The following is a 115,343-nucleotide window of genomic DNA, read 5'->3' as shown; positions in this document are numbered from 1 at the left end:
AGTATCGGTCCGTTTACTCCCATTGTGTTATTTGCGGTAATCCCGTTAGTGAATTCATAAGTGTTCTCATCCAGGTTTAGTTCAAACTGAGTACCAGAAAGAGTATCAGGAATGAAGAGTGGAGACTGAGCCAGAAGGGGTGCCTGATATGCTAATATAACGGCTAAAAAAAGTGAAAAACGCAGCATAATTCTGTTTTTGTTTGGTTATTTACCGACCCGCTGAAAAAGAAATATAAAATTAGCTAAAAGGAAAGACCGTATACCAAAAATCTATGGTTAATTTTCAACAAATAGAGAGGGATCAATACCAGGAATAAGGCGAAGTGCATTTTTATAGTAGACTTTTTCCAGCACTTCATCCGGAAGTCCCAAGCCATACATTTTCCAGAAAGCGTGACGTTTTCTGAAATAATCGAAGTACTCATCATTCGATTCTAATACCCTGAAATAAGTATGGAATTCCTGCGGCCGGTAGGTATCCTTACCAAAGAGTATACGATCCTGGTACTTGATAAAGAACTCACGGGCAAATCGGGGCTGGCGACCTAATTCAGCAATAATAGCGGCGATTTCGGTATATACATTTGGGAATTCATCAAGATGTTTACCAAGGCTTTCCAGATCATTTGCCATCCACCCAAAGTGGGCGTTAATGAACGTAGTATTTGGGTGCTTCTTGAACATATTCCATTGTTCCTGCATCACTACTTCCCAACTTGGATATCGGGTAGTGTCGCCTCTGTGCCTGCTTGGAAATTGCTTCATCTCAAGCCAGCGCTCATTATTTTCATCAATAGGAGCCCAGAATACAGCAGGCTCTCCGGTATGGATTAATACGGGAATACCAAGCTCTCCACATAATGCCCAAACCGGGTCGATTCTAGGATCATCAGTTCTAATTCTATTTCCGTTTGAGTCGGTAACAGTAAGTCCCAAATTTTTGAAAATCTTTAATCCCTTGGCTCCATTACGTACATCTTCTTCTAGTTGAGCTACTGTTCGTTCGGTCCAGTCAGGGTCATCCATTCCGCTAAAATCGATATTAGCAAAAACAATGAACCTCCCTGGTGCTTGAGCTTCTGCCGCATCAACCATTTCCTTTAAAGCGTCTCCGGAACGGCCACTCAAATTGACCAGTACTCTCATATTCAGGCTATCCATTTCTAAAGCAGTTTTTTTCAAATCCATGGTACCCATTCGTCGAAGGTGGCTATGGACATCAATAAACGGGAACTTTGCAAATGTTGTGGGATTCTCTGGTACAACAAGGGTAGATATGGGTTCATATTCTTCGAAACCCATTCTAAGTTCTTCTTCCTGACCCATTGTATTTGTGAAAGGGATGACGAGTAAGAGGAGTACCAATATGTATTTCATAATTGTATTGGATTAGAAGATTAAATTTGTTCCTGGGATAGTGCCAAGGATATTAGGGATAGCCGGATAAAAATTAAACTCGATACCGCCATAAAAGAAATTCAAATCCTGAATTTGGGATCCTCTGTTCACAAATCGGTGAGTATATTTACCAAATAGACGGATACCTCGTATGGGTTCAAATTCCAATTCGATGTTTAAATTTTTCCATTTATGAACTTCACCAGCGAAAAGACCTACTTCTTCTCCATTAGTGCCAGTTATCCCTGTAAAAATATCTCCTCCTACATCTACTAAAAGCCTGCCGTTTTCATCCACTTCGTTGTAGCCCTTTTTCACGGATTGAAGAGAAACTTCAACAAAACTTCTCCAGGGTAACCATTGTCGTATAGAGTAATGGAATTGACGTGAATTTGGACCAATAGAAGCGCCAAGGGGAGACCCTAGTTCATCATAGGTATTAAAAAATTGCCAATGTGAATAAAAATAAGGGTCGAGTTGTAGTACCTCTGCGTTTATTAATGTAGAAGTAGGAAGCCCTAAATTAAAACCAGTTTGATAACTAACCGTGCCACTATTAGCAATTCGCTTTGAGCTTCCCCTAAAAATATCCCCTAACGAAAGTATATCATCAATGCCTAGAGTTCCATAGAGCTCAAGATTATTCATAGGCCGAATTGCACCATCGAAAAACCAAAGAGGATTATCTTTGTCCAGTGTTTCATATTCACCAAACCTAAGAGGAAGAAGAGGATTGATGTAAGATAGCTCTACAGTACGGTTAGAATAAATCAATGACTCAGTAAAAGCCATGGATATCCACTTGGCAGGAGTAAGTTGAATTCTTCGTAGAGCAAACCACCTATCCGGAGATACTCTGCTTACTACACCCGGATACCCATCCACATCAATTACACTTGTTTCTGATCTAAGTGCTCCATGAATGAGGGTGTACCGCAGATATTTTGTATCGAAGTTGAGTCTAACCCAGTCAAAGTTGCCTGCATCCTGTCTGAGTATTTGAGCTTCGTGCCCCCTGAACCCATACTTTAAATCTCCATTCCCTATATGAAGTCCGATTTGTTTGTACTGAACGGAGAAAAAAGCTTCAGCAAAAAAAGCGGCGCTTTTTTCAGGATTACTTCCATCAAAAGTTTGTCCCCATTCAGGGTGGTATCTAAGTAACCCCGCTTCTCCAACTAAAGGATTGGAAATCTCAGCATGCCAGCCAAAAGTATTGTAAACAGAGCCGTAACCTCTGATGATAAAGTTGTTGAGCTCACTAAGTTCGTCTACAGAATTAGCAGGATCATCTACCCCGATTAACCCTCCCGAGAAGCTATAATCAAAAACAGTATATAAGTGCTCTTTTCTTAGAGCATATAGGTGTGGTTCTTCATCAGAAAGCAGTAAATCGAATTTACTTTTTATGGAGCCTTTTAAATCCTTTTGCCAACCTTGCAGATAAGTATTTGGGTTATCTAAAGGAATATATTCCGGAGAGAACTCTCTTTGATACCAATCCAGAAGCTTTCGGTCAGTATCATTTAAGGAAGGTTCTTTTTCACTCAACTCATCCAGGAATGTAAGAATCTGCCCTCTGCTTAGCGGAAGGCTTTCATAACTGTAGTTGCTGATATTGCCTTTAACCCGTTGTAGATGTAGCCAATCATAAACCTGGTGATGTGCCGGAACTAAGGAAACCTGACTAAATCCCGGAGAAGCCAGAAGAAATGTCCCCAAAAGAAATGCACCGATAATGAAAGCCTTTTTCAAACTCAGTTTGTTTTACTTCTTAATAAGATAGCAGTATAGGGACTGATATATAAAAAACCCCGAATTTTCATTCGGGGTTAAAATTTAAATGCTATTTACTATAAACCAAAGGCGTCGTGCCCCAGAAAGATTGCCGAATCAGCCAATTCTTCTTCAATGCGAAGAAGCTGATTATACTTTGCAATTCGATCTGTACGGCTCATTGAACCGGTTTTGATTTGTCCTGCATTGGTTGCTACCGATAAATCTGCGATAGTTACATCCTCAGTTTCACCAGAGCGGTGAGAGATAACGGAAGTATAGCTATTTTTATGAGCCATCTCGATAGCATCGAGGGTTTCTGTGAGGGTACCAATTTGGTTTACCTTTATAAGTATAGAATTGGCAATACCTCTTTCGATACCGGTGGCAAGTCGCTCAGTGTTGGTTACAAATAAATCATCTCCAACTAATTGAACTTTACTGCCAACAGCCTCAGTTAGTTTTTTCCAGGCGTCCCAATCATCTTCAGCCATTCCGTCTTCAATCGATATAATTGGATACTTATCAACCCAATTTGCCCAGAACTCAACCATAGCATCGGTGTCTTTCTTAGAACCATCACTCCATTTGAATTCATAAAGTCCTGACTCTTTGTTATAAAACTCAGAAGAGGCAGGGTCAAGTGCGATGAGTACATCGTCTTTTGGAGTATAGCCTGCTTTCTCAATAGCAGACATAATTACTTCAAGTGCTTCTTCATTAGACTTTAGGTTAGGAGCAAAACCACCTTCATCTCCAACTGCTGTACTGTATCCTTTTTCTCCTAACACTTTTTTAAGTGTGTGGAAAATCTCAGCTCCTATCTGAAGAGCATGAGAAAAAGATTCTGCGCCTGCAGGCATAATCATAAATTCCTGTAGATCTACGCTATTATCAGCGTGGGAGCCTCCGTTTATAATATTCATCATAGGAAGGGGCATTACTTTAGCGTTTACTCCTCCAACATATCTCCAGAGAGGCATACCAAGTTCGCTCGAAGCTGCTTTTGCACATGCCAGTGAAACACCAAGAATAGCATTAGCGCCAAGCTTGCCTTTATTTGAGGTCCCATCAATTTCTAGTAGAAGAGCATCTAATTCTGTTTGGTTAAAAACAGGCAGCCCTTCAAGTTCGCCTGCAATAGTATCGTTTACATTTTCTACCGCTTTGGTAACACCTTTACCCAGAAAAACTTCTTTATCCCCATCTCTAAGCTCAACAGCTTCATGTTCTCCGGTAGAAGCCCCTGAAGGAACAGCCGCTCTACCCATCGCTCCCGAATCCAGAATAACGTCTACTTCAATGGTGGGATTCCCGCGCGAATCTATAATCTGGCGGGCGTTAATATCTTCTATAAAACTCATTTAAACTCCATTTTAGTCAGTAAGTGAATGAGCGATAAGGTACCACGATTTAACATCTACTTAAAGGGAATAGCCACTAAGTTTTTGTAAACTTGTTCCAGCAAAAAAACACTATATATACAACTACTTTGTCTGAGCAACATCCCTGGATTATCCTATTCGATATAGACGGTACCTTACTAACGGTAGATAGGAACTTTAATCGTCCCCTATTAAGAAGCATAATTGATAATTTGGAAATCAATTACCCTGATATGGAAAAAGATCCATTTTCCGGGAGAACCGATTTCGATATTATTACTTCGTTTCTTGTAAACCACGGCTTTGATCAGAATCTGTATAATAGATTCAAAGAGATATATCTTCTCAGGCTAGAACAGGAAATAAAAGCTGAGCACATACTTCGGCATGAATACATAGACGAGGCCATAGATTACTTCTCAGGAAATGGCTTTGTGCGGGGGCTTTTGACAGGAAATTTCCCTTCAGCAGCTCAGGTAAAACTAAAAGTTGCCGGAATTAATCAATCCTTCAGGTTTGGAGCTTTTGGAGAATATCATAAAGACAGGAATATACTTCCAGAATTGGCTCTGGAATGGGTAAAGGAAAACTTATCTATTCACAATCCTGATCCTTCCAGGTTCATTATAATTGGTGATACTCCACGGGATGTTTTATGTGCCAAGCATTCGGGAATGAGATGCGTATCTGTAACTACGGGTAAGTTCAGCGAGGGCCAACTAAAGGAATATGGGCCCGATATGATTTTAGATAATCTATCAGAGCCCGATAAGTGGTTTAAAAAACTAGTGAATGGAAGCAGCTGATTACCACATCCAGCCAAATACAAAAGTAATTTGGGCCGAACCCAGGAATTTGACAGCATCATTAGCAGGTTCAAGCTCCCATCCATCTGCGATGTTTTCAGCTGGTACTAAATCCCCATTACCGTCTCTTAATGGCTGAAATGGTTCGAGAATTTGAATGCCATTGCCATAGTAATAGAAATTATATCCAAACTGAAAGCTCTGGAGTTTTGCGAAGTTATCTCCGAAATCTATTCCTAACAGTATCTCTCCATTCCACCCCAGCTCTGTTTCAATATCACTAAAGCTTTGAAAAATATCACGAACAGGTTCGCACCTTGGTTCGCAAATTCCATCCTGATTTACATTAATATCTCTATATCCGTTATTATTATAATCCTCGAAATAAGGAGAGGTTAGAGTAAGTACGGGTCCAAAATTTATAGAAGTGTGTACTCTAAAGTTGTCAGTAATTTGATTCGGGAATACTCGACGTTTAATGCCTACTGTTAGTGGGAAGGTGGTTACTCTTCTGTACTTACTTGGAATGGTACGATTCCCAAAGATAACGTCTACATATAGTTGCTCGCTTGGATCTCGAAGTCCGGCAATTTTTAGGTTAACCAATCCTTCAGTATAAGGTCCAAGTCCTTTTCGAAATTGACCTCCCGCTCCAAATCCAAAATCATTTAAGTTCAAGCTGAATCCAAATCCCGTTTTATATCCTTCATCATATAGATTTCTAGGTGGCTCTGTGTCTCGGATTTGGGGTTCACCATATTGTGCATATGTGTTGGTAGTGGCAAGCAAAACGGCCAAAAAAAGTGTGGAGAAAACAAAACTAAGCTTTTTCATAGGTGTAGCTTATTGGTATAAAATGTAATTGACAAGTTTATGAACGAAAAAAACCTGAATTTCTTATTGTCTTAAATCGATATCCTGTTATTTTCCCATCGATTTTGAAAATCGACTAACAATTTTTCTAAATAATGAATTCACACACAACTTATTTGGTATTTGGACCATCTGCAACACTCAAGAGAATGGCTGGAAAGATGTTTGCAGAACATGAACCCAAATTTCTCTATGAACGAAAATTCGATATAGCACAAAGTGATTTTCATGTAGCTGTATATGAAGAGTATGAGAAACAAATTAATTCAAGTGTGACGCTAACGTGTATTTTTGAACATTCCCCAAAAGTGAATAAAATCGTTCTTAAAAAAACCGGGGGAAGAATGGGTTTTAGAGGCAGCTCTTTAAGTGAAGAAAGAAATGTTGAGTCTAATGTAATCGACTTTATTTTTGACTTCGCCAAACGTTTCGGTCTCACTGTTCAGGAAGAGCAAGTTTCTGATCAAAAAGAAGAAGACTAATTATCCTAAATAAAGAATGACAAGCACTCCCAACGAGTGGACTATACTCTCTGTTCTGGAGTGGGGAACATCTTATTTTGAAAAGAAAGGGGTTAACAACCCAAGGTTAAGTATAGAGTGGCTTTTGGCTCATATACTTGGGATGAAGAGGTTGAATCTCTATCTCATTTTCGATCGGCCTGTAAGTGCAGAAGAGCTTCAGGAAATCAAGCCCCTTATTAAAAGGAGAGCTAGCCACGAGCCCTTGCAATATATAGTTGGGGAAACAGACTTTTATAACACAAGAATTAAAGTTACTCCTGATGTATTAATTCCACGCCCTGAAACAGAAGAGCTGGTTGAACAAGTTCTTACTAGTCATAAAAAAGGCGATGAATTAACAGTACTAGATATAGGTACTGGTTCAGGGTGCATCCCAATTGCTCTGAAGAAGAATGCTAAATCCTGGAGCGTTTTTGGAACAGACATCTCTTCAAGTGCACTGAAAATTGCAAAACAAAATGCTGCTCTTAATGATGTAGAGATTTCATTTTTTGAAGACGATTTATTTAACAGTATGGCATTTGTTGATAAACAATTTGACATCATTATTTCGAACCCCCCTTATATATTAAGAGAAGAAGAATCCTCATTGGATGATGAAGTAAAAAACTTTGAGCCGGATACTGCTTTATTCTGTGACTCTACTCAGGAAATGTATCAGGCTCTCTTCGACTTTGCAGATAGATTTCTTGTGTCTGGTGGTACTCTTTATCTAGAGTTAAATGCAAGAACAGCAACTGAGGTTGATATTATTTTCGAAAATGAAAATTGGACTGCTTCGATTTTAAAAGACCTTGGCGAAAAGCCTCGTTTCCTGGTGGCGAAAAAAATTTAAAAAGAAGCAGATTCTAATTTTGAAATCTCAGAAAAACTACAGGTTTGTGTTGTGGAAAACTTGTGGAAAAAAACTTCACTAGCACAGGGTCTGAGTCGATACTCGCCTATTCGTATGTTATTGCAATATTACCACTAGTCAAGTTAGAAATTTATATATGCTAACTTTTTTTTTAATCATATGAGTTTCAACAGATTAAGAGACTTTATTGAATGTGGATAACTTTTTTAGTTTAGACTAACTCGCGTTTGACAAGACGTCTTTATTTTTTCATTTTCAAACCAGCGTAGCTATAAATATCACTTTATAGCGTGTGGATAACTGAAAAGGTAAGAACTTCAATCGTACAGGAGCAAAGGAGCAGATTGCAAGAAAATATAGCTGAGGCAGCTTGGGGAAAATGCCTGGAAATTATTAAAGACAATATTAGCTATCAGAAGTATAAATCCTGGTTTGAACCAATTAAGCCAATAAACCTTGTCGACAATACACTGACTATACAAGTACCGAGTCAATTTTGGTATGAGTGGCTTGAGGAACACTACTATAATATGCTTCGCTCAACCTTAGCTAAAGTCTTAGGGCCAGAGGGCAAACTTGAATACTCTATATTAATGGAGAAATCTGAACAGTTTGAGAATAATCGTTCTGTACGTCTTCCTCAACGACCTATGCCTCCAATTCAGGCTCAACAAATCCAGGGTTATCCTGAAAATTATCCTGAAAGAATTGAGAATCCCTTTGTGATTCCAGGAATCAGAAAGACCAAGATAGATTCCAACCTAAATAGCTCATACGTATTTGAGCGTTATATAGAAGGAGACTGTAATCGATTGGCAAGATCAGCCGCTATGGCAATTGCTGACAATCCCGGAAATAACTCCTTCAATCCATTTTTCATTTACGGTCCAACCGGTTTAGGAAAAACGCACCTAATTCAAAGTATTGGCAACCGTATAAAGCAGAAGTATTCTGATGATAAGTCAGTTCTATATATATCATCGGAAGCATTTACTAATGAATTTGTACACGCGATTAGAAACAACCGCGCTAGTGAGTTTTCTATGTTCTATCGCAATATTGATGTACTTATTGTTGATGACATCCAATTCTTTAGCGGGAAGGAGAAAACTCAGGAGGAGTTCTTTCATATTTTCAATGCTCTACATCAGGACGGAAAACAAATTGTACTAAGTAGCGATAGGGCGCCAAAGGATGTTCCAGATATCCAGGAGCGATTAATTTCAAGATTTAGCTGGGGATTAAGCGCTGATTTACAGATGCCGGAATACGAAACCCGTTATGCTATTCTTGAGCGAAAGGCTAATGATAACGGAATCGAAATTGATCCGGAGATTGTGGAGTTCATTGCTCATAATTTCAAATCCAATGTTCGTGATCTGGAAGGGGCTATTATCAAACTTTTGGCTCACGCCTCCCTTCAAAATATCGATGACATAGATTTGGCTATGGCCAAACGTGTGTTAAAGGATATGGTCAAAGAATCTCATACTCAGATTTCCATCGAGTCTATTCAAAACTATGTATGTGACTACTTTGGAATAGATACCAACAAAGTGAGAGAAAAAACCAGAAAGCAGGAAATTGTAGAGGCCCGACAAATTGCGATGTATCTGTCTAAGCGATTTACAAAATCCAGCTTGAAAACTATTGGTCTTCATTTTGGAGGAAGAGATCACTCAACAGTTATCCATGCTATTTCTACTGTTGAGGAAAGAATGAGCACAAGCCCCAAGCATAAAAGAATTCTGGAAGAACTTCATCAGCGTATCGAAGTAGCCAGTCTTTAATTATGGACAAACTCGTTTTAAAAGGCCTCAAATTCCGAGGCTATCACGGGTTTTATGATAAGGAACGAGTTGATGGAAATGATTTTGAGGTAGACCTCACCTTTCATCTTTCATTAGAAGATGCCGGAGTATCAGATGAGCTTGAAAAAACCATTGATTACTCAATTGCTCAAAAAATAGTAGCCGAAGTAATAGAAGGGAAATCTAAAAAGTTGATTGAGCATTTGGCATATCTGATAGGAGAATGTTTAACAAATGAAATCGAATCAGCAAACTCAGTTGAAGTAACACTTCGAAAATTGAACCCACCTATGCCAGGTATTTGCGAATATTCTGAAGTGACATTGTCATGGCCAAGGTAACTATAGCGCTCGGCTCGAACCTGGGTGATCCTCTTGAACAATTAGCACAGGCAAAAGAGTTTTTGACATCACTATCGGATATTTCTCCGGTTAGTTCATCTATTTATCAAAGTGAACCTATTGGTCCGTCTGAAGAGGATTTTTTTAATGCGGTAATTACAATAGATACAGTACTGCAACCAAATGAACTTTTCCAAGCTTTAAAGCAGCAGGAAAAGAAACAGGGCAGGCCTTCAAGGTACCCGAAATGGGAGTCCAGAACTATTGATCTGGATATAATTGCATATGATGACTTGGTGCTTCAAACAGATACTCTTATCATCCCACACAAGGAGTATGGTCAGCGTTTATTTGTTCTTCTTCCTCTGCAAGAAATACATCCGGGCTGGTCAGATCCTATAACTGGAACACCAATTGAAGCCATTATAAAAGGCGCTCAAACAATGAGGATAACTAAAACTGAGCTTAGCTGGTAAGATGTCGAATACGCTGGACTTCATTGCGGTAGAAGGGGTAATTGGTGCCGGGAAAACATCATTAGCGAGGCTGCTTGCTGAGAGACGACAAGCAAGATTAGTGCTAGAAGAATTTGAGGATAATCCATTTCTGCCAAAGTTTTACGAAGATAGAGAGCGATATGCGTTTCAAACACAGTTGGCCTTTTTGGCTAGCAGGTTCAAGCAGCAGCAGAATATGATGACTCAGGATCTGTTCCATCAGTTTACTATATCAGACTATATTTTTGAGAAGGATAGAATCTTCGCACGATTGAATTTAGAAGAAGATGAATTAGCTCTATATGATTCTATCTTTAACATCATGACCGGAATTGCAGCACAGCCCAATCTGATTGTGTTTATCCAATCGTCAGTAGATCGGTTAATGGATAATATTAAGAAAAGAGGAAGGGACTATGAGCAGCATATTACCCCGGATTATTTGCGAGATTTAAACAACGCTTATAACCACTTTTTTTATCATTTCAATAAAACACCTGTTATTTTCATAAATACTACTGAAATAGATTTTGTAAACAATGAGGAGCATTTGGCGTACATCGAAGAGCAAATTTTCGAACGGCCTATTCGTTCAAATATGCACATTCATATAGCCCCCTGATTATGCTTTTTAAATTTCTTTTTTTTATGGCGCTTTTTTTTGTCCTGATGAGATATATAGGGCGAATGTTCTTACCTTCAAGCGCAAAAAGGCAAAGGTTTAACCCCTTCGATCAAACTAGTAGAAAAAAGGGTAACCGCTTCGATCAAATTGAAGAAGCCGAATACGAAGACTTATCTGATAAAAATAAATAATCCATGAATTTTGAAGAGAAACTAAACCATGGCTTTGAACTTCTTCAGGACAAAGACATTGACCATAGTTTAGATATTGCCCGTGAGTTACAGCGAGAAAATCCTGATGCACACGAAGCCTATTATTTAGAAGCATTAATCATGCAGCAGCTCAACCAGTATGAGTTAAGTCTTACTGCTATCGAAAAAGCGATGGAATTGGGTGAGGATAATGCCGCTTATCACAATTTGAGAGGTAATCTGTATCTCCAGAAAGAAGAACTCAAAGAAGCGGAATCAGATTTTGACAAGGCAATAGAGTTGACGGATTCATCTTCAGCGCATCGAAATAAAGTAATGGTTATGCTAATGACCGACAGAGGACAGGAAGCTATTCCTTACCTGATTGGAAGAATCAAAACTAACCCTCAGGACGCTGAGAACTGGATTTTAATGGGCGATATGATCAAAAGAGGTGGGCAGGCTGATAAAGCAAGAACCTATTACGAGCAGGCGCTCACTATTGATCCTGATAACGATTATGCCAGAAGGCAGCTAGAGGATATCTAATCTAGAATTAGTTAGAGTTTTAGATAAAAAGGCCTCTAAAATTAAAGAGGTCATTCCGCGGCGAAAGCCGGAATCCAAATTTAGGTTAAAAGCATTGTTCTGTTCATAAAAGTTAAATCTAGATTCCCGCCTTCGCGGGAATGACTGAAAGACAGGCTTGGAGGTATTCTTTGGAGTATCTTATTCCGAATTCGTATTAAAACTATAAAAAGCGAAGGCTCGTCATTGATGTGTATTCGCCGATACCTGAAATTACCCTGTTACCAGGGTAATAGCTTTTAATCCCGCACATATTTACTGTGCGGGATTGAATTTTGAAGCCAAAAAATCCTATCTTTGTCGCCCTTTCTGCTCACGTGGCGGAATTGGTAGACGCGCACGCTTGAGGGGCGTGTGACCTAACGGTCGTGATGGTTCGACTCCATTCGTGAGCACATTTTTTAAAAAGCCCATTTCAGTTTTGAAATGGGTTTTTTTGTTTTATACTCGGAAAACTCATTTTAAGCAGAAGCATTGTTCAAAAAACTAAAACCATCGGAAATCATTCTTCCAATAATCCTGACGGGTTTATTTCCTCTATTGGCTTTAGTAAGTAATTCGGATGATTGGCAACAACTTACCGGAACACAACAAACCACCCGTTGGCTATTGATGTCTTCCTTTTTGATGGTCATTTGGTTTTCAAACCTCTCTATCCGAGGTAGCTATGCCAAGCCTGGATTTTATGCAAAAGTATTCTTGCTGAACGCAATACTTATTCTTGGCTTCACATTCATCGCAACACAGTATCTTTCAATGATAATTGACGCTGGGGATGTTCCTAATGATCCGTCGGTAGTAGCCTTTATAAGGCCGGGAATAGCAGCAGGTTTAATACTGATTGTTCAATTCACAGTAAATGCCTCAAAAGAGAATGCCCGCTTAAAAAATGAGAATCTTGCCCTTCAGGCTGAATCTTATAAAGCCGAATTGGAACAACTTCGAAAACAAGTAAATCCCCATTTTCTCTTCAATAGCCTTAGCACATTGCGAACTATGATAAGAGACCAGAAGAATTCAGAAAAGGCGGAACAGTTTGTGTTAAGTCTGTCGGATGTATATCGACAAATACTACAAACCAGAGAATCGGATAGCATTACTCTAAACGAAGAACTGGAGTTTCTTACTTCTTATATCTACCTCCTGGAAATTCGTTTTGGGGGTTCCATTTCCATTGAAATCGATATTATAGAAAGCTCAAAGCAGTTCTCTCTCCCGGCCTTTGGCCTCCAGCTTTTGGTTGAGAATTGTATCAAACATAATGTGGTTTCTATTGAAGAGCCTCTTAATATTCGCATATATCAAGATTCAGAAGAATCAGTGACCGTATCCAATACCTACAACCCAAAGCATTCATCTATCGAATCACTGGGCACAGGACTTTCTAACCTGGAAAAAAGATATGAACTTATCGGAATGGATAATGGTGTTACAATTCAACAAGATGATATTCTCTATTCCGTAACCTTGAAATTATTTTAGGATGAATGTTCTAATAATCGAAGATGAATTTCATACCGCAGGTTTACTCAAAGAATTCATTGAGACTAATCCGGGTTATCTCGTTGTGAATATCTGTGACAGTGTTTCCTCTTCAGTGAATTACTTAAAGAACTTTTCTTCAAATATTGACCTGATCTTTATGGATGTTCAATTGGCTGATGGAGAGAGTTTTGAGATTTTCTCGAAGGTTGAGTTTCAGATTCCTGTGATTTTTTGTACTGCCTTTAATGAATACATTCTAAAAGCATTCAAGAATAACGGTATTGATTACATCCTTAAGCCAGTAAAGGAAACAGATATACAAAGTGCCCTGCTGAAAATGGAGAGTTTGAGGAAATCCTTATCCAAAGAATCTATTCCAGAGACCTCTCAGGTGTTACCACAGACTATACTGGTAAGAAAGATGGAGAAAATGATTCCGATCGATATTTCAAGGATTGGTTTTCTTCATTTATACAATGAAACACTGAATTTGTATAGCCTTGTTGGTGAGAAATTTACACTGTTCAAAACCATGGATGAGATGGTATCCAAACTGGATCAACATCAATTCTATAGGATTAATCGTCAAATGATTATCAACAGGCAGGCTATCAAAGATATTGAACCCTATTTCAATAGAAAGGTGATCGTGAACTTTGAGTTTTCTACTCCCAAAAAGGCAATTGTAAGCCGCTTAAAAGTTTCTGCTTTTATGGAATGGCTTGAACATTCCAACCCATAATGTTCAGTTCACCCTTTGAATTGTTCATTTCAGCATAAAAGTCACTCATTGTAATTGAGTTTAATACGAAGTTTACCTCGAACCAAACACAAAGAGGTAAAACGATGACTCAGTTATTATTCCTATTCATTTCACTTTTTAGCATAAGCACTTTTTCTACACCTGATGATGGTGACCAAATTCTGGGAACCTGGGTAAATAAAGAACAAACAACCCATGTTGAAATTTATAAAAAGGATGGGCGGTATTATGGCAAGATAGCCTGGCTACCAAGAACAGTGGACCAGGATGGCAACCCAATAACAGATCGAAATAATCCTGATGAAGAACTTCGCGATCGTGAACTTCTTGGTGCAGATATTTTAGAAGGCTTCGAATACGAAGAAGGAGAATGGAAAGGCGGTACGCTTTATAGTCCTCAAAATGGGCAGAAAGTATCCCCTACTCTGCAAATTAACTCTGATGGTGAGTTGAACATGAAAGTCAAAAAAGGACTAATGAAGAGAACCGTAACCTGGACACGATTATGAAATTAGTAAAAAGCATCATACTAGCCTGTTTATTTGCTCTTTCTGCATCTTCTTTAAATGCTCAGGTAGTTGAAGTAGATAGCATTGAGTATGCGATTGAGTATGCAATACAAAATAACCCTACACTTGAAACATATAAGCTTCAGGCACAGATAACAGATCTCAACTATAAACTTCAGAAGAACACCCGTTTTCCCACTATCACTTATAATTTTAGTGGGCAAAACACAACTAGCCTTGCAGTAACTCCGGTACCTGGAGAATTATTTGGGCAACCGGGAGAAACTATAGAAACAGAGTTTGGACAGCCTTTCGCCTTCAGCTCTGGGATTACCGTTCAATCAGATAGGCTAGACTGGCAGAACAAATTAAAAACCAAGCTGGCTGAAAACGAAGTTTCCATTCTGGAAGCAGAAGTGGATGAGTTCAAGCAGCAATTAGTACAACAGGTTTCCTTGTATTACTACACAGCTTTAATCGCTAAGAAAGCTATCGAGATAAATGAAGAGAATATCTCAGTTTCAGATCAGATCATCGATTTAGCAGAGCTTCGATTACAGGAAGGCCTGGAAGACCAATTTGGGGTTAACCAGTCGAAAATGAATGCCAGTAATACCCTAAAAACTAAGCTTTCTAATGAAGCTCTATATGAAGAATGTATTACCCAGCTTAAAAACCTTTTTGGATTACCATACTCAACAGAACTTCGCCTGAATGAGGATCTTGACTACGAATGGTCACATTCGGTTTCTTCAATCGATCCGGTGAGTAATAGAAGACTGGTTACGCTTAATCGACAAATCGAGGGCTACGAACTTAATTTCAAGGTCCAAAGAGCGGCATATTATCCATCGGTAACGATGACGAATTATACCGGAAAGCAATTAAACAGGGACGATTTTGGATTAGAAATTGGAAAGGGAACCTGGGCTGATTACAACTATACTTTAGTAACAATTTCTTTCCCTCTCTTCACCGGCTTTAATCGAAGTAACAATGTAAAAATTGCAAATAGACAACTATCTCTTGCAAAGCTTGACTACGAAATCGAACTCAGAAATACAGAGCTGAGCGATATGTTGTTGCTAAGTGATTATAACCAAGGAGTAGAGACCCTGGAGCAATCTCAAACAACCTATGATCTTGCTAAAGAAAACCAGGACATCGCGTTTGTGCGGTACGAGGAAGGGCTAATCACCTTGGATCAGTATTTAGACGCGGTTGAAGATCGTCTTCAATCAGAGAATGCGTACCTGAATGACCTCTCCATATTGTATTCCTATTACTCAACTATAATCTCCAGAACCGAACAACAATGAAATTATCCATCAAACATATAACCATTATTTGTGCCGCTTTGTTGGTGAGTAGTTGTTCCCGGCAAGAGGTAGTTCAACCTATTCGCACTGATATAGTCGATGCAGTTTTTGCGAGCGGTCAAATCACCACCGATAATGAATATCTGGTAACCTCAAATGCCCAGGGATACTTAATTAAAAGCTATGTCGAAGAGGGCGATGTTGTATCGGAAGGAATGCCCCTTTTCCATATCTCAAATGACAAGCAAACTCCACAATTAGAAACGGCTATTGCCAATTACGAAGATGCATATCGTCAGGCTCAGCCAAATTCACCACAGTTAAGCCAGCTTCAATTACAAATAACGCAGGCCGAGCAACAACTTGAGCTGGATAAAAGAAACTATGAGCGATATTCCTCTTTACATGAAGCCAATGCCATCTCAACTTCTGAGCTGGAAAAAATGAAGCTCCAATACGAGTTATCTCAGAATAACCTGAAAATCCAGGAGCAATCTTACTCAGAAACAGATGCCATTCTTCAATTGAATCTCGAAAACACGAAACAACAATTGAAACTGCAAGAGGAAACGAGTAGTGATTATGTGCTTCATGCGTCCACATCTGGTCAGGTATTAGATATGTATAACGAGATTGGTGAATTAATAAATCTTGGGCAGCCCATTGCAAAGATCGGTGGTGCCAATTATATCATTCAACTCTATGTAGCTGAAGAAGACATCAAATTAGTCCAAGAAAATCAGAAGGTGCTGGTAGCATTAAATACTGATTCTGATCAAACTCATTCCGCGATTATTTCAAAAATTCTACCTGCCTTCTCAGTAGATGAACAATCTTTTATTGTTGAGGCTCAGTTTGTTGATCAGCTAGATTATATCTATCCGGGAACCCAGCTTCAGGCAAACATCATTATTCGGGAGGCAGAGGATGCATTGGTTATACCTGCTGCTTACCTCATCGAAAACAACCAGGTTCAACTTAAATCCGGAGAAATGGTCTCTATACGGACTGGAATTAAAACCCTTGAGTGGGTAGAAGTTCTTTCCGGTTTAGAAACTTCAGACCAATTAACTCTTGCTGAAAGGTAAACGATATGTTGAATTCAACTAACCTAAAAATTTCGAAGAAGCACCTTACTTCGCGAATAAAGCAAACGGTAGTTGCTATGTTGAGTGTGATCTTTGGTACTTCGATGTACATTTTTATGAATGGGTTTATGACAGGAATAAATGAAACCCAGGATGAAATGGCATTTAGCCAATTAGCCCATATTCGAATTTATAATGATGTCCCTGAAGACAATACCAATTTGCTTACTGTTTCCTACCCCGACGCTATACATAATGTGAGGAATCCACAAGTGATTAAGTACACCAATGGGATTAAAAACTCGGGAGAAATCATAGAATATGTAGAGAAGATTCCTGAAGTAGATGCTGTTGCACCTCAGGTGAACCTAAGCATATTTTTTCAAAAAGGAGCGATGGAGCGAAATGGTACTATTTCCGGAATTGATTCCGAAAAGGAGGAGCAGCTTTTCAACGTATCCTCATATGTGGTTGAAGGTTCGTGGGAATCTTTTGAGCAAGACGCAAATACCATTCTGTTAGGAGTAGGTGTAGCAAAAAATTTTAGTCTAGATGTTGGAGACTATTTATTGGTAAAAAACTCGAATGGGGTGTCTAAGAACTTCAAAATTGCTGGCTTATTTGAAACCACCTTAACCTCCACCGATAATGCTAAAGGATATGTAAGCATTGCTGCAGCTCAACAATTGGCTTCGGAAAACTCCAGCTATGCGAGCGATATTCAAATAAATATAACGGATTATTCCAAGGCGCAAGTCATTGCTGATTATTTAGATAGGTCGATCCCATATAAAGTCGAATCATGGATCGAATCTAATGGCCAATTAGTAGCAGGAAATGAGCTCCGTAATATTATGGCGATAGCTGTTTCATTAACCATTTTACTGGTAGCAGGTTTTGGAATTTATAACATCATGACCATGACCGTTAATGAGAAAATCCGCGAGATTGCAATTCTCAAGGCTGTAGGCTACGACGAACGAGATATTGTAGAAATCTTTCTCACCCAATCGATCATTATTGGATTATTAGGGGGATTGTTTGGGATGGTCTTCGGTTTTTTAATCTCGATGACAGTAAGCATTGTTCCATTTGAGATGCCAGGAATGAGTACCCTGCCCGTGACCTACTACCCTAGGCACTATGTACTGTCATTTCTATTTGGAGTGATTACCACGGCTTTGGCTGGCTATTTACCTGCTAAAAAAGCATCAAATGTTGACCCTGTAGAAATTATAAGAGGCTAATTATGAGTCCCAATATTCTTTCGGTTAGAAATATTTCTAAATACTTTCATGAGCCCCAAACATTTCAAGTACTTAAGGGAATCGATTTTGATGTAAAGAGAGGTGAGTTCCTTTCCTTAATTGGGAAATCGGGTTCCGGAAAATCTACTCTCTTATATGTGCTTTCAACAATGGATAGCGATTATACTGGAGAAGTATCCATTGATGATTTCCATTTAGACGGAAAAACCCAAGACGAATTGGCAGCGTTTCGGAACGCTAATATCGGTTTTGTTTTTCAATTCCATTATCTACTTCCGGAATTCACTTCTCTTGAGAATGTGATGCTTCCCGCCCTTAAGCTAGGGAGATTATCAAAAGAAGAAATCGAAGCAAAAGCAGTGGAACACCTGAAGTTATTAGACCTTGAAGCAGAGATAAACAAAGCCTCTAATAAATTATCCGGAGGTCAGCAGCAACGAGTAGCTATTGCACGCGCCTTAATAAATGACCCTAAAATAATCATGGGTGATGAACCTACTGGAAACCTTGATTCAAAAAATACAGACATTGTGTTCGATATTTTCAAACAGCTAACAACTGAAAGAGGGCAAACCATCATTACCGTAACTCATGATGATGACTTCGCAGCAAATTGTGATCGAATTATTGAATTATCAGATGGCCAAGTTGTAGCTGAAACTTGATAAGCCCAGTATTTTCCTTTCAACCGTCATCCTGAACTTGTTTCAGGATCTTTGTAAGGATTCATTCTTTAATGCGTCTTACAAAGTATGAACAAAGGCTATGTATATTTTCTTACCAACTATAAAAGATCAGCACCTTATATAGGGGTAACTAGCAACCTTTCCAGACGGATTTGGGAACACAAAGAAGGAAAAGGATCAGAGTTCACAGCTAGGTATAAGCTTACAATTCTTGTTTATGCAGAGGGATTAGATTCAATAACTGACGCTATTACAAGAGAAAAACAGCTAAAGAACCGGCATAAAGACAGGAAGTGGAATCTGGTGAAGCAACATAATCCTAAACTGAAAGATTGCTATGAAACTATGAGGACATAGCCATTCCGTAAGATCCCGAAACAAGTTCGGGATGACTTTATAAAGGAGTTGCGACAAGTGAATAAAATACTACCGAGGTTAGCCAAAGAGTTCAATGAATTATCCGAAAACCAAAAGTACTACAGTTGTTGGCAACAAAATTATTCAGTTACTTCAATCTTAACGGAACAAAACTAGTAAGATGTAAATTTAGAGTCTAACCTATAATCTTATGCAAATTTATGAAGCAGAAAATTGGTTTAGCAAGTTGAATTTTCAAAGAGATGAAGATTGGGATCTACATCCAAAATCAGTTTATACTTGTCCAAAATGTAATAAAAGCCTCAGGTTCAGTTTTAAGGATTTTGATAAACATACTACTTCGTCGTATTCGAACCTTTCGGATTCGGATAATCAAGAGTTTAAGTCTTACGGGAGAAAGGGCTGTAATTCATTTTTAGATTTTTATTGCCAAAAATGTAAATCGCCAACTAAAGTATTTTTTAATTTTTGGTCAGGTGGAAGGTATACCTATGGTTTTGAAATCAAGTTTGTAGGACTGCTCAGGTAAAAATAGAAGCTTTAGAGTAAAAGTGATCAACCTTTAAACGAATGCATTCTTTTCCAAAGATGTTACCTTTTCGTGATACACAACAGCAGGGTATTCCGTTAATTAGATCAAAAAAGGAAATACTATGTTTAAAAAGATAATTTTTGGAGCGCTTTTTTTAAGTATCTCTACATTAAGTTATGCACAGGATATGGAAAAGAAATTAGAGCAAGCGACTTTTGGAGCAGGTTGCTTTTGGTGTGTTGAAGCTATTTATGAGCTTGTTGAAGGAATAGTACATGTTGAATCCGGATACTCTGGTGGGCACGTCGATAACCCATCTTATAGAGAAGTAACCACAGGTAGAACAGGGCATGCTGAAGTAGCACGTATTCACTTCGATCCAGAGGTAATTACTTATGAAGAGCTCTTAACCGTACTGTGGCATACTCATAACCCTACTACACTAAACCGTCAGGGAAATGATGTTGGACCTATGTACCGTTCGGTCATTTTTTATCATAATGAAGAGCAAAAGGCTATTGCAGAAAAATCATTGAAGGATACTGATGCATCCGGGTTATGGGACGATCCAATTGTTACTACCATTGAGCCACTAACAAATTATTATGTGGCAGAAAACTATCATCAAAACTACTTCGAGAATAACCCAAACGCTGGATATTGCTCGTATGTAATTGCTCCTAAAATCAAGAAGTTTAAAAAAGAGTTTAAGCATCTTTTAAAGAGCAACATGCCTTTTTAGCTTGGAGCAAAACGAGAGTTTCCAGAAGTAACAGATAAAAATTCCCACATTCGATATTCCAGCTTCAAAAAGTTATTTTATATAGCGCCGATCAGAGATCGGCGTTTTTTGGAATAAAAGATCAGCATGATGTTTAAATATGTGACAGCGCTTTTTTTGAGCATTACTGCGCTCATGCCAATTAGTACAAGAGGGCAAGTAGTAATCAATGAAGTAGTTTCAACGAATGGGAGCGGAGTTACCGACGAAGAAGGTGATTTTCCGGATTGGATTGAATTATATAATCCTACAAATAGTAGCGTAAATCTGTCCGAGTTTTCAATCTCGGATGATTCGCTTGATCTCATAAAATATCCTCTTCCAAATGTCGAAATAGAAACAGGAGGGTACTTTCTTCTATATGCCTCAGACAAAAACAGGGAAGGCTTTACCACATTTTGGGAAACGAAGATAGAAGAGCAAAGTGAAATGAGATATATCGTTCCGAGTTCTCAGACTCCGTCTTCATGGATAGATCCGGGTTTTGACGATTCAGGCTGGAGCGCAGGAAGTTATGGAATCGGATATGGAGATAATGATGATGCTACCCAGGTTCCAAACGGTACCCTTTCCATTTTTACCAGAGCTGAATTTGATGTTGAAGATCCTTTATCCATAAACAATGTGATGCTCCATGTGGATTATGATGATGGCTATATCGCTTTTTTAAATGGAGTTGAAATTGCAAGAGCGAATATGAGTGGAGAGAGCCCAGCTGGATATAATACAGTGGCTAATACATATCTGGAACCAAGATTGATATATGGGCAGGAGCTGGATGGTATTTTAATCACAGAAATAGAGGGTTTATTAGTTGAGGGAACAAACGTACTTGCTATTCAAGTGCATAATAATAGCTCTGGCTCGTCCGATATCACACTAATACCTTTCTTGAGCCTTGGATATTCGAGTCCGGATGGAGTAACAGGAAGTGTTGCTCCTGAAACAAACTTACAAGCTTCCCAGGTTGTATATCCACATCTGAATTTTAAAATAAGCAGTGCTGGAGAATCGATTTTCCTTTCTGCTTTAGAAGATTCTTCAATCGTAGATGAGCTTTTAGTTCCGGAGTTAAGGCAAGGAGAGTCTTTTGGCAGAACGCATGCTGATTTGGAGCAACTATTTATTTTCTCAATACCAACTCCTCTTTCTCAAAATCCAGATGACGGTTTTTTAGAACGACTACCAATTCCGGAATTAAGCATTTCCGGTGGATATCATCCTAACCCAGTTTCTATTTCACTCACAAACTCTGAGTTTTCGGACAGAGTATATTACACTACTGACGGGAGCGAGCCTACCACAAGTTCTCCCGTTTTTGGAGGTGACTCGATGATAATTACTTCCCATACTGCACTTCGTTTAAGAACTATTGAAGATGGTAAGCTCTCAAGTACAGTTACGACACAAACCTATGTAATAGGAACTGAGCATGATCTGCCAATTGTAGCAGTAAATACGAATCCTGATAATCTATGGGATGATGAAACCGGAATATATGTAGTGGGAACAAACGGTATTTCAGGAAACTGTGTAGGGCCATCAAATTGGAATCAGGATTGGGAAATTCCTATCCATATCGAGCTGTATGAAAAAACGGGCGAGCTTGGATTTAGTTCAGAAGCTGGAGCTAAGATTTTTGGGGGGTGTAGTCGAAGTAACCCTGTAAAATCACTTTCTATTTTTTTTAGAGGAGAGTATGGTAACGCTGAGCTTGACTACAAGCTCTTTGAAGAAAAGGATATTGACAAATTTCAAGGATTTGTGCTTCGTAACTCAGGGAATGATTTTATTGGTGCAGGCTTCTCCATGTTCCGAGATGGAATGATGAAAACGCTGGTTGAGGATACAGAAATTGATTATCAGGCTTTCCGGCCAGTAGTTGTGTATCTGAACGGTGAGTATTGGGGTATCCATAACATCAGAGAGAAGATCAACGAGCATTTTATTGAATCGAATAGCGAGGCTGATTCAGATCAAATTGACTTGCTCGAAAATGATCGCTGGGTCGTACATGGCAGCTCTGAGAATTTCGATGATTTTATGAACCTTCTCGGATCTGTAAATATGACAAATGAAGAGCAATATGCTCAGGTGGAGGCATATTTGGATATAGATAATTACATCGATTATGTCTCTGCTCAAATCTATTATGGAAATACGGATTGGCCGGGAAACAATATGCGTTTCTGGAGAGATCATCGGACTAATGGCTCCTGGCGGTGGATTATGTATGATACCGATTTTGGCTTTGATCTTTACGACTGGTCCAGAAGTGCTGCTACCGACAATACCTTGGAGTTTGCTCTTGATACAAATTGTAATTGTGGTTGGCCAAATCCACCTTGGTCTACCTATATGTTAAGGAGAATGGTACAGAGTCCTATTTTCGTGCAAAAGTTTGCGAATAGGATGGCAGATTTAATGAACACCTCCTTTCAGCCAGATTATGTTCATTCTGTTATAGATTCGTTGGCTGGAATCATCGAATCGGAAATTCCTCGCCAAACCCAAAAGTGGGGTAATTGGGTAGAAGGTTGGGAAAGTGAAGTATCAAGAATGAAAGGCTTTGCAGACGATCGCCCGGATAATATGGAATCGTTTTTTGTGAATAGATTTCGTTTATCTGTGCTGAATACATTGACAGTTAACTCCTCTAATCAGGAACATGGCGAAGTAAAAGTAAATAGAATTATGCCGGATTCTTACCCGTGGTCGGGGCAATATTTTGGAAATATGGCAGTAGAAATTGAGGCTATTCCAAAACGAGGATATAAATTTATTGGCTGGAGTGATGATGCAGGAATCACATCTAACAACAGAGAAGTATTTCCAGGGACAACAACGTATACGGCTAATTTTGCCCTTGATCAGGAAGAATCATCGAATGTTGTTATCAACGAGATTATGTACAACGCCGACGAGGAAGAAGAAACTGGAGATTGGGTTGAGTTGTATAACACAGCAGGTTTCGAAGTAGACATAAGTGGATGGCAACTGAAAGACGAAGATGATTCGCACGTATATGAGTTTCCAAACGGCACCACTATGGAGTCAGATACCTACCTCGTAGTATCTGCAGATTTGGATGATTTCAACTCTCAGTATTCTGGTATTTCGCCTTTGTTTGGAGAGTTGGGCTATGGACTTGCCGGAGGCTCTGATGCAGTACGGCTTTTTGATGCTGACGGAATACTCGTTGATTCACTTTCTTATTTGGATGAAGACCCTTGGGATTCTGGCGCCGACGGTACCGGATATACCTTAGAGTTAATCGATCCGAATTCTGATAACTCTCTGCCGGTAAGTTGGGAAGCATCATCTGTACTAAAAGGAACTCCTGGGGCACAAAACAGCGCATTCTTGGTTTCAGAAGAAGTGGAAGTTTCCGTTCCGGAAAAGATTCTTCTCAATCAAAATTACCCCAACCCTTTCAATCCAAGTACTACCATCTCTTTTGAAATCCCACAAAGCTCATATGTACGTCTGGTTGTATTTGATATGCTGGGGAGAAAAGTATCAACTCTTGTTGATGGGCAAAGAACTGCAGGACTTTATTCCCAGATCTGGGACGCTCAAAATTTTGCAAGTGGAATTTATATGTACGCCCTGGAAGTAGATGGTAAGTTATTTACCCGAAGAATGATGCTGATAAAATAGTTTAAGGTGTTGAATTCTGGTATTTATACAATATCCTGGTAACATAGAATGGCTATCTTTTAGGAAATAAAAAGTCAGATTTTAATGAAGAAGTATTTTCTCCTTTTTTCCATTCTGTTGTTTTCCATTTCGGTGAAAGCTCAAACCGATTTAATTGCACCGACTCTTCTTAAGCAAGAGCTCATTAGTTTTCTACAGGAAAACTATTCAGTAACCAATCAACAAAGTTATAATGCTGCCCGGGATGCAATGTTTGAGGATATTGATGGTAAATCAGGCATGATTAGTTGTGTGTACACAGGTTATACCATTTCCTTTACCAATCGACAAGACGCCCAGGGCACACAGCAAGCAGGAGATTTTAACACGGAACATATTTGGCCTCAAAGTTTTTTTGATAGTGACTTGCCGATGAGAAGCGATATTCATCATTTATTTCCAACACGGGTAGATGTTAATGGCGCAAGAAGTAATTTTCGATTTGATGAAATCCCGGACGATCAGACAACTCGGTGGTACCGTGGTGATGCAAATCAAGCCGATATTCCTAGTTCGAATATTGACGAGTTCAGTGAATTAGGCTCAGAACGTTTCGAACCACGAGAGGATCTTAAAGGAAATGTGGCTAGAGCCATTTTCTATTTTTGGACGATTTATCAGGACAACAGCTCTATCACTACTGACAATACAGATAATGAAGCGTTCTTTGAAGGAATGAAGGAGGTACTTCTTTTATGGCACAATCTGGATCCCGTTGATAGCCTGGAAGTAGCACGAAGTCTAGAAATAGAAGAAGTTCAGGGAAACCAAAATCCCTTTATTCATGATACTACCCTGGTAAGAAGAGCCTATTTTGACGGAGTAGCTATTTCAAATGAACCTGATGTTATTACTCCTTCATCAATTAAGCTATTTCAAAACTATCCTAACCCGTTTAATCCGAACACTCTTATAAGATATGAATTGGCGTCTTCTGGTTTTGTAAGCCTCAAAGTATTCGATGCTATGGGGCGGGAGGTAGCGAATTTAGTAGAGCGTCCTTTATCGAAGGGGTTACATACTGCACAGTTTGATGCTACTGGTCTTTCCTCTGGTATTTATGTATATCAACTAAGAGTTGGGGAGGAAGTACGTACCTCAAGCATGCTGTTAATCAAATAGAAGACTAAAATTTATAGAAAGTCACATCGGAATTAGCTATACTTAAAAACCTTTTTAGGTTAGCAATCAAAATGTTGTAGGGTAACAATGCAAGAAGTAAAAGTAGCGCGTACGGGTATTACGCGATCTACAAAAAGTGGGAATTGGCAGATCTATCTTAATGATCCAAGTCTGAATAAATTTCAGCTAGGCCCCACTCTTTCCAATGATTACATCTCTACAGAGATAATCTCACCATTAAGCCAAAGATCTACCTTTTATAACACTGTTTCAAAACAAAGAGATGAGCAGGTAACCGTATACCTGGACTTCAAAGAAGTAGATCAAACAAGAGTCGCGAATATCGAGCTAAATGCTTCTGATGATTTTTTTAAACATTGGAGAGTGGCTTTAATAGACAACAGAACGAAAAGTTCTGTAGAGATTACAACTACCAGTAGTCATAAGGTTGAGCCAATTATTGAACTCAATAAGTTAATGAAAATGGGATTTGTAGAAGGCCAGAATCATTCTGGAAAATCCTACTTCGAACTTCAGCTTACTCCAAGTAAGTGAGTTACTGGTTATTCGTTTTGGTGAATTACCGTTCCAATAACGAAAATGCATAAAGATTTAATAGTATTTATATAAATCGGATGTATTTATTGCTACTATTGTAGCATGATTAACACCAGCCTGGAACTCTTAAATTTTCGGAATCATCTTGAGACAAAGGTGGACTGGGCTCCTCATCTGAATGTGATTACAGGTCCAAATGGGGCTGGTAAAACCAGTGTTATTGACGCCATCCATTATTTGTGTATGTCACGAAGTTTTGTGAGTAATTCGGATTTATATGTGGCTCATAAGGAGGTGTCCTACTTTATGATTAAGGGCAAGTTTGAAGGAGAAATCAGGTCTCAGTTTGAAGTAAGTTGCTCATACTCCCGTGGAGAAGGGAAAAAGATTTTTGTAAACGAAGGTCCATTGGATCGGCTCTCTGATCTTATAGGAATGGTTCCGGTAGTGGTTCTTTCTCCTGATGATAAAAAGCTAACCAGAGAGGGGCCGGCAGAACGCAGAGCCTTCCTGGATTCTTTTATCAGCCAGATTTCTTCTTCATACCTAAGGGATTTGCTAGACTATCGAAGAATAAGGAAACAAAGGAATACGCTGCTTCAGCAATTTTCGGGAGCAGGGCACCTGATCGAAATGCACCTTGATCCCTGGAATAAACAGCTCGTTGAGGTCGGATCCAGAATTGTTGCCAAAAGGGAAGCCGTGCTTAATCGGTTTAAAGATTACCTGGCAAAAGATTATGCGATGATTTCGGGTATGAATTTAAGTACTGGCCTTGAATATCAAACTTTTTGCACTGCTTCAGAGAATCCAAAAGAAATTGAAGAACAATACTATGCATTATTAAACGAAAATTTTGAAAAAGAAGTGGAAAGAGAGCAAACACTGATAGGTCCGCACAGAGATGAAGTTGTATTTTACCTCGATGATTTCGAATTAAGAAGATTTGGTTCCCAGGGGCAGCATCGATTATTTGCACTCTCGCTAAAATTGGCACAGCTTCATTTTTATTCCGATGAATTGGACGATTTGCCCATATTTATGCTGGATGATGTATTTGGTGATCTTGACCTGCATAAGACAGAGATTTTGCTAAAAGCACTTCAACAACATAAAGGGCAAACTTTTATTACCTCAGCGAACCCAATCCCATTCGAGAATTATGTACATTTTGACGGAGAGAGAAATCGGTTTTATAAAGTTAAGGATGGAACAATCACAGCAGAATGAGATTAGATAAACCCAAAGCTATAGGTACTGCTTTACAGGATTTTCTGGATAAATTTCCTCAGAAGAAGAAGTTGAGGCAGGGTATGATACTTTCTGTTTGGGAAGAGGTGGTTGGAAGCAGGATTGCAGCTCATACTGAAGACTTACACTTTGAAGGAGATAAGCTGGTCTGCAAAGTAAAAAACCCGGCCTGGAGGCATGAAATTCATGCGAACCGATTTAGTATTGCTAAGAGACTGAATGCCAGGGTAAAAGGCCAGGTTATTGGCGATATAATCGTTCGTGGCTAGTTGTTAAAACCCCCTACTGATTCTATATTAAACGCATGGCGGCTTCTTTTTTTGAAAAATTTCAACTCCGAATAAAACGGGTATTTACATTTGGTGTTCCTCCAGGTGGTAATGAAGAAGACGCACGGGCTGCCAGAAGAGAAAGAGTAGCAGTATTTGTTGTGGCCTACATCATGGCTATGAGCCTCTGGTTTATTGTAAATCTTAATGGCGATTATAATATCAATATCAATGTGCCTATTGAAACAGGAAGTATTCCGGATGATATGGCACTAATTGAAGATCTACCTGAATTTGTTCAGGTTGAAGTAACCGGAGATGGCTGGAAACTTGTGAACTTATTCAATAATCCTCCGAGTGTATTGGTAGATATAACCGAAGGAGAGGTGAATTTATTCGATCAGGTTCGCCAACGATTTACAGTTGAGCAAGATGTATCTGTGCTAAAAGTTCAACCCTTTGTAGTTAATATTGCATTGGAACCAAAAATCTCAAAAAGGATACCGATTCGTTTAAATACAGATATTGAGTTCATGAACAGGTATGGTCTTATTGAAGAGCCCATACTACAACCTGATTCTCTTACTATTACCGGAGCAGTTTCTCAGGTAGCTGATATTTCTGAATGGGTGATTACTGATACTCTCACACTCAGAAACGTACGGGATGACATCTCTTCAATCATACCTATAAATCAGCAAAACCCCTTAATTGTACCATCTATTGAAGAAATAACTTACACGGCCAATGTCTCGGAATTTACCGAGGGTGAAACCAGTGTATATATACGTACCAGAGGCCTCCCAAGAGGACAGGTTATAAATTATAATCCATCAGCTGTCCGTATTCGTTTTGATGTGCCACTAGAAAGATTTGCTGAGGTACAAAATATCCAACCTTATGAAGTCTATGTACCATACTCTGAAATTCAAGAAGATTCCACAGGCTTCGTTACTCCTGATATAGAATTAATTGCTACTCAATACCAAATCAGGTTAAGGAGCTTCCAGCCTAAAGCAGTTGCTTATTTTAGTGTCTTGGATCAGTAGCCAGTATTAGGCGTTTGAGTCAGAGTTAGGTTTAAAAAGACCCAGAGTTTTCTTTATCAATACTAAGATTATAAGTGCCCCGCTTATTGTTGATAAAACTACTTCTACAATCAATGAAGATTTAAATAGGATGTACCCTTCACTATAGTCCCTAAATACAATAAGCAACAAAAGTATATTTATAACAGAAAAAAGCAGATATAGTAATTGAACAAAGAGATTGTTTTTGTAAAGCCCAACCAATAACAGCAAATAGAGGCTATATACCCAGAATTCAGAAATAGATTGAACCTGGTATTCAAGAGGTGGAACAATTATCAGAAAATAATCCAATAGACCACGTGCAACACTTATAAGAAATGAGCCTAAAGCAAAATTGAATATTAATCTATCTAATTGTGACATTAATTCGATTCAATCTCAAAAGGAGCAATTACCTCATCTACTTCTTTTACTCCGTCGAAGAACTCAAGTACTTGTAACAATACTTCATCTACCAGAATATCCGGGCAGGACGCTCCCGAAGTGAGGGCCACTTTTAGGGGTGAGGCATTTTTTGGTAACCAGCCCTGTGTTTCCAGTATCTCTTTCTTCCATTGATCGAAATGTTTGATACTGGTATCAGACTGGATTTCGCTGGCATCTCTGACATGGAAAGTTGGAAAAGAATGCTCCAAAATCTCAACCAGGTGCATAGTATTCGAAGAATTATACCCTCCAACTACCAGGGCGATGTCTGCATCCATTTCAGCAAGGGCTAACGTTGCTGATTGGTTCTCATTTGTGGCGTAGCAAAGTGTGTCTGAAGTATCAGCAAAGTGATTTAGAATATCTGTTTCACCATGAATTTGAATAGCTGCTTCTTTCAGAATGTCCATGACCTCCTGCGTCTCAGTCGCCAGCATGGTCGTCTGGTTGATAACCCCAAATCGTTGTAGATCTTTATGTGGATCAAAACCAGGAGTAGATTTATGACCAAAGTATTCTTCAAAATCTGAAACAGGGCGATCACCGGTCATGATTTCAGCAAGGATAGTAGCTTCCTCAGGGTTTAGCACTACTACCACAGCTGAATGTTCGGCACTATGCGAAAAGGTAGCCCTGGTTTCCTCATGCTGATGCTTTCCATGCACCACCAGGCTATACTCTTTTTTCCCAAGCTGTTTTCCTCGCTTCCAAACTTTTTCCACAAAAGGACAGGTAGTATTGTACTCATAAGGATTGATCCCTTTTGTTTTGAGCTCTTCCTCAATTTCCCGGGTAGTCCCAAAAGCAGGAACAATCACTACATCTTCCGAAGACAGCGAAGAGATAGGGATAATTTCAGAGCCATCAGTATTATGAAGAAACTTTACTCCCTTTCGAAGTAGGTCTTCGTTTACCGTGGGATTATGAATCATTTCACTAAGCAGGTAGATATTCTTATCCGGGTGGTCTTCTACCGTTCGGTAAGCGATATCGATGGCATTCTCTACTCCATAACAGAATCCAAAAAAACGAGGGATATAAAACTGAACAGGTCCAAAATCCAGAACGGTTGGGGTCAGATCCTTTTTCATAGGATCGGTAATCTTGGTCGCCTCCTTCACCTTCCGGATAATAGGGGACTTGTACATTTCTGGTATTTGGAATTCCTTACGTGGCATAAAAATTAAACAAAAGAAGATTTATTCTAGTTCGAAAAAGATTTACACTTCTTTCTTTATTTGCTCTTTTACGGCTTTAATAGCTTCTAATTCCGTTGGGAAAAAGCTTGACTCAATTTCTTTTTTCTTTCTCTTTAAGCCATAATGCTTTTTGCTAAACCTATAATTTTGGTTGGCTATCGAATTGATTTTAGGTATAGCTTTGGCTTTAAATAGTCCATCTTTTTCGATTACTGAAATTTTGTAATCCTTTATTAGTGCCATTCCTAATTCTTAATTGAAAAATTCTTAATTCTACATTGAAGCGAAGCGCCTACGCCGCATCTCCAATATCATCCATCCGCACACCAACCAACCGACTCACCCCAGTTTCTGGCATAGTAACCCCATACATCATCTCTGCTTTACTCATGGTCTTTTTGTTGTGAGTAATAATGATGAACTGAGTCTCCTGGCTAAAGTTCTTAATCATTTTAGCAAAGCGCTCAATATTGGCATCATCTAAAGGAGCGTCCACCTCATCCAATACACAGAAAGGAGAAGGTTTTACCAGGTAAATGGCAAAAAGAAGAGCGATAGCTGTTAGTGTTTTTTCTCCGCCCGAAAGCTGTGAAATTCCCGAAGGGCGTTTTCCTTTTGGTTGGGCTTTAATTTCGATGCGGGCCTCTAACGGATCGTCTACTCCTTCCTCAATCAGTAAGTCGCAGTAATCGTCTTTGTTGAATAAGGTCTTAAATACTTTCTGGAAGTTGGTTCTGATCTCCTCAAAGGTTTCGTTGAAGCGTTCAGTAGCTGTGGTATTGATTTCCTCAATAGTTTCAAGCAGTTGCTTTTCAGCCTTATCCAGATCCTCTATTTGTTCCTCGTAGAAATCGAGGCGCTCTTTCTCTTCTTTATATTCTTCAATAGCCAAAGGATTTACATCTCCAATGCTATTCAGCTTTTGTCGCAGCCATCCGATGCGCTGTTTTACCTCATCAGGAGTCTTATCCTCCGGCATTTCAGCACCTTCAATTTGCTTCATCAGAATTCCATAGGCTTCCCAGATATGATCTGAAAGTCCCTGAACCTGCATTTCCATTTTCTCTTTTGCCATCGAAAGATGATGAACCAGTTCCATGTTCACTTCTTTCTGTCGGCGAACTTCTTTGAGGTTTTTCTCAATCTCGTTAATGGAACCTCGTTGCTTTGCTGAAGACTCTTCTGCTTTTTCCAGGGCTTCATCGGCATCTACTTTCAACGCTTTGTTTGAATCTAATTGCTTCTCCAGGTCAGAAACATATACCGAATACTCTTCGATATTTTTCTTCGACTGCTCGGTGAGCTTAGTTCGGTTTTCAATCCTGGATTGAACACTTTGGATACCCGTTTCAGCACGTTTTACGTCTCGCTCATGGTTATCTACTTTGTTCTTCAGATCCTGATGCTTCAGCTGAGCATCATTATAACGGCTTTGAGCAATGGATCTGTTTTCCTCTAAAGATGAAAGCAGTTCCTTTTTCTCAGACTGGATACCTTCCAGTTCTTCCAGCTTTTTCTGAAGCTCTTTTTGCTTAGGAAGAATAGAATCCAATTCTTCCTGAGCGGTACCTTCGCTACTCTTCAGGTAGTCTTTTCGGTTAACAAGCTCAGTGATATTCTTTTGATATACCTGAACTTTTGAGCTCAGACTATGTTGCTGCTGTTCAATTCTGCGGACTTCCTGCTCCTTTTCCTTCAAACCGGCGCTAAGCAAGCCAATATCGAGCTTATTGTACTTCTCAACGATCTGTTCGAGGTATTCAGAGAGCTTGTCAATTTCTTTTAGAGAAGCAGCTTTTTCTTTTTCAAGGCGCTCAATCTTGTCCCGTAATCCTACCCGGACACCGGTATTTTTATTTTTGCTACCGCTTTTGAAGAATCGGGTTTTAGTAATTACTTCCCCATCATAAGTCACCCCGATAGCGCCAGAACCTTTAAGTCCTTTATAAGCATCTTCCACTGTATCGAATACAAGAACATTACCCAATAAGAGCTGCTTTAATGCCGAGTATTGCGGCTTAGTTTTAACATAATCGAAAAGGGAGCCATCCTTCACTTCATATTTCGCAGAAAGCTTATCGAGAGGAATAAATGTTGCTTTCCCTTTCTTGGCTTCCTTAAGAATGTTAGCAGCTCGTTTTGCTTCTTCAAGAGTAGGTAGAATTACAAAATTGAGACTACCACCTAATACCGATTCCAAAGCTACAGCATGTTTTTCATCAGTATCAAAAACATCGGCTACGGTCTGCATGTCTTTGAAGTCGAAGCGATGGTTATCTAGCAGATAACGAACACTATTTGGAAAGGCGTCATTGGAATTAGCCAGGTCATTAAGTAACCGTACCTCATTTAGCATCGAAGAATGCTCACTATGCAAAGAGCGAAGTTCGTCTTTAATCTCGTTTTGCTTGGTAGCAAAGCTCTCTCGTTTTTCTCGGGCTGTTTCCAGTTCCTTTTCCATTTCGTCCCGATCTTCAACCAGCTTTTCCAGTTTCGATTCAATCTGGGATTGTTCGGAATTCAGGTTATCAATCTCGTCATTCAGGTCAACGATTTCGTCATTAATGCGCTCTAGATCACCTTCCGTATTTTCGAGGCGGGATTCAATCTTAATTTGTTTGGTTTGAAGCTGATTTAGCTCATTATTGGTAGCACTCAGCTGTACTTCAAGTTCATACAGTTCATGCCGCTCCCGGTTGTACTGCTGTTGGATAGAAGAGTACTGTCCTTTTGAATCTTCCAGGACTCTTTCTGACTTATCTAAATCTTCATCAAATGATTCGAGCTTGGTTCTGCTGTTCGCCAATAGGTCCATCAGCTCCTTTAAGTCAACTTCCCCCTGTTCGATGTCTTTACCATACTCGGTGATTACCTTCTTTTCATTCTCAATCTTCTCACGGGTAATTCGAATGTTGGTATCTGCATCCCGAATCGCATTATAAAGCTGGCTTACCTGGCGCTGAGCATCGGCTTGTTGACGTTCTTTGTCAATAAGCTGGCTTCGAGCCTTTTCATCCGAGCTTTCTAATTCCTCAGCCGTTCTCGAAATCTCTTTCTTCTCTTTTTCGGCATTTGAAATACGCTCCTGCAGTGGAACCAGTTCTTCCTGGATTTTATTGAAATCATACAGGGTTAATGCCTTATCCAGTACTTCCAGCTCATCTTTGTATTTCTTTGCCTTTTCCGCTTTTTCGGCTTGAATTTCGAGCGAACGGGCTTTTTTTCGAAGTTCGATGAGTAAGTCATCAACGCGCTGTAAATCCTTTCGGGTTTCGTCGAGCTTTCTAAGCGTTTTCTTTCTTTGATCTTTATATCGGGTTACTCCTGCAGCTTCTTCAAACAAACGACGGCGGTCGTTGTTCTTGTCATTCAGGATCTCTTCCACCATCTTAAGCTCAATCACTGAATAGGCGTCTGATCCCATTCCAGTATCCATGAAGAGTTCCATGATATCTTTGAGTCGGCAGGAGGTACCATTGATGAGATACTCAGAATCACCAGATCGGAACAAACGTCGGGTGATGGTTACCTCGCTATATTCGATAGGGAGAATGCCTTTGTCATTTACAAAAGTGAGGGATACTTCAGCCATTCCTAGCGCTTTCTTTTTGGCTGTACCATTGAAAATCACATTACTCATGGCAGCGGAGCGTAGTAAAGAAGGACGTTGCTCACCAAGTACCCAGCGAAGTGCATCTACAATGTTTGATTTTCCGCAGCCATTAGGGCCAACAATAGAGGTAATCCCGCTATCGAAACTCACTTTAGTTTTGTGAGCAAAGCTTTTAAATCCCTGTAAGTTTAGTTCGGATATATACACGTATTAACTATTAAAATTTGCGAGGCACCAAGCGGAGCTAGTGCCGAAGCAATCTCAGCCTGATCATCGAGATTGCTTCGCTTTGCTCGCAAAATTAAACCGTCATGATTTCTGATTCTTTATGAGTCAACAATTCATCCACTGCTTTGGTGTGGTTGTTGGTCACATCCTGTACATAATCTTCCGCTTCAAATCTGGAGTCTTCCGGAAGGGAGTCTGAATCCACTTTCTTTTTGATCGCGTCATTAGCTTCACGTCTTGAATTTCGAATACTAATGCGAGCTTGTTCAGCTTTGTCACGGGCAACTTTTACGAGTTCTTTCCGGCGTTCTTCCGTTAAAATAGGAAGTGGGATACGAATGAAATCACCATCGTTCATAGGATTTAGCCCAAGCCCGGCCGCCATGATAGCTTTTTCAATATCTGGTAGAGTTGATTTATCGTAAGGGGTAACAATCAACATTCTTGGTTCTGGTACACTAATATTTCCCAACTGTTGAAGCGGAGTTTGAGCTCCGTAATACTCAACCTTTACTCCAGAAATTAAAGCTGGGCTTGCTTTCCCGGTTCTGATATGTGAAAACTCACCTTTTAAATACTGGATGGCATCATCCATTTTGATGTCCGCTTCATCAACGATTTCTTGTAGTTCTTCGGGAATCATATGTGCTGAATTAAATTAAGTCTTTTTCCACCCTGGATTTCAACTCCGAGAAGTTAATAAAAGTGAGGTTTAAAATTAATTCAAACCTTACACAAACATTATTAATCGCAGCAGTGTCTAATCAAGCAATGAGACATAGCATATGCTTGGTCATTATGCTATGGGATGAGGAAAACCTTACCCGAAAGGGTAGGGTTTTTTGGTACAATAAGTCTTATATCATCTGGCCTGAAACATTGGATATTTCATTTCACTAGTGGCTAAGAAAAGTGATATAAGAGTGAAGATTATCTGAACTAAATTTCTCTAAGTTATTCATTTACAATATCTAATAGGCTAAAGAAAACATAAATAGAAGGCCTATTTCCTTTTCCCTCAATAAACAACGAAATGACGTTTGCTTCTTTCAAACTATTTAGTATTCGTATTGCACTTGGTTTAGGTATAGATGAATTTTTTTGAAAATCAGTTGAAGAAAAAATTGGCATATTAAATAACGTATCCAATGCTTGAAGCGCAAACTGTGATCGTGTTATGTCCACAATTTTGGTTTTCATTTCATCATACAAGCTTAGAACCTTCTTCGCTTTTTCAGTATTCTCGATACTTTGATGCTCTATTGCTTTCAAAAAGAAAATTATCCAATTTTCCCAATCATTGTTATCACTTATAGCCTTCAATCTGTCATAGTATTCATCTCGATTAGATTCTAAAAATCCACTTATATAGAACATTGGGGTATGAAGAACACCTTTAGAAAATAAAAATAAGGGTATAAATATTCTTCCTATTCTTCCATTCCCATCCAGAAAAGGGTGTAAAATTTCAAATTGTGCGTGAGCAATAGCTACTTGGACTAGAGTATCTTCATCATTAAAATTGAGATACTTTTCAAAATTGTTTAATCCATCTTGTAAGATTAAGGGTGATGGAGGGACAAATCGTGCCTCTTCGATTTTAGTTCCAGGTTTTCCTATCCAATTTTGTGTTGATCTAAATTGTCCTGGCCCTTTATTCTTTCCTCTTACACTATCCAAGAGCATTGAATGCATCTCTTTTAAAAGTCTAAGTGTTATAGGTCTTTCTTTTAATTCTTCAACTGCAAAGTTAATAGCTTTTCTATAGTTAATTATTTCTCTGATGTCCTGGTAATTCTCTGTTTTTTGTTTTGGGTCTGCTTCATACTTTAGTACTTCCTCTAGTGTAGCTTGTGTTCCTTCAATTTTTGAAGAAAGAACAGCTTCTTTGGTTGTTAATGGAGATAGTAAAACTGCAGGATTAGGTATTGACTGAAGCAAGCCATCAAATCTGGCAATAGAGCGATTTGCTGGACCAAGCTGACTTCTAAAAGGCTTCCAATTTAAATCTTCGTTTGGAAGATTATGAGGAATAAATGGCTTCATGTTAAGTGTGTTTCATCTATGAGACGCAAATCATTTTGTGTCTCATAAATTAAAAAATATGAAACACAAATCATTTTGCAAATATTTGATGCAACACAAATGTGGAAAAGTTGCCCTTATCGTGGAAAAATCACTCCCAAACCACCGTAGTACCCAAATCCTCGCCGTCGCAGACAATCTTCTTAAAGTTTCCTGGTGTATTCATATTGAATACAATGATTGGGGTTGAGTTTTCACGGCAGAGGGTGAAAGCGGTAAGATCCATTACCGAGAGGCGCCTCTTCAAGACTTCATCACCAGTAATAACATCGAATTTTTGAGCATCAGGGTTTTTCTCCGGATCAGCATCAAAGATGCCATCCACACGAGTTCCTTTTAGAATCACATCGGCTTCCACTTCAATAGCTCGAAGTGCTCCAGCCGTATCAGTAGTGAAATAGGGGTTCCCTGTTCCTGCACCAAAAATTACCACTCGACCTTTTTCCAGGTGACGCACTGCTCGTCGTCTTATAAAAGGTTCAGCAATAGCTTCCATTCGAATGGCGCTCAGTAAACGTGTCTTTACATCCTGTCTTTCGAGTGCGTCCTGAAGAGCCATGCTGTTTATCATAGTGGCAAGCATGCCCATATAATCGCCCTGCACACGATCCATTCCTTCTGTGGCACCTTTTACTCCCCGGAAGATATTTCCTCCGCCAATCACAATGGATACCTCAACACCTTCTTCCTGAACAGCTTTGATTTCAGAAGCGTATTGGGTGAGGATATTACCATCAATTCCATGTCCTTGTTCTCCAAGGAGCGCTTCTCCACTTAGTTTTAGAAGGATGCGTTTGTACTTATTTGCCACTGGATGTAGGTGTAGTTAGTTGCGATTCAAAAAGTAAAGACCAAAAAAAAGGCTGTCCCGAAAATCGAAACAGCCAAAGGTATAAAAATTTGGGTTAAGCGTCTTCCCCTAATTGGATTCGGTGGAAGGCCTTTGCCAAAGGAGCGCCGTTTTGCTCTAAATACTGTTTTACAGATACTCCGTTATCCTTAACGAATTTTTGGTTCAACAGAACACGCTCTTCATAGAACCTTCTAAGCTTACCCTGAGCTGCTTTTTCAGCGATCTCAGCAGGCTTGCCTTCGTTGATCAATTGCTCTTTAGCAATTTCAAGTTCTTTTTCTACAACAGATGCGTCAACCTGGTCCTGAGTAACAGCAATTGGCTTCATAGCAGCTACTTGCATAGCTACATCTTTTCCGATTTCATCGTTACTCATTTCACCATCAAATTCTACAAGCACACCAAGCTGGTTACCTGGGTGGATGTAAGAAACGAGAGAACCATCAGTTTTAACCAATACAACCGTACTGATTTGAATTTTCTCACCAATTTTTCCTGTCATATCCTGTAGGTGGTCTCCAATAGTAGAACCATTTACTTCAAATGCATACAAGTCATCAACATTGTCGATGTCGTTGTCATAAGCTGCATTTAAGAAAGTATCAGCCTGAGCCTGGAAGTCTTCGTTTCTAGCTACGAAGTCAGTTTCGCAATTAATTTCGATAGCTGCAGCTTTCTTGGCATCGTCGCTGATGCGGGTGATAATCAACCCTTCTTTTGCTTCTCTATCAGCACGCTTGTCAGCTACTTTTTGTCCCTTTTTCCTTAGGATTTCAACAGCTTTATCGAAATCACCATCAGCTTCGGCCAGGGCTTTTTTACAGTCCATCATACCGGCGCCGGTCATATCTCTTAATTTTTTTACGTCAGCAGCAGAAATGCTCATTGTCTTAATAAGTATTTGGGATTAATTGTTATTCTTCTTCGTCGGCAGCTGCTTCCTCTTCTTCAGTAGCCACTTCATCTTGTGCTTCTAAAGTAGGTTCAGCTGTTTTTCTTTTTCTTCTTGAACGAAGCTTAGTTTTCACTTCCACTTCTTCATCTCCACTCTGAGCTTCTTTGGCTTCCATAGCAGCTTGCTCAAGTAATTCTTCTTCGTTGTGAGCTTCACGTTCTGCAGCTCCTTCAATAATAGCGTCAGCAACCTGAGAACTAATTAATTGAATAGTTCGTGCAGAGTCATCATTACAAGGGATGATGAAATCTGGAACATCAGGATCACTGTTGGTATCAACCATAGCAATGATTGGGATGTGAAGTTTAATTGCTTCACTAACTGCAAGGTGCTCTTTGATGATATCTACCACAAAGATGGCTCCTGGAAGTCGGCTCATGTTTGCAATACCGCCAAGAGTATCTTCCAGTTTTTGCTGCTCACGAGAAAGCATCAAGCCTTCTTTCTTTGTTAGCTCATTGATGGTACCATCAGTTTTCATGCGCTCAATCTCTTCCATGCGAGAGATACTCTTGCGAACGGTTGAGAAGTTGGTAAGCATACCGCCTAACCATCTATGAGTAACGTAAGGCATACCAGCTCTAATAGCTTCTGTCTTGATGATGTCGGTAGACTGCTTTTTAGTACCAACAAAAAGAATAGTTTTGCCAGCTCTGGAAAGTTTTTGAACTTCGTCGAGCGCTTCTTGTAAATAGTTCTGGGTTTTCTTCAGGTCAATGATGTGAATCCCGTTGCGTTGCATGAAGATGAAATCTTTCATTTTTGGATTCCATCGACGGGTTAAGTGACCAAAATGTGCACCTGATTTTAACAGGTCTTCAATAGATGCTGCTTTAGGCATTGTAGTATTTATGTTTAGGTTAATCCTCTGCGCGGGTCAACCTCAAAAACCAATCCCGATAAATATCGGGACACCAGGTTATGAGTCGCCACACATGTGTGTTAAAAAATCGTTGCGCGAATATAAAATTAACGCTTAGAGAACTGGAATCTCTTTCGTGCCTTTGGTTGACCGTATTTCTTACGCTCTACCATTCGGGAATCACGAGTAAGAAGACCATGCTCTTTCAAAATAGAATGAAGTTCGTTGTTCTCTCCATCTAAAGCACGTGCGAGAGCGTGAGAAATCGCTCCGGCTTGTCCTGCTTTTCCACCGCCACGTACAGTAACTTTGATGTCGTATGTACCTTCAGTTTCAGTTACATGCATTGGTAACAATGCAATGTTTCGGATGGATTTAACAGGAAGATATTCTTCAATAGGAGTTTTGTTTACAAGGAACTCACCTTTACCAGGCTTGATGTACAAGCGAGCTGTTGAGGTCTTTCTTCTTCCGACGTAATTAGCTTGTGCCATTATAAAATCGATTAAATCTCGATGGTTACAGGATTCTGAGCTGTTTGATCGTGAACAGGACCAGCATAAACTCTTAGGTTAGTAAGAAGTTTGCGTCCAAGACGATTTTTAGGAAGCATTCCTTTAACAGCTTTCATAACTAATGATGTTGGGTCTTTTGCCAACATATCTTCGGCGCTGGTGAAGCGCTCGCCACCTGGATAAAAAGTGTGACGGAAGTACATTTTGTCCGTCATTTTTTTTCCAGTCAATTTTACTTTCTCCGCATTAATAACAATTACATTATCACCGGTGTCCATGTGTGGAGTGAAAGTGGGCTTATTTTTGCCTCTCAAAATAGATGCTACAACAGTACTCAGGCGGCCGAGTGGTACATCTTCTGCGTCAACTAACACCCAATTCTTCTGGATGTCGCTCGGCTTAGCTGAGAATGTTTTAAAACTTAAAGTATCCACGATAAATTCGTTTATTTGCTTTTTGGGAAAGACTCAAAAAATACGGTGAAATAAATCTTATATCAATAAATATTTTGCTTCTATGCCATCTTATTTTGGATCAAGTGCTCCAGCTCAATTGCATACTCTTCACTTTTGAGTTTTAAAACGCCGTTCCGGGCTTTTTTTGTTTCTGGGTGAATTGCGTTAAACTTTATAATCTTACCTTTTCTATTAAGCATGCCGATTTTTGAATATTCGATTCTCAAAAAATCATCCGTAGCACAAAAATAAAAGATAATTAGTAATGCAGGGACAAATCCAAAGCCAAAACCAAATAAAACGAGAGGTAAAATGGTCAGACCTAAGAAAATCAAAAGTCGGCTAGAAAAAGACCAAGCTTTTTTACCATTATATTCCAAAAAATTGACATGGAGTTTTACTGTTCCACTTCTTATAAATCCAAATTTATCATTCGATAAAAGACTCCCAAATGTGACTTTATATTCTTTTTTTTCTGTTTTTTGCATTGATTTGTAAGTAGTTAGATTGATTTGAATAGGGAAATGAAACTTAAGGACTACAAAGCTTTAATTTAACGCACTTCTAGAGCAAGAATATTGAGGTCTCTCTTTTTCCCTGTTTTAAAGTAAGTAAGAAATTTATAAGCAACTAAAATAGTTGCTTCAAAAGATAAAGGAAGAAAAGATTCGTATCTTCTTACCCTTTTTTTGAAATCCTTAAACCACTGAGATGAGCGATAAATTTAAGAGCACTAAAAAGACATTTGATACAGGGAATGGAGAAGCTGTTTTTTACAGCGTACCGGAATTAAAAAACTTAGGATATTCGAACATTGATACACTGCCTTTTTCAATCAAGATTTTGTTAGAAGCAGTACTGCGAGAAAATGATGGATATGCCATTACCGATGAAGATATCGAAACCCTTGCTACCTATAATGCAGCAAAGCCGGAAGGTGAAATTCCTTTTAAACCCTCGAGGGTAGTCCTCCAGGATTTTACCGGGGTACCTGCGGTAGTAGATTTAGCAGCTCTTCGCTCAGCCATGGAAAGAATGGGTGGAAATCCCAATGCCATCAATCCGCAAGTTCCTGTAGACCTGGTAATTGATCACTCTGTTCAGGTTGATGCCTTCGGACAAGAATATGCCTTTATGTTCAATGTGGAAAAGGAAATGGAGCGTAACAAAGAGCGCTATGAATTTTTAAAGTGGGGAAAAGAAGCTTTTGATAATTTCCGGGTTGTTCCTCCAGGCCGAGGAATTGTTCACCAGGTGAACCTGGAATATCTTGGGCGCGGAGTATTTACCAGAGAGGAAGCTGATGGTGCTAAAACTGCTTATCCAGATACTCTAGTTGGAACCGATTCTCACACTACCATGATTAATGGATTAGGGATTTTAGGTTGGGGCGTTGGCGGTATTGAAGCAGAAGCTGCAATGCTCGGACAACCTATTTCTATGTTGGTGCCGGAAGTAGTAGGAATGAAACTGACCGGAAAACTGAGAGAAGGTGTTACTGCTACCGACCTTACTCTTACCGTAACCCAAATGCTCAGAAAGCATAAAGTGGTAGGTAAATTTGTGGAGTTCTATGGTGATGGAATCAGCAACATGAGTCTTCCGGATCGAGCGACTATTGCAAATATGGCCCCTGAATATGGTGCTACAATGGGATTCTTCCCGATCGATGAAGAGTCGCTTCGCTATATGAGAAGAACTGGACGTTCGGAAGAATTGGTACAACTGGTAGAAAACTATACCAAAGCTCAGGGATTATTCAGAACAGATGCTACTCCGGATCCTGAATTTACTTCTACCCTGGAACTTGACCTCAGCACGGTAGAGACTTCCTTAGCTGGGCCAAAGCTTCCCCATGATCGAATCGCACTTCACAACATGAAGCCAGCATTTGAAAATGCCCTGGTAAGTGACAATCCAACCATGGGATTCAATCTTTCTGAAGATAGATTGACAAATAAAGGGCTGTACAAGAACGGTCAGGAGATTGAAATGACTCATGGTGATGTAGTTATCGCCGCGATTACAAGCTGTACCAACACTTCCAATCCAAGTGTAATGTTAGGTGCTGGAATCGTTGCTAAAAAGGCAGTGGAAAAGGGACTAAAGGTTCCTGCTTATGTGAAGACTTCTCTCGCACCTGGTTCAAGAGTTGTTACTGAGTACCTGAATGAAGCGGGTCTGACTGAGTACATGGACAAACTAGGTTTTAATCTGGTTGGCTATGGATGTACGACTTGTATTGGAAACTCAGGACCACTACCTGTACCTGTCGAAACAGCGATTCGCGAAGGAGATTTGATTGCGGCTGGTGTGCTTTCCGGAAATAGAAACTTCGAAGGGCGAATTCATCCATGGGTGAAGGCCAACTTCCTTGCTTCTCCTCCATTGGTTGTTGCATACGCTTTAGCTGGTACAGTTCATATTGATCTGAATAACGATCCTCTAGGTCAGGATAAAGATGGAAACGATGTATATCTAAAAGATATCTGGCCTACTACCGAAGAAATTGCCGAGCACTTAGACAATGCAATCAGACCAGACCTGTTCGAAGAACTGTATTCGGATATTTTTGAATCTCCGGCATGGGAAGAGATACCGGTAGCAGGTGGAGACCTATTCAACTGGGATGAAAAATCTACCTATATACAGGAGCCTCCATTCTTTATGAATATGAGTGAAGAAGCCAAGCCGATTTCTTCTATTGAAGGTGCAAGAGTATTAGTGAAAGTAGGTGATTCTATTACTACTGATCATATTTCACCAGCGGGTAATATAAAAGAGGATGCACCAGCGGGCATTTTCCTAAAAGAAAACGGAGTAAAAAGAGAAGACTTTAACTCTTACGGCTCGAGGAGAGGAAATGATCGGATCATGACTCGTGGAACCTTTGCCAATGTTCGTTTCAAGAATCAATTGGCGCCAGGTACTGAGGGTGGGTTCACCAAGTATCACCCATCAGGTGAAATAACCACCATTTTTGAAGCTTCTCTTAAGTACAAAGAAACGAATACTCCGTTGATTGCTATTGCTGGTAATCAATATGGAACGGGTTCTTCTCGTGACTGGGCAGCAAAAGGTACGAATCTACTCGGTGTAAAAGCCGTGATCGCGGAGTCCTATGAACGAATCCATCGTTCAAACCTGGTTCAAATGGGGGTATTACCATTGCAATTTAAAGAAGGAGATAATCCGGAGACCTTAGGGCTTGATGGCTCAGAGACATTTACTATCCATCTTTCTGACGATATCAAAGCAAGAGGTGAAGTTGCAGTAACTGCTGTAAAAGAGAATGGGGAAAGCATTAACTTTACAACCAGAAGTAGAATAGATACTCCGGTTGAGGTTGATTATTATCGCAATGGGGGAATTCTCCATACTGTTCTTCTCGATTATTTAAAAAAGAGCAAATACTAACAAAAGACTTATATCTAATCCCTGGTTATTTATGGGCTGGGGTTTTTTTGTATTTCTGATATGGATAAGGCATCTTCCAAAGCTTTTTATCAAAAAAAAGTAGGCTTGGTTCATGGCGGAAAATTTTAAGCATATGCAATTATTACTTCATGCTATTGAAGGCATAAACCGGACTATGGAGTTGAAGGCCTTATTGCTCAAGTGTATGAACTCGGCATGCAAATTGATGGAAGCAGAAGCTAGTTCATTGATCCTTATCGACGAAGTAACCGGAGATCTTCAGGTAAGTATACCCACTGGCCCAATTAAAGATAAAATTACCGGGATGACCATTCCCAAGGATAAAGGAGTTGCTGGCTGGGTATTACAAAATAAGCAGCCCTATATCTCAAACTCTTTAGGCAATTCAGATATTTTTTGGAAAGATCTAAGTAGTGAGTTTAATACAAGAAATATTGTTTGTCTACCTCTCTTAAACTCAAGAGAAGAAGCTATTGGAGTAATCCAGGTGTTAAACAGAGAAGGAGGAAAAGACTTCAAAGAAGAGCAAATTCCAATATTTGAAACCTTAGCAGGTCATATTGCTCTCTCTATTGAAAAAGTAAAAGAGGTTGACGATCTCAAAAAGAAGATCAAAGAGAAGGAAGAGAAATTAAAAGAGGTTCACCAGGGCTTGAAAAGTAACCTTGGTGCCATTAATGCATTAGTACAGCTCGAAATACCTAACGTTGAGAATGATCATGCTCGATTTGTAATGAAGGCTACAGGAACCCGTATTGAGGCAATTGCTAATGCACACCATATTCTCTATAACCAGGAAGAATTTGAATACATCGATCTTGGTCTATATTTAGGTCGTCTTACTTCTATGACTACCGAAATATTCGAAAGTGAAGAGAAGGAAATAAGTCTGCTCCTGGATATGGATAAAATTGCATTAAAAGCCAGTGTGGCACTTACTGTAGGTCTTATTACTAATGAAGTGCTTATACATATGTATAATGATGCTTTTGAAAATAGCAGTTATGGCAAAATTGCGTTAGGTGTAAAAAAGGATGAGCAGAATTGTGTGGTTATAAGTATTTCCGATGATGGAAACGGTCTCAATTCCATTTTGGATGGAAGCGAAGAAGACTCATTAGCTTCGGTAATTATTAAAACTCTTGCTGGTAAATTAGATGCCAATCTTAGCCAACGAAGAAATGACGAAGGTGGAAGCACCTTTAATATCTTGTTCTATATCTAGCTTCTAAGAAGATGGAAGCAAATAGGATTTTTAAACTTCTGCTAGGCCCGGTCCTATTTTTTACTGTTAGCAGTTTAGCTGGTTTTCATAATCAGCAGGTATTAATGCTCGGCATAGTAGCCTGGATGTTAAGTTGGTGGATCACTAGTGTAGTTCCCATTGGGATAACCGCCCTTCTTCCAATTATTCTTTTTCCATTGACGGGAGTAATGGGATTACGAGATACTACCATTAATTACGCCAATCCGGTGATTTATCTTTTCTTTGGTGGCTTCGTGATTGGATTGGCAATAGAGAAGTGGAATCTCCACAAAAGGATTGCATTGAACATTATGAAGACTGCTGGAGAGAAACCATCCCGGGTAATTTTGGGGTGTATGCTTGCTACTGCTCTTCTTTCGATGTGGATTAGCAATACGGCCACTACAGTAATGATGCTCCCGATTGGTTTATCGGTGGTGGCGCTACTCAAGGATAAGCTTAACGCCGATAAAGAGGCGCATAATTTCGCTCTTACTCTTATGCTCGGGATTGCCTTTGCTGCGAACATAGGAGGAATTACCACGCTTATTGGAACTCCCCCAAACCTTGTACTAGCCAGTCTTGTCGATGAAGCTGGAATGCCCTCTTTAGATTTTGCAAGCTGGTTCTTTTTTGCTGCTCCTTTGGTGATCGTTTTATTTACCGTAGTTTATCTCATTAATACCAAGGTGGTTTATCCGGTCAAGATCAAAGAATTGAAAGGGATCAAAGAGTTGATAGGAAAGGAACTAACACTTCTTGGGTCTATGACAAAAAGCGAACGTAATGTGTTGGTTCTTACTGCGGTAACTGCTCTCTTTTGGATTACTCGTTCTCAGCTCACTAAGGTACCGGGTCTGGAGGCGTTAAATGATACGAGTATTGCCATTTTTGCTTCCGTCATGCTGTTCATTTTACCATCTGGAAATAAAAGTGAACCCTTGTTGGTTTGGGAAGATACAAAGAGGCTTCCCTGGGATATTTTACTACTCTTTGGAGGAGGTATTTCTTTGGCCAAGGGGATGGAAGTCACCAATATTGTTGGGTTATTGGGAGAGTGGATAAGTTCAAGCATTGCTCCAAATCCACTACTTGTCATTTTAGTGGTTTGTGCTTTTGCCGTCTTCCTTACTGAAATAATGAGTAATGTTGCTTTGGTTGCGGTATTTATTCCGGTTTCCTTTGTGATAGCCCAAAGCTTTGGATTAAGTGAATTACAACTCGCAATTCCGCTTACCATTGGAGCAAGTTGTGCGTTTATGTTTCCGATCTCTACTCCACCCAATGCCATTGTATTTTCAAGTGGTCATATAAAAATGGGAGAGATGGCCAGAGTCGGGATTATTTTAAATATCCTGTGTATTCTAATTATTGCTCTGTACAGCTACTTTTTTGAGGGGTATTTTTTTTGATAACTGTTAGCTGACAGCTGTCTGCTAGTAGTTATCATCAAATCCACCAGCTCTCCAAACCGCGCATGGTAAAAAGCTGGGCAGTTTTATTTTGGAAGGCAGGGCCAGACACGACTGTAGCAATTGCTTTCTTAAAGCCGGGAATTTTATTCTTTCTACCCATTCGCATATTTAATTCTGCCCGGCGTGCCACTTTTTTTGCAATGGGTTTCTGCTTGCTTTCATATACAAACAAATCAGCAATAGGCAGGTCTTTAGAAATTCCTCTGCAAAAGGACATTAAATTGGCTAAATGCCAGGCATCCAGCCAGCCCAGATTCATACCTTGCCCTCCAATAGGACTTACTATATGAGCAGCATCGCCGACCAAAATCACCCGGTCTTTAACAAAACGTTCGGCAAGATAATGCTGAACCCCAAAAGCGCTCATCATTGAATTGGATTGATGATCAATCTGATTACCCGTTCTTTGCTCTATAATCTGAGAGATGAATTCCGGGGTAGGTTCAGAGATATATTCATCCGTTTTTACTACCCATCTTCTTTTCTTATCCGGAATTGGAAAGGATTCTACTAATCCGTGTTTAGTGAGATAAATGACACCATCATTTCCAAATGAGGTAGAATCGTTAAAATCGCCCATTATGTAGGTATCCGGATATCTTTTTCCATGAAATGGGATTTCAGAAGCTTCTCGTACAAAACTATCCTTGCCATCACATCCAATTACATAGCCGATTTCTAAACTTTCCGTTTTTCCACCCATAGCTATATCAATAGAAATATGGTCAAATTCCTGGTTTAGAGCTATGACTTCGGCGCCCTTTATCAAGGCGTCAGGACATCTCTCCATAAATTTTTCCCGGAGTATTCGCTCGGTTTCGAACTGGGGATTGATTAATACATAATTAAAGGGAGGCGGACAGCCTTCGAACGTAATAGAGCCTAACTCCTTTTCTCCATTGTGCGCAATTCCCCGTTTAACCTGTATGCCCGAATTAACGAAATCTTCGGCTATTCCCATTTTTTCAAAAAGCTCGAGCGAAACGGGGTGGATACCAAGCGATCGGGTATCAGAGATAATCTTGCTTCGTTTTTCAAATATGGTGCATGGTATACCAAGGTGGTGTAAACATAATCCCATAAAAAGACCAACCGGCCCACCACCAACTATTACAACATCTTCAGTTTTCATACTCTTTATCATGAATTAATAACAGACGGAATGGGTATTGAGTTTCTACCTTCCAACCGGAAGGTACTGCCTCCGCTAATTCTTTCTTTGTATAGCTACGTTTTATGGAGGCAAGCCCATCAATAGTCACGAAGGAATCACTAAAAAATATTCTGGAATAGGCACTATATAATGCATAACCAATATCACTCCGTCTGATGTCATTAAATATTACTCGTTTTTTAGAAAGTGATATAGAATCAGAAAGTAGCTGATCTGTCTCTGATGCTGTTAGGTGGTGGAGCAGGTTGTTTGAAATCACAAAATCATACTGCATTGTCTTACTTACCAACTGCGAGGAACTACTATACACAAAGCTGACTTCTGATCCTTCCGAATGTTTAGCTACAAAATCGAGCGCTCGTTTATCCGTTTCAATAGCAGTTATTTCGAGTTTGATCCCATCTTGATTTGCCCATTTTGAAATAGCTATAGGAATATCCCCTCCACCAAAACCAATATCCAACAAGCTGTATGATTGATTCGGTTCACTCATGAGAGGTTTCAATTGCTTTGAATAGATATTTCTCCAATTGGAGAGAAACTCATTAATCGTAGCAAAGTGATGATAGGTTTTATTGAGTTTTGCCTGATCACAGTTTTCCTTATCCATTTCTTCAATAATATCAGGCTGGCGATGACGAAGAAAAAAAGGCATGTCAGGATACAACTCTAAACAAACCGGATTCAATCGTCAGACCCGGACCAAACGCAATGGGTAATACCCGGCTTCCATTTTCCGGGCATCTGCTCAAGATATCCTTTAGGACAAAAAGGACTGTGGCGCTACTCATATTCCCATAGTTTGCCAGCACCTTTCTTGAAGATTGAACCTGTTCTTCCTTCAATTGCATTGCTTCAACCACTTTATCAATGATGGCTCTTCCTCCGGGATGAATCGCCCAGGTTTCCACATCTTTTTTGGTAATGGAGAACTCATTTAAGAGCGGAGTGATAATACCGCCAAGGTTTGATTCGATGATATCAGGAACATAAGAGGATAGGATCATGTCGAAACCGGTATCACCAATAGTCCATGCCATATCCTTTTCGCCTTCATAAGCCAGAGAAGAGGCGAAGCCATCCATCTGGTATCCTTTCCCGGCTGGTTCTTTGGATGAAACTAATACTCCGGCAGAACCATCTGCAAATACAGAAGCTGCAACCAGATTATCAAGATCGGTTTTGTTTTGAAAGTGAAGTGTACATAGCTCAGTGCAGATTACCATCACGGTAGCATCTGGATCTGCTTTGCAAAATGCTTCAGCCATTTTAAGGGCGGGAAAAGCTGCATAACATCCCATAAAGCCAAGATGAAAACGTTGAGTAGAGGGTTTGAGTCCAAGACCTTTTACGATTTCAAAGTCGGGTCCCGGGGCATAGAAGCCTGTGCACGAAACGGTAATGACATGCGTAATTTCGGAAGTAGAAAAAGATGTATTTCTTTCTAAAAGCTTATTTCCTATTTCAAGAAATAACTTTGATGACGCTTCAGTATAAACTTCATTTCTCTCTTCCGTAGTAGGACCTTCAACCTCGTCACTAAATGCCCTGTTGAAAAAGGAGTTGGGCGATTCATCCAGTGCGTCATCCAGAACGGTATGCCTTTTTTCTATTCCCGAATAGCCATAAATGGCATGAAGGATGGCCCTAACTTTGCGGTTCTGACCAAGCTTTTCTTTAAGAATATCACGGGCCAGGTTCTGCTCAAAAGACATCTCGGGATTTGCAGAAACAATATCATGAATAAACACAGGCATGAATGAGGATACAGGTTTGTAATGAAAGTTAGAACCTATGTTTTAATGGGAAGGTTCGATCCTAAAATCAGGATGAAGCGCATATAAAAAAATTTATTAAATTCTTAGCTAACAAAAGGTTGTTTTCTATGCTAAAAATGCTTTCTTTTTTACATCGATTGAGAGTTCTTCACTATCCATAGTTAAAAAATTAAGGTCATGAACATGAAAAAAAGTATTCTAACACTAACCCTGTTATTGCTCTTTGTTGGTACCTCAAAAGCCCAGCCAAACACAACTCCAGTTCCTATAGATTTTTCGATAACTAGTACAGGAATAAATAGGTTTATAGCAGATCAATGGAGTTCAATTACAAGTAATTGGACAGGCACTTACCAAGGGCTCAGCTACAATATTACTTTAAATAGACCTATTGTTGATTTAACAGAAAATACTTTTAGAGTTATTCTTACACTTGATATTAATGCTACTGCAGGAGGTAGTACAATTTATGATGATGTTACATCTATTACCCCTGAACTTTTTATCCCTGCTGTAGTAATTAATCCTGATAGTGTAATAGAGGATGTCAGAACAGAGTATAACAACCTTGAAGCAGCTATAGACAACAATCCATTTATTCCAGATCAAAGGATAAGGGATGTTCTTGAAGATATACTTGACGATATTGACTGGATAATTTTTCAAGGAGAAGTACTTACACAAACCACTATCAGATGGACGGATACTTTCGATTTAGGATTTTATGGATTGCCTGAAATATCTTTTGCAATAGGAGAAGGAGAAATAATTTTGACAATATCTCCTGAAATTTATGCAAATCCCCCTGAATACAGTTTCCAATGGAGAAGACCTGGATCTACTTCATATCATATAAGAGTACTCTCTAATAATAAATTTGATCTAAAATCGATACAAAATACTACTACTGCAGGGCAGGCAAGCTCATTAAATGTATCAGTAACCGCAGTATTTGATCAGGCATTGAACAAATATGTTGCTACTTATAGTTTTACAGGAGGTAGTGCAAGTGGTCAGTTACTTTCAAAGCTAAAGATAATGAGACAGTTTATTGAAACGGTTTGGACTGTTCAATCATTTACAACTTCAAATACAGATACCTGGACAAATTTTACGGGTATAACAGAAGTTTGGGGAGAATAATATCTCATAGTAAGTGATGAATTTATGAAAAAGCCTATCATCTTAATTTACTGTTGTATTGTTGTTTCTGTATTCTTTTTTGAAAAATTAAATGCACAAGATAAAGGGCTAGGTAAATTCTTTATTACGGGAAGTTCAGGTGTATATTTTTTTTCTCGAGATCTACAAAAACAAGCTTATGGAAGTCAAGCTTTGTTTCAATATGGAGGTTCGGTTGGATTTCCTGTGGGAAGGGTTACCTATATATATATTCAGTTGATGTATTTCGAAACGAATGGCATTAATTTCGAAAAAATCACTTCTTTTGATACTGGAGGAAGGGTAATAGAAATGAGCACTGAAGCAAATGGTACTTCGGATTTTCAAATGAGAAGAAGTAATATAGGATTCCAAAGATCTTTTCTATTATCAAAATATTTCTCTTTACAGCTTAAGGGAGGAATTACTTTAATAAAAAGTAAGAACCTCATTGAAAGAGAAAATGAGGAGCCTTTTTATGACAATAGGGATGGGTGGCTTGGATTTTTTGGAGGTATAGGGGTTGAAAAGAAAATACGTGGCTCTGCTTTCGCTCTAATTTTTGATAACCAGTATAATACCACAAACGATAATTTCATTGTGTATATAGGAGATTTTGGTGGCTACAGTTATTCATTTGGATTAAGGTATTACTTACCCCAATCCAAAAAAATTTTCGGATAAGTAAATGGTAGAATCAAGGCTATATAATTATAAATTGGTTTTTCTATCATGTTCATTGGTCACAATTATGATGAGTTCATGTAATACGGGAACTGAAAGTGTTAATAATTGTGATTTCCAACCGGGAAACAGGAATTTCGCCTGGCAAGTTGATACCGTAGGTTGGTGGCCGTCAGAAGTAGGGGGGGTCTGGGCTTTCTCTGATGATGATGCGTACGTAATGGGAAGTATTTTCCAATATGATGAGGAAGGAGAATTTATAGGTTATTTAGGATTGCATTGGGATGGAATCAGGTGGTCACCTGATGAAGTTCCTATCTCAGAAATAAAGCATAATTCTGTTGATGTAACTGGTGATAGCTTCTACATGGTCTCAGTTGGTTTTTGGGATAAAAGTGATGAAAAAGTAGGATTAGCTGAGTTTAATAATCAAACCAAAGCATGGAAAGGTACCCAGTTCGAAAGAAAAGGAGCGCTTCGTGGAGTTTGGACGGATCAAGATGGTTTTTTTTTGGCAGTTGGAGATAGTGGTATGATCTATACCAAAGATGGTTATGATTCTGAATGGCTTTACTCTAAAGCACCGTCTGAATTCAATCTAACAGATGTAGATGGTGTCTCCAGAAATGAAATATATATAAGAGGATTCTTATCAGTCCCAGGTGAGCCAAATTATAATCAACTTTGGAAGTATGATGGAAAGGAATGGTACAAGTTGTACGACAATCAAGACACAACGGGCATTTATCTGCAGCTAGGAGATGCATTAGATCCCCTAAACAGTGGAGTAGGAGATGTCGATTCCTACAGGTGTGCAGCTACAGATTCATTATATCTATATCTGATAAGTAATGAATCTTTTTTAATTACTTCAGAAGGTCAATCATTAAGTTATAGTGCAACTAATCTTTCAGCCTTGGGATTGCCACTGAGGCAAAACAATCGTACGGGCTTAGGAATAGACTTATTTAATCCAAATGATATTTGGATTTATGGGACAAGGTTTAATTTTTACCATTGGGATGGACTAAGTTTCCAGAGAATGAATATTCCGGGTATCCCAAATGATGATGTCCAATTTGGACAGCAACGAAAAATGATTAAAACCAGTAATGGGAAAATTTTTTTTCCGACCGAAGTAAACTCTCAAGTTTATGTGGTCGTGCAAGGAGTTTCAAATTAACAATATTAAAGGAGAGCAATAATGAATAGAGTAATAAGAATCTGTTTGTTAACAGTATCAATTGGTTTGATCAATACCATTTCATCCAGTGCAAATGATGTGCAAATTAAAATCTCTAAGACATCGCTTCAGATAGTACTGGATAAAATGATTGAAGCTAGAGCCTTTTCTTATGGTTCAACAAGTAGCAAAGCAATAGTCAATTACTATGGCTACAAGCCTACTTCCGCAACGTTAGAATTATTCTCAGGAAATTCTTTTTCCGTTACCTTCAGTGGAGAAGCGATTGCTAATTTTCAATTAGGTCCATTCAGTTTTGATCTTCCTGGGCTCAGTAATCAAGTAATAGTTGTAAATGGAGATGTAACAATAGTAAATGAGGGAACTGGTTACAAAATAGTGTTGACGCCTACATCCTTTACCGATCAGACAAGTAACTGGTTAAGTGGTGCAATTAATTTCACGTCATTACTTCTAAACCTTCCTGAGATTTCTACTGGTGCTGACCTTCCCTTTTTAGCAGATGCAGCTACTAGTTTTTTTACTTCAGCGACTCCTACTCTTACAACTACCTCAGATGAAGTAACAATAGGTTATACCTTAAAAGCTGGCCCTAGATTTGTAACTGTACAAAATCAGGTAAATGGGAAAACTAATATAGGATCTATTCAGAAAGTTGATGGAATAAGCGGTAGTACTATCACTACTTACGATTCTCCTAATACATTCGAATGGAGTACTGGGACAACAAATAAAGTACAAACTCCATATGAACTAATAGATGAGGCTAATGGAAAAAATAAGTATAGACATTGGGTGAATGACGAAAATGACGTTCAAACTGAAATTGCAACTAGAAGAATTCAATACTCAGTTGGTACAAAGGATGAAGTTTTAGAGGCAAAATTTGATCCAGCACGAAGAGTGGAACTTGATAACTCATTAGAGGGAGGTGCTTTTTCGAATGGAACAGTTACATATGATGGTAGTAGTTATTTTAGTTTTGATGACTATGACTTTTATGACAATACAGTTAGCAAAACGATTGATGCGAATGTTTCAAATGGAACGCAAGGTACAGACTGGGTTTTTTGGAAGTGGAGTGATGGAAATGAAAACAAGCAGCGAAGTATAATTATAAATCAAGATATTGATCTAAAAGCAGAATTTAAGGGTAATCTACGGTCTAATGATTCTGGAACTTTCAAAACTTACCAACGCAAGATTGTCCGTTCTCTAGATGGTTGGGAGCATATGATGTATGAAAGCTTGGGTAATACCTGGTACGAAGCCAAAGCACCTTCTGGCAACTGGGAATTTATCGAGAGTCAAAATGAATTGCATATGGGAAATGGTACTAAGTCTCCTTCCATTGCCGTTAAACCCACCACTACAACCTGGCCATGGCAATATATGACAGTCGCTGCCTGGCAAGACGGCACGAACATACGGCTACAAACCTTCCGCTATAATTCTAGCTCAGGAACCTATGTAAATGCCGCTCCATATGAGATCATATCTACCGGACAATCAGCTTCCTATGATACCCAACCTAATGTAATCTGGACAGATGACGACGATCTGGTACTTCTTTATCGTACAAGTTCCGGGATACAGTACAGGATTTATGAATTTGATTATCCAAATGTATATTTAAACCTCATGACCTCAGGTACTGTAAGCAGTACTTCCGGTGCTAATAATATCGCGGCTACATCAATTACCAGCTCTACAGCAAATAATACATTTATAAGTATCGCCTGGGAAGAAGATATGGGGATTTCTGGTGCTCCCTATTATTGGGGAACGGAGATCAAATATGCCAGCATTAGATATATAACCGGAGCAACATCGGTAACGGTAGCAGTAGCTCCAATGCGCGTTTCTAGCGGATCAGTAGTTCGTAATAAAGAGCCGTCTATAATTAGTACTCAAACAGGGACACATATTATAGGATGGATATCCGGAATAACGACCAACTCTTCCTGGGGTAGCCCTTATGATACGAAAGCGACTGTAGCTACCCTGACAGCGTGTCCGTGGGGCATATGCACAAGCCGAAGTAATCTCGATCATCATGTTCGCTCCGTAAGTGTGAATAAGCTGTCAGATAATAGCGAGGCGTATGTAGGATGGAGCCAGATTTATGATCAATCGGGTTATATAGACTATAATAAATTCGTAGAGAAGTCTGCCTTATCTACCTTTAAGACGCTCAATACAAAAGGGTGGGATCTTCAACTCACGGGAGCTTCTTCAGACAATGATATTTACGCCTTTTCTTTTTATCCGAAAAGCCAACCTTATTACTGGTTGCAATCCAACTCTTTGGGGAGTTATCTAAAACAAGCTCCGTTAACAGCTACCCAAAGCAGAAGCCTGGTGCTCTCTGATACCGCCGGAACAGCAGGGTTTAGTATTGGAATAGGGGAATTATATGTAGATGGGCAACCCATAGCATTTATTCCTTTACCCGAATATGAACCGTTGGAATTTGATGAGGTGCAACCAGGATTTCAGGGTGTGGAAGATGTTGAGCCCTATCTAACCACAGAGCCTTTCCACATTTCCAAAAATACCAAGTTCACTTTTGATGAGCAGTTTAGTTTTGGAGATTCATTAAGTGCATTACAGTTTTTGGGTAGCGACAAGAGGGTTTCTATTCAGATAAACCTTGTTGATGATGCTAGTAATGAGCTTATTGCAACACTAAGGGAGTTTACGATTGATGGAAAAAGAGGGCTAACCAGACAAAAGAAATCCTGGAGTGTAAACACGAATACATTAGAAGAAGGAAATGTAAGAGTTGAGCTGATGGTTCAGGCAAATTTTGAAGGGTTAAAAGCGGAAGTAGAAACCTCGTATTCCGATGACTTTGCACGAGGTAAAGTTCAGGTACAAGATTATGAGGAATTGGAACCGATTCAAGACGAACAGCCTGTAGAATTCATCTTATCCCAGAATTATCCTAACCCCTTTAATCCAAGCACTCAAATAGAGTATGCTATACCGACTACTGGTCTGGTTAAACTCGAAGTATTTGACATACTGGGAAGAAAAGTGAGGATGCTGGTTAACGATGTCCAGGAAGTAGGCAGATATACCGTAACATTTAATGCTTCCGACCTTGCCAGCGGGGTGTATGTGTACAGGCTGACTTCAGGAGATTTTACAGCCACAAAACAATTGTACTTACTTAAGTAGTTCGAATTATAAGAGCCTCATTTTGAGGCTCTTACTTTTTTGTAAGCAGATGAAACCTAGTGTTATGCAGAATAGCAGCAACGGTTAGACCTGAGATCAACCCAATCCAAAGCCCCTTGGGTCCATATCCGCCATGAATACCGAGGTAGTACCCAACGGAGAAGCCTATCAACCAGTAGCTTATAAAATTAAATATCATCGGGACTTTAGTATCCTTAAGTCCTCGTAATGCTCCAAAGCCACCTACCTGGAGGCCATCCGATATTTGAAATAATCCTGCCATAAATACCAGGGAAACGGCCAGGGCTTTTACCTCGGGAGCGTCGGTGTAAATGCCAACAATCATTTCCGGTATAGAGAAGATCAGTATTGCGGTAAAAATCATAATCCCCGTACAAGCTGCTGTTCCAAGGAATCCCCGGAATCGGGCTTTTTCCAATGAGCCCTGCCCAACGGCGACCCCTACTCGTTGAGAAATAGCCATCGAAAGTCCGAATGGAATCATAAATATGGTAGCAGCAATATTTATGGCAATTTGATGGGCAGCAGATGCTGTTACACTCAGCGTACCCATTAATACACTTACACTGGCAAAAAGGAGCACTTCCATTGTAGAGCTGATTCCGTTTGGAATACCAACATGAAGTAAATCTTTGATGTATTTCCATTCCGGCCCTCTGGTTTTTGCATAAATACTGAACCGGCGAAAAGGTTTAAAGGAAGCAGTGAACGCTATCATGATTAGCCCAAAAACCAATTGCACAATAGTGGTGGCATATCCGGTACCTATAGCTCCCATTTGAGGAAAGCCAAACTTGCCATACATAAGTATGTAATCAGCGGGAATGTTAAGTAACAGCATTCCCAGCGCCATATACATTGCTGGTTTGGTGATGGCCAATCCTTCGCTGAAATATCTAAGTCCCATGAAGATCAGAAGTCCGGGCATGCCCCAGGATACCGCCTTCAGATACCCATCCGCCAAAGGAATAATTTCCGGATCTACCCCCACCCAATGCATAAGTATGTCCATATCGCGGATAATGAATATTGCCGGTATGGTTAAGAAGCCAACCAGCCAAAGCATTTGTCGTGCGCTCTTCCCAATTTCATTGAATTTGCGTGCTCCTAAGAATTGAGATACAATAGGGTTTATAGCAACCAGAGTAGCCATGCAGAAAAGAGCAACCGGAAGATAAAGTGCATTCCCAACAGCAACTCCGGCAAGATCTGCCGCGCTAAGCCTGCCTGCCATAATGGTGTCGGTAACATTGAGCCCCATCCCAAGGAGTTGGGTGCCTACTATAGGAAGTCCAATTTTAAATAGTTGGGAAGTTTCTTTTCTAAAGTCGGGGATACTATTCATGCTCAATTACTGAGCGCCAATGGTACAAAACATTGGCTAGTTAAACTAACAGGGATAAGTAATAAAAGGGTTCGTCCTGGCTTTTAGGCTCTCTTTCCTAAATATCGTAGAGAGATCGGAAGAGAATGTAACTGGATAATGGTTTAGGTTTATACCTACCTGTTTTGAATCAGGAATAACTCAATTAGGAATAGGGAAGTCTTTATTCCTAATTGCCTATTGAATTAATGTCTTTGCGATCCTGGCCAAGGCCAGGAGAAGCAATCTCAGCGAGGTTGCCGCGGTCGCGCTCCGCAGGCCCCCTCGCAATGACTGCTTATTTAATTAGCGTCATCTTTCGGGTTAATTGTTGTCCGCCCGTGGTAAGCCGGTACACATACACCCCACTGGAAAGTGCGGAAGCATCGAAGCTGACTTCATAGCGGCCTGCGGGCTTCTGCTCATCCACCAGCTGGGCTACCTTTTGCCCCACCAGGTTAAAGACCTCCAGGGAAACCCGGCCTGCGCGGGGCACCTCAAACAGAATATTCGTACCAGGGTTGAAGGGGTTCGGATAGTTCTGCGCAAGGGTAATTTGCTCCGGCAGGCTTGGGTCGGGTTGTGTATTTACTCCAATTACCGGAGTAAGGACAAGTTCAAAGCGGTGCCCGTCAGCCTTTGCTTTAGGGGCAGCCAGGGAAGCGGGCGCCCCCACGGCTTTAGCCTGAACACTGCGAATGGCCAGGGAGAGGGTGTCGCCCTGGGAAAGCTCAACGACGTCTTCGGTCTCCAGGTCCACAATAGAAATCTCCCAGTCGCCAAAGTCCTGCAGGCCCTCGAAGCTTACCTGGGCAAAGGAGGAATCTACAATCCCGGACAGGTCAAGGGGGAACCGGAGTTCTTGCCCATAATCTACCGGCAGCGCATTGATCTGGAGCTGGTCCTGGTTGTCTATAATGGTAGCCAGGCGCAGATAGGAGGAAGCCAGGGGTATTAAAGAAAGCCCGTCGAAGGCGTCCCGTCCTAGTTCCCCCCCTTGCTGGAAGGAAAGCCAGGCGTCGGAAGAAAAGCTACCTGCTTCCGCGTGGATCTTGAGCGCTTTGGGCTCGGTGTCCACGCTCTTTAGTAAACTCACCGTGGTAAGCAAGGTATCGGCCTCTTCGATAGTCAGCGAGCCGCTGCCCCCGGAGCCCTGGATAAAGAAGCCCTGGAAAGCGGCAATTTCCCCGTCGGTAATATTCCCTGACGAGCCGTTCCAGCTCTGCCAGTTAGCGTTGGCATCATCGTAGATATACACGGTTTCGGAGAGCCCGGATTTGGTAAGCAGGTCCCAGTCGATGGGGTAGAAGTAGGGGTTACCGGCAAAGAAGAAGTCGGAGTCGGCCAGGTCACTAACGGGGTTCACGCTGCCGGAGTTGACGCTGCCATCCCCGCCGTACTGGTTAGCAGAAATGTATTTAGGGAAACCCTCCGCAGAGCCATCAAAATCATCGTCACTAAACAGGTAGAGCAGGAAGCCGTTGCCTGCCGAGAGGTTGTCGGTGGTTTGATCGGAAAGGCTGGTCCAGCCCTGAGTGCCCTGGTCCCAGGTCCATACATTATCATCGCCTGAGGGACCATCAGAGTCGGTAAATCCCTGGGTCCAGAAGCCTCCGAGAAGCTCATCAAACACGGTGCCATTGCTGGGAGCGGCCAGGGTGCGGAAGCCCTCCTCCCCGGTGATGGCCTGGGGGATGCGGTTGAAAAAAACAGCTGCCTCACCGTTTTCGAGAAAGCTCATAGCTCCAATAGCGATATCGTCCATGCCATCCCCATTGAGGTCTCCGGCAGCTACAGAGGCACCGGATAATTCGAGAAAATCAGTTCCAGTGAGCGCAAAGCCGGTATCCCCGTCCAAGGAGGATAATTCAATGGAAGAATCAAAAGAGGCCGTTTTCCCAAAAATGACATAACTCTGACCAGAATAAGTACTACCACCAGTTGCGTAAGGAGCGCCAACAAGTACGTCCCCAATCCCATCTCCATTCACATCGCCGGCTGTTACCGCCCTACCACTAAGACTGTTTTCGTCAATCCCATTCAGGATAAAGCCGGTAGTTCCATCCAGGGAGGATAAATCGATGGAAGAAGACCCTGAAAAGCTACTTTGGCCAAAGACCACATAGCTTTCCCCTGCCCTGCTATTACCATTAGGATCCGCAAAGACTGCGCCGATAATTACGTCGGCAATGCCATCTCCGTTGATATCTCCGGAGGCCAAGCTGCGTCCGCTTCGATCGTCTGCGTCAATCCCATTGAGGGTAAAGCCATTACTTCCATCTAAGGAGCTGAGTTCGAAGGAAGAGCCAAAGGTCGTGGTTTGGCCGAAGACCACATAGCTTTCCCCTGCCTCGCTGTTAGCATTAGGATCCGCATACTGAGCGCCGATAATCACGTCGGTAATGCCATCTCCGTTGATATCACCCGTAGCTACCCTATTACCGCTTCTATCGTCTGCATCAATCCCATTGAGGGTAAAACCGTTGCTTCCATCTAAGGAGCTGAGTTCGAAGGAAGAAGCAAAGGCTGGGCTTTGACCAAATACCACATAGGCTTCCCCTGCCTCGCTGTTATCATTCGGATCCGCACGGTGTGCGCCAATAATCACATCACCGATCCCATCGCCATTGATGTCTCCGGAGGCAAGGGCAAGACCTGCGTCATCGTATGCATCTATCCCATTCAGGGTAAAGCCATTACTGCCATCTAAGGAGCTTAGTTCGATCAACGAAGATCCGCTAAAGCTGCTCTGCCCAAAAACCACATAGATTTCCCCGGAATAGGAACCATTCGGGGCCCCACCATTTGCCCCTATAATCATATCGTCAATACCATCTCCATTAACATCACCCACGGCGATGGCTTGACCGGTGTTATCGCCTGCATCAATCCCGTTAAGTGTAAAACCATTACCGCCATCTAAGGAGCTTAGTTCGAAAGAAGAGCCAAAGGTCGTGGACTGGCCAAATACTACGTAGGTTTTTCCTGCATTGCTGTTACCATTCGGAGCGGCACGTGGTGCGGCAATAATCAGATCACCGATCCCGTCTCCGTTGATATCGCCGATTCCTAAAGCGTTGCCTGTGTAGTCGCCGCTACTTACCCCATTAAAAAGGGTTCCATTAATCCCATTAAGCTCCGACAGTTCAAAGGACGTTTGCGCCGAAGCCTGGGGGGATACCAACAGGGGGGAGAGCAACAGGGAAGCAAGAGCTAGCCTTCGGCTGAATACCGCAAACTTATGCCTGGTTAACCGCTTTATAAAGCCCCATAACGGTTGGTTATGGTCATCGTTCCCCTCTATCCAGCATGCTTCCAGGCCGGTTACCCTGGAAAGCCATCTATATAATGAGCGTACTTTGCGGTGGGGTTCCGTAACCACTAATGGACGGTTTTCTATCTCTTTCATTATTTTTTCCTCGAGAATATTTTTAAGTATCCACAAGTTGGGGGTAAGAGCACTAACAAATCGGACAAAAGCTATTACAGAGCGGACAAAAACACTAACAAACCGGACATTCATGGAGGTTCTTGAGCGCCTATGCGCTGCTTCTATCTCTCAGTTTCTTGCAGGTATACATGCCTTCCGGCGATAGGTAACCAGTGATAGGTGAGGGTTGCCCACGTATCACCTGTTATTTATCCTAGTTATTTAATCAATGTCATTGCGATTCTGGCGAAGGCCAGCAGAAGCAATCTCAGCGAGGGTGCCTACCTTCTCCCGACAGCTGTCGGGATGGCCCCTTATATATCTGATGGTGAATTAATATTGCTTTTGCCATTTCGAGCGAAGCGAGAAATCTAACCATTGACGTTAGAAGCGATTTTTAGATTTCTCACCCTGCTTGTCTCCCGACACAAGCAGGTTCGAAATGACAAAGTTACGTGGTCTTATTTAATCAGGGTCATCTTTCGGGTTAATTGTTGTCCGCCCGTGGTAAGCCGGTACACATACACCCCACTGGAGAGAGCCGAAGCATCAAAGGTCACCTCATAGCGACCTGCCGGCTTTTGTTCGTCCACCAGCTGGGCTACTTTCTGCCCCACCAGGTTAAAGACCTCCAGGGAAACCCGGCCTGCGCGGGGCACCTCAAACAGAATATTCGTACCAGGGTTGAAGGGGTTCGGATAGTTCTGCGCAAGGGTAATTTGCTCCGGCAGGCTTGGGTCGGGTTGTGTATTTACTCCAATTACCGGAGTAAGGACAAGTTCAAAGCGGTGCCCGTCAGCCTTTGCTTTAGGGGTAGCCAGGGACGCGGGCACTGTACCTGCTTCTTTCGCTTGAATGCTCCGGATTGCAAGGGTAAGGGGTTCCTGGTTTACCTCAACGACTTCTTCTGTCTCGAGGTCTTCGAGGGTGATCGTCCAATCTTCGAACTGCTCCAATCCTTCGAAGGTGACTTCGGCCTGAGAGGCCGCCCCCATCCCGGAAAGATCCAGCGGTACACGAAGTTCTTGCTCATAATCAAGAGGAAGGGCATTGATCTGCAGCTCCTCATTATTACTCGCGTGGGTAGCCAATTTTAGATAACTGGAAGACAGGGGTGTTAAAGACAGCCCATCGAAGGCGTCCCGTCCTAGTTCCCCCCCTTGCTGGAAGGAAAGCCAGGCGTCGGCAGAAAAGCTACCTGCTTCCGCGTGGATCTTGAGCGCTTTGGGTTCGGTGTCTACCGTCTTAAGCAGGCTTACAGAATTGGAGGTGATGTCTGCTTCCTCAATGGTCAGCGAGCCACTGCCCCCAAAGCCCTCAATAAAGAAGCCCTGGAAGGCACCTATTTCCCCGTCGGTAATATTCCCTGTTGAACCGTTCCAGGTCTGCCAGGTAGAATTGGCATCATCGTAGATATACACGGTTTCGGAGAGCCCGGATTTGGTAAGCAGGTCCCAGTCGATGGGATAGAAGTAGGGGTTGCCGGCAAAGAAGAAGTCGGAGTCGGCCAGGTCACTAACGGGGTTCACGCTGCCGGAGTTGACGCTGCCATCCCCGCCGTACTGGTTAGCAGAAATGTATTTAGGGAAGCCGGCATCGCCGTCCTCGACCCAGTTGTCATCGGAGAAGATGTAGAACAGGAAGCCGTTGCCTGCCGAGAGGTTGTCGGTGGTTTGGTCGGAAAGGCTGGCCCATTCCTGAGTGTCCTGGTCCCAGGTCCACACGTTTGCGGTGGGGGTAGGGTCGGTGTTGTCGTCTGAATTGGTGAAGCCCTGGGTCCAGAAGCCTCCAAGGAGTTCATCGAACACAGTGCCATTGCTGGGGGCGGCCAGGGTGCGGAAGCCCTCATCTCCGGTGATGGCCTGGGAAATGGAGTTGAAAAATACGATCGCCCCACTTGGATTAGCGTCATTGTAATAGCCCTCACCTCCGATAGCGATGTCATCAATGCCATCTCCGTTAAAGTCTCCGGTAGCTACCGAGGTGCCACTGTATTCATATGTATTAGGTCCATTTAGCGCAAAGCCTATGCTTCCATCTAAAGAAGATAGCTGAATAAAAGCATCAAACGAAGCAGTGTCCCCAAATATCACATAGCTTTCACCGGTATAATCACCATTAGCATCTGCCCCGGGAGCACCAATAATCACATCGAAAATCCCATCTCCATTTACATCGCCGGTTGCTACCCCATAACCGCTTCTATCTTGTGCGTCAATCCCATAAACGGCGAAACCAGTACTGCCGTCTAAGCCGCTTAGTTCAATGGAGGAGGCAAAAGCAGTGCTTTGACCAAAAACCACATAGGTACTACCGGAATTATTACCATTAGGGTTCGCCGAGGCAGTGCCAATAATCAGGTCGTCGAAGCCATCTCCATTGATATCGCCTGCTGAAAGTTTTTTCCCGGTTGAATTATTTTGGTCGGTTCCTAGAAGGGTAAAGCCGGTACTGCTATCTAAGCTACTTAGGTCAACAGAAGAGGCAAAAGCGCTTTGACCAAAGAGTACATATACTCCTCCGGCATCAATTATACCAGGATCTGTATCAGGAGCACCTATGATTATATCATCATAGGAGTCGCCATTGATATCTCCTGCGGCAACACCCCATCCAGATTTGTTATCAGATACTCCATGGATCGTAAACCCTGCGCTGCCGTCCAAGCCGCTTAGTTCTATAGAAGAGGTAAAGGCGGTGGTGCTGCCAAAGACCACATAGGTTTCCCCTGCACTGTTGTTATCATCCGTATCCGCAACGGGTGCCCCGATAATCACGTCGGTAATGCCATCTCCGTTGATATCTCCGGAGGCCACAGCGAAGCCACTTAGATCGGATGTATTTATCCCATACAGGGTAAAACCGTTGCTTCCATCTAAGGAGCTTAGCTCGATCAACGAAGATCCGCTAAAGCTGCTCTGCCCAAAGACCACATAGGTTTCCCCTGCACTGCTTTTATCATCCGGATCCGCTTCGGGTGCGCCAATAATCACATCGTCCATGCCATCTCCGTTGATATCTCCTGTGGCAATACTATAGCCTGTACGGTCTCTATAATTAATCCCATTCAGGGTAAAGCCGGTCGTACCATCCAGGGAGCTCAGTTCTGTGGAAGAAGAAAATCCGGAGGATGAACCAAAGACCACATACACTTCTCCGATTTCGCCCCCATAGTAATCTAAGGGTGCGCCGATAACGAGGTCGTCAATGCCATCTCCGTTAATATCCCCAAAAGCTGTTGCTTTACCTGCTTTTTGACCGTCATCTAAGCCATTAAAAATGGCGCCGTTAATCCCATTAACCTCCGACAGTTCAAAGGACGTTTGCGCCGAAGCCTGGGGGGATACCAACAGTGGGGAGAGTAGTAGCGAAGTAAGAACTAGCCTTCGGCTGAATACTGCAAACTTGTGCCTGGTTAAACGTTTTATAAAACCCCATAACGGTTGGTTATGTTCATCAATTCCTTCTACCCAACATGTTCTCAAACCCGCTACCCTGGAAAGCCATTTATATAATGACCGCATTTTCCGATTTGATTCAGTAACCAACGGCGAATGAAATGTATTCTGCTTTATCACATTCATGTATTACCTTTTGATTGAAAATGTCCAGAATTTAATGTTAGGTATACTTACAAATCGGACAAAAACTATTTCAAATCGGACAAAAACTATAACAAAAAGGACAAGACCTTCAGGGAGCTAACTGTTTTGATCACTAAGATAGAGTTTATCAGGATGGGGAAGCATGAACTGTGATACCGAGTTCATTCAGCTTCTAGTAGAGCTGCATAATCAATTTATTTATGGATCAGTGATAAAGCCATTCCGTAGGATCCTGAAATAAGCCTGCCTATCGGCAGACAGGTTCAGGATGACTAAGCATACTTTTATTTGCCCAGGGGTAGAATAATAGTGAATGTAGTTCCTTGGCCCAGAGTTGACTGAAACGCAATTTCCCCATTATGTTCTTCGATTATTTTCTTGGTAATTGCCAGTCCTAATCCGGTGCCACTGGTTTTTGTAGAAAAATTAGGCATAAAGATATTCTTCTGATCCTCTTGAGAAATACCTTGCCCATTATCAGAGACTTCAATCTGTGCCTTTCTCTTCTTTGAATTGAATTTGGTGTTGATGCTGATCTTGCCATCCTGAGAAACTGCTTCGGAGGCATTTTTTATCAGATTAACAAAAACCCTTCTTAATTCTTCTTTTGCTCCATTAACCCAAAGCGGTTTGTTAGTAGTGTGTATATCAAGTGAGAAGTGCTTGTCCAACTCATACATCTCACCTACAGACTGAATCAATGCATTGATGTCCAGCTTCTTAAATTCTTGCTGAATAGGTTTAGCAAACGTGGAGAAGTCAGAAGCAATTTTATTCAATGCATCAATCTGCTCAATCATACTGGTTGTAATTTTTGCAACTCGTTGATCTTGTTCCGGTCCGTTTTCTTTAGCTAATTCTACTTGGCGCTCAAGATGCTGAAGATTCAGTTTCATGGGAGTAAGAGGGTTTTTAATCTCATGAGCTATTTGTTGAGCCATTTCTTTCCAGGCTGCTTCGCGTTCTGTTTGAGCCAGTTCATCGAGTGCAGTTTTTAAACGCCTGGTCATCTCATTATAAGCCCGGGTTAGGGTACCAATTTCATCTTTACTTCGAACAGGTAAGCGCGTGTTGAAATCACCCTCTGATAAATCTTTAAGTGCTTCCCTTATTTCTTCCAATGGAGAGGTAAGTTGAGCAGTTATATACCCTACACCAAGCATCAAAAGGCCAAAAATGAGAGCATAGAAAGCTATAAGGTAACTTATGGTCGAAAGCAAGCGGTCATAAAACTGAGGTGCTTTCAGGAATGTAGGTATAGCCGCTATACCAGCAATGGTATTGTTATCACTCATCCAGGGCATATAGCCAATCATCATTTGCTGGTCATCAAATGAAACTACCTTTAGTTCTTCGTTACTTTTGAATGTTGTTATGTTACTAAATACATCCCAGGGGATATTGGATGATAATAGGTGTTGATTGAAGATTTGGGGAGTTGTTGAGTTCGTCAGAGAACCGGAAACAAATAATGAGGCATCAATATCTAATACAGAGGCTATTCGTTGAAGCTCTTCGGGTGATATTTCTATTCCGGCATAATCTTCTTCCAGGCTGGAAGTAAGGTTCTCTAAACGGTTGAATAGTTGTGTTTTTACTTCTTGCTCATTTTGAAGTGTTAATACATAATAGGATGCAGCAACTAATGCAATCAGGCAAGTCGCACTGGCAAAGATTAACCGGTCGATGAGGCGGTCTTTAAATCGGCGTGAACTTCCTAATAAGTTCCGGTTATTCACTTTTGATAGGATGAACAGCAAGATGATGCCCCCAAAAACTATAACCATAAAAAGCCGCAAAAATGAAAATACATGGTTATTGAAGCTCATTCTTATAGTGGCAACTCGTACAATACCACCATTACTTTTATTTATATACAATTCCTTTATTTCGTTTGAACCGGAAACAAAGGAAGTTGTATAGATTGAATCGGCGTTAACTCTTGCTACTACTTCATCGACCAGTGCGGTAGGCCCTGGTATATCAAGTGGAATTCCAATAATTGATTGCCTTAGCAGGATTCCATTCTGATATTCGGTAACAGAGAATGTTTCTTGCCAGGCGTCTTCTTTTTTTAATGAAAGTACAGCTCGTAGTGGTTTCTCAAGTTGAGGCACCTCCTCATACACCGAGCATAATATCCAACCTGTTATCTTTTCAGATTCTGAATTTTCAAAAATGGGAATCCAGCCACGGATAAAATCTGAATAACTGGCATTGATGGTGTTAATAGGACGGTATCGAAGAACTGGCCGGAGATTGGATCTCCTGATTTGTTCATCCTCAAAAGGTATTACAAGGTCTTGTATTCTAAATTCGGTACTCCATTGGGGAGGTGAAAGGCTGGTTGTATAGTCTGAAATCAGTGAGCCAACAGTATCAATAAGCTGAACGGATATCGTATATCGAAGCCAGTCCGGTCTTATATAACCTTCTACAAGCTCTTCAAGCGAGGCGGTATTTTGTGTTAGTGAATTTTCCGAGAGTGACGCATTTAGATTGCCAAGCAATTGAATAGTTATGGATTCAACTTCATTAGAACCTTCATCTAAAAAAGGCTGAGCAGCTTCCTGCATTCGTTCGTTCTGCCTAAAGGTATTTCCGCTTGAATATGCGATGTATACAAAGCAAGTGGCAATATAAGAGATAAAAATAACCAGTCTTAATTTTGAAGAGGACTGAAGCGCCAACTTCTTACGACTCCAGAAAAAAGAAAGCACAAAAACCAGTACCAAATACAAGGAACTTATCAACGGTATCCAGGCATCAAAGTTGGTGGTATAGATGAAAAACTTAGCCACGAAAAAGAAAATGGAAGACCCAACCAGAAAGGAGATGATGATTCCGGGAATCTTCTTTGTATCCTGAGATAGTAAGTATCTGAAGAAAATTATCGATAGTGCCGTTATAGAGGCAAAGAAAAAGCCGGAAGAAATATAAAAGACAAATGTCGATAAAGAAGGATAAAGAGCAAGGTCCATTACATTCACTTCAGAATTTGTAATGGTCGTGGAGCTATTCACCAGATAATATGAAATGAACCACCCGGATATTAAAGAACCAAAAAATGAGAGAGCATTGAGAGAGGTACTGTTCAAAGTAATACTTCGATTTTTTGGATTAAGCAACACTCGCGAAATTGAAAAAGAAATCAAGACGCTGAATGTGGAATTGACCAAGTAACCAAACAAGGTTTTGTTGGCAAAAAAAGAAAATGAGGGATGGGTTATCTGAACTTTAGAACTTAAAAAATGAATGAGCAACCAAAGAATGATAGCGGAAGAAATTTCGAACAACACTGCCCATTTAGTAGGTAGGTTTTTTGAGAGGCTGAACACAAGAACAACCATCAGTAAAAAAATGACGACGAGAAAAAGGGCTCTCCAAATTCCTACAGCATAATCCCGCTGAATCTTAAACTCATCCAGATCATTCTGTTCAGCGATTATCTCGCCCAATGAATCACTGCTTGCAGTACTTAATATAGATCTAGCTAATGTCTTTCTATCAGTTACCCCATTGAGATTAAAGGAAACAGGATAAGTATCAGATTTGCTAAATAATGCTTCGGGATTAATCTCAAGGTTATTCCCAAAGTTGAGAACATTTTCTTGTAGAAGCTTGACCCTGGTATATACATCGTACCGGGTAACTTTTGATGAGTCTTCGATAAAGAAAGGAATAATACTGTATAAGAAACCGACATTGTTTTCTCTTCCAATCGAAACATAGATAGAGCCTGCGCTGGTACTGGAATCATTAACAAAATGGTCAGGAGCAAAATCATTCCAGAGCCATTTAGTGCTATCTCTGGTAATAAGTATTCCCCAAAATGAATAGTTGGGAACTATGGTGTTGGAGATTTGCTCTTTTGTCGCTCCGGATTCAATTTGAGTTCGAACGTCTTCTGTAAAGGAGGTGGCTTCGGAGGTATAATCGAAAACAAATTGCTGAAAGTTTTCTGAAGCTTCATGAACTGCATCTTCAGCTATTTGTTGAACCTCCTCCATAGCCGGATCTGATTGAACATTCATCCACTCAAAAAAACCATACCCAATAGCAATTATGCTTAGCAAGGCAAAAAGCCAGGTAGTGGTATTGTTAGTGGATGCATCCATTACATAGAGTCTAAACCTCTATTCAGGAATTAGGATTAACTAGATTAGTAATATTACGATCCGGAACGCCATTTAATACATCAGAAATTGCCTTTGCAGCAAGCATCCCAATGGCTTCTCTGGTTTCAAACGTTGCACTTGCTATATGAGGGAGTATTGTACAATTGGGAGCAGTAAGAAGCAGGGGGTGTACCTCCGGTTCTTTTTCAAAAACATCGAGACCAGCTCCCCAAATTATTTGTTGATGCAGAGCATTCGCCAATGCTTCTTCATCTACTACCGGACCCCTGGATAAATTTATCAATATGGAATGAGAAGGCATGGCTTCTAAGATTTCTTCATTTATTAAGTGATGGGTATCCTTTGTTAAAGGACAATTAATACTTAAAACGTCACTTTTCGATGCAAGTTCCTTAACAGATGATATTAGGGTGCATTCAAGCTCTTTCTCCAATTGATCCGGCAGTTTGGATCGATTGTGATAGAGTATGTTCATTCCAAATGCCCTGGCTCTCATTGCAAATGATTGGCCAATTCTTCCCATCCCAATAATGCCAAGAGTTTTGCCTCTTAGTTCCATTCCTAAAAACCCTAATGGCTCCCATCCCTTGAAGTGACCATTTCTCAGGTAGTTTTCCGCTTCATTGAACCTTCTTGTAGTTGCCATAAGCAAGCCCATAGCAAAATCTCCACAAGCTTCGGTGAGTACATCAGGAGTATTTGCTACTTTGATACCGAGTTTGGTAGCCGTGTCAACATCAATATTGTTATACCCCACTGCAAAATTAGCAATTACTTTAAGATTTGGGGATGAATTGAGTACATCTTTAGTAACGGGAGTTGAAAGCATACAAAGTAGAGCATCGAAGCCAGGTAGAACTGCACTTAGTTGATCAGGTTCCGAAAATTTTCCTTTTGCACCAATCGTAACTTCACCAACCGACTTCAAAAAGTCTATGTTCTGTTTAGGAATAGGTTCAGTTACGAGTATGCGAAAACCAGACATAGTATTCTAGTCTTCGTTTTCTATATAGGTAATCTTAGCGTCATTCCACATTCTCTCAATGCTGTAGAACTCACGCTTTTCCTTACTCATGATATGGACAACTGTATTGATAAAGTCGAGGATAATCCACGAACGAGCCTGTAGTCCTTCTTTTTTCCAGGCCTTTTCTCCGGTTTGTTCTAAAAGCTCTTCTTCAACTGAATCAGCAATGGCTTTTATTTGGGTATCCGAATTACCACTGCAAATCACAAAATAATCGGTGAGCGTAGTTAATTCGGAAACATCCAGAACAACTATATCCTGTGCTTTTCTTTTTCGAAGTCCCTCTATAATTATTTCGACCAGGTTTTTTGAGTCAGGATTGGCATCAATAAATTGATTATTTCCTGGTTGGTTGATATCTGTCATTTACTCCGTATTAAGTGTTTCATAATCGTGGCCTATAACCACAGTTACATCCAGAAAAAAGTCAGGTGATTCTTCTCTTAATACATTGGTTTCATCTATTCCTAATGCAGCTGCTACTCTTTTTGCGTTATCCATAACTCCACTTCTTGAGATAACAATGGTTTCTTCAAGATCGAAATGATCGAAATTTCCGGTTTCAACTACATCAAATCCATTTGAGCGTAATAATCCGGTATAAGAATTAGCAATCCCTGCAATCCCACACCCGTTTAAAACTTCAATCTGAATTATTTCGCTAATTAATTGAGAGTTTTCTTCTGACCGTTCATTGAAAATTCTCGGATAGATAATTCGCGTAGTAAGAGCGATAAGTAGTACAACCAGGAGAATGCTGAGGAAGCCAATTGCAGCATTAAATAGAAGACCTTCAGTATTAGTACCGGATTTTTCCGGTTGGTTTTCAGTCATTCAAATACAGTTAGTACCAGAAGTCATTGAATCGTCTGTCAAAACGATTATACCCGTAAGGGTTATATCCATAAAATCCTGCAGGTGATTGACGGAACTGAAATTTGATAAAAGTTTTGTCATTTATCCTGTAGTTCAATTCAGCATTTTCAATCATGACCCTATTCTGAAAATCAGTTTGACCATAAGCTGTGCTTCCTCCAAAAGGAGAGTGAAGGAAAGAAACGTCTACCCTACCATTCATTCGTGGGCTAATATCGAAAGTAACTGTATTGGTATAGGCATTTACATTTTGATAGCTGCCACCAAACGAAGAAAAATTCATGCTGTAGGAATGGCTCATTTCCAAGCTGTTAAAAAAGCGGTTCAATCCGTTTTCAACAGTAGGAACAGTGCTATTTATAATAGATCCGGAATAATCAGTAGGTGTAGCAAGATCAGAGCGTAGCTGAGCTAATGCAGTGGAAGAAAAGAGAGCAATAAATAGAACAGGAATAAATATTTTTTTCATGAGCTTGAGACTTTGCTGATGCAACGTGTGCGAGCGATTATAATTATACATATTTGGCTGCTAATAAGAAACAGTATGAATAATGAATCTTCTTTGAAATAGAGTACAAAAAACACTATTTTTGCGCTCTTTTGAAAATGTTTAACCAAATTGTACAAACAGCTGAGGAGAGATGAAACTCACCGACTTTAGATACGAAATCGAAGGACTTAACATTCCTGACGAGCCATTAAAAAAACGAGACGATGCTAAACTTATGGTTCTTAATAGAGCCGAGCAAACCATAGAGCATCGCAAATTCTCTGATATCCATGAGTATCTAAACGAAGGGGATGTAGTTGTATACAACAACACAAAAGTATTCCCGGCACGATTGAATGGTAAAAAGGAAAAGACAGAAGCTGATATCGAAGTATTCTTACTTAGAGAACTTCAGCCCGAAAATATGCTTTGGGATGTGTTGGTAGAGCCAGCCAGAAAAATCAGGATCGGAAACAAGCTATATTTCGGAGAAGGAGAAGATGAGTTAATGGCTGAGGTTGTAGATAATACAACTTCAAGAGGAAGAACCATCCGTTTCTTATTTGATGGTCCTAATAATGAGCTGTATGAAAGACTGGATGAGCTTGGCAAAATGCCTCTTCCTCCTTATATAGAAAGAGAGCCGGTTGATGAAGATAAAGAACGGTACCAGACGGTATATGCAACTGAGCGTGGTGCGGTAGCAGCTCCTACAGCAGGCATGCATCTCACCGAAGAATTAATTGAAAAGATTAAAGCAAAAGGTGTTGAGTTTCTTCCTATAACCTTACACATAGGATGGGGCACCTTCCGAAATGTTGAGGTAGAAGATCTTACTAAGCATAGAATGGATTCTGAGAATTACTTTATCTCACAGGATACTTCGGATAAGATCAATGTAGCCTTAAAAAAGAAAACCAATAAGGTTGTAGCCATTGGTACCAGTGTAGTTCGAGCTATAGAAACAAGCGTAATGGCGAGCGGAATGTCAAAGATGGGAACAGGTTGGACAGATAAATTCATCTATCCTCCTTACCAGTTCAAAATTACCGAAGCATTGGTTACGAATTTCCACAGGCCAGAGTCAACATTACTAATGCTTGGTGCTGCTTTTGCGGAGTATGACTTTTTGATGAAAGCCTATGAAGAAGCAAAGTCGAAAGACTATCGTCTGTTTTCATTCGGCGATGCAATGTTGATCATTTAATATGACAAAACTGGCAGTCATAATACCGGCTGCCGGTTCCGGTTCCCGCTTGGGTTCACGGATTCCAAAGCCGTTTATTGAGCTCGAAGGTTCGACTATTCTTGAGCATACCATAAGGGCTTTTCTCAACGTCCCTTCCCTCAGTGAAATAGTTATACCTACTTCCAAAGAATCTGTAGGGAGAGTTGAAGACATCTTTAAGTCTTTGGATAGGGAAGATCTGAAAATGATGGTTGTAGAAGGTGGATCGGAGCGACAGTATTCTATCCACAATGCTCTCAAGTGCGTTAGTGATGAAATTGATTTGGTGGCTGTACACGATGCAGTAAGACCATTTATATCTGCCAATTTAATAGAAGCTTGTTGTGAGAAGGCAGTTGGGGTAGGCGCTTCCATTATTGCAGTGCCTGCTAAGGATACCATCAAGAGAATTAACGAAGCATATCTAATTGATGGAACTCCTGATCGAAAGTTTCTTTGGCAGGCACAGACTCCTCAAATATTTAAGAAAGAGATTATACTTGAAGCTTACGAGTCGGCACGAAGTAATGGATTCATAGGAACCGATGATTCATCTTTAGTAGAGCAGCTAGGGTATGAAGTCGGGGTTGTAGAGGGGGATCGAAGGAATCTTAAGATTACATATCCAATTGACTTGAAAATTGCTGAGCTCATTTTGAAAGAGGAAATATAGTTATGAGAATAGGCTACGGATTTGATATTCATAAATTAGTCTCCGGAAGGAAGTTGATTCTCGGAGGTATAGAAATCCCATTCGAGAAAGGATTATTGGGACATTCCGATGCCGATGTTCTCCTTCATGCAATTAGCGATGCGTTATTAGGTGCATTAGCCTTGGGAGATATAGGTCAACATTTCCCGGATAATGATCCTGAGTTTAAAGATGCAGATAGTAGGGTATTATTGAGGAGTTGCTACAAACTGATCAGGGAGCGGGGTTATAAGCTGGTCAACCTTGATGTCACTATTGTAGCCGAACGTCCAAAGCTAATGCCGCACCTTCCTAAAATCAGGAAAACAATAGCCGATGACCTGGAGGCTACTCTCGAAAATATTTCGATAAAGGCAACTACGTCTGAAAAAATGGGTTTCGTTGGTAGAGAAGAGGGGATATCTGCAACAGCAGTAGTACTAATAGAGAAAGTGTAATATGGCCGAACAGGTTGTTCAATCCATAGTAGACTGGATTTATCTTATTCCTCCATTTGGGATCTATCTCATTTTTATAGCTATTGCTTACATTGAAAATGTGCTTCCACCCTTACCTGGCGATGTACTTCTTGCATTCGGGGGGTATCTCGCTGCTGATGGCAGTTTATCTCTTCCGGTTCTGTGGATAATTACAGTGCTTGCCTCAGTTGTGGGATTTATGAATATGTACTGGATAGGTAATAAGCTGGGTGGGCATGTTGAGGAAAACAAAGAGACGCATTTCCTGCTCAGGTTTATCAACTATAAGTACTTCGAGAAAGGGAAAAAATGGATGGGTAAGTATGGGCAGTGGGTGATTTTTGGGAATCGTTTTTTGGCAGGCACCCGCTCGGTTATTTCTCTTACTGCAGGGATGTCTCATTTAAACCTGCGGTTTACCATCTTAAATTCCTTTATAAGTTCTGCTCTTTGGAATGCCTTATTGTTACTTGCAGGCTGGTTTGTGAGGGATAACTGGAAGGTAATCGGAGGGTATCTATCTACTTATGGGAAAGTCATACTGCTTTGTATCGGTATAACAATTTTAGCTCGATTTCTATGGGTTAAATTCGGTAGAAAAATCTCATCTGAGAATGAAGTTGAAGAGTGAAATTTTTTGCTATTCAAATGTTGACAATTTTTGAATACATGGGTATTTTTTAAGTCTTTCGCAAAAAGCCAGTGTAGCTCAGTTGGTAGAGCAACGGTTTTGTAAACCGTCGGTCATCGGTTCAAATCCGGTCACTGGCTCATTTTGTGAAATGGGGAGATACCAAAGCGGCCAACTGGGGCAGACTGTAAATCTGTTGTCTTACGACTTCGTAGGTTCGAATCCTGCTCTCCCCACTTGACATATTGACTAGCGAGCGTAACTCAATTGGTAGAGTGTCAGCCTTCCAAGCTGAATGTTGCCGGTTCGATCCCGGTCGCTCGCTCAACAACTAAGCCGATATAGCTCAGTGGTAGAGCACTTCCATGGTAAGGAAGGGGTCGTCGGTTCAAGTCCGACTATCGGCTCTCAGGTTGATATGTTTCGGAAAAATTTTTTAACAAAACACATAAACTAAATTAGACATGGCAAAAGAGACCTTTCAACGCACCAAGCCCCACGTGAATGTGGGCACCATTGGTCACGTAGATCACGGCAAGACGACCTTGACGGCGGCGATCACGACGGTAATGGCGAAGACTTATGGGGGAGAAGCCCAGGCCTTCGATCAGATTGACAACGCTCCGGAGGAAAGAGAGCGTGGGATTACCATCGCTACGGCGCACGTGGAGTATGAGTCTGAAGCACGTCACTACGCGCACGTAGACTGCCCAGGCCACGCCGACTATGTGAAGAACATGGTAACGGGTGCAGCTCAGATGGATGGTGCTATTTTAGTAGTAGCGGCTACCGATGGCCCGATGCCACAAACCCGCGAGCACATCTTGTTAGCTCGTCAGGTAGGGGTGCCTCAAATCGTAGTGTTCATGAACAAGGTAGACCTGGTGGACGACGAGGAGCTTCTTGAGCTGGTAGAGTTGGAAGTACGTGAGCTGCTTTCTAGCTATGAGTTTGATGGTGATGACATTCCTGTGATCCAGGGATCAGCCCTTGGTGCTCTTAACGGTGAAGCGCAGTGGGAAGAGAAGATTGTGGAGCTTATCCAGGCGGTAGATACCACCATCCCTACTCCAGAGCGTGATGTAGACAAGCCGTTCTTGATGCCAGTGGAAGACGTGTTCTCTATTACGGGCCGTGGAACTGTGGCAACAGGCCGTATTGAGCGTGGAATCTTGAAGCTTAACGACGAGATCGAGATTGTAGGGATCGTAGAAGAGCCGTTAAAGAGTGTAGTGACTGGTATTGAGATGTTCCGTAGACTGCTTGACCAGGGTCAGGCGGGCGACAACGCGGGGATCCTGCTTCGAGGTATTGCTAAGGAAGACATCCAGCGTGGGATGGTATTATGTAAGCCAGGCTCAATCACTCCCCACAAGAAGTTTGAGTGTGAGGTGTACGTGTTGAGCAAAGATGAAGGAGGTCGTCACACGCCGTTCTTCAAGGGCTACCGTCCACAGTTTTATTTCCGTACCACGGATGTAACGGGAGCGTGTGAGCTGCCGAGTGGCGTGGAGATGGTGATGCCTGGCGACAATGTGAAGTTGTCGGTAGAGTTGATTCAGCCGGTGGCGATGGAAGAAGGGCTACGTTTTGCGATCCGTGAGGGTGGGCGAACCGTAGGAGCCGGTGTGGTAACTAAAATCTTAGATTAATCTAAGAACATATTCGTAGCGCATGTAGAGTAGGCAGTTTCACTGTCTACTCTTGTGTGTATCTACGGGTGTAGCTCAGTTGGTAGAGCACTGGTCTCCAAAACCAGGTGTCGGGAGTTCGAGTCTCTCCACCCGTGCAACATTATATAGTACTGTAAAATGGAAAAACTTATAAATTTCTTTGAGAGTGTAGGTAACGAGTTCAAAAAAGTGTCCTGGCCTACCCAAAAAGAATTAGTAGATAACACAATTATTGTAGTTGTATTCTCGATCATAGTATCAGCATTTATTTTCGGAATTGATCAGGTGTATAGCACAGTACTAGAAGCTATTTATAACAGATAATGAGTAATGAATTGGAGCATGGCTGGTATGTGGTACGCTGCTTTTCCAGCCATGAGAAAAAAGTAAAAGAGTTTCTTGAGCGTGAGATCGAAGACCAGGATCTGGGAGATAAGATTATAGATATCCTGGTACCTACTGAGACCGTAGTAGAGATTCGCGGAGGTAAGAAGCGTACCCGGGAGAAGAACTTTTTCCCAGGGTATATTTTGTTGAATACTCATTACGATGAAGAGGTAAATAACCTCATACAAAGTGCACCATCATGCCTTGGCTTTTTGAAAGGAAAAGCTGATTTGGTGCCCTCTCCTCTGAAAAAGCACGAAGTTCAACGCATCATTGGGCGAGTGCAGGAAGCTGGAGATGAATTACGGAATGTTGAGATTCCGTACAGTGAAGGCGACTTGGTAAAAGTGATATCAGGACCATTCAAAGATTTCGATGGTACTGTGCAGGAGGTGAACCCTGAAAAACTCAAGCTCAGGGTATTGGTAAGTATTTTCGGAAGAAGAACTCCTGTTGAAGTAGATGTAAACCAGGTCGAGTCCACTACATAAAAGAACCTAGTTGATGCACACTAGCTATTACGCGATAAACTGAAGTTATATAATTAGAAAGGATCCTGAGAATCCATGGCTAAAAAAGTTGAAAGAATCCTGAAGCTCCAAATTGTTGGCGGGCAGGCAAACCCAGCCCCTCCTGTAGGACCGGCTCTCGGTCAGGCAGGTATCAACATTATGGAGTTTTGCAAAGCCTTTAATGCAAAGACTCAGGACAAAGCCGGAACGGTTATTCCTGTTGAAATCACCGTGTTCGCGGATAAGTCTTTTACCTTTAAGACTAAAACTCCGCCAGCACCTGTACTTCTTAAGCAGGCAGCCAAAATTAAATCCGGCTCAGGCGAACCTAACCGCGCTAAAGTGGGAACGGTAACCTGGAGCCAATGCAAGGAAATTGCGGAGCAGAAGATGGAGGACTTAAATGCGTTCGACGTTGAAGCAGCTGCCGAAATGATTGCAGGTACGGCTCGGAGTATGGGTCTTAGAGTAAACCGCGACAGGTAACATATACTCATGGCAAAAAGAGGAAAAAAATATCAACAAGTCGCCGAATTGGTTAATCCAGAGGTAGAATATTCTTTGGAAGAAGCTTGTGATCTCGTTAAGAAAACTTCTACTACCAGCTTTGACGCTTCCGTAGATATCGACATCCGTTTAGGTGTTGATCCACGGCATGCTGATCAGATGGTACGTGGTACAGTGAGTTTACCTCATGGTACTGGTAAAGAAGTAAGGGTATTAGCCCTTGTTAACGAAGCAAAGCAAGCCGAAGCTACTGAAGCTGGAGCCGACCATGTGGGCTTGGATGATTATATCGCACAAATTGAAGGAGGCTGGGCGGAAATAGATGTTATTATCGCCACGCCGGATGTAATGGGCAAACTCGGTAAGCTTGGACGCTTTTTAGGTCCTCGTGGATTGATGCCAAACCCAAAAAGTGGAACCGTAACTATGGATGTAGCTGCTGCTGTAAAGCAGGTTAAAGCTGGTCAAATCGATTTCCGTGTTGACAAAACCGGAATCTTGCACACATCTGTAGGTAAAGTAAGCTTCGGAGCTGCTGATTTGAAAGAGAATGCAGAAGCATTTCTTCAAACAGTAATGAAACTGAAGCCTGCCTCAGCAAAAGGCACGTATGTTAAAAGCGTGTATATGAGTTCCACCATGGGGCCGAGCATCCCGATAAGCAGAACCGCAGTTACAGCTCTTAATTAGGAGGAATTAAATTATGCCTACAGCAGAAAAAAGAGCAGTATTAGACGAAATCTCAGAAAATTTAAAAAATGCCAATGCGGTGTATATCACCAATTATTCTGGCATGTCTGTAGATGAAGCTAACCAACTGCGAGGTGCATTTCGTAAGGGAAATGTCTTCTTCAAAGTTTACAAGAACAAGCTTATGAAACTTGCTATGGAAGAGGTTGGAGGATACGACGCTATCATTCCTTCTCTAAATGAGCAAAATGCATTCGCTTTTGTTGAAGAAGAATTATCTGCACCAGCAAAGGTTTTAAAAGATTTTATCAAGGATAACAACAAGCCACACTTTAAAGCGGCCATCATAGATGGAGAGTTTTTTGGTGAGGACAAGCTAGACGCTCTAGCATCAATGAAATCTAAAAATGAGATCATTGGTGATATCCTTGGTTTACTATCCGCCCCTATGGCAAATGTACTTGGAGCGCTCAACGCGTCTGGGTCAAACCTTGTTGGAGCTGTGAAAACCATCGCCGAAAAAGGCGAAAACTAACCCTTATTTACAACTAAGAATTTTTATTAAATCAACTGGAGATAACAATGGCTGACGTTAACAAACTAGCTGAAGAGCTTGTCAACCTAACTATCAAAGAAGCAAACGAACTAGCTAAAGTTCTAGAAGAAGAATACGACATCAAACCTGCTGCGGCTGCTGTTGCAGTTGCAGGACCAGCTGCTGGTGGAGACGGTGGTGCTGGTGGAGCAGAAGAAAAAACTGAATTTGATGTAGTTCTTGAATCTGCTGGTGCTAAGAAAATCGCTGTAATTAAAGAAGTACGCGGTATCACTGGCCTAGGTCTTAAAGAAGCTAAAGAATTAGTAGACGGCGCTCCTAACACTATCAAGGAAGGCGTTGCTAAAGATGAAGCAGAAGAGATCAAAGGCAAGCTTGAAGAAGCTGGAGCTACTGTAGAGCTCAAGTAAGCACTTAGTAAACATTTCGTTGGTAGCCAATATCGTGAAAGCGGTATTGGCTATTGGCGTCTATATATAATTAACCTCGGTTAGTACTGGGGTTTTCCTGTACAATCACCCTTCAACAAAATGGAGAGGTTCTTTTGAGCAATAAGATGCAAATAATTCCAAATACGGAACGCCAATCTTTTGGGCGCACTAAACATGTTTTAGACTATCCGGACTTCCTGGATATTCAACTAGAGTCTTTTGAAAAATTCGTACAACTTGATATTGCTCCAAACGAGCGAGAGAATCAAGGATTACAGCGAATATTTAACGAGAACTTTCCTATTCAGGATACTCGTGAGACTCACATTCTAGAATTTTTATACTACAATGTGGATGTGCCCCGATACACGATCAAAGAATGCCAGGATCGTGGTCTTACATATTCGGTACCACTAAAAGCTAAGCTTAGATTATCATCAGTAGATGACAGTGATGAAGCCAGCGAAACCATCGAACAGGAAGTTTTCTTAGGAGATCTTCCATGGATGACCAACCGTGGTACCTTCATCATTAACGGTGCAGAGCGAGTAATTGTAAGTCAATTACACCGATCTCCGGGGGTATTCTTCGGACAGTCTGTTCACCCAAATGGTACCCAACTTTATTCTGCACGAGTAATACCTTTTAAAGGTTCATGGATCGAATTCACTACTGATATCAGAGACGTACTATGGGCGTATATTGATAGAAAGAAAAAGATTCCTGCTACTACTCTATTACGTGCACTTGGCTACTCCACTGACTTGGAATTATTGAGTCTATTCGAGCTTTCTGATGACGTTAAATTCGGAACAAAAGCTGATTACAATAAAAAGCTAGTTGGTCAGCGCCTTGCTCAAAACATCATCGTTGAAGAGATGGAAGAGGTAGTTGATGATGAGACTGGTGAAGTATCTGAAGCATTAAATAGAAAAATCATCTTCGAGCGTGATCATCAACTAACGGAAGATGATTATGGAATGTTAAAAGATGCGGAAGTTAAAACCGTTCTTATACAAAAAATTACTGCTGAAGAGTCTGAGCGTTCAGTAATGATGAATACGCTCCGAAAGGATCCAACATGGGATGAGCATTCTGCACTCGGAGAAGTATATCAGCAAATTCGTTCTGGTGAGATGCCAGACCCTGAAACATCTCGAGCTATTCTTGAAAGATTATTCTTCAGCGATAAGAAGTACGATCTTGGCGAAGTTGGTCGATACAGACTTAACAAGCGACTTAGATTGGATCTCACGGATGTACAGTTCCTTACAAAAGAGGACATTGTTGCCATTATTAAGGAGGTAATCCGTCTTAAGAACTTGAAATCTCAAGTTGATGATATTGATCACTTGAGTAATCGACGTATTCGTACAGTTGGTGAGCAGTTAGGTCAGCAATTCGCGATAGGTTTGGCTCGTATGGCCAGAACCATTCGTGAGCGAATGAACTCTCGTGATGCTGAGCAGTTGACTCCACAGGATCTTGTGAATGCACGTACTATTTCAAGTGTGATTAATACTTTCTTTGGTACTAATCAGCTTTCTCAGTTTATGGATCAAACCAATCCATTAGCAGAATTGACACACAAGCGTCGTATGTCTGCACTAGGGCCTGGTGGTCTTACTCGTGAACGAGCTGGTTTTGAGGTTCGTGACGTTCACTATACTCATTACGGTAGACTTTGTCCGATTGAAACACCTGAAGGCCCGAATATCGGTTTGATTTCTTCTCTTTGCATTCATGCAAAAGTGAATGACTTCGGCTTCATTGAAACTCCTTACCGAAAAGTGAAAGACGGTAAAGTAGGTAAGTCGGTTGAGTATCTAGCCGCTGAGCAGGAAGATGAAACTGTGATTGCCCAGGCTAATGCTGAGTTAGACGAAAAAGGAATGTTTAAAAACGATCTCGTTTTCTCCAGAATGCGTGAGGGTAACTACTCGAATGCTCGCAAGGATGAAATCGAATATATGGATGTTGCTACCAACCAGATTACCTCTTTGGCAGCAGCATTAATTCCTTTTATTGAGCATGATGATGCGAACCGTGCCTTGATGGGCTCGAACATGCAACGTCAGGCAGTACCACTTCTTCGTCCGGAAGCACCTGTAGTAGGTACCGGACTAGAACACAGAGCAGCTCGCGATTCAAGAGCTATCATTACTGCAGAAGCTGATGGTGAAGTAGTATATGTAAGTGCTACTGAAGTACATGTTAAGTACGATCGTACTGAAATGGAGCAGAACTGCTACTTTGATGGCGGTGTAAAAGTGTACAATCTTGAGAAGTTCACCAGAACTAACCAGGATACAGCTACCAACCAACGTCCAATTGTAAAGGTTGGAGACAAGGTGAAGAAACACCAGGCTATCGTAGACGGATGCTCTACAGATGGTGGAGAACTAGCACTAGGTAGAAACCTGCTGGTAGCTTTCATGCCTTGGAGAGGATATAACTTCGAGGATGCGATCGTAATTTCAGAGCGTATCGTTCAGGAAGATATTTATACGTCTATCCACGTAACTGAATTCGAGCAGCAAGTTAGAGATACCAAGCGAGGTGAAGAAGAGCTTACTCGTGAAATTCCTAACGTGAGCGAAGAAGCTACTCGTAACCTTAATGAGCGTGGAATGATCCGCGTTGGAGCGAAAATCAACCCGGGTGATATCCTTGTTGGTAAGATTACTCCTAAAGGTGAAACTGATCCTACTCCGGAAGAAAAACTTCTACGTGCTATCTTTGGTGACAAAGCTGGTGATGTAAAAGATGCTTCTCTAAAAACACCTCCAGGTGTGTCCGGAACAGTAATCAACACGAAGTTATTCAGCCGCAAACGCGACGAATTAGTTTCTCGAAAAGAAGAGAAAAAGCGTGTTGAGCAGGAACAAGAAAGACATACTGAAAAGCTTACTGAACTAAACCAGCAGTGGGCAGATAAAATGTATTCTCTGCTTCGAGATAAAACTTCTCCAGGTGTATTCAACTACAGCAATGTAGAGCTTATTCCAAAAGGCGAGAAGTACAAGAAGTCTGTATTTGAAGAAATTGACCCGGTAAACATCAATGAGAATATTGACTGGGCAACTGACCAGGAACTAGTGAAGCATGTTAAGCTTCTGTTCCACAACTACCGTGAGCTTCGTCGTCATATAGATAGTGAAGCCAAGCGAAGAACATTTGCAATTCAGGTAGGAGATGAGCTACCTCCTGGAATCATCCAAAAAGCAAAAGTATATATCGCTAAGAAGCGTAAGCTTCAGGTAGGTGATAAGATGGCGGGTCGTCACGGTAACAAAGGTGTTGTTGCTAAGATCGTACCTGTTGAGGACATGCCATTCATGGAAGATGGTACCCCGGTTGACATCTGTCTAAACCCGCTAGGTGTACCTTCTCGTATGAACCTTGGTCAGATTTACGAAACTATTCTTGGATGGGCTGCCAAGAAGCTTGGAACCACATTTGCTTCACCAATTTTTGACGGTGCCAGCATGGATGATGTGAAAGCCAAGCTTGCAGAAGCAGGTCTTCCGGAAGATGGTCGTGTGAATCTATACGATGGTAGAACAGGAGAGGCGTTCTCTCAAAAAACTACAGTTGGTTACATTTACATGATCAAATTGAATCACCTGGTTCAGGATAAGATGCACTCTCGTTCTATCGGGCCATACTCGCTTATCACTCAGCAGCCACTTGGTGGTAAAGCTCAGTTTGGTGGTCAGCGACTTGGTGAGATGGAGGTATGGGCACTATATGCATACGGTGCTTCAAGCATCCTGAAAGAAATGCTCACTGTAAAAAGTGACGACGTTAAAGGACGTTCCAAAGTTTATGAAGCCATTGTAAAAGGTGAAAACCTTCCTGATGGAGACGTTCCGGAATCATTCAAGGTATTATTACGAGAGCTTATGGGTCTCGGACTTGAAATCCATTTAGACTAATCACTGTTAATAAAGTATCGGAGGAAAACCCTTGCCAATAACAAAAACATTAGCAGTAACGAACGATTTTAATAGCATCGGAATATCCCTTGCTTCTGCTGAAACAATTCTATCACGTTCTCATGGAGAAGTTCTTACTCCTGAGACTATCAACTATAGAACTTTCAAGCCGGAAATGGACGGTCTTTTCTGTGAGAAGATCTTCGGGCCTGTAAAAGACTATGAGTGCCATTGTGGAAAGTACAAGCGGATCAGATATAAAGGGATCATTTGTGACCGTTGTGGTGTTGAAGTAACAAGAAAAGCTGTTCGAAGAGAGCGTATGGGGCACATTACCCTTACCGTTCCTGTAGTACACATTTGGTATTTCAAGTCATTACCAAACAAAATTGCCTACTTACTAGGTCTGTCTTCTAAAAATCTGGATCGAATTGTTTATTACGAAACTTTCGTAATCATCAATCCAGGATTAGCTCGCGACTTAGGATACGCTAAAGGTGACCTTATTTCTGAAGAAGAGAAGTATGACATCTTTGACCAGTTACCAGAAGACAATTTTGATCTTGATGATGACGACGAGGATAAATTCATTGTAAAAGAAGGAGCAGATGCTCTTGCAGCTATGCTTGCAGATCTGGATCTGGATGATCTTGCTTATCAATTACGCTACGAGGTTAAAAATGAAACCTCACAAATGCGTAAGAAAAAGAAGCTAAAGAGACTTCAGGTTATCGAGTCTTTCCGTGCCGCAGCAATGCACACAGAAAACCGGCCAGAATGGATGTGCCAGAGCGTAATTCCGGTAATTCCACCAGAACTGCGTCCATTAGTACCACTTGAGGGTGGTCGTTTTGCTACTTCTGACCTTAACGATTTGTATCGAAGAGTAATTATTCGAAACAATCGTTTAAAGAGATTGATTGATATCAAAGCTCCTGATGTGATTCTTCGAAATGAGAAGCGTATGCTTCAGGAAGCTGTTGATTCATTATATGACAACTCGCGTAAGTCAAACGCTGTTCGGAATAACAATCGTCCGTTGAAATCTCTAAGCGACATGCTTAAAGGTAAGAGCGGTCGTTTCCGTCAAAACCTCTTAGGTAAGCGTGTTGATTACTCTGGCCGTTCTGTAATTGTAGTAGGACCAGAGCTTAAGATGCATGAGTGTGGCCTTCCAAAGGAAATGGCAGTTGAACTTTATAAGCCATTCATTATCCGTAGACTTATCGAGCGTGGTTATGTAAAAACCGTGAAAAGCGCCAAGAAAGTTGTTGATCGCAGAGATGCGGTAGTTTGGGAAGTTCTTGAGAATGTAATTGACGGACACCCGGTACTTCTAAACCGTGCTCCAACGCTTCACCGGTTAGGTATTCAGGCTTTCCAGCCGGTGCTTATTGAGGAAAAGGCGATTCGTCTGCATCCATTAGCGTGTACAGCATTTAATGCTGACTTTGATGGTGATCAGATGGCGGTTCACTTACCGTTGAGTCATGATGCGGTGCTTGAAGCTTCTGTATTGATGCTTGGATCACATAACATCTTGAGCCCTGCGAGTGGTGGTCCTATTGCGGTTCCATCTCAGGATATGATCTTGGGTCTTTATTATTTAACAAAGCCAAGAAGCGGTCAATTAGGAGAAGGAAAAACATTTGCATCTCCTGATGAAGTAATCGTTGCTTTCGATCAGAACAGACTTCATATCCATGCCAAAATCAATGTTCGAATCGCTACTGTAAATGCAGAAGGTGAAGTAGAACATGAGGTAGTAAAAACTTCTACCGGGCGGGTTATCTTTAATGAGATTGTTCCGGATGAAATGGGCTTCATCAATAAAACACTAGGTAAGAAAGAGCTTAGAATACTTATTGGTGATATCCATGCAAAATGTGGTACAGCCAAGACGTCTGCTTTCCTTGATGACATGAAGAAGATTGGATATGAAAACGCTACGCTAGGTGGTCTTTCATTCTCTCTTGAAGACATCATCATTCCTGATATGAAAGCCAACCTGATTAACGGTGCGAAAGATGAAGTAACTGATATTCAGGGACGTTATGAAATGGGATTCATTACCGATAATGAGCGTTATAACCAGGTTATCGATAAGTGGACAAGTACTACTAACCGTGTATCTGAAACTCTGTTCCAGGCGCTAGCTGATGACAGAGAAGGTTTCAACCCTGTATTTATGATGGCCGATTCTGGTGCGAGGGGTTCAAAAGAGCAGATTCGTCAGCTTGGTGGTATGCGAGGTCTGATGGCTAAGCCTCAGAAGAGTTCAATGCAACAGGGTAACGAGGTAATCGAGAATCCGATTCTTTCTTCGTTCAAAGAGGGATTAACGGTACTTGAATACTTCATCTCTACGCACGGTGCTCGTAAAGGTCTTGCTGATACGGCTCTTAAAACTGCCGATGCCGGTTATCTAACACGTCGTCTTGTTGATGTATCTCAGGATGTGATTATTACCGAAGAAGATTGCGGTACACTTCGTGGTATCAAGATGTCGGCATTAAAAGATAATGAAGACATTATTGAGCGCCTAGAAGATCGTATCATTGGCCGATTCTCTCTATATGATATTGTCGATCCAATTACTGATGAGCTTATTTGTGAAGCAAATCAGATGATTGATGAAGATGTAGCAAAGAGAATTGCCGAAACTTCAATCGAAGAAGTAGATATTCGATCTGTACTTACCTGTGAAACAGGTAGAGGTGTGTGTGCAAAATGTTATGGACGTGACCTTGCAAGGGGAACCGTGGTAGAAAAGGGTGAGGCAGTAGGTGTTATTGCTGCACAATCTATCGGTGAGCCAGGTACACAGCTTACACTTCGTACTTTCCACGTTGGTGGTACGGCATCTCGTCTGGAAGCAGATTCGCAGCACAAAGCTAAATTCGACGGTAAGGTTGAATTCGAGAACATACGTGTTGTTGTTTATGATGATGGCGAAGAAGAGCATAACATCGTTCTTAGCCGTGCAGGCGAATTGAAGATTGTTGATGATGAAGGTAAGGTTCTTATCAGCTACAATGTGCCTTATGGTTGTGAAATGATTGTTGAAGAAGGTGATATGGTTCCTAAAGGAGCCCAGCTCTGTAAATGGGATCCATATAACGCACTTATCTTCTCTGAAATTGATGGTACTTTGCACTACAAGGATATCCTTGAAGGGGTGACCTTTACGGATGACACTGATGCGCAAACAGGCCACCGCGAAAAGGTAATTATCGATTCAAAAGATAGAGCGCTTGTACCTACTCTTGCAGTAAAAGGCAAAGGCGATATCATAAGAGAAAGTACTCTACCAGTAGATACCCACATTGTTGTGGATGATGGTGAGAAAGTATTCTCAGGTCAGGTGATTGCAAAAATTCCTCGTGCTACCTCTAAATCGAAGGATATTACGGCGGGTCTTCCACGTGTGACTGAGTTGTTTGAAGCTCGATCACCAAGTGACCCGGCTGCGGTTTCTGAGATTGACGGTATTGTTGAAATGGGAGGAAGAAAAAGAGGTTCTCAAGAGGTAATCATCAAATCAAAAGATGGTACCGATGAGAAAAAATATCTAATCTCTTTGAGTAAGCATATCCTTGTTCAATCGAATGACTTTGTAAAAGCAGGTCAGCCACTTTCTGATGGTACTATTCCAGCTCAGGATATCCTGAATATACTTGGGCCATATGCAGTACAATCTTACCTGGTTAATGAGATCCAGGAGGTTTACCGCCTGCAAGGTGTGAAGATCAATGACAAGCACATTGAGGTAATTGTAAGCACCATGATGCAGAAAGCTGAAATCACCGACCCAGGCGACACTATGTTCCTGGAAGGCGATAAAGTAGACCGTTTTGAAGTAAACCTTCGAAATGATGAACTCATTGGTAAATTCATTATCACCGATGAGGGAGGAAGCGAGCTTAAGAAAGGTACTATCCTTGATCGTAGAGAAGTACGTGATATCAATAACGGATTGATCAAAGAAGGAAAAGACGAGTTGCAAATAAGAGAAGCTGAACCAGCTATCTCGAAGCCAATTCTTCTTGGAATTACCCGGGCTGCCCTTTCTACTGAAAGTTGGTTGTCAGCTGCCTCCTTCCAGGAAACCACAAAAGTTCTTACCCAGGCTTCTATCGAAGCCAAGAAGGACTTCCTCCGAGGTCTGAAAGAGAATGTGGTGGTAGGTCATAAAGTTCCTGCTGGTACAGGTCTCAGAGAGTACAACGAAATTATCGTTGGTACGAAGAGAGACTTCGAAGAAGGAGATGAGGAAATCGCAAAGGTATTTGAAGCCCTTGGTGGCGATGATGCCGAAGCAATTGAAGGAGAATAAAATCCATATTCTCTAGTCGAATTGAACCCCGCACATTTATTTGTGCGGGGTTTTTTTATTTTATCAAAAAAGCCTCTATTACTATGTTCAGACTATTCATTTTCACTTTATGTACGAGCTTATTAATAAGCTGTAAAAGCACAGATTCGGACGGTGACTCACAACCGCAATTTTGGGTTACCTTTTCAAATCAAGAAGCGTTGTTTCAAAACCTTGAAGATCGGGTTAGTACGGTTTCAGAAAGTTCTACAGAACCGGACATAGTGATTAATAGTTCTGAAATTTTCCAGGAAATGGACGGATTCGGCTATACATTAACAGGTGGTAGTGCTTTTCTGCTAAATAATATGGATGAATCAAGCAGACAACAGATTCTGCAGGAATTATTTGGCCAGGGAGAGGGAGAAATAGGGGTTAGTTATCTAAGAGTAAGTGTTGGTTCTTCTGATCTTGACGCCTCAACATTTTCTTATAATGATCTTCCTCAAGGGCAAACAGACCCTGATATGAGTGAGTTTGATTTAGGAGCTGATCGTGATCACCTGATCCCCGTTTTAAAAGAGATACTGGAAATCTACCCGGAGTTAAAAATTCTGGGATCTCCCTGGTCTCCGCCAGTATGGATGAAAAGTAATAGTTCCACTGTTGGAGGTACCTTACTTGAAGAATACTATCCTGCCTATGCTAACTATTTTGTTAAATACGTACAGCAAATGGAAGCTGAAGGAATAACTATTGATGCTATTACTATTCAGAACGAACCACTTAATCCTTTTAATAACCCGAGTTTGAGTATGAGTGCTGAAGCTCAAACAAATTTTATTCGAGATCATTTAGGCTCTGCGTTTAGTGAAGCAGGAATAACCACTAAGATTATTATATATGATCATAACCCTGACCGGATAGACTATCCTCTTGAGGTTCTCTCTGACGCTGCGGCAAAGCAATATATAGACGGTACCGCATTTCATTTATATGCTGGTAATATTTCTGCACTTTCAACGGTTAGGGACGCCCATCCGGAGAAAAATATTTATTTCACGGAACAGTGGGTGCAGGCCGGTGCTAGTTTTTCAGGAGATTTGGCCTGGCATACGCGGAACCTAATTGTTGGGGGTACCAGAAATTGGAGCAGGACGGTACTGGAGTGGAATCTGGCTTCCGATCCGAATCAAAATCCTCATACTGAAGGAGGATGTGATGACTGTTTAGGTGCGCTTACTATCTCCGGAAATGATGTGAGTCGAAATGTTGCTTATTATATCATTGCCCATGCCTCAAAATTTGTTAGGCCTGGTTCAGTAAGGATTGGATCAAATGAAGTTGACGGCTTGCCAAATGTAGCTTTTAAGAATCCAGAAGGCGAGATCATTCTAATCGTTTTAAATGATTCCGGCTCTACACAACAAGTAAACGCATCTGTAGATAGTGAGCAGTATGAATTTTCTTTGCTTGCAGGTTCGGTGGCTACGCTAGTATTTTAGTAATTCATTTACAGCAGATATAATCGTCTAAAACTATATGGCTCAAGCTTCGACTAAAAAAATTGTATTCTGGATCATTACTGTTCTATTTCCTTTCCTGCTTCTTGCCCTTGTGGAAATAGGTCTAAGAGTTGGCGGTTATAATAAAGAAGCGCAACCCTTATTTGTGGAAGCACCTAATGATTCCAACTTTCTGATTTCAAACTCCTCATTTATTAGCAGGTACTTCCCATCCTTTATTCCACAGATTGCACCCAATGCTTTTAGGAAGGAAAAAAGACCAAACACATTCAGAGTTTTTGTTTTCGGAGGTTCTTCAACACAAGGTTTTCCATATAATTTCTACTACAGTTTTTCCGAACAACTTGAGCAAAAACTTGTACTCGAAACAGACGGGCTCAATATCGAAGTAGTTAACCTTGGTATGACGGCAGTTAATAGTTATGTAATTCGTGATTTATCAAAGCGAATACTTCCCTATGAACCTGATGCTGTTGTTATATATGCTGGGCATAATGAGTACTATGGTTCATTTGGAGTAGGTACTACTCAATTTGGACTCGTAAATAATATTGGCCTGAAGAGATTGGTGATTAAACTCAAGAATCTGAGATTATATCAACTGCTTGAGAATGCTATGAAGCCGGATAACCCTGATGCAGGGGATAACAGGACATTGATGGCTAAGGTTGTTAGTGAATCAAATATCGAATTAGACAGTCCCTTGTTTGATAAAGGTATTCAACAATTCGAAAAAAATATTGGTGATGTACTCGAGCTTTATGAAAGGAATGATATCCCAGTATACATCGGTACAGTAGCATCTAATTTAAAAGATCAGGCACCCTTTACTGATCAAGAAGATGCTGCATCCGCTTTTCGTGAAGCTGAGTCGCTATTTGCTCAAGCAGATACTATGTCTGCCGTGAATAAGTATAAAGAGGCAAAAGAGTTGGACGGAATCCGGTTTCGAGCTCCGGATAAAATTAACGAAGTGATTCGATCAGTAGCAGAAGAACATAAAGCCAAACTGGTAGATATCGAAGCATTACTTAGAGCACAATCTTCAAGTGGGATTGAAGATGAATCACTGTTCATAGATCATTTACACCCTGATTATAAGGGGCATCGATTAATGGCTACATTGTTTTTCGAGCATCTTCTTGAAGTTGAAAAGCTCAAAAGAGCTTATCGGCCTAACAGTTTTGACCTTCCTGATGCAATCAGCACATTTGAAGAAACCTATTCAAATACCGCAATATCCAGATTGTTAGTAGGATACCCATTTCAAAAAGGACTTACTCAAGACCAGGAACTAGCGGAATTCCAAAAGATCTATCAAGGATATTTGCAGGCCTCGTACATCGACTCTATTGCTGCACATGCGGCGAGAAATCAAAGGTTAGTTCCTGAAGCACTTACTGAAGTCATAAATAAAGCGCAAAGCAGGAATGATACACTAGCTGTCATTACGCACTATTATGAATTATTGAAGTGGCAACTCAACTCTGTGAACCTTATTGAAAAAGGAATTGATATAGCAGTAAAAAGCCGAATAGATGATAACTACACTGTGTATATGGTAAATCAGGTATTAAATGACGGCTTACAGGATCCAAGGTATATGGATGTGCTCTCCGCAGTTTATATAATGAATCAGGATTTAGATAAGGCTAGATACTGGCTAGAGAAGAGTGAGGGTAGGGGTTCTAATGCACCCATGCTATTCTATAATTTTGCTCGATACCATATTCTTACAGGGGATACTCTGAGAGCAAGTGAGTATTACAGCAAATATGTTCAGGCTTCTCAAGCTAATTAAGAGAAAGCATGAGGGTCATGTGGTTTTTCGCTCTGATAGCGAAACAGGAATAACACTTAAAATTCCATTGTGTGAGGCAGAGCCTTCCATTTTTTCAAAAAGAATATTGAACGCCTTTTTAGCCAGGATCTCATAGTTAGTATGTACTGAGGTTATTGCAGGGTGTACATAGCTACAAATCGGGAGGTCATCGTACCCTGAGATCGCTACCTCGCCTGGTATATCAATGCCTAATAAATTTGCTTGTTCGAGGAAGCCAAGGCACATGTAATCATTGCTGCAAAAAATGGCTCGGGGCTTTTTGGAAAGTTTGTCGAACTCTTTGCATGCCAATTTCCCAGATTCTAAACTATAATCTCCTTCGAAATGCCATACAAGGTTCATGTTATTTGTCTGGTTAATAAAATCCAGGTATCCATTTTTGCGCAACAAAGATTCATTTTTATTAACTGGGCCTGTAATTATCCCTACATCCAGATAATCCTTTTTATAAAAATGCTTGGCCACAATATATCCACCTCTATAAGAATCAAAGGTAACCGTATCAAGAACCGGGTTGAATAAAGGGGCTACTGAAAGAATTACAAAATCCGAGGGTATAGTTTCTAATACTTCTGCGTAATCTTTTTCCTGGAGGGTGGGCAAAAAAAGTATTGCCGCATCAATAGAATTATAGCTCAACTCCGTGATAAATTCTCCCAGGGTAGAAACCTCGGGGTTAAATACATGAAGCGACAACCCAATATTATTTCCTATAGCTGCTTCATTAAAGCCATAAAAAAAGGTTGAGTAAAATTCATCGGGGTACAGTGAAGTAATAAGGGCGACTTGAATTCGCCTTTTATAACTGTACTTACCGTTTAGTACCCTTGAGTTTATGGGGTAATTGATTTCTTGGGCAGTTCTGATTGTAAGCTCTACATTTTCAGAACTTGTTTTTGACTCCCCTCTTAAAATTCGAGAAACAGTGGAAACAGAGAGACCAGTTTTTTCCGCTATGTCATGTAATGTGGCTTTTTCCATTAGGAGAATTTCAGGATAGAATTATACTTAATCTGGTGAAAAAAATTATTCTGAATGATAAAAAATTTGCGCAAAAAAAGAAGCGCTTTCACAAATATTTAATCAATTCATTTTAGTAAATAAAGTACGGTAGCGCTTTTCTTGTTTAAAAAGGCCTACTCAGAGAATAGATGTGAGAAAATTTCTCATGAGATCCGAAAAATTTCGCTTTTTATTGTTGTTTCTTTGGAAGGGTTTCTATAAAATTATCTCTCATATGTATGCTCATCCTGGAAATGTTTAACTAAGCATATTCAGAATGTTAAAAAACTATGAAACATCAATCTTAACAAATCAGGATAAAACATGATTAATGCTACTATTAAGCGATTAGCTACATTCGCTTTAGTGATGATTATGATGGTGGGTTTTGCAAATACAACATTTGCTCAGAACACACTTTACGGCGAAAACATCATTCTAGACGGTGATTTTTCTGCTGATACCTTATCTAGCAATTGGGCAACTGACATTAACAGTGGAGCAACTGCTACTATTGGAGTCACTAATAATGAGCTTTCGATTACGGATATTGTACCAGCCGGAAACCAATGGAATGTGCAAGCTATTCAGATCTTAAGTGCAGATCAGATCAGCGCTCTAGGCAATGCCGGGACAATAGAACTTACCTTTGATGCGCGCACAACTGCGGACACAAAAACTTTTCACGTTTTCTTAGGTGAAAACGGAGGAACTTGGGCAAGGTACTGGCAATCTCCTGGAGATGGGGATGTAACTGTAACTAATAGCATGGAAACTTACACCCTGGTTGCTGATGTGGATGAAACTTGGGAAAACATGAAATTTGGTTTTGAAGTTGCAACCGATACTTCCAGTTTATTTATAGACAACATTGTAGTTCGCAGTGTAAATGACAACATTCTTTTTGATGGTGGATTCGCAGGCGATACCCTAAGTTCAAATTGGGGAACAGTAACTACTGACGGTGCTGCTGCAACTTTCTCTAACACAGATGGCCAGCTAGCTATTACTGATATTACAAGTACAGGAACTACGTTCCATATTCAGGCTTTCCAGGAATTTACACAGGATCAAATTGATTCGGTGTATGCCGGGCCATATGAAATCTTCTTTGACGCTCGTGCTGAAGCAACAAAATCATTCACAGTGTATTTTGGTGAGAACGTACCAGGTGGTGGATGGACAAACTTTGGTGGAACTATCGAAGTAGGTACTGAAATGCAAACCTACTCTATGCAAGCAAATGCAACTGGTAACTTCCCAATGATGAAGTTTGGTTTTGAAGTTGGTTCAGATGCTTCAAGCGTATACTTCGACAATGTAATTGTTAGAAGAGTTCGTGAAATTAAACCAGAAGCTCCTACCTTCGGTCTTGCTACCGAAAATGGTGTAGTAACTATTTCAGCTGATGATCAATCAGATGCAGCTATGTTCGAAGTATTCTTTAGTGATACTGCGTTTACTACCACTGATGGTGGAGTTAACGTAGGTACTATTGATCCTGCGAATGGTCTTACTCTAGATCACTCTACATTAGCGCCTCACCCAACATTAGTTGATGACTTTACCGCATACTATGGTGTGGTAGCTGTTACAGGTTCAGGAACTGAAAGTGACCTTGTAGTTAGCTCTATCGAAACTAGTATGGGCGTTCAGCCAAATTACATTTCTGAAATTAGCGCTGATGATGCAGATGCAATCTTTACTGCAGTTGATACCGAGACTTTCCCAGATGCAGCTACTATTGCTAGTTACTTCCCTGAAGGTTACCAGCCTTTTACAATAAACAGTGAAAATCGTTCTATCGAGAACGGTACTGGTGGTGACGGTGATGCAGATATTTCTGGTCAAATGTGGGTCGGTTTCGAAACTGGTTCAGGAGCTGATTTCATGATCATTTATGCAGAAATTATGGATGATATTTTAGTACCTGCACCTTTAGCTAGTGGTGGTAACGGTGCCTGGAACTTTGATAGCTGGGAAATGGGCATTGGTGCCTATGCTCCTGAGTCATTCATTAGAGGATCTGACCATGATGCTTTTGAGATTGGTGATGAGCCTGATTACCAGTTCCGTGCTGGATTCTTCTCTGATGCTGCTCCATTTATTAGTGCATGGGATGGCGGTGCCGGTTCTTATGATCAATTAGTACCAAACTCAGCTACACTTGGTGATAGTTCTCAGGCAGGTATGTATCGACTACTTACTATTGTTAGTACTATTCAATTCAGTACTGTAAACACTACGTCAGTAAACTTCGATTTCCCAACAGGTACCGGAGTAACTACTGTACCATTCCAGTTTGCACTGAATGATAACGATGCTACTTCTCGAGATACTCAAATCTCCTGGTCTCCACTTGCTGGTCAGGATGACTGGTGGAATACTCCATCAAGATGGGTAACTGTTGCAATGACAGGTTTGGACGCTTCATTTACAGTTTCAAATGAAGAAGATCCTGATGCAGAAAGCCCATATGCTTTCTCATTGGAGCAAAACTATCCTAACCCATTCAACCCAAGCACAAACATTGAGTTCACATTAGCATCTGCGTCTAATGTTACTCTTGAAGTGTATAACATGCTTGGTCAAAAAGTAGCTACGCTACTTGATGGCGAAAGATTAAGTGCTGGAAGTCATCAGCAATTATTCAATGCTGCAAATCTTTCTTCTGGAATGTACTTATACAGATTAAGTACTGAGAGCTTCTCTCAATCTAGAAAAATGATGCTTATTAAATAATAGGCAGTATTCAATGTTAGGCGGGCACCATTATAGTGCCCGCTCTTTTTTTAAAACAAAAACTAAAGACTATTACGTCTATGAAACGCTTCACTCTTCTTCTTTTTGCGTTATTAATGACAAGCGCTCCCCTTCTGGCGCAAAGTAAAGGTAAGATAGCCGGAACAGTTATAGATGAATTTGGAGAACCACTTATTGGTGTTCAGGTATTTATCGATGGTACTACAAAAGGGGTATTAACTGATATTGATGGTAAGTATTCCATTGTGAATATGGATCCGGGTAAATATGTCGTTGTTTTCAGCTATATAGGTTTTGCAACAACAAGAGTACAGGAGGTGGAAGTAATCCTGGGGTTAACCACCGAAGTTGACGTAACCATGAATGAAGAGGTTATAGAAGGTCAGGAAGTAATTGTAACCGCTGAACGACCTATTGTAGAAAAAGACAGGACTACTACTACTGCTTACATAAGCTCCGAGCAGCTTGAAGCGCTTCCGATTGTAAATTTGAGTGAAGCTATTAATCAGCAAGCCGGGGTAGTTGACGGTCACTTTAGAGGGGGAAGAATTGGTGAAGTTTCGTATTTGGTAAATGGGGTGCCAATTAACAACGCATTTAGTAACGGAGCTTCTTTTGATGTGGAACAAAATATGGTTTCCAGTCTGGAAGTAATTAGTGGGGTATTTAATGCAGAATATGGACAAGCTCTTAGTGGGGTAGTTAATATTGTAACTAAAGGAGTAGGTTCCGAATGGACAGGAAATTTTCTTGGCTATGCAGGCACTATTGTAAGTGATAGAGAGCTTGAGTTTGTAACAAGAAATACCTCTCAAACTAGTTTCCTGGGGGTTAGTGATTTTTCAAATGAAACCTTTTCATATACAGAGGCTTCCTCAACATTCGAAGAACGTGATATGCAGGTTTCTCTAGGTGGTCCGATCATTAAAGATAAGCTTGGTATTCAGGCTACTCTTAGATATGTAAATAATCCCGGTCATTTGATTGGAAGAGATTTATACCGACCAAGCGATTTACAATCTGGTGTTTCGGGTAGTGGAGATCCTAGTACCTGGCTGATCAATGCTTCAGGAACTGGTGATTTTTACGAGATGAATAACCAGGAAAGAATTTCAATGAATGCATCGGTGGTGTATGAGTTTAACAGCCGATTAAAATTAGATTACAACCTGTTTTATCAAACTGGAGATGGTAGAAATTACAATCAGGCATATAAGTACAATCCATTCGGTACTAATAAATACTATTTCCAAAACCAGACTCACATTTTAGGTCTGAGATACACGATGGGGGATAATTCTTTTGCAAACGTTTCTTACAGCTTCTTGAATGATAGAGATGATAATTATCTGTATGATGACGTTGATGCTTCAGGAATATTAGATTCAAGATATGTTGCTCCTGAACTTTCTACTCAGCAGGGTCAGGATGCCTTCAACATGGGTGGAAATGATCTGTTTTCGAGCAGAGGAATTACTCAATCTCATACTATCGTTGCAGATTACACCTCACAAGTAAATAATATTGTACTATGGAAAACAGGGGTTTCTGCAAGGTTCCACAGTCTCGAAAATGAATCATTTGGTATTCTAGTTTTACCTGATGAAACAGCATTTAGGGGAGACAACCAGCTAGACAACAATTTATTAGATGTTAATCCTTGGGAAGGAGCCGGATATTCTCAGGTAAAACTTGAATTCGACAACCTAATCGTAAATGCCGGACTTAGATTCGATTATTTTGAGCCTGATTTCGTGGTTCCAATTGATGTAGCTCAGGCAAGCGAAGAAATGATTCCAGATCCAAGCAGCCCTGGTGATTCGTTATTCAACCGTACAGACGCTGACCCTACTTTCCAGTTAAGCCCAAGATTAGGAGTAGCTTTTCCAATTTCTGAAACAGGTGTAATGAGATTCTCTGCTGGGTTATTTTTCCAAACCCCTCAGTTGAGCTTATTATACTCTAACAACGAGTTTGACAGAAACCCAGGGGCTGCCACCTTCTCTTATGGTAACGCAAACCTTGAGCCAGAGCGTACTCTTCAATTTGAGGTCGGTCTTCAACAAGGTCTTACTGAAACCTTAGGATTAGACTTAACTGTATTCTCAAAAGATATTCGTAAGCTGGCTGGTAACGAAGTAGTGAGAAGTGCGGTAGGTATTCCGGTGAGTCGTCTGGAGAATATTGATTATGGTACGGTAAAAGGGGTGACTCTTTCACTATACCAACGTGGAAATCTTCCAGTAACCTGGACTTTTGACTATACTCTGCAATTCGCCAGTGGATCAGCATCTGATCCTAATGAGCGATTTAATCGATTTGTAAATGGAGCCGATGATATCATTAGCATCAATCGACTAAACTGGGACAGAAGGCATGTACTTAATAACTCAATTACATGGGTAAGTAAATTTGGTCTTACTATTTCCTCAATAAACAGTCTTCAAACAGGAAATCCTTATACCTCAATTCGTGACTTCCTACAGTCGAATGTTCCAAATAATGAAAATGCACCAACATGGTTCAACTCAGACATGCGAGTGTATTACAAGCCACCAGTAGTTTCTCATGATATTGAACTCTTCCTTCAGGTAGATAATGTATTCGATACTAATCCACACTTTGGTATTTATACGGATACTGGTTTGGCAGATGAATCCACTGCGTTAGCAAGAAGACTTGCTGGTGGAGGACAACCCGGTGGTCTTAATACTTATGAGGAGTGGTATTTGGATGAGTCCAGAAGAGGTGCTCCCCGATCCGTTAAACTTGGCTTAAGCTATAATTTCTAAAAGTATCTAAGAATGTTAAATAGAATAGTTAAAAGATCATTTTTTGTACTTATCGTACTATTGTCTTGGTCAAGTGCCGAGGCTCAACAAACTATTCCTGATTCAGCAGATGGTGTTGTATACAGGGGTGATTTTGAAAGTGTAGCTCGCGGGGTTATTGATGGTAACCTTATCGAAACCAACTTTAGGAATCATGGTGAACTTTCTCGATGGAATGACCTTCCATGGGGGGTCTGGCCGAGAGGTGTAGGTGGTCGGCATATTGATGGAGTTGGTGTGGTAGTATCTGCTTATGTAGATGCACTGTATTCCGACAGAGTAGATAATGTTCAGGAGTATATCGACTTCTTTGGTTCTGGCTTTGGAGCAGATACGACACTTAATCCGGTGAGCATTAATTATCGACAAGCCGGAGCAAGGATTAGCCCTTACAGTGGCGATCTTTGGGGTTGGTTGCCGTTACCTGGTTTCAATAATCCATTGAGAATTGACCCGGTAACACTGGGAGCTGCTCCTGTACCTGCTTTATCCAATGACATGACTTCCTGGCCTTCATTTTGGCCGGATAGGTTGGGTGAGGATGATCCGGGTTGGCCAGGAACCTGGAATGGTAGAGATGGAAGGTTCGCTAGTGCTGATTTGGAATCCTACTATGTAATGGATGACTTTTCAGATCTTGAATATGCAGCCAATATCGAAACTACAGGTCCTCATAGCGCATTAGGAGTTTACTTTCCAAGTCCTAATGAAGATCCAACTATGGGTGGTTTAGGGCTTCAGACACAAATTCGATTATTCCAATGGGCAAATATCCTCGCAGAGGATACCATGTTCATCATCTATCGAGTGACCAACAAAAGTGAAAATGATCAAACTCGTTTATTTTTCTCCCAGATTGTTGATTATGGCTTAGGGGTAGAAGAGGATGATGATAATGCCAATTATGATCCATTTCTGGATTTGGTATTTGGTTGGGATTCTGATGGTATTGGAGAACCTACTCAAGCAGGGGATTCACCATATGAAACTGGTTATACCGGTTTTGCTTTCCTGGAGTCACCTGCAAATGACGTAAATGCAATTGATGATGATTTGGATGGTATTACAGATGAATCAAGATTCGATGAGAATTACTTGTTATTCACAACATTAAGTGAGATTACTACCTATGCATCTGGTCAGTATGACGTAGCGCAGTTTGAGGTATTTCACGGTGAGCCTGTTGAGGATCGACCTGCTGCTGATGCAGAGCGTTGGTTTACAACCGATGAAAATCTGGATTGGGTTGGTTTTAATGATGCCAATGATAACGGAGTATTTGATTCCGGTGAAACATTGAACAATGATGTGGGCCGAGATGGTTTAGGTCCTTTTGAACTTGAGTACCCTGGTCCTGATGAAGGAGAAGGAGATGGACTTCCTACAAATGGTGAGCCGAACTACAACGAACTTGATGTTGATGAATCAGATCAGATTGGTTTAACTGGTTTCGATTTGAACACACGTCCATTTTACGAAAGTGGAGATAACTTGAGAGATGACACCTGGTTATTTGAACGAATAGCATTAACCCTATTCTCAAATCCGGATTACGTAGAACCTTCAACAGTAGTAGCTGATGAGCCGTTTATCCTGTTTACATCAGGTGAGGTTGAGTTGTTTTCTGAAAACGACCCAACAGCAAAGTCTACTGACTTCTTCTCAACAGCCTGGATCTTTGGTAGCGATGAAGATGACTTCTTCAAAAACCGAAGAACGGTTCAGAATATTTATAACTCTGACTACAACTTCGCTCAGCCACCTATTACCCCGACATTATCAGCAGTAGCTGGAGACAATCAGGTCCTGCTATCTTGGGATACTCTTTCCATTAGAAGTTTCGACAGGTTCTTACAGGATTTCGATTTCGAGGGCTACCGACTATATAAAGGAACGGATAACCTATTAAGTGATGCGAGAACTATTACAGATGTAAATGGTACTCCTACATTTTACGAGCCAATAGCTCAATGGGATTTAGACAATGAGTTTTCTGGAAACATCACGGTACTTGAAGGTGAAGCAGTATATAACCTTGGAGACAATACCGGGCTTCAGTTTTTCTATGTAGATAATGACGTTACTAACGGGAAAATATACTACTACGCAATTGTAGCTTACGACCGCGGAATCCCATCTGCGGGAGGCGATGACCCCGGTATCGATCCTCAGGAAAATACTTTTAGAATTGCATTAAACGCTGCTGGATCGGTTACCGGTACGTCTTCAAATGCGGCTATTGTGATTCCAACTACACTACCTGCAGGGTATGTTCAGGGAGGATCTACGGTAGATCTTAGTAGTGTAACTACAGGTACGGCAACCGGGTTTGCTTCAGTAGATATTATCATCGACTCAGAGGTAAATGATGATAATGCATACGAAGTAACCTTTGGCGCTACTGATTCAGATCTTGGGGTATACCGGGAAACAAGTACCTATAGTGTAAGGGAGCTAACAGAAGGTGTAGATGTGATAAGCGCCAGTGATTACTCTTCCGCTTCAAGTATCGTTGATGGCTTTATCATCAATTTCTCAAATGATACTCCAGGAGATATCATTGAAAACAGAACGGGATGGATCTCAAATGAAGGCCAGGAAAATGAACTATTTGGTCTTGATCCTTCTGAATTAGATGGTTTAAGTACGGATTGGCAACTTTCCATTGCTCCGGATGATGATCTTGTTACGGTTAATTTTGTTCGTACCGATCATGATTATGAGTTGCTATTTGTAGATCCGGCTGATAGTACTTATCGACCTCCGCTTTTATTCGGACAAGGTTTTACACGTGTTGATCTACCTGTATTTGCAAGAAATGTGACTACCGGTGACCAAGCTGATCTCTTCTTTAGAGATAATGATGGAACAGGTACGATATCAGGAGGAGATGTTCTGTTTATTTCAGAAGCAGATTCATTAAATCGTCAAATCTACAGGTTTACAATAAGCGTCTTTGCAGATGGAGAGGGCACACCTCCTTCGCCAGGTGATAAAATCAGAGTATCGACTACCCGCCAATTCGGACCTGATGATACATTCAGATTCGGAGTCACCAGTGGTACCGTAGACAATGATCTTGCCAGCCAGGAACTGGATGATATCTTTGTTGCACCAAACCCATATTTAGGAGCTGCATCCTGGGAAAGAGGAAGTAGTTCAATCGGTAGGGGTGAGAGGAAAATTGAATTCTTCAACCTGCCAAGGTTATGTACCATCAGGATTTTCAACATCCGTGGGGAGTTGATAAGAACCATAGAGCACAGTGGGGCTTTAAATGATGGTTCAGCTTCCTGGGATCTTAAATCCAACGATAGCGAAGATGTTGCCTATGGCATTTATTTCTACCATGTAGAAGCACCGGGAGTTGGTGAATTCACCGATAAATTTGCAATTGTGAAATAAGAGCGAGCCAAACAATGAAAAAAATGAATAAAAAACTTTTTCTTACTCAACTAGTTCTAGTGCTTGCTTTTTCACAAGTGAGTGCACAATCAACAAATGGTAGTAGGGTTGGTACAACAGCGGCACAATTCCTGACACTCGGGGTTGGCGCCAAAGGAGCCGCCCTTGGAAATGCAAATTCGGTATATGTATCAGGAGCTGAAGCCTTATTCTGGAACCCTGCAGGTATTGCAGCACCCAATGATGGAGATACCTACAATTCAGGGTTCTTTAGTGTTAATGAGTATTTCGTAGATGTAAATATTTACGGAGCAGGTCTTGTAATTCCTGTAGGTAAAGAGCCAGGAAAAAATGTAGGTCTTGGTTTAAACTACGTCGATTATGGGCGAATGCTTGTTCGCACGGTTGAAGATCAGGATGGAATAGGCTCCACTTTTGGGGCTTATGATTTAAGTCTTGGTGTTACCTATGCTCAAAACCTGACAGAGTCATTCCGGTTTGGTGGTACTGCAAAGTTTATCCAACAAAGAATTTACGATATGAGTGCAGAAGCCTTTGCTCTTGATCTTGGATTCCAGTTGGAGACCCAATACCTGAATGGAATTACGATTGGAGCATCAATAAGCAACTTTGGTAATAATATGCAGATGAGTGGTATTAATACGGAAGAGTTTATCGATCAGGATCCAAATAGCGAAGGTAATAATGATGCAATCGTTGGGAATGTTAAGCTTGATGAATGGGAACTTCCTTTATCATTCAAGTTTGGGGTGATGGTTCCTGCAATTAAAAGAGAAAACCTCGAATTCAAATTAATGAGTGAGGTACAGCAAACTAACGATAACTTCCTAAACCTCGACTCGGGAACAGAGCTTAGTTACCTGTCTAATACGGTTAAATTTCATGTTAGAGGTGGTTACAGAGACCTCTTCCTTGGAGACGATGTGGATTCCCACATCACCTACGGAGCTGGGTTTACTCTAAAAACTTCAAGCGGATTGGCAATTGGGGTTGACTTTGCACAGGTACCTTTCGAATATTTAGGCAACACAACAATAGTAGACCTTAAAATCTATTACTAAATGACAGACTTATTTAAGTCGAATAAAGGCTGCTTCACTTGGAGGCAGCCTTTGTTATTTGCCCTAATCCTTATACTCTTTATCGGTTGCAAAGAGGAGCCCGTACACAGGGATTATGAAGTTCTCTTCGAAGTAAATGGAATTGAACGAACCGTTTTCGATTTCGAAAGCAATTATGTAGAACATCTCATAAAGACGGGTAGAAACGATACAAGAAGAGAGAGGTATGATTTTCTGAATCAGATGATTGATAATCTTGTGTTAGGTGATGCAGCTGAAGCAAGAGGATTGCTGGATCATCCCACGTATCTGGGAGCATTGTATTTCCAGGAAAGAAAATCGATGATGGACTTTTACTTCGTCGATGAAATGGGAAAACTCATAGACCCTCCTACCGATGAAGAAGTACGTCTGGCTTACGCCAAAAAGCAGCGTAAAGTATTTGTCCGTCAACTCTTTTCTCTTCAAGAAGAAGAACTGTTAGAATCGTACGACAGGTTAAGAAACGGGGAGGATTTTATTGATGTAGCCAATGATTTTTTTGAAACAGAAGAATACGATGAGAATGCAGGCTACCTTGGGCCGATAAGTTATTTTGGAGTAGATGATGCTTTTGCGGAGGCTGCTTTTTCAACGAACCAGGGAGAATTTACTGCTCCTGTTCGGTCCCGTTTTGGTTTTCACATCATTTATGTCGAATACATCGAATTCCCTGCTATGCTGGCTGAAGATGACTACCAATATCGAAAGCCGGGTATATCAAGTCAGGTTAAATTGAGGAAACAACAAATCGTTTCAAATGATTATGTAAGAGATTTGATGGGGAGTCTTTCGGTGGAACCTGATGCTGAAAACCTGTCGGCATTACGGGAAGTGATTCTTCAGTTGGATGGAGATGAAATTGCGAATACTACTTCGACTAATGAGAATCAGCCAGATCGATGGACCGATCAAAGGTTAGAAGAACTGGAAGCTTCATTTGATAATGAAACCATATTGGCTACTTATGTATTTGGTGGTGAACGAGCGGATTTTACCTTCGAGGATTATTTGAACTGGCTTCCATATTTGCCTTTTATTGAGTCAAAAAATCGGACCGGTGCTTCCGTAGGAAGGGGAATGAGAAATGAAGTGCTTTTTAAAATTGCTGAGCGAGAAGGTTACAAGGAGGATGACAGAGTAATAGGTAAGGTAAAAGAACGTGGATATGATATCCTTTCCGATTTGTACCAATACGAACTTACTTTAGAGGCGCTGACCGATACCTCCACAATTACAGTTCCAAATACATTCAGAGATCGGTTGATAAATAACAGGCATCTGCTGCTCAAAGCCGGATATTGGAAAATATATGCTGAGGATCTTTCCGAAGCAGAAAGAATAAAAGCGGATATTCAAAACGGTGAGTTACCAATCAGTTACGATACCTATGAAGAAGTGGACTATCAAACTATTGATCCTTCAAATAAGGACTTTGATTTAGTCCAGAAGAGTTTAATTAAACAACCCATACTGGCCTTTTCAGCGACGGATGGATGGATGGTACTAAACGTTACTGACAGGGAAGTGACAGAGGTAAGTAATACTACTGCAGTTGCTGATATCGAAACAAGATTCAAAGTGTACAGCACGATAAACGGAGAAATAGAGGAGTTAAGAGAAGCGGCTGTAATTAAAGTGGACACCCTTCTCTTCGACAATATCTACGAGGTATGGAATAGAGAGAAAGAATCCTCTTAAAGAGGCTAATCTGGTTACTTCGTCTCTAAGCTATAGCGCTCTCTTTCAGTGTCATCCTCAATCTGTCTGCCGACAGGCAGGTTTGTTTAGGATCTGTAAAGTATGATTATTCGTTGATATATCGATCGCTTAGTCAACGTTTGGTTCCTGTACAGATCCTGGGTTTTTGCCTGGAATGACGGAAAGGAGGGTGTAAGATGAAAGAGACAGGTATTATTAGCAGTCGAGTCTGTTAGCCTTGCTCCGAAGAATCAATAGAAGCCAATAAATCTTCAGCTTCTTTGATCAAGTCTTCGGCCTTTTCTTTGGCATCAGATACTACTTTTTCACCTTTCTCCTTAGCTTCAGAAATGAGTTTTTGCTTCTCTTTTCTTAGCTCTGATATCAGGTCAACCAATTCATCTCTGTAATTGCTTAACCGGTAAGAAAGACGGTCTCTTGTATTCTTTCCTGTATCGGGAGCATATAATAAAGCCAATACAGTTCCGGTTAATGCACCCGTCAATAATCCTGCTAAAAAATTTCCTGATTTACTCATGACATTATTGTTTAATTAATTACCCAACAATAGGTAAAACCATTCTCAATTACCATTTTTATAAAGTTAGAAAATATTATGTAGTTGCTATCTGAACTACTTTTTCTCTTCTCCTAAAGAGTTTTCTGAACCATATAATAACCTGCTTAAAGCCGACAGAGATTGCCGGGGTAATAAACAGCGTAAAGATTACTCCAAAGGATAAGCCTCCAATTACAGTTTTCGCAAGAGGAGACCAGATTTCAGCTCCAGCACCTAATTCTAGTGAAAGAGGAATCATAGAGCAGACTGTAGTAATGGCAGTTAGAAGAATTGGTCTCATTCGTCGAGTACATGCTTCTAAAATAGCCTCCATAAAATCGGAACCAGGGGTTAAATCAAATGTTCTTCCTTTTGTATAGAGATGCATATAGTCGACGAGTACAATTCCATTGTTTACTATAATCCCGACCAGCATAAAGAGTCCGATTTGCGCGGTTTGACTAAGGGTTTCACCAATAAAAAACAGGAACATTAGTGCTCCAAACATGGCCATAAAGATGCATAGCCAGATCACAAATGGATCCCTGAAATTTTCGAATAGTGATGCCATAATCATAAACATCAAAACTATAGCAGCTAATCCGGCGAACAGGAAGTCACTGAAATCAGATTGGAAAAAGCTGGTAGCTCCGGTAAAGTCGTAACGGTAACCATCCGGAAGCACTACTTCATTCTCAAGGAAATCTATTATGAGAGGTCTGTACTCAGAAGCACTTCCAGTTACCTGAATGTTTACATCGAGTAGTATTTCACGATTTCTTTTACTGAATCCATCCACACCTTGTACTTGTTCAAAATTTCCAACAGCCATCACAGGAATTCGCTGATCCTCGAATTGAGCCAATTCCAGATCAAAAAGGTCGTCACGCGATGTCAATGCATCTTTTGATGTTCTTACTTCAATTGGGATTTCCCTTCCTTCGGTTCTGTAGAATCCTGCCTGGTTACCTAATGTTTGGGTTCGCAAGGCATTGGCAATTTGAAGGGTAGTGGTATTTAATTTGTTGATGCGTTCCCTATCCAGCATGAATTGTAATTCCGGGGTAGGATCAGTTCTTCCATTATCTACCGAAACTACGGTTGGATCTTCTAAAAGCCTGTTTTCAATTTTCGAAGAAATATCAGTTAATACGGAGATGTCCGGGCCTACAAGCGTTAAGCGAATAGAGTTATTACCCCCACGGAAGCCACGGCCTCCAAAACTGTTTCCTCCCTCAACCGATACATTTACTCTTGTTCCTGGGGAAGTGAGCTGCTGCCTAAGCTTAGCGGCATACTCTATGGTTGAGATTTCGCGGTCGTCTACAGAAACTAGTGCAAGGCTAAAACGCCCGGTATTACTTTGAGCTACCCAACGACTTCGGCCAATTGAAGATACTATGGTTTCAATTTCAGCATCTGTCTTCATTGAATCATAAAAGGCATTCATAACCTGATACGTGTTCTGAAGTTTGCTGCCTTCAGGGAGTCGAACGCTGATATCTATCTCCCCTGAATCAGTTTCCGGGAAACCTTCTTTTTCGATGGTATTGAATAAGTAAAATGTGCCGACCACAATTACTGCTAATAAAGCGGTTGGTAACCATTTGTTATGGAGGAACCAGTTTAGAACTTTTGAGTATCCTTTTTCCATTTTGGAAATGGCTTTAAACATGAAGTTTCTTCTGTTAAACTGATTACCGTCTAATAACAGCACTGACAGGACAGGAACTATAACAACCGAAGAGATGAAGGACATCCCGATAGCAAAACAGATTGTAAGTGCGAAGTCGCGGAGTAGATCTGCCTGAAAACCAGTCATCATGATAATAGGAATGAATACTCCCAGGGTAGTTAAGGTAGAACCTAATAGGGCACCAATTACCTCATTAGTACCTGTTAGTGCTGCCTGATACCTAGAGAAGCCTTCTTCGAGTTTTCGTGCAATACTTTCCGTAACAACAATCGCATTGTCTACCAATAGACCGATAGCAAGGGCTAACGCTGATATGGTAAGGGTGTTCAAGGTGAGGTCAGTAGCGTACATTGCTGCGAAACTTGCTGCAATAGAGACTGGGATAGTCACTGCTACAATAGCTGAAATACGCCATCCTCCCATAAATATTACAATTACCAATATCACTACAAAAAGAGCGATTAAAGCGGACTGAGATAAATTACTGATAGACTCATCAATCACCCTGCCCTGATCTGAAAGTATCCGTAGTTCCGTGCCCGGAGGAAGAATTTCATTTATCTCAGGTACAATAGCCTTTACTGCATTTACGACATCCAGCGTATTTGCATCGGAATTTTTTTGAACCTCTACAGATACACTATTTCGTCCATTAACCCTTACGAAATTTGTTACCTCCGTAAAACCATCAGAAACCGTAGCAACATCCTTTACCCGGACCGGAATACCATCCTCAGTAACCGTAACAATAGTATTAGCGATCTCTTCAACACTATTATACATGGATTGTGCACGTACACTATAGCTGATATTCTGAGCTACTACATTCCCCACAGGTAGCTGAGCATTGTTATCTCGAATGGCACTTTCGATATCATCAGGAACCAGCTTATGCTGAGCCAATTGCATAGGGGTAACATCTACATAAATTCGTCGTTCCAGCCCTCCTTGAGTTTCAGCAGAAGCTAAGCCAACAATACGCTCTAAACGAGGCTCTACAAGATCAATAGCAAGATTCCGTAGCTCATCCAGGCCTTTGATATCTGAATTGATGCTCAATTGCATAATAGGTTGGTTATCAGGATCGAACTGGAATACTACCGGTTCTCGCGCTTGTTCAGGAATCTGATCCCGTATTTGATCGATAGCCTTCTGAACCTTTAGTTCGGTTTTTCGGATGTTCGTCCCTTCATAGAGCCTCATGATAATAAAGGCGCTACCCCTGCTAATTCGGGCTTCTAAAGACTCAATTCCTTCAATTCCCGAAAGAGCACCTTCAATAGGCTCTACCAAAATCCGGTTTATGTCTTCCGGAGCTACATTCGTGTAGCCAGTAGATACCGCGAGTATTGGAATATTATATTCCGGATTGAGTGTTACTCTTAAATTGGTAAGTGAGAAAATCCCAAAGCCAACCGTGATGATTGTAACCATAATCACAGTTATTGGGCGCTTGAGGATACCTCCGGTTAGGTTGAATTTTTTCATACTGGCTCCGTTTCAGCTAGGGGGTCAACTTTGTGTACAGCATCAAAGCCAAGGCTTGATACTGCTTTGTTAATTACATTGTAGATACAGGGAACTACAAAAAGCATGAGAATGGTGGACATACTTAATCCGCCAATTACTGTTCTGGCCATAGGGCTCCAAGTTTCAGATCCTTCTCCAAGCTCAAGTGCTAGTGGTACCATCGATAGAATGGTTGTGAAGGCTGTCATTAATATAGGGCGTAACCTTCGGGTAGCACCAGTTACAATGGCTTCTTTGCGATCTTTACCACGAGCTTGAAGAATTTTGATATAGTCAATCATTACAATCCCATTGTTCACTACAATACCGGAGAGTAATATCAATCCCACCATGGAGGTAACACTTATACTCGTTCCAGTTACCCAAAGAACAAGCAGTACCCCAGACAGTGCAAGCGGAATGGTAAAGAATATGATGAAAGGCTCAAGAAGGCTTTCAAATTGGGAAGCCATTACCATATAGGTAAGAATACCTGCGATCAGGAAAGCAATCATGAGGAAATTAAACGACTCTGCTTGCTCTTCTGCTGAGCCTGCAAGCTCATAACGATATCCATCCGGCCATTCTATAGTGTCCAGAATTTCTCTGGCTTGAGTAGATGCCGTTTTTAGATCAATGCCATCTAACTCCGTTCGGATTTCAGTAACCCTTTCCTGATTAATACGAGTTACATTTGTCGGACCACTGTAGCGTTCAATTCTGGCAAGATTTTTTAGAGGCATCCATTCCCCGGAAGAGGTCTGGATTTGAATATTCTCTAAGTCGTTAGATTGGGCTTTATCTCTTGGGTCCAGTTCAACAAGCACCTCAAATTCTACTCCCTGGTCTACAAAACTGGTTGCTACATTTCCTTTTACAGCATTACTCAATGCATTTGCAACCTGGTTAGTCGTAAGACCAACCAGCGAAATTCTTTCTCTATCCATAATAAGGCGTAATTCAGGCCTGCCTTCATCAGCAGTACTATAGGCACTTACAACACCATCCATTTCAATCAATCGCTCTTTGATTCCATCAGATAGGGCTTTTCTTTGCTCACCTTCATAACCAAAGAGCTGTACAATAAGCCCGTTCTCACCATCAGGGCTCAATGGGTCTTGTATGGTTTCCTGAATATCTACACCAGGTACAATGGTAACATCCTGTAGCAATTTGCTTACGATTTCAAACTGTGTTCGGTCTCGCTCAGCCTGTGGCACTAATTCCACTCTAACGATACCCTGATACCCTCCCGGACTATCCGCACCTTCAATCCCTTCTTTATCTCCATAATCAGAAACAACTAATCGAGCTTCCGGAACGGTTTGTTGAATTACGCTTTCAACTTGCTTGATGGAGCGTTCGAGTTCAAGCAGGCTTACACCCGGCTCTCTTGCTACCTGTAGATTGAATGCACTTTCATCAACTCTTGGGAAAAACTCTCCACCTAGTTGGTTGAAGAGGGGCATGGTGGCCACAAATAGGAATACAGCAGCCAGAATTACTCCCCAGCTTCTATCGATTACCTGGGTTAGTTTTCTGGAATACCAATTCTCGAGCCTTTCAAGCCTGGTTTTGAAGAAACGGAAAAATGCATTGTCAGCTTCAAAATTAACGGTTCCCTCTTTAAAAAACTGAGAGGTCATCATTGGAATTAATGTTAATGCCACCAACGAAGAAACAGTGAGGGAGAATGAAATAGTTAATGCGAGGTCACGGAATAAGAACCCTGCAATTCCGGGTACAAAAAGAATTGGAAGGAATACCACAAGAGTAGTTAGGGTAGATATTACTACCGGTACAGCTACCTCCTTTGCACCAAGGACTGCTGCTTCTTTTTTATCAGAGCCTTGCTCCCTGAAGCGGAAGATATTCTCCAAAACTACTACGGCATCATCAACAACCAATCCAACAGCCAGGGTAAGACCAGAAAGAGAAATTATATTTAAACTCAAATTCGCAAAGTCCATTACCGCGAATGTGGTAACAATAGAAACCGGGATTGAAATAGCAATAATAAGCGCTGATCGGCCACTTCGAAGGAAAACAAGTAGGATAAGTACTACTAATACTATTGCTTGTAACCCTGTTAAAAGAAGATTGTTGATTGAAAGGCGTATAAAGTCTGCTTTGTTGGTGAGTACATTTATCTCTACATCAGCAGGTAAGCTTCGCTTTATTTCCTCAAGACTTTCTATAACTGATTCCGCTGCAGTAACAACATTGGCATCGCTTTGTCTGTAGATGTTGAGGATCACTCCATCTTCTCCGTCTACATGAACATTGCCAATTGGCTGAGCAATACCATCTTCTACAGTAGCCACATCTTTAAGGAATAATGTTTGCCCATTTCGAACGGCAACAACAGTATTCGCAATCTGGTCTACATTTTTGAAGTCGCCAATAGTTCGTAATGAATACACGGTATTCCCTTCGATCAACTGCCCAGCAGGAACCTGGATATTTTCAGCATTCAATCGACTTGCAATGGTTGCGATATCAATATTATAGAATCGCATCTGTTCATTATCGATGGTGACATTTATTTGCCGCTCCAATCCTCCGGAAGTTTCTGCAGAAGCTATTCCATTTACCCGTTCGATCCGTTGCTCTAATACCTGCTTGGAGTAGGTTCTAAGTTCCCTTGAACTTCTGGCTCCAGATGTAACTGTTAAGACAACAATGGGCTCTTGGTTAGGATCATAACTAAATACCAAAGGTGTTTCGGCATCTCTTGGTATAGAGCGTTGAACGAATCCTAATTGTTTACGAACATCATTTTCGGCTTCATAAAGGTCAGTTCCCCAGTTAAAATTTAGTTTAACTACTGAAGCCCCTTGACTGGAAAGTGAACGTACCCTGCGGATTCCGCTAATGCTTCCAATCTGCTCTTCGATGGGACGAGTTACGAGTGCTTCAATATCCTCTGGTGCTACCCCTTCATAACTTGTATACACAGTAATGGTAGGGAAGGAAACGTCAGGGTAGAGGTTTAACCTGAGTTGTGAAACTCCAAAGATGCCAAATCCAATAAGGATAAGGCTCATCATTAAAAAAGTGATCGGCCGGTCTACAGCCAGTTTAGATAATCCACCCATGACTACTAATTATTACCAGCATTAGCAGTTCGTAGGCTATCCATGAAAGCACGGCGCTCTTCCTGGCTCATGTTCTGTATTCTTTCGCGCATTTTCTGACGGTCTTCTTCACTCATATTAGCAAATGCTGCTCCGCCAGCTCCTCCCGGACGATTGCCACCCTGCCTAGCACCAGTCTGACCCTGAGGGCGTTCACCTCCACCACGTTCCCAGCCTCCGCCTGCTCCTCCCGGAGTAGCGCTGGCTACTGTTTGCTGTGGATTAGAGAAATTAGAACCAGAAGCTACACGGATTCTTCCACCGTCTTGTAATGTCTGCTGACCGGTAACTACAAAACTTTCACCTGGTCTTAATCCTGCAACTACTTCAATGCGGTCGCCTTGTTCAATACCTAGTTGAAGTTCTCTAAGCTCGACAACACTATCACCTACTGATACAAATACAGAATACTTTCGATCAAGCTGAATAGTATTTGACTCTGGTTCGATTACCGTTTCTACTTTTTCGACAAGTGCACTTCTTGGTACAACTACTGCTCTTGGCTTATTTACAATGTCGATTACATTTTCAGTAAGTACTCCCGGATAAATAGATTCTCCTACCGAAGTAAGAGAGATAACTACTTCACCTAACCCGGTTGTGGCATCCAGTTGAGGACTTTTTCTAGAAACTACACCAGTAGCTGTTGCCTGCTCTTCGTTAGAAACACGAAGCACCACAGGTTGTCCTATTTTAATAAATCTCCAGTCTTGAACAGGAAGGAAAATTTGAGTTTCGTATCCCACCAGGTTGGCAACTTCAAATAATGCCTGGTTATTAGAAGCCAAATCTCCTTCTTCACCAGTTCTGGATACGATTACACCTCTGACAGGAGAGCGTACTTCGGTGAAATCGAAATTCTCCTGTGCCTGAGTCAATGAAGCGATTGCTGACTGATATTGAGCTATGGAGTTTCTATAAGCAGCAAAAGCTATATCGTATTCTGATTCACTTATTAATGCTTTCTCTACGAGCTGTTTTTGCCGTTCAAATTGAGAGCTATCTCTCTGCATGGCGATTTTACTCTGCTCCAATTGAGCCTGAGCCTGGTTTAATTGGTCTTTAAAAGTTACATCGTTGATTTTAGCAAGAAGCTGTCCCTGTCTTACAGTGTCTCCAAGGTCGACATAAAAACGAGTTATTCGGTTACTAACCTGTGGTGCTACAGTGATGACATCCTGAGCTTTTACCGTTCCAAAAGAGCGAACCTGGTCCGCAATGGGACTTAATGTTACAGCTTGAGTTTCTACACTAGTTACTCTTCCTCCAAATCCACCTGAAGCCCAGCCACCTGATGACCAGCCGCCTCTTGAATTATTTGATTGAGATTCATCAGAGCCTCCACACCCCAATAATAAAAGCGATATGATTGATACCGAAAAGAATAGTTTTTTCACGTTGTTAAAGTAGTTTATTGTTACAGAGGGTTAGACAACAAATTTCGGTAAATAGTTTGTGCGAGATGAGTTAAGGATGTAAAAAAACGAAATGTTAAGTTTACATTTCGAAATGAATTGGATGAAGGGTTTTTGTATTTTTGCGCGAATCTTGAACAATAATTACGCAGCGCATGAAATTTTTTATTGACACAGCTAACCTTGAAGAAATACAAGAAGCAAATGACTTGGGGGTTTTAGATGGTGTTACCACTAATCCAAGCTTATGTGCCAAGGTCGGTGTAAGAGATTTCGAAGGGCACATCAAGAAAATTTGTGATATCGTAGAAGGAGATGTTTCTGCGGAGGTAGTTTCTACAACCTATAACGAAATGGTAGAAGAGGGAAAGAAAATTGCCAAAATCGCAGATAATGTGGTTGTCAAGGTTCCTCTAATTAAAGATGGTATTATGGCAATTAAGACTTTCTCGGAAATGGGGATCAAAACTAATTGCACATTGTGTTTTTCTTCTACTCAAGCACTAATTGCCGCCAAAGCTGGTGCTACGTATATCTCTCCGTTTCTTGGCCGTCTTGATGATATCTCTTCAGATGGCATGCAATTAATTAGAGATATTGTTCAGATTTACCTCAACTATGGCTACCCAACTGAGGTTTTGGCAGCAAGTATTCGCCACCCAATGCATGTTGTTGAATGTGCTAAAGTTGGAGCAGATGTCGCAACTATGCCTCTTAATGTAATTCTTGGATTGTTGAAGCATCCATTAACAGATAATGGATTAGCACGTTTTCTAAAAGACTGGGAAGATCTTCAGGCTAGCTTTAGCTGATCTTTATATAGTCTATCTCAAGTTCAAAGGATTCCGCTTTTTTATCTCTTGAAATAAATCCTACCCGGATAACATCATTGGCTCGGTTTTTATTTAGGTATCTACCTGTGTAATCACCAAGTCGTGTCTCGTAAAATTCTCCAATCGGAATGCGTTTGGTTACCCACTCATCTTCGGTTGTTTCAAGAGGGTAGGAATAGTAAGGGAGCCAATACCGATAACTTTGCTCAAGCATCAAAGAAAAAGAGAGTCCTTTTAACCGATATTTGATTTCGACATACTCTACTTCTGAAACACTGAGTCGGATTCGGTTACTTCTTAATGAAGCAAAGCCACCGTTATTTGCAAAAGAAATGGTTCCCTGGAATACCATGGAGTTTTCGTCAAGAGTCGCTACACCTCTTGATAACCCACCCATAACTCCGTCATTAATTACTACCCAGTTATTACCATCCTTATTACTTCCGAAGTCATAAGAGGTATCAGTAACTCCTGTAGCATTAATAAGAAGGATTAGAAAAGGAAATTGAAAAAGAGAGAATAACACGGGTACTATAATTAGGCGTTACCAATTAGGTTTTGAGCAATAATGCTGCTGGAAAGAACTCCCGGTAATCCAGCTCCCGGATGAGTACCTGCTCCTACAAAATACAATCCATCCACATCTTCTGACTTATTATGAGGTCTGAACCAGGCCGACTGTGTTAAAATAGGTTCTACCGAAAAAGCAGATCCTTTGTATGAGTTCAACTCGTTTTGGAAATGAAGCGGATCGATATAATGCTCAGCTACCAGATTATCCTGGAGTCCTGGTAAATAATTTTCCTCAAGGAAATTCATGATAGCATCCCTGTACTTTGGAGCAAATTCTGTCCAGTCAGTACCGCTATCCAGATGAGGTACTGGTGATAATACATAGAAACCCTCATGGCCTTCTGGTGCAATACTTGAATCGGTAATGGTAGGCATGTGAAGGTATAGGGAGAAGTCATCCGCTACATTCTTTTTGTGAAAGATATCATCCAACAAGCCTTTATATCTTTTGCCAAGAATGATGTTATGGTGGGCAAGACCTGAATCCAGATATCTCTTTTTTGTTCCAAAATAAATTACAAAAAGAGACATACTATATTTGGTGCGCTCGATTTTGCTATCCGTATATTTTCTTCGATGGGTAGGATTAATCAGGTTTTTGTAGGTAAATGCTACATCTGCATTGGACACTACAACATCAGCATCAAGCTGCTCTCCATTTTTAAGGCGAACACCTACAGCTTTCCCGTTTTTTACCAGGATTTCTTCTACTTCGGCTTCAAGATGGAATTTCCCGCCTTGTTCAGTAATTAATTTTTCAAAAGCATGAACAATGGCTCCCGTTCCTCCCATCGCATAATGTACGCCCCATTCTCTTTCCAGGTAATGGATCATGGCGTAAATGGAAGTCGTATCGAATGGGTTACCGCCTACTAATAAAGGGTGGAATGAAAAACATTGTCGCAAAAACTCATCTTTGATGAATTGACTTACATATGAGTATACATTTTTATAGCTCTGAAGCTTGATCAAATCAGGAGCCACTTTTAACATATCAGTAAACTTCAGAAAAGGCTGATCAGCTAATTCTGTAAATCCTTTATCAAAAATAGCTTTAGTGGTACCCAGGAATTTTTCATAACCATCTGCATCCGAAAGGCTCCTCTTTTTGATTTCCTTGACCGTAAATTCATGATCATTATTGTAGTCGAAGCTTTTCCCGGTATGGTCAAAAATTCTATAAAAAGGGTCACAAGGAACAAACTCTACATAATCACTTCTTTTTTTACCGGCAGCTTCCCAAATGTCATCGAACATAAAAGGAGCTGTAATTACTGTAGGGCCTCCATCGAATTTGAAACCGTTTTGCTCATAAACATAAGCTCGGCCTCCTAGCTTATCTCTCTTTTCTAGGATAGTAACATTATGACCCGAGGAAAGCAGGCGCGATGCAGCACCTAATCCGCCAAAGCCACTACCAATAATAATGATGTCTTTTTTCATGGATGATAATCTTGATTCAGGCAGGTAACCCAAATTCAAGCCTTATCAATCCCGAAGCTTAAATATTGTCGACTTGCTTCACAAAACCTTTGTGTCCCAATCCTTCTAAGCGCTCTTTTGCTTCAAGGGCAATGGAAGGGTTATAGAAATCTCCAAAGTATACACGGTAATAGGTTTGTCCATCAACAATAACTTCTTCAACCCTGCTGCTTCTGATTTCTGCTGCTTTTTTCTCAGCGGAGGCGCGGTCATTATAGGATCCGAGTTGTACCGTATATTTTGCTGTTTTTAAGTTTTTGGGAATGGGATCATCACTATTCATGAGGTAAATGCGAACCCTTGCTGTACCCGGTCCAATCATATCTACTTTTTCAGCCGCTCCTTTCGAAAGATCTATAATTCGGTCTTTTGCGTAAGGCCCTCTGTCATTGATTCGAACCTGAACGGTTTTCCCGTTGTCCAGATTTTCAACCAGAACTTCGGTGTTGAATGGAAGAGTTCGGTGAGCTGCTGTGAGTCCATTCATATTATACTTTTCTCCATTTGCAGTATCTCGGCCATGAAAATCAGGTCCATACCAACTCGCCACTCCTGTTTCTATAGCGTTTATATCACCAGATGGAGCGTCAGGAGATGTCCTTGAAGAGGGCGTAGAGGTATTATTTGTAGCAGTTCGATTACTTACGCCACAAGCAGAAAAAATCAGTAATAGAGTAGCTATACCGAGAACTCGTTTATAAGAAGTCATTGATGTAGATGATAGATTCGCCGTTCGGTAAATATATTTTCAAAAAAAGAGAATGGAAACTATATGCCAGTAAAAAAGTATTCCAAACATTAATTCCTTAAAACTGAACGAGGATATTTCTACCTTAGCGCCAGTTTTAGGTTAGAAACTTTCTGGAAAACTGAAAGAGTCATTCCGCGGCGTAAGCCGGAATCCAGATCTAAGCAAGAAGCAAAACCCTGCTTGTAAAAGCTGAAACTAGATTCCCACCTTCGCGGGAATGACAGAAAGCAGGCAGAAGGATGTCTCTAGTTGTTTTTTCCTTAAATCTTACTTTTGAATAGCGCCTAAATTTTTGAAAAATGCCAATCACTTTTATTCTTATCGGTATTAATGTTCTCGTATTCATTGCGGTTTACCAGACGCCAAGGATTATGGAAGTAGGAATGTTTATTCCCTATAGGACGGTAAGAAATAATACCTGGTATGAGCTTATTACCTCAGGTTTTCTGCATGGTGGTTTAACTCATTTGCTATTCAATATGATTACTCTTTTGGTTTTCGGTCCGGTAATCGAGCATACTATTGGCCAGGAACATTTTCTCATCCTCTATTTTACGGGGTTATTAGCATCGTCGGTTCCCTCGCTAATCAAGCATAGAGATAATCCTGAGTATGCAACAATTGGTGCTTCCGGAGCAGTTGAAAGTGTGCTATTCGCTTATATAATTATGTATCCTTTCGAAAAATTAGTCTCAATATTATTGCCGATTCCAATTCCTGCTTTCGTTCTGGGGATACTCTTTATCGGTTACAGCATTTGGGCTAGTAAAAAAGAAGGAAAGATCAATCATGAGGCTCATATCGCGGGAGCTGCATGGGGCATCATTTATATGTTCGCCTTTGTTCCAAATACGATTGACCATTTTCTCACAATGATCGGAGCCTATTAGAAAAACTTTATCTTTGCGTTGTAAGTTGACCCACCCCTCAATCCCCTCCAAAGGAGGGGACGCTCGCTGTTAAATTTCTTACTCAATCAAAGACATTCCCCTCTTGGGAGGGGTTAGGGGTGGGTGAAATTGTCAAAGATTCACCCAAATCACAGTGGATCACCCTTTTTTGGATCGGAATTCTTTCATAAAACTCACGAGCGCTTCAACGCTTTCTCTTGGGCAGGCATTATAAATACTCGCTCGAATACCTCCAACGCTTCGGTGTCCTTTCAAGGCAACTAAATCGTTTGAAGTAGCTTCTTTTAGGA

At 40.9% G+C, this 115,343-nt stretch carries 91 protein-coding genes and 6 tRNA genes (2 of these 97 cut by a window edge); 60 read left to right on the top strand and 37 right to left on the bottom strand.

Going from position 1 to position 115,343, the window contains the following annotated elements:
• The 4 genes from ED557_08410 to ED557_08395 form a co-directional block, all read right to left on the bottom strand.
• A protein-coding gene (locus ED557_08410) for a T9SS C-terminal target domain-containing protein (GenBank protein ID RNC83789.1) crosses the window boundary here: on the bottom strand, nucleotides 1–188 show its 5' end (the start). 1,519 nt of this gene lie to the left of the window's left edge; the window shows 188 of its 1,707 coding nt (coding positions 1–188); its start codon is at nucleotides 186–188; its stop codon lies off the left edge, out of view.
• A 90-nt stretch (nucleotides 189–278) separates the two neighbouring features.
• Nucleotides 279–1,379 (bottom strand): amidohydrolase, encoded by a 1,101-nt coding sequence (locus ED557_08405; GenBank protein ID RNC83788.1) that lies wholly within the window; start codon nucleotides 1,377–1,379, stop codon nucleotides 279–281.
• A 12-nt stretch (nucleotides 1,380–1,391) separates the two neighbouring features.
• Nucleotides 1,392–3,161 carry a hypothetical protein gene (locus tag ED557_08400; protein ID RNC83787.1) on the bottom strand — a complete coding sequence of 590 codons (1,770 nt, stop codon included), beginning with the start codon at nucleotides 3,159–3,161 and terminating at the stop codon, nucleotides 1,392–1,394.
• A gap of 92 nt (nucleotides 3,162–3,253) precedes the next feature.
• On the bottom strand, nucleotides 3,254–4,540 hold the full coding sequence (locus ED557_08395) for a phosphopyruvate hydratase (GenBank protein ID RNC83786.1): 1,287 nt from the start codon (nucleotides 4,538–4,540) through the stop codon (nucleotides 3,254–3,256).
• 128 nt (nucleotides 4,541–4,668) lie between these two features.
• Here ED557_08395 and ED557_08390 point away from each other — a divergent pair, with 128 nt between their 5' ends.
• Nucleotides 4,669–5,367, top strand: coding sequence for an HAD family hydrolase (locus ED557_08390; protein RNC83785.1), 699 nt, complete (start codon nucleotides 4,669–4,671; stop codon nucleotides 5,365–5,367).
• On the opposite strand, the gene ED557_08385 is transcribed toward ED557_08390, so the two are convergent.
• Nucleotides 5,368–6,201 carry a hypothetical protein gene (locus tag ED557_08385; protein ID RNC83784.1) on the bottom strand — a complete coding sequence of 278 codons (834 nt, stop codon included), beginning with the start codon at nucleotides 6,199–6,201 and terminating at the stop codon, nucleotides 5,368–5,370.
• A 134-nt stretch (nucleotides 6,202–6,335) separates the two neighbouring features.
• Here ED557_08385 and ED557_08380 point away from each other — a divergent pair, with 134 nt between their 5' ends.
• The 25 genes from ED557_08380 (at nucleotide 6,336) to ED557_08260 (ending at nucleotide 28,430) form a co-directional block, all read left to right on the top strand.
• Nucleotides 6,336–6,722, top strand: a complete 387-nt coding sequence (locus ED557_08380) for a hypothetical protein (GenBank protein RNC83783.1) — start codon at nucleotides 6,336–6,338, stop codon at nucleotides 6,720–6,722.
• Between the two features lie 16 nt (nucleotides 6,723–6,738).
• Nucleotides 6,739–7,599 (top strand): peptide chain release factor N(5)-glutamine methyltransferase, encoded by an 861-nt coding sequence (gene prmC, locus ED557_08375; GenBank protein ID RNC83782.1) that lies wholly within the window; start codon nucleotides 6,739–6,741, stop codon nucleotides 7,597–7,599.
• A gap of 365 nt (nucleotides 7,600–7,964) precedes the next feature.
• On the top strand, nucleotides 7,965–9,410 hold the full coding sequence (gene dnaA, locus ED557_08370) for a chromosomal replication initiator protein DnaA (GenBank protein RNC84039.1): 1,446 nt from the start codon (nucleotides 7,965–7,967) through the stop codon (nucleotides 9,408–9,410).
• A 2-nt stretch (nucleotides 9,411–9,412) separates the two neighbouring features.
• Nucleotides 9,413–9,772 (top strand): dihydroneopterin aldolase, encoded by a 360-nt coding sequence (gene folB / locus ED557_08365; GenBank protein RNC83781.1) that lies wholly within the window; start codon nucleotides 9,413–9,415, stop codon nucleotides 9,770–9,772.
• Nucleotides 9,760–10,248, top strand: a complete 489-nt coding sequence (gene folK / locus ED557_08360; protein RNC83780.1) for a 2-amino-4-hydroxy-6-hydroxymethyldihydropteridine diphosphokinase — start codon at nucleotides 9,760–9,762, stop codon at nucleotides 10,246–10,248. Before folB ends, folK begins: the two co-directional genes overlap by 13 nt.
• Nucleotide 10,249: 1 nt before the next feature.
• Nucleotides 10,250–10,891 (top strand): deoxynucleoside kinase, encoded by a 642-nt coding sequence (locus ED557_08355; GenBank protein ID RNC83779.1) that lies wholly within the window; start codon nucleotides 10,250–10,252, stop codon nucleotides 10,889–10,891.
• Nucleotides 10,892–10,893: 2 nt separating this feature from the next.
• Complete coding sequence (locus ED557_08350) at nucleotides 10,894–11,085, top strand: hypothetical protein (protein ID RNC83778.1); 192 nt, start codon at nucleotides 10,894–10,896, stop codon at nucleotides 11,083–11,085.
• A gap of 3 nt (nucleotides 11,086–11,088) precedes the next feature.
• Nucleotides 11,089–11,634 (top strand): tetratricopeptide repeat protein, encoded by a 546-nt coding sequence (locus ED557_08345; GenBank protein ID RNC83777.1) that lies wholly within the window; start codon nucleotides 11,089–11,091, stop codon nucleotides 11,632–11,634.
• 350 nt (nucleotides 11,635–11,984) lie between these two features.
• Nucleotides 11,985–12,068: transfer RNA gene (locus tag ED557_08340), tRNA-Leu, on the top strand.
• A 79-nt stretch (nucleotides 12,069–12,147) separates the two neighbouring features.
• The gene (locus tag ED557_08335; GenBank protein ID RNC83776.1) at nucleotides 12,148–13,155 is read left to right on the top strand and encodes a hypothetical protein; all 1,008 of its coding nucleotides are present in this window, start codon (nucleotides 12,148–12,150) and stop codon (nucleotides 13,153–13,155) included.
• A 1-nt stretch (nucleotide 13,156) separates the two neighbouring features.
• Nucleotides 13,157–13,900, top strand: a complete 744-nt coding sequence (locus ED557_08330) for a DNA-binding response regulator (GenBank protein ID RNC83775.1) — start codon at nucleotides 13,157–13,159, stop codon at nucleotides 13,898–13,900.
• Between the two features lie 104 nt (nucleotides 13,901–14,004).
• Nucleotides 14,005–14,430 carry a DUF2147 domain-containing protein gene (locus ED557_08325; GenBank protein ID RNC83774.1) on the top strand — a complete coding sequence of 142 codons (426 nt, stop codon included), beginning with the start codon at nucleotides 14,005–14,007 and terminating at the stop codon, nucleotides 14,428–14,430.
• Nucleotides 14,427–15,749 carry a TolC family protein gene (locus ED557_08320; protein ID RNC83773.1) on the top strand — a complete coding sequence of 441 codons (1,323 nt, stop codon included), beginning with the start codon at nucleotides 14,427–14,429 and terminating at the stop codon, nucleotides 15,747–15,749. The genes ED557_08325 and ED557_08320 overlap by 4 nt, the downstream gene beginning before the upstream one ends.
• On the top strand, nucleotides 15,746–16,837 hold the full coding sequence (locus ED557_08315) for an HlyD family efflux transporter periplasmic adaptor subunit (GenBank protein RNC83772.1): 1,092 nt from the start codon (nucleotides 15,746–15,748) through the stop codon (nucleotides 16,835–16,837). The genes ED557_08320 and ED557_08315 overlap by 4 nt, the downstream gene beginning before the upstream one ends.
• A 5-nt stretch (nucleotides 16,838–16,842) precedes the next feature.
• Complete coding sequence (locus ED557_08310; GenBank protein ID RNC83771.1) at nucleotides 16,843–18,084, top strand: ABC transporter permease; 1,242 nt, start codon at nucleotides 16,843–16,845, stop codon at nucleotides 18,082–18,084.
• Between the two features lie 2 nt (nucleotides 18,085–18,086).
• Nucleotides 18,087–18,770 carry an ABC transporter ATP-binding protein gene (locus tag ED557_08305; GenBank protein ID RNC83770.1) on the top strand — a complete coding sequence of 228 codons (684 nt, stop codon included), beginning with the start codon at nucleotides 18,087–18,089 and terminating at the stop codon, nucleotides 18,768–18,770.
• Nucleotides 18,771–18,857: 87 nt separating this feature from the next.
• The gene (locus ED557_08300) at nucleotides 18,858–19,148 is read left to right on the top strand and encodes a GIY-YIG nuclease family protein (GenBank protein ID RNC83769.1); all 291 of its coding nucleotides are present in this window, start codon (nucleotides 18,858–18,860) and stop codon (nucleotides 19,146–19,148) included.
• 211 nt (nucleotides 19,149–19,359) lie between these two features.
• The gene (locus tag ED557_08295; GenBank protein RNC83768.1) at nucleotides 19,360–19,698 is read left to right on the top strand and encodes a hypothetical protein; all 339 of its coding nucleotides are present in this window, start codon (nucleotides 19,360–19,362) and stop codon (nucleotides 19,696–19,698) included.
• 124 nt (nucleotides 19,699–19,822) lie between these two features.
• On the top strand, nucleotides 19,823–20,443 hold the full coding sequence (msrA, locus tag ED557_08290) for a peptide-methionine (S)-S-oxide reductase (protein RNC83767.1): 621 nt from the start codon (nucleotides 19,823–19,825) through the stop codon (nucleotides 20,441–20,443).
• Between the two features lie 126 nt (nucleotides 20,444–20,569).
• Nucleotides 20,570–24,142, top strand: coding sequence for a T9SS C-terminal target domain-containing protein (locus ED557_08285; protein ID RNC83766.1), 3,573 nt, complete (start codon nucleotides 20,570–20,572; stop codon nucleotides 24,140–24,142).
• Nucleotides 24,143–24,226: 84 nt separating this feature from the next.
• Nucleotides 24,227–25,303: a T9SS C-terminal target domain-containing protein gene (locus tag ED557_08280; GenBank protein ID RNC83765.1), complete on the top strand. Its 1,077-nt coding sequence runs from the start codon at nucleotides 24,227–24,229 to the stop codon at nucleotides 25,301–25,303.
• Between the two features lie 87 nt (nucleotides 25,304–25,390).
• Nucleotides 25,391–25,858: a hypothetical protein gene (locus ED557_08275; protein ID RNC83764.1), complete on the top strand. Its 468-nt coding sequence runs from the start codon at nucleotides 25,391–25,393 to the stop codon at nucleotides 25,856–25,858.
• A 105-nt stretch (nucleotides 25,859–25,963) separates the two neighbouring features.
• Nucleotides 25,964–27,091, top strand: coding sequence for a DNA replication/repair protein RecF (locus tag ED557_08270; GenBank protein ID RNC83763.1), 1,128 nt, complete (start codon nucleotides 25,964–25,966; stop codon nucleotides 27,089–27,091).
• Nucleotides 27,088–27,381: a DUF721 domain-containing protein gene (locus tag ED557_08265; protein ID RNC83762.1), complete on the top strand. Its 294-nt coding sequence runs from the start codon at nucleotides 27,088–27,090 to the stop codon at nucleotides 27,379–27,381. The genes ED557_08270 and ED557_08265 overlap by 4 nt, the downstream gene beginning before the upstream one ends.
• Nucleotides 27,382–27,416: 35 nt before the next feature.
• On the top strand, nucleotides 27,417–28,430 hold the full coding sequence (locus tag ED557_08260; protein ID RNC83761.1) for a hypothetical protein: 1,014 nt from the start codon (nucleotides 27,417–27,419) through the stop codon (nucleotides 28,428–28,430).
• Nucleotides 28,431–28,436: 6 nt separating this feature from the next.
• Here ED557_08260 and ED557_08255 read toward each other — a convergent pair whose 3' ends face one another.
• The 12 genes from ED557_08255 to ED557_08200 all read right to left on the bottom strand — a co-directional run bounded on the left by ED557_08255 (nucleotide 28,437) and on the right by ED557_08200 (nucleotide 40,151).
• A complete protein-coding gene (locus ED557_08255) occupies nucleotides 28,437–28,835 on the bottom strand; it encodes a hypothetical protein (GenBank protein ID RNC83760.1) in 399 nt (132 codons plus the stop codon).
• Nucleotides 28,835–30,046 (bottom strand): 4-hydroxy-3-methylbut-2-enyl diphosphate reductase, encoded by a 1,212-nt coding sequence (ispH, locus tag ED557_08250; protein ID RNC84038.1) that lies wholly within the window; start codon nucleotides 30,044–30,046, stop codon nucleotides 28,835–28,837. The genes ED557_08255 and ispH overlap by 1 nt, the downstream gene beginning before the upstream one ends.
• 72 nt (nucleotides 30,047–30,118) lie before the next feature.
• The gene (locus tag ED557_08245; GenBank protein ID RNC83759.1) at nucleotides 30,119–30,340 is read right to left on the bottom strand and encodes a hypothetical protein; all 222 of its coding nucleotides are present in this window, start codon (nucleotides 30,338–30,340) and stop codon (nucleotides 30,119–30,121) included.
• A 49-nt stretch (nucleotides 30,341–30,389) separates the two neighbouring features.
• On the bottom strand, nucleotides 30,390–33,917 hold the full coding sequence (gene smc / locus ED557_08240; protein ID RNC83758.1) for a chromosome segregation protein SMC: 3,528 nt from the start codon (nucleotides 33,915–33,917) through the stop codon (nucleotides 30,390–30,392).
• Between the two features lie 94 nt (nucleotides 33,918–34,011).
• Nucleotides 34,012–34,581 (bottom strand): ribosome recycling factor, encoded by a 570-nt coding sequence (locus tag ED557_08235; GenBank protein RNC83757.1) that lies wholly within the window; start codon nucleotides 34,579–34,581, stop codon nucleotides 34,012–34,014.
• A gap of 311 nt (nucleotides 34,582–34,892) precedes the next feature.
• Nucleotides 34,893–35,984 (bottom strand): Fic family protein, encoded by a 1,092-nt coding sequence (locus tag ED557_08230; GenBank protein RNC83756.1) that lies wholly within the window; start codon nucleotides 35,982–35,984, stop codon nucleotides 34,893–34,895.
• A 130-nt stretch (nucleotides 35,985–36,114) separates the two neighbouring features.
• Nucleotides 36,115–36,834: a UMP kinase gene (locus tag ED557_08225; GenBank protein RNC83755.1), complete on the bottom strand. Its 720-nt coding sequence runs from the start codon at nucleotides 36,832–36,834 to the stop codon at nucleotides 36,115–36,117.
• Nucleotides 36,835–36,928: 94 nt separating this feature from the next.
• On the bottom strand, nucleotides 36,929–37,762 hold the full coding sequence (locus tag ED557_08220) for an elongation factor Ts (GenBank protein ID RNC83754.1): 834 nt from the start codon (nucleotides 37,760–37,762) through the stop codon (nucleotides 36,929–36,931).
• A gap of 28 nt (nucleotides 37,763–37,790) precedes the next feature.
• Entirely contained in the window at nucleotides 37,791–38,672 is an 882-nt protein-coding gene (gene rpsB / locus ED557_08215; GenBank protein ID RNC83753.1) for a 30S ribosomal protein S2, read from the bottom strand.
• A 128-nt stretch (nucleotides 38,673–38,800) separates the two neighbouring features.
• Nucleotides 38,801–39,187, bottom strand: coding sequence for a 30S ribosomal protein S9 (locus tag ED557_08210; protein ID RNC83752.1), 387 nt, complete (start codon nucleotides 39,185–39,187; stop codon nucleotides 38,801–38,803).
• A gap of 11 nt (nucleotides 39,188–39,198) precedes the next feature.
• Nucleotides 39,199–39,642, bottom strand: coding sequence for a 50S ribosomal protein L13 (locus tag ED557_08205; protein RNC83751.1), 444 nt, complete (start codon nucleotides 39,640–39,642; stop codon nucleotides 39,199–39,201).
• 80 nt (nucleotides 39,643–39,722) lie between these two features.
• Nucleotides 39,723–40,151: a hypothetical protein gene (locus tag ED557_08200; GenBank protein RNC83750.1), complete on the bottom strand. Its 429-nt coding sequence runs from the start codon at nucleotides 40,149–40,151 to the stop codon at nucleotides 39,723–39,725.
• 223 nt (nucleotides 40,152–40,374) lie between these two features.
• On the opposite strand from ED557_08200, the gene acnA reads away from it, so the two are divergent.
• From acnA to ED557_08185, 3 genes are all read left to right on the top strand, one after another.
• On the top strand, nucleotides 40,375–43,080 hold the full coding sequence (gene acnA / locus ED557_08195) for an aconitate hydratase AcnA (GenBank protein RNC83749.1): 2,706 nt from the start codon (nucleotides 40,375–40,377) through the stop codon (nucleotides 43,078–43,080).
• Nucleotides 43,081–43,192: 112 nt separating this feature from the next.
• On the top strand, nucleotides 43,193–44,326 hold the full coding sequence (locus ED557_08190; GenBank protein ID RNC83748.1) for a GAF domain-containing protein: 1,134 nt from the start codon (nucleotides 43,193–43,195) through the stop codon (nucleotides 44,324–44,326).
• Between the two features lie 11 nt (nucleotides 44,327–44,337).
• On the top strand, nucleotides 44,338–45,759 hold the full coding sequence (locus ED557_08185; GenBank protein ID RNC83747.1) for a DASS family sodium-coupled anion symporter: 1,422 nt from the start codon (nucleotides 44,338–44,340) through the stop codon (nucleotides 45,757–45,759).
• A 37-nt stretch (nucleotides 45,760–45,796) separates the two neighbouring features.
• Here ED557_08185 and ED557_08180 read toward each other — a convergent pair whose 3' ends face one another.
• Genes ED557_08180 through ED557_08170 form a run of 3 tightly spaced genes read right to left on the bottom strand, consistent with a single transcriptional unit; the run spans nucleotide 45,797 to nucleotide 48,753 of the window.
• A complete protein-coding gene (locus ED557_08180; protein RNC83746.1) occupies nucleotides 45,797–46,966 on the bottom strand; it encodes an FAD-dependent monooxygenase in 1,170 nt (389 codons plus the stop codon).
• Nucleotides 46,944–47,651, bottom strand: a complete 708-nt coding sequence (locus tag ED557_08175) for a methyltransferase domain-containing protein (GenBank protein RNC83745.1) — start codon at nucleotides 47,649–47,651, stop codon at nucleotides 46,944–46,946. Before ED557_08175 ends, ED557_08180 begins: the two co-directional genes overlap by 23 nt.
• Nucleotide 47,652: 1 nt before the next feature.
• Nucleotides 47,653–48,753 carry a type III polyketide synthase gene (locus ED557_08170; GenBank protein ID RNC83744.1) on the bottom strand — a complete coding sequence of 367 codons (1,101 nt, stop codon included), beginning with the start codon at nucleotides 48,751–48,753 and terminating at the stop codon, nucleotides 47,653–47,655.
• Nucleotides 48,754–48,951: 198 nt separating this feature from the next.
• On the opposite strand from ED557_08170, the gene ED557_08165 reads away from it, so the two are divergent.
• Genes ED557_08165 through ED557_08150 form a run of 4 tightly spaced genes read left to right on the top strand, consistent with a single transcriptional unit; the run spans nucleotide 48,952 to nucleotide 55,006 of the window.
• Entirely contained in the window at nucleotides 48,952–49,917 is a 966-nt protein-coding gene (locus ED557_08165; protein RNC83743.1) for a hypothetical protein, read from the top strand.
• Between the two features lie 24 nt (nucleotides 49,918–49,941).
• Nucleotides 49,942–50,619 carry a hypothetical protein gene (locus ED557_08160; protein RNC83742.1) on the top strand — a complete coding sequence of 226 codons (678 nt, stop codon included), beginning with the start codon at nucleotides 49,942–49,944 and terminating at the stop codon, nucleotides 50,617–50,619.
• Between the two features lie 4 nt (nucleotides 50,620–50,623).
• Nucleotides 50,624–51,802 (top strand): hypothetical protein, encoded by a 1,179-nt coding sequence (locus tag ED557_08155; protein ID RNC83741.1) that lies wholly within the window; start codon nucleotides 50,624–50,626, stop codon nucleotides 51,800–51,802.
• A gap of 21 nt (nucleotides 51,803–51,823) precedes the next feature.
• Complete coding sequence (locus ED557_08150) at nucleotides 51,824–55,006, top strand: T9SS C-terminal target domain-containing protein (protein RNC83740.1); 3,183 nt, start codon at nucleotides 51,824–51,826, stop codon at nucleotides 55,004–55,006.
• 31 nt (nucleotides 55,007–55,037) lie between these two features.
• On the opposite strand, the gene ED557_08145 is transcribed toward ED557_08150, so the two are convergent.
• The 8 genes from ED557_08145 to ED557_08110 form a co-directional block, all read right to left on the bottom strand.
• Complete coding sequence (locus tag ED557_08145) at nucleotides 55,038–56,372, bottom strand: MATE family efflux transporter (GenBank protein RNC83739.1); 1,335 nt, start codon at nucleotides 56,370–56,372, stop codon at nucleotides 55,038–55,040.
• A 316-nt stretch (nucleotides 56,373–56,688) separates the two neighbouring features.
• Entirely contained in the window at nucleotides 56,689–59,913 is a 3,225-nt protein-coding gene (locus ED557_08140; GenBank protein RNC83738.1) for a T9SS C-terminal target domain-containing protein, read from the bottom strand.
• Between the two features lie 368 nt (nucleotides 59,914–60,281).
• Nucleotides 60,282–63,404 carry a T9SS C-terminal target domain-containing protein gene (locus ED557_08135; protein RNC83737.1) on the bottom strand — a complete coding sequence of 1,041 codons (3,123 nt, stop codon included), beginning with the start codon at nucleotides 63,402–63,404 and terminating at the stop codon, nucleotides 60,282–60,284.
• Between the two features lie 305 nt (nucleotides 63,405–63,709).
• Complete coding sequence (locus tag ED557_08130; protein RNC83736.1) at nucleotides 63,710–67,543, bottom strand: HAMP domain-containing protein; 3,834 nt, start codon at nucleotides 67,541–67,543, stop codon at nucleotides 63,710–63,712.
• A gap of 22 nt (nucleotides 67,544–67,565) precedes the next feature.
• Entirely contained in the window at nucleotides 67,566–68,549 is a 984-nt protein-coding gene (locus tag ED557_08125) for a D-glycerate dehydrogenase (GenBank protein ID RNC83735.1), read from the bottom strand.
• A 6-nt stretch (nucleotides 68,550–68,555) separates the two neighbouring features.
• Nucleotides 68,556–68,957, bottom strand: coding sequence for a ribosome silencing factor (rsfS, locus tag ED557_08120; GenBank protein ID RNC83734.1), 402 nt, complete (start codon nucleotides 68,955–68,957; stop codon nucleotides 68,556–68,558).
• Entirely contained in the window at nucleotides 68,958–69,425 is a 468-nt protein-coding gene (locus ED557_08115; protein RNC83733.1) for a LytR family transcriptional regulator, read from the bottom strand. It abuts the gene before it with no gap.
• A 10-nt stretch (nucleotides 69,426–69,435) separates the two neighbouring features.
• The gene (locus ED557_08110) at nucleotides 69,436–69,936 is read right to left on the bottom strand and encodes a hypothetical protein (protein ID RNC83732.1); all 501 of its coding nucleotides are present in this window, start codon (nucleotides 69,934–69,936) and stop codon (nucleotides 69,436–69,438) included.
• Between the two features lie 172 nt (nucleotides 69,937–70,108).
• On the opposite strand from ED557_08110, the gene queA reads away from it, so the two are divergent.
• From queA to ED557_08010, 20 genes are all read left to right on the top strand, one after another.
• Nucleotides 70,109–71,164, top strand: a complete 1,056-nt coding sequence (gene queA / locus ED557_08105; GenBank protein ID RNC83731.1) for a tRNA preQ1(34) S-adenosylmethionine ribosyltransferase-isomerase QueA — start codon at nucleotides 70,109–70,111, stop codon at nucleotides 71,162–71,164.
• 1 nt (nucleotide 71,165) lies between these two features.
• Nucleotides 71,166–71,858 (top strand): 2-C-methyl-D-erythritol 4-phosphate cytidylyltransferase, encoded by a 693-nt coding sequence (gene ispD, locus ED557_08100; GenBank protein ID RNC83730.1) that lies wholly within the window; start codon nucleotides 71,166–71,168, stop codon nucleotides 71,856–71,858.
• A 2-nt stretch (nucleotides 71,859–71,860) separates the two neighbouring features.
• A complete protein-coding gene (locus tag ED557_08095; GenBank protein RNC83729.1) occupies nucleotides 71,861–72,334 on the top strand; it encodes a 2-C-methyl-D-erythritol 2,4-cyclodiphosphate synthase in 474 nt (157 codons plus the stop codon).
• Between the two features lies 1 nt (nucleotide 72,335).
• Nucleotides 72,336–72,986, top strand: coding sequence for a DedA family protein (locus tag ED557_08090; protein RNC83728.1), 651 nt, complete (start codon nucleotides 72,336–72,338; stop codon nucleotides 72,984–72,986).
• A 67-nt stretch (nucleotides 72,987–73,053) separates the two neighbouring features.
• Nucleotides 73,054–73,126: transfer RNA gene (locus ED557_08085), tRNA-Thr, on the top strand.
• Nucleotides 73,127–73,139: 13 nt separating this feature from the next.
• Nucleotides 73,140–73,222 (top strand) — tRNA-Tyr (locus ED557_08080).
• 16 nt (nucleotides 73,223–73,238) lie between these two features.
• Nucleotides 73,239–73,314, top strand: a tRNA-Gly gene (locus tag ED557_08075).
• Between the two features lie 7 nt (nucleotides 73,315–73,321).
• Nucleotides 73,322–73,393, top strand: a tRNA-Thr gene (locus ED557_08070).
• A gap of 57 nt (nucleotides 73,394–73,450) precedes the next feature.
• The gene (gene tuf / locus ED557_08065; protein RNC83727.1) at nucleotides 73,451–74,638 is read left to right on the top strand and encodes an elongation factor Tu; all 1,188 of its coding nucleotides are present in this window, start codon (nucleotides 73,451–73,453) and stop codon (nucleotides 74,636–74,638) included.
• Between the two features lie 64 nt (nucleotides 74,639–74,702).
• Nucleotides 74,703–74,778: transfer RNA gene (locus ED557_08060), tRNA-Trp, on the top strand.
• Nucleotides 74,779–74,797: 19 nt separating this feature from the next.
• Nucleotides 74,798–74,983 (top strand): preprotein translocase subunit SecE, encoded by a 186-nt coding sequence (secE, locus tag ED557_08055; protein RNC83726.1) that lies wholly within the window; start codon nucleotides 74,798–74,800, stop codon nucleotides 74,981–74,983.
• Entirely contained in the window at nucleotides 74,983–75,537 is a 555-nt protein-coding gene (nusG, locus tag ED557_08050; protein ID RNC83725.1) for a transcription termination/antitermination protein NusG, read from the top strand. The genes secE and nusG overlap by 1 nt, the downstream gene beginning before the upstream one ends.
• Before the next feature lie 75 nt (nucleotides 75,538–75,612).
• Nucleotides 75,613–76,044 carry a 50S ribosomal protein L11 gene (gene rplK / locus ED557_08045; GenBank protein ID RNC83724.1) on the top strand — a complete coding sequence of 144 codons (432 nt, stop codon included), beginning with the start codon at nucleotides 75,613–75,615 and terminating at the stop codon, nucleotides 76,042–76,044.
• 9 nt (nucleotides 76,045–76,053) lie between these two features.
• The gene (locus tag ED557_08040; protein RNC83723.1) at nucleotides 76,054–76,755 is read left to right on the top strand and encodes a 50S ribosomal protein L1; all 702 of its coding nucleotides are present in this window, start codon (nucleotides 76,054–76,056) and stop codon (nucleotides 76,753–76,755) included.
• 13 nt (nucleotides 76,756–76,768) lie between these two features.
• Nucleotides 76,769–77,290: a 50S ribosomal protein L10 gene (locus tag ED557_08035; GenBank protein RNC83722.1), complete on the top strand. Its 522-nt coding sequence runs from the start codon at nucleotides 76,769–76,771 to the stop codon at nucleotides 77,288–77,290.
• Between the two features lie 47 nt (nucleotides 77,291–77,337).
• Nucleotides 77,338–77,721, top strand: a complete 384-nt coding sequence (locus ED557_08030; protein RNC83721.1) for a 50S ribosomal protein L7/L12 — start codon at nucleotides 77,338–77,340, stop codon at nucleotides 77,719–77,721.
• Nucleotides 77,722–77,867: 146 nt separating this feature from the next.
• Nucleotides 77,868–81,680 (top strand): DNA-directed RNA polymerase subunit beta, encoded by a 3,813-nt coding sequence (gene rpoB / locus ED557_08025; protein ID RNC83720.1) that lies wholly within the window; start codon nucleotides 77,868–77,870, stop codon nucleotides 81,678–81,680.
• Between the two features lie 31 nt (nucleotides 81,681–81,711).
• The gene (rpoC, locus tag ED557_08020; protein ID RNC83719.1) at nucleotides 81,712–86,016 is read left to right on the top strand and encodes a DNA-directed RNA polymerase subunit beta'; all 4,305 of its coding nucleotides are present in this window, start codon (nucleotides 81,712–81,714) and stop codon (nucleotides 86,014–86,016) included.
• An 83-nt stretch (nucleotides 86,017–86,099) separates the two neighbouring features.
• Nucleotides 86,100–87,500 carry a glucosylceramidase gene (locus ED557_08015; GenBank protein RNC83718.1) on the top strand — a complete coding sequence of 467 codons (1,401 nt, stop codon included), beginning with the start codon at nucleotides 86,100–86,102 and terminating at the stop codon, nucleotides 87,498–87,500.
• Between the two features lie 37 nt (nucleotides 87,501–87,537).
• The gene (locus ED557_08010) at nucleotides 87,538–89,322 is read left to right on the top strand and encodes a hypothetical protein (GenBank protein ID RNC83717.1); all 1,785 of its coding nucleotides are present in this window, start codon (nucleotides 87,538–87,540) and stop codon (nucleotides 89,320–89,322) included.
• A gap of 15 nt (nucleotides 89,323–89,337) precedes the next feature.
• On the opposite strand, the gene ED557_08005 is transcribed toward ED557_08010, so the two are convergent.
• Nucleotides 89,338–90,345, bottom strand: a complete 1,008-nt coding sequence (locus ED557_08005) for a LacI family transcriptional regulator (GenBank protein RNC83716.1) — start codon at nucleotides 90,343–90,345, stop codon at nucleotides 89,338–89,340.
• A gap of 345 nt (nucleotides 90,346–90,690) precedes the next feature.
• Between ED557_08005 and ED557_08000 the strand changes: the two genes are divergently transcribed.
• The 5 genes from ED557_08000 (at nucleotide 90,691) to ED557_07980 (ending at nucleotide 102,187) form a co-directional block, all read left to right on the top strand.
• Nucleotides 90,691–93,108, top strand: a complete 2,418-nt coding sequence (locus tag ED557_08000) for a T9SS C-terminal target domain-containing protein (GenBank protein ID RNC83715.1) — start codon at nucleotides 90,691–90,693, stop codon at nucleotides 93,106–93,108.
• A gap of 80 nt (nucleotides 93,109–93,188) precedes the next feature.
• On the top strand, nucleotides 93,189–95,921 hold the full coding sequence (locus tag ED557_07995) for a TonB-dependent receptor (GenBank protein RNC83714.1): 2,733 nt from the start codon (nucleotides 93,189–93,191) through the stop codon (nucleotides 95,919–95,921).
• A gap of 60 nt (nucleotides 95,922–95,981) precedes the next feature.
• Nucleotides 95,982–99,365 carry a hypothetical protein gene (locus ED557_07990; protein ID RNC83713.1) on the top strand — a complete coding sequence of 1,128 codons (3,384 nt, stop codon included), beginning with the start codon at nucleotides 95,982–95,984 and terminating at the stop codon, nucleotides 99,363–99,365.
• A 14-nt stretch (nucleotides 99,366–99,379) separates the two neighbouring features.
• On the top strand, nucleotides 99,380–100,447 hold the full coding sequence (locus ED557_07985; GenBank protein ID RNC83712.1) for a hypothetical protein: 1,068 nt from the start codon (nucleotides 99,380–99,382) through the stop codon (nucleotides 100,445–100,447).
• Nucleotides 100,448–102,187: a hypothetical protein gene (locus tag ED557_07980; GenBank protein ID RNC83711.1), complete on the top strand. Its 1,740-nt coding sequence runs from the start codon at nucleotides 100,448–100,450 to the stop codon at nucleotides 102,185–102,187.
• Nucleotides 102,188–102,419: 232 nt separating this feature from the next.
• Here ED557_07980 and ED557_07975 read toward each other — a convergent pair whose 3' ends face one another.
• From ED557_07975 to ED557_07960, 4 genes are all read right to left on the bottom strand, one after another.
• Nucleotides 102,420–102,725, bottom strand: a complete 306-nt coding sequence (locus ED557_07975) for a YtxH domain-containing protein (protein ID RNC83710.1) — start codon at nucleotides 102,723–102,725, stop codon at nucleotides 102,420–102,422.
• 76 nt (nucleotides 102,726–102,801) lie between these two features.
• Nucleotides 102,802–105,930, bottom strand: coding sequence for an efflux RND transporter permease subunit (locus ED557_07970; protein ID RNC83709.1), 3,129 nt, complete (start codon nucleotides 105,928–105,930; stop codon nucleotides 102,802–102,804).
• Nucleotides 105,927–109,049 carry an efflux RND transporter permease subunit gene (locus tag ED557_07965; protein RNC83708.1) on the bottom strand — a complete coding sequence of 1,041 codons (3,123 nt, stop codon included), beginning with the start codon at nucleotides 109,047–109,049 and terminating at the stop codon, nucleotides 105,927–105,929. The genes ED557_07970 and ED557_07965 overlap by 4 nt, the downstream gene beginning before the upstream one ends.
• A gap of 5 nt (nucleotides 109,050–109,054) precedes the next feature.
• Nucleotides 109,055–110,485 carry an efflux RND transporter periplasmic adaptor subunit gene (locus tag ED557_07960; GenBank protein ID RNC83707.1) on the bottom strand — a complete coding sequence of 477 codons (1,431 nt, stop codon included), beginning with the start codon at nucleotides 110,483–110,485 and terminating at the stop codon, nucleotides 109,055–109,057.
• Nucleotides 110,486–110,658: 173 nt separating this feature from the next.
• Between ED557_07960 and fsa the strand changes: the two genes are divergently transcribed.
• Nucleotides 110,659–111,315 carry a fructose-6-phosphate aldolase gene (fsa, locus tag ED557_07955; GenBank protein ID RNC83706.1) on the top strand — a complete coding sequence of 219 codons (657 nt, stop codon included), beginning with the start codon at nucleotides 110,659–110,661 and terminating at the stop codon, nucleotides 111,313–111,315.
• On the opposite strand, the gene ED557_07950 is transcribed toward fsa, so the two are convergent.
• Genes ED557_07950 through ED557_07940 form a run of 3 tightly spaced genes read right to left on the bottom strand, consistent with a single transcriptional unit; the run spans nucleotide 111,308 to nucleotide 114,100 of the window.
• Nucleotides 111,308–111,874 (bottom strand): hypothetical protein, encoded by a 567-nt coding sequence (locus ED557_07950; GenBank protein RNC83705.1) that lies wholly within the window; start codon nucleotides 111,872–111,874, stop codon nucleotides 111,308–111,310. The genes fsa and ED557_07950 overlap by 8 nt on opposite strands.
• Nucleotides 111,874–113,352 carry a phytoene desaturase gene (locus tag ED557_07945; GenBank protein ID RNC83704.1) on the bottom strand — a complete coding sequence of 493 codons (1,479 nt, stop codon included), beginning with the start codon at nucleotides 113,350–113,352 and terminating at the stop codon, nucleotides 111,874–111,876. Before ED557_07945 ends, ED557_07950 begins: the two co-directional genes overlap by 1 nt.
• Before the next feature lie 58 nt (nucleotides 113,353–113,410).
• Nucleotides 113,411–114,100, bottom strand: a complete 690-nt coding sequence (locus ED557_07940) for a septal ring lytic transglycosylase RlpA family protein (protein RNC83703.1) — start codon at nucleotides 114,098–114,100, stop codon at nucleotides 113,411–113,413.
• Nucleotides 114,101–114,441: 341 nt separating this feature from the next.
• On the opposite strand from ED557_07940, the gene ED557_07935 reads away from it, so the two are divergent.
• Nucleotides 114,442–115,032: a rhomboid family intramembrane serine protease gene (locus ED557_07935; protein RNC83702.1), complete on the top strand. Its 591-nt coding sequence runs from the start codon at nucleotides 114,442–114,444 to the stop codon at nucleotides 115,030–115,032.
• A gap of 159 nt (nucleotides 115,033–115,191) precedes the next feature.
• Here ED557_07935 and serC read toward each other — a convergent pair whose 3' ends face one another.
• A protein-coding gene (gene serC, locus ED557_07930) for a 3-phosphoserine/phosphohydroxythreonine transaminase (protein RNC83701.1) crosses the window boundary here: on the bottom strand, nucleotides 115,192–115,343 show its end. 931 nt of this gene lie beyond the right edge of the window; 152 of the gene's 1,083 nt are visible here — the last part of the coding sequence; the start codon falls outside the window, past its right edge; its stop codon occupies nucleotides 115,192–115,194.

Source organism: Balneola sp. (assembly GCA_003712055.1).
Taxonomy (GTDB): Bacteria; Bacteroidota; Rhodothermia; order Balneolales; family Balneolaceae; genus RHLJ01.
Note: the sequence above shows the minus strand (reverse complement) of the source record. Positions and strands in the feature narration are given on the sequence as shown.

Bases quoted from the DNA above. Each gene is read 5' to 3' on its own strand.
- ED557_08405 (RNC83788.1), bottom strand. From the start codon at position 1,379: ATGAAATACATATTGGTACTCCTCTTACTCGTCATCCCTTTCACAAAT.
- ispH (RNC84038.1), bottom strand. From the start codon at position 30,046: ATGTACAAGTCCCCTATTATCCGGAAGGTGAAGGAGGCGACCAAGATT.
- ED557_08125 (RNC83735.1), bottom strand. From the start codon at position 68,549: ATGTCTGGTTTTCGCATACTCGTAACTGAACCTATTCCTAAACAGAAC.
- ispD (RNC83730.1), top strand. From the start codon at position 71,166: ATGACAAAACTGGCAGTCATAATACCGGCTGCCGGTTCCGGTTCCCGC.
- ED557_08115 (RNC83733.1), bottom strand. From the start codon at position 69,425: ATGACTGAAAACCAACCGGAAAAATCCGGTACTAATACTGAAGGTCTT.
- ED557_08035 (RNC83722.1), top strand. From the start codon at position 76,769: ATGCCTACAGCAGAAAAAAGAGCAGTATTAGACGAAATCTCAGAAAAT.
- ED557_08270 (RNC83763.1), top strand. From the start codon at position 25,964: ATGATTAACACCAGCCTGGAACTCTTAAATTTTCGGAATCATCTTGAG.
- acnA (RNC83749.1), top strand. From the start codon at position 40,375: ATGAGCGATAAATTTAAGAGCACTAAAAAGACATTTGATACAGGGAAT.
- ED557_08300 (RNC83769.1), top strand. From the start codon at position 18,858: ATGAACAAAGGCTATGTATATTTTCTTACCAACTATAAAAGATCAGCA.
- ED557_08030 (RNC83721.1), top strand. From the start codon at position 77,338: ATGGCTGACGTTAACAAACTAGCTGAAGAGCTTGTCAACCTAACTATC.
- ED557_07995 (RNC83714.1), top strand. From the start codon at position 93,189: ATGAAACGCTTCACTCTTCTTCTTTTTGCGTTATTAATGACAAGCGCT.
- ED557_08090 (RNC83728.1), top strand. From the start codon at position 72,336: ATGGCCGAACAGGTTGTTCAATCCATAGTAGACTGGATTTATCTTATT.
- ED557_08165 (RNC83743.1), top strand. From the start codon at position 48,952: ATGAACATGAAAAAAAGTATTCTAACACTAACCCTGTTATTGCTCTTT.
- ED557_08190 (RNC83748.1), top strand. From the start codon at position 43,193: ATGGCGGAAAATTTTAAGCATATGCAATTATTACTTCATGCTATTGAA.
- ED557_08015 (RNC83718.1), top strand. From the start codon at position 86,100: ATGTTCAGACTATTCATTTTCACTTTATGTACGAGCTTATTAATAAGC.
- ED557_08000 (RNC83715.1), top strand. From the start codon at position 90,691: ATGATTAATGCTACTATTAAGCGATTAGCTACATTCGCTTTAGTGATG.
- ED557_08155 (RNC83741.1), top strand. From the start codon at position 50,624: ATGGTAGAATCAAGGCTATATAATTATAAATTGGTTTTTCTATCATGT.
- fsa (RNC83706.1), top strand. From the start codon at position 110,659: ATGAAATTTTTTATTGACACAGCTAACCTTGAAGAAATACAAGAAGCA.
- ED557_08110 (RNC83732.1), bottom strand. From the start codon at position 69,936: ATGAAAAAAATATTTATTCCTGTTCTATTTATTGCTCTCTTTTCTTCC.
- ED557_08285 (RNC83766.1), top strand. From the start codon at position 20,570: ATGATGTTTAAATATGTGACAGCGCTTTTTTTGAGCATTACTGCGCTC.
- ED557_07970 (RNC83709.1), bottom strand. From the start codon at position 105,930: ATGAAAAAATTCAACCTAACCGGAGGTATCCTCAAGCGCCCAATAACT.
- ED557_08385 (RNC83784.1), bottom strand. From the start codon at position 6,201: ATGAAAAAGCTTAGTTTTGTTTTCTCCACACTTTTTTTGGCCGTTTTG.
- ED557_08275 (RNC83764.1), top strand. From the start codon at position 25,391: ATGCAAGAAGTAAAAGTAGCGCGTACGGGTATTACGCGATCTACAAAA.
- ED557_08130 (RNC83736.1), bottom strand. From the start codon at position 67,543: ATGGATGCATCCACTAACAATACCACTACCTGGCTTTTTGCCTTGCTA.
- ED557_08320 (RNC83773.1), top strand. From the start codon at position 14,427: ATGAAATTAGTAAAAAGCATCATACTAGCCTGTTTATTTGCTCTTTCT.
- ED557_08200 (RNC83750.1), bottom strand. From the start codon at position 40,151: ATGCAAAAAACAGAAAAAAAAGAATATAAAGTCACATTTGGGAGTCTT.
- ED557_07975 (RNC83710.1), bottom strand. From the start codon at position 102,725: ATGAGTAAATCAGGAAATTTTTTAGCAGGATTATTGACGGGTGCATTA.
- queA (RNC83731.1), top strand. From the start codon at position 70,109: ATGAAACTCACCGACTTTAGATACGAAATCGAAGGACTTAACATTCCT.
- ED557_08005 (RNC83716.1), bottom strand. From the start codon at position 90,345: ATGGAAAAAGCCACATTACATGACATAGCGGAAAAAACTGGTCTCTCT.
- ED557_08010 (RNC83717.1), top strand. From the start codon at position 87,538: ATGGCTCAAGCTTCGACTAAAAAAATTGTATTCTGGATCATTACTGTT.
- ED557_08395 (RNC83786.1), bottom strand. From the start codon at position 4,540: ATGAGTTTTATAGAAGATATTAACGCCCGCCAGATTATAGATTCGCGC.
- folB (RNC83781.1), top strand. From the start codon at position 9,413: ATGGACAAACTCGTTTTAAAAGGCCTCAAATTCCGAGGCTATCACGGG.
- ED557_07965 (RNC83708.1), bottom strand. From the start codon at position 109,049: ATGGGTGGATTATCTAAACTGGCTGTAGACCGGCCGATCACTTTTTTA.
- ED557_07935 (RNC83702.1), top strand. From the start codon at position 114,442: ATGCCAATCACTTTTATTCTTATCGGTATTAATGTTCTCGTATTCATT.
- ED557_08145 (RNC83739.1), bottom strand. From the start codon at position 56,372: ATGAATAGTATCCCCGACTTTAGAAAAGAAACTTCCCAACTATTTAAA.
- ED557_08325 (RNC83774.1), top strand. From the start codon at position 14,005: ATGACTCAGTTATTATTCCTATTCATTTCACTTTTTAGCATAAGCACT.
- ED557_08265 (RNC83762.1), top strand. From the start codon at position 27,088: ATGAGATTAGATAAACCCAAAGCTATAGGTACTGCTTTACAGGATTTT.
- ED557_08040 (RNC83723.1), top strand. From the start codon at position 76,054: ATGGCAAAAAGAGGAAAAAAATATCAACAAGTCGCCGAATTGGTTAAT.
- ED557_07940 (RNC83703.1), bottom strand. From the start codon at position 114,100: ATGACTTCTTATAAACGAGTTCTCGGTATAGCTACTCTATTACTGATT.
- ED557_07980 (RNC83711.1), top strand. From the start codon at position 100,448: ATGACAGACTTATTTAAGTCGAATAAAGGCTGCTTCACTTGGAGGCAG.
- secE (RNC83726.1), top strand. From the start codon at position 74,798: ATGGAAAAACTTATAAATTTCTTTGAGAGTGTAGGTAACGAGTTCAAA.
- rsfS (RNC83734.1), bottom strand. From the start codon at position 68,957: ATGACAGATATCAACCAACCAGGAAATAATCAATTTATTGATGCCAAT.
- rpoB (RNC83720.1), top strand. From the start codon at position 77,868: ATGCAAATAATTCCAAATACGGAACGCCAATCTTTTGGGCGCACTAAA.
- prmC (RNC83782.1), top strand. From the start codon at position 6,739: ATGACAAGCACTCCCAACGAGTGGACTATACTCTCTGTTCTGGAGTGG.
- msrA (RNC83767.1), top strand. From the start codon at position 19,823: ATGTTTAAAAAGATAATTTTTGGAGCGCTTTTTTTAAGTATCTCTACA.
- ED557_08160 (RNC83742.1), top strand. From the start codon at position 49,942: ATGAAAAAGCCTATCATCTTAATTTACTGTTGTATTGTTGTTTCTGTA.
- ED557_08345 (RNC83777.1), top strand. From the start codon at position 11,089: ATGAATTTTGAAGAGAAACTAAACCATGGCTTTGAACTTCTTCAGGAC.
- ED557_08220 (RNC83754.1), bottom strand. From the start codon at position 37,762: ATGAGCATTTCTGCTGCTGACGTAAAAAAATTAAGAGATATGACCGGC.
- ED557_08150 (RNC83740.1), top strand. From the start codon at position 51,824: ATGAATAGAGTAATAAGAATCTGTTTGTTAACAGTATCAATTGGTTTG.
- ED557_08230 (RNC83756.1), bottom strand. From the start codon at position 35,984: ATGAAGCCATTTATTCCTCATAATCTTCCAAACGAAGATTTAAATTGG.
- ED557_08310 (RNC83771.1), top strand. From the start codon at position 16,843: ATGTTGAATTCAACTAACCTAAAAATTTCGAAGAAGCACCTTACTTCG.
- ED557_07985 (RNC83712.1), top strand. From the start codon at position 99,380: ATGAAAAAAATGAATAAAAAACTTTTTCTTACTCAACTAGTTCTAGTG.
- ED557_08295 (RNC83768.1), top strand. From the start codon at position 19,360: ATGCAAATTTATGAAGCAGAAAATTGGTTTAGCAAGTTGAATTTTCAA.
- ED557_08180 (RNC83746.1), bottom strand. From the start codon at position 46,966: ATGATAAAGAGTATGAAAACTGAAGATGTTGTAATAGTTGGTGGTGGG.
- ED557_08280 (RNC83765.1), top strand. From the start codon at position 24,227: ATGAAGAAGTATTTTCTCCTTTTTTCCATTCTGTTGTTTTCCATTTCG.
- ED557_08170 (RNC83744.1), bottom strand. From the start codon at position 48,753: ATGCCTGTGTTTATTCATGATATTGTTTCTGCAAATCCCGAGATGTCT.
- ED557_08305 (RNC83770.1), top strand. From the start codon at position 18,087: ATGAGTCCCAATATTCTTTCGGTTAGAAATATTTCTAAATACTTTCAT.
- ED557_08210 (RNC83752.1), bottom strand. From the start codon at position 39,187: ATGGCACAAGCTAATTACGTCGGAAGAAGAAAGACCTCAACAGCTCGC.
- ED557_08380 (RNC83783.1), top strand. From the start codon at position 6,336: ATGAATTCACACACAACTTATTTGGTATTTGGACCATCTGCAACACTC.
- ED557_08175 (RNC83745.1), bottom strand. From the start codon at position 47,651: ATGCCTTTTTTTCTTCGTCATCGCCAGCCTGATATTATTGAAGAAATG.
- ED557_08350 (RNC83778.1), top strand. From the start codon at position 10,894: ATGCTTTTTAAATTTCTTTTTTTTATGGCGCTTTTTTTTGTCCTGATG.
- ED557_08185 (RNC83747.1), top strand. From the start codon at position 44,338: ATGGAAGCAAATAGGATTTTTAAACTTCTGCTAGGCCCGGTCCTATTT.
- tuf (RNC83727.1), top strand. From the start codon at position 73,451: ATGGCAAAAGAGACCTTTCAACGCACCAAGCCCCACGTGAATGTGGGC.
- ED557_08135 (RNC83737.1), bottom strand. From the start codon at position 63,404: ATGAATGTGATAAAGCAGAATACATTTCATTCGCCGTTGGTTACTGAA.
- ED557_08330 (RNC83775.1), top strand. From the start codon at position 13,157: ATGAATGTTCTAATAATCGAAGATGAATTTCATACCGCAGGTTTACTC.
- ED557_08095 (RNC83729.1), top strand. From the start codon at position 71,861: ATGAGAATAGGCTACGGATTTGATATTCATAAATTAGTCTCCGGAAGG.
- ED557_08255 (RNC83760.1), bottom strand. From the start codon at position 28,835: ATGTCACAATTAGATAGATTAATATTCAATTTTGCTTTAGGCTCATTT.
- ED557_08140 (RNC83738.1), bottom strand. From the start codon at position 59,913: ATGAATGTCCGGTTTGTTAGTGTTTTTGTCCGCTCTGTAATAGCTTTT.
- ED557_07945 (RNC83704.1), bottom strand. From the start codon at position 113,352: ATGAAAAAAGACATCATTATTATTGGTAGTGGCTTTGGCGGATTAGGT.
- ED557_08245 (RNC83759.1), bottom strand. From the start codon at position 30,340: ATGGCACTAATAAAGGATTACAAAATTTCAGTAATCGAAAAAGATGGA.
- rplK (RNC83724.1), top strand. From the start codon at position 75,613: ATGGCTAAAAAAGTTGAAAGAATCCTGAAGCTCCAAATTGTTGGCGGG.
- ED557_08315 (RNC83772.1), top strand. From the start codon at position 15,746: ATGAAATTATCCATCAAACATATAACCATTATTTGTGCCGCTTTGTTG.
- rpsB (RNC83753.1), bottom strand. From the start codon at position 38,672: ATGCCTAAAGCAGCATCTATTGAAGACCTGTTAAAATCAGGTGCACAT.
- ED557_08355 (RNC83779.1), top strand. From the start codon at position 10,250: ATGTCGAATACGCTGGACTTCATTGCGGTAGAAGGGGTAATTGGTGCC.
- ED557_08260 (RNC83761.1), top strand. From the start codon at position 27,417: ATGGCGGCTTCTTTTTTTGAAAAATTTCAACTCCGAATAAAACGGGTA.
- ED557_08235 (RNC83757.1), bottom strand. From the start codon at position 34,581: ATGATTCCCGAAGAACTACAAGAAATCGTTGATGAAGCGGACATCAAA.
- folK (RNC83780.1), top strand. From the start codon at position 9,760: ATGGCCAAGGTAACTATAGCGCTCGGCTCGAACCTGGGTGATCCTCTT.
- nusG (RNC83725.1), top strand. From the start codon at position 74,983: ATGAGTAATGAATTGGAGCATGGCTGGTATGTGGTACGCTGCTTTTCC.